The 87,427-nt window shown below is 29.1% G+C and carries 58 protein-coding genes and 1 other RNA gene (1 of these 59 cut by a window edge); 20 read left to right on the top strand and 39 right to left on the bottom strand.

Going from position 1 to position 87,427, the window contains the following annotated elements:
* Positions 1-94: 94 nt before the first annotated feature.
* The 6 genes from LPB136_RS14170 (at position 95) to LPB136_RS13660 (ending at position 2,913) form a co-directional block, all read left to right on the top strand.
* Positions 95-304 carry an alpha-2-macroglobulin family protein gene (locus LPB136_RS14170; protein ID WP_072556853.1) on the top strand — a complete coding sequence of 70 codons (210 nt, stop codon included), beginning with the start codon at positions 95-97 and terminating at the stop codon, positions 302-304.
* A gap of 470 nt (positions 305-774) precedes the next feature.
* Positions 775-1,116, top strand: coding sequence for a hypothetical protein (locus LPB136_RS14165; protein WP_237267400.1), 342 nt, complete (start codon positions 775-777; stop codon positions 1,114-1,116).
* A complete protein-coding gene (locus LPB136_RS14160; RefSeq protein WP_072556851.1) occupies positions 1,095-1,436 on the top strand; it encodes a hypothetical protein in 342 nt (113 codons plus the stop codon). The genes LPB136_RS14165 and LPB136_RS14160 overlap by 22 nt, the downstream gene beginning before the upstream one ends.
* Positions 1,394-2,005: a hypothetical protein gene (locus LPB136_RS14155; RefSeq protein ID WP_237267399.1), complete on the top strand. Its 612-nt coding sequence runs from the start codon at positions 1,394-1,396 to the stop codon at positions 2,003-2,005. Before LPB136_RS14160 ends, LPB136_RS14155 begins: the two co-directional genes overlap by 43 nt.
* Before the next feature lie 13 nt (positions 2,006-2,018).
* Positions 2,019-2,429, top strand: coding sequence for an alpha-2-macroglobulin family protein (locus LPB136_RS14150; RefSeq protein WP_072556849.1), 411 nt, complete (start codon positions 2,019-2,021; stop codon positions 2,427-2,429).
* Between the two features lie 37 nt (positions 2,430-2,466).
* Complete coding sequence (locus tag LPB136_RS13660) at positions 2,467-2,913, top strand: porin family protein (RefSeq protein ID WP_072554193.1); 447 nt, start codon at positions 2,467-2,469, stop codon at positions 2,911-2,913.
* A 36-nt stretch (positions 2,914-2,949) separates the two neighbouring features.
* Here the strand turns inward: LPB136_RS13660 and LPB136_RS13655 are convergent, their stop codons facing one another.
* From LPB136_RS13655 to LPB136_RS13640, 4 genes are all read right to left on the bottom strand, one after another.
* Positions 2,950-3,306 carry a TfoX/Sxy family protein gene (locus tag LPB136_RS13655; RefSeq protein ID WP_072554192.1) on the bottom strand — a complete coding sequence of 119 codons (357 nt, stop codon included), beginning with the start codon at positions 3,304-3,306 and terminating at the stop codon, positions 2,950-2,952.
* Positions 3,306-3,830, bottom strand: coding sequence for a DUF4136 domain-containing protein (locus LPB136_RS13650; RefSeq protein WP_072554191.1), 525 nt, complete (start codon positions 3,828-3,830; stop codon positions 3,306-3,308). The genes LPB136_RS13655 and LPB136_RS13650 overlap by 1 nt, the downstream gene beginning before the upstream one ends.
* Positions 3,831-4,020: 190 nt before the next feature.
* Positions 4,021-5,523 (bottom strand): S8 family peptidase, encoded by a 1,503-nt coding sequence (locus tag LPB136_RS13645; RefSeq protein ID WP_072554190.1) that lies wholly within the window; start codon positions 5,521-5,523, stop codon positions 4,021-4,023.
* Positions 5,524-5,624: 101 nt separating this feature from the next.
* Positions 5,625-6,617, bottom strand: coding sequence for a M28 family peptidase (locus tag LPB136_RS13640; RefSeq protein WP_072554189.1), 993 nt, complete (start codon positions 6,615-6,617; stop codon positions 5,625-5,627).
* Positions 6,618-6,814: 197 nt separating this feature from the next.
* On the opposite strand from LPB136_RS13640, the gene LPB136_RS13635 reads away from it, so the two are divergent.
* The 3 genes from LPB136_RS13635 to LPB136_RS13625 all read left to right on the top strand — a co-directional run bounded on the left by LPB136_RS13635 (position 6,815) and on the right by LPB136_RS13625 (position 9,945).
* Positions 6,815-7,987: an OmpA family protein gene (locus LPB136_RS13635; protein ID WP_072554188.1), complete on the top strand. Its 1,173-nt coding sequence runs from the start codon at positions 6,815-6,817 to the stop codon at positions 7,985-7,987.
* A gap of 141 nt (positions 7,988-8,128) precedes the next feature.
* Positions 8,129-8,947 carry a 3-deoxy-8-phosphooctulonate synthase gene (kdsA, locus tag LPB136_RS13630; protein ID WP_072554187.1) on the top strand — a complete coding sequence of 273 codons (819 nt, stop codon included), beginning with the start codon at positions 8,129-8,131 and terminating at the stop codon, positions 8,945-8,947.
* Between the two features lie 41 nt (positions 8,948-8,988).
* On the top strand, positions 8,989-9,945 hold the full coding sequence (locus tag LPB136_RS13625; protein WP_072554186.1) for a transglutaminase domain-containing protein: 957 nt from the start codon (positions 8,989-8,991) through the stop codon (positions 9,943-9,945).
* Between the two features lie 3 nt (positions 9,946-9,948).
* On the opposite strand, the gene LPB136_RS13620 is transcribed toward LPB136_RS13625, so the two are convergent.
* From LPB136_RS13620 to LPB136_RS13610, 3 genes are read right to left on the bottom strand one after another with little or no spacing between them, the layout of a single operon-like run.
* Complete coding sequence (locus LPB136_RS13620) at positions 9,949-10,317, bottom strand: DUF1801 domain-containing protein (protein ID WP_072554185.1); 369 nt, start codon at positions 10,315-10,317, stop codon at positions 9,949-9,951.
* Positions 10,317-10,532 carry a DUF3820 family protein gene (locus LPB136_RS13615; RefSeq protein ID WP_072554184.1) on the bottom strand — a complete coding sequence of 72 codons (216 nt, stop codon included), beginning with the start codon at positions 10,530-10,532 and terminating at the stop codon, positions 10,317-10,319. Before LPB136_RS13615 ends, LPB136_RS13620 begins: the two co-directional genes overlap by 1 nt.
* Before the next feature lie 3 nt (positions 10,533-10,535).
* Complete coding sequence (locus LPB136_RS13610) at positions 10,536-11,744, bottom strand: NAD(P)-dependent oxidoreductase (RefSeq protein WP_072554183.1); 1,209 nt, start codon at positions 11,742-11,744, stop codon at positions 10,536-10,538.
* A 207-nt stretch (positions 11,745-11,951) separates the two neighbouring features.
* On the opposite strand from LPB136_RS13610, the gene ssrA reads away from it, so the two are divergent.
* Positions 11,952-12,344: a transfer-messenger RNA gene (gene ssrA / locus LPB136_RS13605) on the top strand.
* A 224-nt stretch (positions 12,345-12,568) separates the two neighbouring features.
* Here the strand turns inward: ssrA and LPB136_RS13600 are convergent.
* The 18 genes from LPB136_RS13600 to LPB136_RS13510 form a co-directional block, all read right to left on the bottom strand.
* Positions 12,569-13,435, bottom strand: a complete 867-nt coding sequence (locus LPB136_RS13600) for a viperin family antiviral radical SAM protein (protein ID WP_072556848.1) — start codon at positions 13,433-13,435, stop codon at positions 12,569-12,571.
* A gap of 55 nt (positions 13,436-13,490) precedes the next feature.
* Entirely contained in the window at positions 13,491-15,377 is a 1,887-nt protein-coding gene (locus tag LPB136_RS13595; RefSeq protein ID WP_072556847.1) for a hypothetical protein, read from the bottom strand.
* A gap of 92 nt (positions 15,378-15,469) precedes the next feature.
* Positions 15,470-16,309: a GIY-YIG nuclease family protein gene (locus tag LPB136_RS13590; protein WP_072556846.1), complete on the bottom strand. Its 840-nt coding sequence runs from the start codon at positions 16,307-16,309 to the stop codon at positions 15,470-15,472.
* Positions 16,302-17,276 (bottom strand): hypothetical protein, encoded by a 975-nt coding sequence (locus LPB136_RS13585; RefSeq protein WP_072556845.1) that lies wholly within the window; start codon positions 17,274-17,276, stop codon positions 16,302-16,304. Before LPB136_RS13585 ends, LPB136_RS13590 begins: the two co-directional genes overlap by 8 nt.
* Positions 17,277-17,282: 6 nt before the next feature.
* Positions 17,283-19,394 (bottom strand): AAA family ATPase, encoded by a 2,112-nt coding sequence (locus LPB136_RS13580; RefSeq protein ID WP_158009645.1) that lies wholly within the window; start codon positions 19,392-19,394, stop codon positions 17,283-17,285.
* 67 nt (positions 19,395-19,461) lie between these two features.
* Positions 19,462-21,009 carry a reverse transcriptase domain-containing protein gene (locus LPB136_RS13575; RefSeq protein ID WP_072556843.1) on the bottom strand — a complete coding sequence of 516 codons (1,548 nt, stop codon included), beginning with the start codon at positions 21,007-21,009 and terminating at the stop codon, positions 19,462-19,464.
* A 432-nt stretch (positions 21,010-21,441) separates the two neighbouring features.
* Positions 21,442-23,142 carry a restriction endonuclease subunit S gene (locus LPB136_RS13570; RefSeq protein WP_072556842.1) on the bottom strand — a complete coding sequence of 567 codons (1,701 nt, stop codon included), beginning with the start codon at positions 23,140-23,142 and terminating at the stop codon, positions 21,442-21,444.
* Positions 23,143-23,205: 63 nt separating this feature from the next.
* Entirely contained in the window at positions 23,206-24,636 is a 1,431-nt protein-coding gene (locus LPB136_RS13565) for a class I SAM-dependent DNA methyltransferase (protein ID WP_072556841.1), read from the bottom strand.
* Positions 24,636-26,783: a GmrSD restriction endonuclease domain-containing protein gene (locus LPB136_RS13560; protein ID WP_072556840.1), complete on the bottom strand. Its 2,148-nt coding sequence runs from the start codon at positions 26,781-26,783 to the stop codon at positions 24,636-24,638. Before LPB136_RS13560 ends, LPB136_RS13565 begins: the two co-directional genes overlap by 1 nt.
* A 2-nt stretch (positions 26,784-26,785) precedes the next feature.
* Positions 26,786-29,155 carry an EcoAI/FtnUII family type I restriction enzme subunit R gene (gene hsdR, locus LPB136_RS13555; RefSeq protein WP_072556839.1) on the bottom strand — a complete coding sequence of 790 codons (2,370 nt, stop codon included), beginning with the start codon at positions 29,153-29,155 and terminating at the stop codon, positions 26,786-26,788.
* 792 nt (positions 29,156-29,947) lie between these two features.
* Positions 29,948-31,141 (bottom strand): primase-helicase family protein, encoded by a 1,194-nt coding sequence (locus LPB136_RS13545; protein WP_072556837.1) that lies wholly within the window; start codon positions 31,139-31,141, stop codon positions 29,948-29,950.
* A gap of 2 nt (positions 31,142-31,143) precedes the next feature.
* Entirely contained in the window at positions 31,144-31,470 is a 327-nt protein-coding gene (locus LPB136_RS13540; protein ID WP_072556836.1) for a hypothetical protein, read from the bottom strand.
* A 1-nt stretch (position 31,471) separates the two neighbouring features.
* Entirely contained in the window at positions 31,472-31,765 is a 294-nt protein-coding gene (locus LPB136_RS13535) for a helix-turn-helix domain-containing protein (RefSeq protein WP_083426222.1), read from the bottom strand.
* 236 nt (positions 31,766-32,001) lie between these two features.
* Entirely contained in the window at positions 32,002-32,844 is an 843-nt protein-coding gene (locus LPB136_RS13530) for a hypothetical protein (RefSeq protein ID WP_072556835.1), read from the bottom strand.
* Between the two features lie 28 nt (positions 32,845-32,872).
* Positions 32,873-34,123, bottom strand: coding sequence for a tyrosine-type recombinase/integrase (locus LPB136_RS13525; protein WP_072556834.1), 1,251 nt, complete (start codon positions 34,121-34,123; stop codon positions 32,873-32,875).
* Positions 34,124-34,374: 251 nt separating this feature from the next.
* Positions 34,375-35,139 carry a helix-turn-helix domain-containing protein gene (locus LPB136_RS13520; RefSeq protein WP_072556833.1) on the bottom strand — a complete coding sequence of 255 codons (765 nt, stop codon included), beginning with the start codon at positions 35,137-35,139 and terminating at the stop codon, positions 34,375-34,377.
* A 577-nt stretch (positions 35,140-35,716) separates the two neighbouring features.
* A complete protein-coding gene (locus tag LPB136_RS13515; protein WP_072556832.1) occupies positions 35,717-38,854 on the bottom strand; it encodes a DEAD/DEAH box helicase family protein in 3,138 nt (1,045 codons plus the stop codon).
* Positions 38,855-39,231: 377 nt separating this feature from the next.
* Entirely contained in the window at positions 39,232-40,959 is a 1,728-nt protein-coding gene (locus LPB136_RS13510; RefSeq protein WP_072556831.1) for a BT4734/BF3469 family protein, read from the bottom strand.
* Positions 40,960-41,315: 356 nt separating this feature from the next.
* Between LPB136_RS13510 and LPB136_RS13505 the strand changes: the two genes are divergently transcribed.
* From LPB136_RS13505 to LPB136_RS13480, 6 genes are all read left to right on the top strand, one after another.
* Positions 41,316-41,675, top strand: a complete 360-nt coding sequence (locus LPB136_RS13505; RefSeq protein WP_072556830.1) for a DUF7222 domain-containing protein — start codon at positions 41,316-41,318, stop codon at positions 41,673-41,675.
* Positions 41,676-41,985: 310 nt separating this feature from the next.
* Complete coding sequence (locus LPB136_RS13500; protein ID WP_072556829.1) at positions 41,986-43,986, top strand: hypothetical protein; 2,001 nt, start codon at positions 41,986-41,988, stop codon at positions 43,984-43,986.
* Between the two features lies 1 nt (position 43,987).
* Positions 43,988-45,499: a hypothetical protein gene (locus LPB136_RS13495; protein WP_072556828.1), complete on the top strand. Its 1,512-nt coding sequence runs from the start codon at positions 43,988-43,990 to the stop codon at positions 45,497-45,499.
* A 10-nt stretch (positions 45,500-45,509) separates the two neighbouring features.
* Entirely contained in the window at positions 45,510-52,307 is a 6,798-nt protein-coding gene (locus LPB136_RS13490; protein ID WP_072556827.1) for a hypothetical protein, read from the top strand.
* A 2-nt stretch (positions 52,308-52,309) separates the two neighbouring features.
* On the top strand, positions 52,310-58,162 hold the full coding sequence (locus tag LPB136_RS13485; protein ID WP_072556826.1) for a hypothetical protein: 5,853 nt from the start codon (positions 52,310-52,312) through the stop codon (positions 58,160-58,162).
* A gap of 176 nt (positions 58,163-58,338) precedes the next feature.
* Positions 58,339-58,698: a DUF7222 domain-containing protein gene (locus LPB136_RS13480; RefSeq protein WP_072556825.1), complete on the top strand. Its 360-nt coding sequence runs from the start codon at positions 58,339-58,341 to the stop codon at positions 58,696-58,698.
* Positions 58,699-58,755: 57 nt separating this feature from the next.
* Here the strand turns inward: LPB136_RS13480 and LPB136_RS13475 are convergent, their stop codons facing one another.
* The 12 genes from LPB136_RS13475 to LPB136_RS13420 all read right to left on the bottom strand — a co-directional run bounded on the left by LPB136_RS13475 (position 58,756) and on the right by LPB136_RS13420 (position 79,260).
* Entirely contained in the window at positions 58,756-60,357 is a 1,602-nt protein-coding gene (locus LPB136_RS13475; protein ID WP_072556824.1) for an AAA family ATPase, read from the bottom strand.
* Positions 60,358-60,361: 4 nt separating this feature from the next.
* Positions 60,362-61,000: a hypothetical protein gene (locus LPB136_RS13470; protein ID WP_083426221.1), complete on the bottom strand. Its 639-nt coding sequence runs from the start codon at positions 60,998-61,000 to the stop codon at positions 60,362-60,364.
* A 1-nt stretch (position 61,001) separates the two neighbouring features.
* Positions 61,002-63,029: a PIN domain-containing protein gene (locus tag LPB136_RS13465; protein ID WP_158009643.1), complete on the bottom strand. Its 2,028-nt coding sequence runs from the start codon at positions 63,027-63,029 to the stop codon at positions 61,002-61,004.
* 181 nt (positions 63,030-63,210) lie between these two features.
* Complete coding sequence (locus LPB136_RS13460; RefSeq protein WP_072556822.1) at positions 63,211-66,858, bottom strand: AAA domain-containing protein; 3,648 nt, start codon at positions 66,856-66,858, stop codon at positions 63,211-63,213.
* 109 nt (positions 66,859-66,967) lie between these two features.
* Positions 66,968-68,251 carry a DNA cytosine methyltransferase gene (locus LPB136_RS13455; protein WP_072556821.1) on the bottom strand — a complete coding sequence of 428 codons (1,284 nt, stop codon included), beginning with the start codon at positions 68,249-68,251 and terminating at the stop codon, positions 66,968-66,970.
* Positions 68,241-69,671: a DNA cytosine methyltransferase gene (locus tag LPB136_RS13450; protein WP_072556820.1), complete on the bottom strand. Its 1,431-nt coding sequence runs from the start codon at positions 69,669-69,671 to the stop codon at positions 68,241-68,243. The genes LPB136_RS13455 and LPB136_RS13450 overlap by 11 nt, the downstream gene beginning before the upstream one ends.
* Positions 69,672-69,770: 99 nt before the next feature.
* A complete protein-coding gene (locus LPB136_RS13445) occupies positions 69,771-71,948 on the bottom strand; it encodes an AIPR family protein (protein ID WP_072556819.1) in 2,178 nt (725 codons plus the stop codon).
* Positions 71,948-72,979 (bottom strand): PD-(D/E)XK motif protein, encoded by a 1,032-nt coding sequence (locus LPB136_RS13440; protein WP_072556818.1) that lies wholly within the window; start codon positions 72,977-72,979, stop codon positions 71,948-71,950. Before LPB136_RS13440 ends, LPB136_RS13445 begins: the two co-directional genes overlap by 1 nt.
* Positions 72,980-72,984: 5 nt before the next feature.
* Entirely contained in the window at positions 72,985-75,795 is a 2,811-nt protein-coding gene (locus LPB136_RS13435; RefSeq protein ID WP_072556817.1) for a Z1 domain-containing protein, read from the bottom strand.
* A 16-nt stretch (positions 75,796-75,811) separates the two neighbouring features.
* On the bottom strand, positions 75,812-77,323 hold the full coding sequence (locus LPB136_RS13430; protein WP_072556816.1) for an ATP-binding protein: 1,512 nt from the start codon (positions 77,321-77,323) through the stop codon (positions 75,812-75,814).
* A gap of 111 nt (positions 77,324-77,434) precedes the next feature.
* The gene (locus LPB136_RS13425; RefSeq protein ID WP_072556815.1) at positions 77,435-77,917 is read right to left on the bottom strand and encodes a DUF6576 domain-containing protein; all 483 of its coding nucleotides are present in this window, start codon (positions 77,915-77,917) and stop codon (positions 77,435-77,437) included.
* Between the two features lie 68 nt (positions 77,918-77,985).
* Positions 77,986-79,260 (bottom strand): phage integrase SAM-like domain-containing protein, encoded by a 1,275-nt coding sequence (locus tag LPB136_RS13420; protein ID WP_072556814.1) that lies wholly within the window; start codon positions 79,258-79,260, stop codon positions 77,986-77,988.
* Between the two features lie 356 nt (positions 79,261-79,616).
* Here LPB136_RS13420 and LPB136_RS13415 point away from each other — a divergent pair, with 356 nt between their 5' ends.
* Complete coding sequence (locus LPB136_RS13415; protein WP_072554182.1) at positions 79,617-80,699, top strand: glycosyltransferase; 1,083 nt, start codon at positions 79,617-79,619, stop codon at positions 80,697-80,699.
* Here the strand turns inward: LPB136_RS13415 and LPB136_RS13410 are convergent, their stop codons facing one another.
* Positions 80,700-81,518 (bottom strand): 2OG-Fe(II) oxygenase, encoded by an 819-nt coding sequence (locus tag LPB136_RS13410; RefSeq protein ID WP_072554181.1) that lies wholly within the window; start codon positions 81,516-81,518, stop codon positions 80,700-80,702.
* A gap of 56 nt (positions 81,519-81,574) precedes the next feature.
* Here LPB136_RS13410 and LPB136_RS13405 point away from each other — a divergent pair, with 56 nt between their 5' ends.
* Positions 81,575-82,687 carry a glycosyltransferase family protein gene (locus LPB136_RS13405; protein WP_072554180.1) on the top strand — a complete coding sequence of 371 codons (1,113 nt, stop codon included), beginning with the start codon at positions 81,575-81,577 and terminating at the stop codon, positions 82,685-82,687.
* Here LPB136_RS13405 and LPB136_RS13400 read toward each other — a convergent pair.
* Positions 82,680-83,366, bottom strand: coding sequence for a cell division ATP-binding protein FtsE (locus LPB136_RS13400; protein ID WP_072554179.1), 687 nt, complete (start codon positions 83,364-83,366; stop codon positions 82,680-82,682). The two genes, LPB136_RS13405 and LPB136_RS13400, sit on opposite strands and share 8 nt — an antisense overlap.
* Before the next feature lie 123 nt (positions 83,367-83,489).
* Here LPB136_RS13400 and LPB136_RS13395 point away from each other — a divergent pair, with 123 nt between their 5' ends.
* On the top strand, positions 83,490-86,507 hold the full coding sequence (locus LPB136_RS13395) for a tetratricopeptide repeat protein (RefSeq protein WP_072556854.1): 3,018 nt from the start codon (positions 83,490-83,492) through the stop codon (positions 86,505-86,507).
* Positions 86,508-86,563: 56 nt separating this feature from the next.
* Positions 86,564-87,427 carry the start of a TonB-dependent receptor gene (locus LPB136_RS13390; RefSeq protein WP_158009577.1) on the top strand. 906 nt of this gene lie beyond the right edge of the window, so the window shows 864 of its 1,770 coding nt (coding positions 1-864); the start codon lies at positions 86,564-86,566; its stop codon lies off the right edge, out of view.

Genomic DNA, 87,427 nt, shown 5'->3' with positions numbered 1-87,427 from the left:
AATTAGATTCGGAGTTAGCTAATGTAAAAGCACGTAAAAACCTCCAAGAAACCGCCTTCTTTTTCCGCAGTTACAAACAGATAAAAAAGGAAACGTGAGTTTTAAATTTACAGCTCCAGAAGCATTAACACGTTGGAAATTGCAATTGTTAGCACATACAAAAACATTGCAATCGGCAACTAAAACATTAAAAGCAGTAACGCAAAAAGAGTTAATGGTTGTACCAAATGCACCTCGTTTTTTACGTGAAGGAGATAAAATTATCTTCAGTTCTAAAATCAGTAATTTAACAGAAAAATATTAAATGGTTTTGCGCAATTACAACTTACCAATGCAATTACTGGCGCAGAAATTAATACCGCTTTAAACAATTTAGAGAAAAACAAAAACTTTACAGTAGATAAAAACGGAAACACAAATGTTTCTTGGACATTATCAATTCCTGAAAACATTGGAGCAGTTCAATATAAAGTAATTGCAAAAGCTGGCGATTTTTCCGATGGAGAACAAAATGCATTGCCTGTTTTAACAAACAGAATGCTGGTTACAGAAAACGTTACCAATGTGGATTCGTTCAAATCAGACAAAAACATTTACGTTAGATAAGTTGAAGAATAACAGTTCATCAACATTAAGTAACCATAAATTAACGTTTGGAGATGACGTCTAATCCAGCTTGGTACGCAATACAAGCGTTACCGTATTTAATGGAATATCCATATGAATGTGCAGAGCAAACTTTCTCTAGATATTACGCAAATACGTTGGCTACGCATGTTGCAAATTCGAATCAGAAAATTCAAGAAGTTTTTACTCAATGGAAAATCTTCGGATGCTTTATTAAGTAATTTAGAGAAGAATCAAGAATTAAAATCGTTAATCATTCAAGAAACGCCTTGGTTGCGTGATTCGCAATCGGAAACGGAACAAAAGAAACGAATTGCGTTGTTGTTCGATTTATCGAAAATGAAGGATGAGCAATCAAAATCTATTAAGAAGTTACAAGAAATTCAGATGAATTCTGGTGGTTTCCCTTGGTTTAAAGGCGGAAGATATCCGAGTGCTTTTTATTACAAACTACATTGCTTCTGGTTTTGGGGCATTTACAAAAATTAGGTGTAACAGATTTAGACAAAGACACACAACAAATGCTTGATAAAGCTGTTCAATTTTTGGATGAAGAAATTGTTGAAAAATATGACGATTTATTAAAAAGAGCTGCAAAAATTAAAGCTAAAAACGGTCAGAAAAAGTATGAGGAATTCTTAAAACAAAATCATCTAAGTTATTTCGCTTTACAATATTTATACATGCGTAGTTTTTATATTGATAAACAATTCAACAAGAAAACCAGAGAAGCTGTTGATTATTATACACAACAATCTGCAACTTATTGGAACGATTACAACTTGTACGCAAAGGGCAAATTGCATTGATTCAGTTTAGAACTGGAGAAAAATCTATTGCCAATAAAATTGTAAAATCGCTAGAAGAAAATAGTATTACTTCTGATGAATTAGGAATGTATTGGAAAGAAAACACTGCTGGTTATTACTATTATCAAGCACCTGTAGAAACACAAGCATTGATGATTGAAACGTTTTCTGAAGTTGGTGTCATTCCGAATGAGCCTGAAAGTGCGAAGAGGAATCTGAATAATATCGATAATCTAAAAATCTGGCTGCTAAAGAATAAGCAAACAAATAGTTGGAAAACTACCAAAGCAACATCTGAAGCTGTATATGCATTATTATTAAACGGAAGCGATTGGATTTCTATAACTGATATGGTTGATATTAATTTAGGTGATATAAAAATTGAACCTTCAAAAATGAAAGACATTGCAATAGAAGCTGGAACTGGTTATTTTAAAACGTCGTGGAATGCACAAGAAATTACACCAAAAATGGCAGATGTAACAATTGCTAAAAAAGGAAATGGAATTGCTTGGGGCGGTTTGTATTGGCAATATTTTGAAGATTTAGACAAAAATAACCTCAGCTGAAACTCCTTTAAAATTGAAGAAAAAACTATTCTTAAAAGTAAATTCAGATACAGGAAAAGAATTACAAGAAATTAAAGAGAATACCGAATTAAATATAGGTGATTTAATTACTGTTCGCATAGAACTACGTGTAGATAGAGCAATAGAATTTATTCATATGAAAGACATGCGAGCTTCTGGAGTAGAACCTATAAATGTTTTATCCCAATATAAATGGCAAGATGGTTTGGGATATTATGAAAGTACAAAAGATGCGGCAACAAATTTCTTTTTTGATCGTTTACCTAAAGGAGTCTATGTTTTTGAATACGATGTTCGTGTAAATAATGCTGGTAACTTTAGCAACGGAATTACAACAATACAAAGCATGTATGCTCCAGAATTTAGTAGTAATAGTGAAGGAATTAGAATTAATGTAAAATAGCGTTGTATATTTGCAACCTCATATTAAAAATACAATTATGAAAAAAATACTTTTAAGTTTAGGATTAATTATCGCAGGAGCTTTTTCTGCAAATGCACAAGATATTTCTGAAAACGCAATCGGTTTACGCTTTAGTGGTGGAAACGGAGTTGGTGGAGAAATTACCTACCAAAGAGCATTAGGAGAAAACAATCGTTTAGAAATTGATTTAGGTTTGGCTAATGAATTTACAAATTTTAAAGCAACTGGTTTATACCAATGGGTTTGGAATTTAGAAGACAAGTTTAACTGGTACGCTGGTGCTGGTGGTGGAATAGTTTCAGCTGGAGGAACTGGAATTTATGCTGCAGGTGTTGTTGGTATTGAATATGATTTTGATACTCCAATATTACTTTCTGTAGATTACAGACCAGAAATTGGAATTTCTGGAGGTTTAAGCGGTTTAAATTCTGATGTTGCACTTTCTGTAAAATATCAGTTTTAAGAAAACTCTTATTACAATATAAAAAAATCCTCTAAATTAACTTTTAGAGGATTTTCTTTTTTTACTTGCTTTTGCTAACGGATTAAAGTCTAATGCTAGTTGCAACCAATAATGTAAATCGTCTTCCAAATCTATGGCTTCATCACTTAAATAAACAAATCCTTTCATTTTTTTTCCTGTAAAGTCCATTGGTTTACAACCTTCCTTTAATATAGATTTTTCAAAAATATCAGGATTAATTCTAGCCATGATTTGGTCTTTCATTACTCCAACACACATTTTATTGTCTATCATAAAAACAAATCCGCCAAACATTTTTTTAGCATTAAAATGAATACTTTTTTCTCTAAAAAACTGAGCTACTCTATCAACTAAAAACTCATTATAGGCCATTATTTTTTCTTTTTTGGAGGGAATTCAGAAAACACTTTTGGTAGTAAAGATTGATAATGTTTAGTTCTTTCTTCTGGTGCTGCTTTTACTTTTAATAAACTTTCTGAAATAGATTGCCAGAATAGTTGATCTTCTTTTGCAGAAACAAAATCTATTGTTAATTGCTGTAACCTTTTTTCTGCACCAAGTGAAATACCGGTTGAAACACCAATTCCAAATCCGCCATTTCCTCCTCCAATTCCAACTCCTACATTATTGTCTTCTTCTTTTTCTAATTCTTTAGATGAATAATTAATATAAAAATCTGGTGTTTCTGATAATTTTAAACCTTGTTTATTAAGTGTATTTTCTATAGTTGATTCTATTCTTTTTATATCAAAATCGTTTAATCCTTTTCCTGCATCACTAAAAAAATTAAAGGTTTTATATGTTGTAAAATCTTCTTGTGTATCATAATCATATACAATTTTTGGTGATGAACAGGCTACAACTAAGAATAGTAAAAGGTATTTTAAATGTTTCATTTTTTTCTTTTTTTATTGATTGCTCGGTTTTGCGTTAGGGATTGTAATGACATCCTTTTTTTGTTTTTCTCAAAAAAAGATATAATGGAAAGCCCGCTCGAACGCCCAAATATAAAGCAAAAATTATTCCATAAAAATAAAAAAAGTCTTGCAATTTCTTACAAGACTTTTAGGTTCAGTTAGTTGTTTATTATTGAACCGCCTCCAAAGCGTCTATGTTTCCATAGCCATATTTAGAGTGTTTACTTGGATAAAAATCTGCAGATTGCTTCATTTTATTTAATACTTGTGTGCGCGACCAAGTTGGGTGTTTTGCCCAAACCAACGCTGCAATACCTGCTGTTGTTGCCGTTGCCACAGAAGAACCGCCTACATAATCTGCTTGACCGTTATAATAACTTAAAACTGGCACTTTATTACTTGTACCATTTGTACGTTGCATTTGTACCGTAAAATCTATTTTAGAACCTGTATGACAAACATCACATTTACTGTATTGACCTTCTTTTACACCTGTTACAGCTACCGTTTCGCTCATACTTGCTGGAAAAATTACTCCGTACCAAGTTGTAAAACTTGTTGATGTTCCGCCTGCTGCAATTATCATTTTCCCTTTACCATACGCATATCTTACGGCATCTTTTACTTTACCAATACTAAATGGAGAACCTATTGACATAGAAATTACTTTTACATCGCTACGTTTTCCTAAAGCTGTTAAAGCTTCTGAAACTCCTCTTTTTTCGTGATAATCGTTAATTATTACATTTTCTACTGCTCTATAAGAAACTAAATTTGCATTGTAAGCTACACCAACTGGTAAATTGTTATTATTTCTTGGCGCAGTTGCTACTGATGCCATGCTTGTCCCATGACCACATTTATCGTGCACACCGTCGTAATTATTAGACCAAGACCACCAAGAATCTACAAAGGTTCCATATTTTTGAACAAATCTTCCTGAAGAATCTCCATCGTTAAAATCTTGGTTCATTAAGCTTTGTTGAGGAGATAATCCTGAATCTACTACAGCTACAGTTACACCTGCTCCTGTACTATGATTCCATGCTGCAGGAATGTTATGTGCATCAAAAGACCAAGGAACTCTTGATCCTGGGGCTATAGTTCTATAATCTGCTGAAGATAAAGTTGAAGACTCATAACCGCAACCAGAACCAGATGAAGAACTAGAAGAACGAGCTTGTACTTCTTGCTCATTAAAATAATCATATCCTGTTGGTTCTATGTATCTAACTCTTCCTTGTTTTAATAATTTTTCTACAGTTGCAAAGTTTTTAATTTGAATATCAAATACATTTATATCTTCATGTGAAAATATTTCTGCTTCACTCCTAGCTTTTGTATTACTTAGCTCTTCCGTTTTGTAAATAACATTTAGAATATCATCTTTTACATCTTTTGAAGATGATGATTTAGCAAATTCATCAGAAGAATAACCATAACCAATTGTTAGAATTCCATCACCTAATTTAACAGCACTATAAATAGTTTTTGCATCGGCTTTTGACCAATCGAAATCTCCTGTAGTTTGAAGTGAATTATCTATAATTTTATTGATATCAGCTCTTGAAAGTAGTTCTTGATTATCTATTGTTTGTTGTTCTAGAATTTCATCATTAGAACATGAAGCAATAAGTAATAGTAAAGTTAATGCGTAAAGTAGTTTTTTCATAATTGAGGGTTTTAAATTAAAATCTCACGAATATAATAAAAATATTGTGAAAATTTTAACAATTTAAAAAATAACCAATACTAAAAATGCGAATTACGCAATTACTCTTTTATTACTACTCTTGTTGGTGTGTCTTTTCCGTTAATAATACTTTCAGTTCCTTTTGCAACTGCCTGTATAGTTTGGGTAACCACAGTCATGTTTAAAGTTGCTGCTTCGTCAGATACTTTATGATAATCTTTATCTACATCAATTGGTGTTGTAGAAAATGTATGAGATGGAACTCCTAAGCGCGCTAAAGAAGCATTGTCTGATCTAAAAAATAAATTAAATTTTTTATATGGATCTGGAAATAATTGATAACCTGTTCCTTCTAAGTTTTTCTGAATTATTTTACCAAAATCAGAACGTTCAAAACCTGTTAACCATGCAGTATTTGGCCCAAAACTTGGTGTTTTACCAATCATTTCTAAATTAATTCCAGCAACAAATTTAGAAGCATCAATTCCTTTTCCAAATTCTGTAGAACCAATTAAGCCCATTTCTTCACCTGTAAAAGCCGCAAAAACAATTGTCCTTTCGTTTCCAACGCTTTTAAAATATTCGGCTAACACTAAAACTCCTGCTACACCAGAAGCATCATCATTTGCTCCATTAAAAATTAAATCTCCTTCACCATCTTTTTTCATTCCTAAGTGATCGTAATGTGCAGAAACTATTACAATTTCTTCCTTTTTACTTTTACCTTCTAAAACACCTATAATATTACTACTCGTAATATCTTCTCCTGTTCTTCTATTTTTAAATGTAAATGTTTGACGATAATCTGCCAAGTCTTTAAACGTTTTTAAACCAATACGTTTAAACTCATTTTCTATATAAACTGCTGCTTTTTCTATTCCTGGAGTTCCTGTTCCTCTTCCTTCCATATCATCAGAAGCTAAAGTATACAAGTGTTTTCTTACCGTTACACTATCTATTGTAGCTTGTGCTTTTTCTACAACGTTAGATTTCTTTTGACTGGTTACACTTTTAGTTTCTTTACAAGAAATAAAAACTACTAAGGCACTTAAAATTAATGTGATTTTTTTCATTTTGAATACATTTTTAAAAGGTTAAAGATAGCTAATTAAAATACGTGTTTTTGAAGATTTTCACCTCAACAATAAAACAACTTTTTTCTTAACATTAAAGCATTAAAATTTACAAAAAAAATAATAAAATTTAACATAGTCAATGTTAACATTATAGCTATCTTTGCGCCTCGAAAATTTTTTTAAATAAAATAATTATGAAAAAAATAGTATTATTATTAGTTGTAGTATTCTGTACAATGACAGAAGCTAACGCACAAGAATTTAATCAATGGTCTATAGATTTAGGTGTTGGTGTACACAAACCAGTTTTCCCATTGTCTTCTGGATATGGAACTGATACTCCAGATTTTTGGCAAGCAAATATTGGTGGAAGATACATGATTAACGAAAAATTTGGTTTACGTGTAGATTTCGGATTTAATCAATTTTCTGAAGCTGACGGAGGAAAGCCTTTTGACACTGATTATTATAGAGGAACTATAGAAGGTGTTGTTAATGCAGGTGAAATCTTAGGATTTAGAGACTGGACGCAAAGAATTAACTTATTAATTCATGGTGGTGTTGGTTTATCTGACCTTAAAGCTTACCAACCTAATGCTCCAAAGGACAGAATGATAAATGTTGTTTTTGGTGTAACTCCACAAGTTAAATTAACAGATCGTGTTGCTTTATTCTTAGACGCTTCTGTTGTTGGTCATTTATACCAAAATATATCTTTTGATGGAAATGGAAGAACTTCTCGTAATGGTTTTAATGGTGGTTTATTTAATGCTTCAGTAGGTCTTAACATCTACTTAGGTAAAGAAAAAACTCATGCAGATTGGTATGTTGAATCTAACGAACCTACTGTTGAAGAAACTAACGAGTTAACGGCTTTAGAAAATCGTTTAAAAACTGCTGAAGCTAAAATTGCTAAATTAACAGGTGTTAAAAGCGATTATAACAAAGCTGCTTTAGTTACTGAATTAGATAATAGATATTCTAAAAAAGGAAAAACTACTGTTGCTCCTAAAGTAGATTTTATTAAAGAATTATTAAACAAAGGGTATGAAAATGTATATTTTGACTTTGGTAAAAGTACTATCCAAAAATATTCTTTAGAAGCTGTTAACTATGTAGCTAAATACTTAACTGAAAACCCTTCTACTAAAGTTGAATTAACTGGTTATGCAGATGAGTTAGGTAGCACAAATAGCAACCAATCTTTATCAACAAAAAGAGCAAAAAAAGTATACGATGTATTAGTTGCAGCGGGTATTTCTTCAAATAGATTATCATACAATGGTAAAGGTGAAGATACTTCTGTAAACAAGAACTCAGAAGAAGCTAGACAATTAGTAAGAAGAGTATCTTTTACAATTAAATAATTATTATAGCATAAAATTCTTATAATTTAGCCGCATTCATTTAATTGAATGCGGTTTTTTTTATGCTTTTTTTAAAAATTGATTTTAATATCAATTTAATAGAGCTAATTAAAATTTGTATTTTTGCATAAAATATTTACAATGAATTTATCTTTAGTTCCAAATATAAAACACACAGATTCTAATAATTTTTTTTTACTTGCTGGTCCTTGTGCCATAGAAAGTGAAGATATGGCAATGCGTATTGCTGAAAAAGTAATTTCTATTACAGATAAATTAGAGATTCCTTATATTTTTAAAGGAAGTTTTAAAAAAGCTAATAGAAGTAGAATTGATAGTTTTACCGGAATTGGAGATGAAAAAGCCTTAAAAATTTTACGTAAAGTTTCTGAGACTTTTAACGTGCCAACAGTTACCGATATTCATGAAGTGTCTGATGCTGCTTTAGCTGCTCAATATGTAGATGTTTTACAAATTCCTGCTTTTTTAGTTCGGCAAACCGATTTAGTAGTTGCGGCTGCAAAAACTGGTAAGGTTGTTAATTTAAAGAAAGGACAATTTATGAGTCCAGCTGCCATGCAACACGCGGTTCAAAAAGTAAAAGATAGTGGCTCTGATAAAGCTTGGATAACCGATAGAGGAACTATGTTTGGTTACCAAGATATGATTGTTGATTTTAGAGGAATTCCTGAAATGAGAGAATTTGCTCCTACAATTTTAGATGTTACACATTCTTTACAACAACCAAATCAAACAAGCGGTGTTACAGGTGGAAGACCAGACATGATTGAAACTATTGCACGTGCTGGAGTTGTAAATAACGTAGATGGTTTGTTTATTGAAACGCATTTTGACCCTGCAAACGCAAAATCTGACGGAGCAAACATGTTAGATTTAAACTACTTAGAGAAATTATTAACTAATTTGGTTGCTATTAGGAAAACTGTGAATAATTTATAGGCACAATTTTTGCTCAACAAAGTTGTTATATAATTTCAAATATGAAACAACTTTTCTTTTTCTTTTTTCTGATTACAATTTCTACTGCTGATGCACAATATTTTAGTACCGTTGATGCAAAAGTAAAAAGTTACCCTAAATTTATTTCTGCTGAAAAATTAGCCGACTTAATTTCAGAAGATTTTAATTCAGACACAGAAAAAGTAAGAGCTACTTATATTTGGTTAACACAAAACATCCGTTATGATTTAGCCGAATATTACAGCCCGACTAAAACCAGCTACTCATTTAGTTATTCTTCGGAAGAGGAAAAGCAGCAAAAAATAACAACGTTAAATAATCAAATTGTTTCTGAAACACTTTCTTCTAAAAAAGCTGTTTGCGAAGGTTACGCAAGAGTTTTCGCTAAAATCTGTACACTTCTTAAAATAGAAAATGAATTTATAAAAGGTTATATAAGAAACTCACCTCAAGAAATAGGAATACCTATTTTTAACGCAAATCATGCTTGGAATGCAGTAAAAATTAATGATGAATGGCGCTATTTTGATGCAACTTGGGGAGCTGGACACGAAGAAAACGGAAAATGGAAACGTAGTTTTACGAATTACTTTTTTGATATTCCGACGGAAAAATTATTCTTTACTCATTTCCCTGAACAAACTATTTGGCAATTGAGAGTAAAAAGATTAAGTAAAACAGCATTTTACAAGCAACCTATATATAATCACAAGTTTTTGAACACTAACTTAACTTTAGTTTTCCCAACAAGTGGAGTTATTAAGAAAAACAAAGAAGGTTATATTGAATTTCAGATTAAAAATTTAAAGAGTACTCAAAAAGTATTTGTTGGTTTTAAAGGTAGTAGATACTCTCAAAAACCAAAAATAAATTTTAAAGAGTCAACTGGTTTTATTAAAATAATTCCTCCTAAATCAAGCAAAGAAGCTTATTTAATTATTGACGGTAATGTAGTTTTGGAGTTTTTAATTCAGTAAAAACTATCTTTTATAAAACCCTTTGTGGCTGTGTAAGCTAACTTCTTTTAATACTTTTAAAAGAAGCTCATTATCAACATCTTCAATTGAAGTATAACGTAACGATTTTACAACAGTTCTACCTTCTGAGACCATAACATCTGAATATTCTTCTAGAATATTTTTAGCCCAAAAACCAACATCTACAAATCCTTTTTTGAGAGAAGCATTTATATAACATAATTGATGTCCATTTAAATAATAGACTGGTATTTTCCATTTAAATTTTAACTCAACTTCTGGAAAGTTTGTTTCTATTACAATTTGCAAATGCAATAAAATAGATTTAAAAGGTTCTGGGCGTGTTAAGATATATTCTTCAGCGGGTTTCATTATGCTCTTACTTTTCTAAGAATATCTTCTAATCCGTTTAGTTTTAATTCATAAACAAAACCCATCATTTTCCCGAGTTTCCCTTTTGGAAAACCATGGTTTTTATACCAAACAATATATGCTTCTGGAACGTCTGACAAATACACACCTTTGTATTTACCGTAAGGCATTTTCATTTTGGCTGTATCTATTAAAAATTGTTTGTCTTGAAGCATGAATTATTCTTTTCCGTCTACATAATCTTGTAAATAACTATATCTTTCTGAAAGTTTTCCTCCCGAAGTTGTCATTTTTGCGCGAGCTAAAATTCCGTCTTTATCTTTATTGTAAAATGCTGCTATTACATGTTTTAAAAACATCTCTCCAAAACCTTCACTTGCGTCTTTTGGTAATTCACATGGTAAATTATCTACTGCCATTACTGTAATTGCATTTTCATCTTTAAAAGTTGTTTCGGTTTCTGTTTGTGGATTATAACCATAAAAAGGATCTGCAATTGTTGAAGCTCTTAATGTTGAAGCTACTGGGCCATCTACATCACAAGAAATATCGGCTACATATTTTATATTAAAATCGGTATGTTTTGCATCTTCTCTAGTGAATAAATATGGTGCATCATTTCCGTAAAAATGACCTGCAATAAAATAATCTGTTTCTTTTGCGTACGGCATAAAATTACTTTCGTAACCTGTTGGGTCTTTGTAAAAAGCAAACTTCTCTCCTACTTTACCGTCTTTACGTTTTGCGTATTCCATAACATCTGCCATGCAATAAACTGGTTCTGTAAATTTTGAAGTTAAATACAAAGCATCTGAAACTTGCTTAATACCTAAATGATCTAAAATTTCTTTTGCACCATAAGCAACTTTTCCTGTACCGGTTAGCAAGATTTTTAAATTTGGAAGTGTAATTTTATCTAGTTCGGCTTTTACAGCATCTAAATCTGGTAAGTTTTCTACTTTTGGTAAGCTGAAGGTGTTTTCTCTTAAACCTATTGCTCTAAATCCGTTATAAGCACCTACTAAACCTGCATAACGTCCAAAACCGATTAAACGTGCTCCGTTTTCTTTTGTAATGGTTTCGTGATCAAACAGCTCTATATTTTTGTCTAACATCGCTTTTAACAACTTTCTATTATAAGGTTGTTTTTTTATGGTGTGACTGAAGAAAAAATATTTCTTATTAGGTATTAAATTTTCTAACGGAACTTCTTTTACACCTAACAAAACATCGCAATTTGTAACATCTTCTGTTACTGTAAATCCTGCTTTTTTATATTGTTCGTCTGAAAAAATACGGATATCTGAACTTTCTACCACAATTTCTGCTTCTGGAAATTGTTGTTGCATTTCTTGTAATTTTTCTGGTGAAAATACTACGCGTCTATCTGGTGGATTTTTACGTTCTTTTATAATTCCGAATTTCATACTGTCTGTTTGTTTTTGAAGTGTGGCGAATTTACTGTTTTTTATAGGTTTGTACAAACGTGTTTTGTTATCTTTGTTGCCCGCAAATAAGTTGCGTTAGGGATTGAACGGTTTGTTTGAGCTCGTTGAGGCACGAAACAGCGAGTAGTGAAAGCCCGCTCGAACGCCCAAAAAAACAGGCACAACTTTTGCTTTCTTTGACATATTGGGGACGACTGGTTTTGACAGCAAGACCAGGGATAACGTAAGCATACCGAGGACTGAAATGATGCTCGTAAAACTTATTTCAACAATTTAAACGGCGAGAATAACTACGCTTTAGCTGCTTAATCCGAATCATAGTAGGATTGGCCTAGGCACACAAGGTGTGCAAGCTTTATGTCCACGAACAGCCTTGGTTTATGGCGTTTCACTTTTGGGCATCGTAAAAATAAACATAGAAAACTTGACGCTTTGGCAGGTTTTTGAAACTAAAGAAGATAAGCTAATAACAGATTGTTCTTAATCAGTTTTTAGACGAAAATTAAGAAAGAACTAAGTATGTAGAAAGCTTTTGAACTGCTTGTTTGGACCCGAGTTCGATTCTCGGCGTCTCCACTTTTAACCCTGTAAATAGCTTATTTACAGGGTTTTATTTTTTAAGGTGTCAATTTAGGTGTACAAAATGTTTTTATCTACAGGCTAAATTACCTCACCTTTAAACAATTCAATATAGACAAAATTTGAATTAAAAATCACACTAATTCTTACAAAAGAAGAATTTTCTCAAAAAGCTATAAAACATACTTTAAAAAAAATTATAAACTTCATTACCTCTTAAAATGCTAATTATTATACCAATCATAAATACCGCCTCTTGATTTAAATTTATAAAAATCATAATTCATTGTTTTTAAAGCTTCTTGAATACCAACTTCTAAAATTGGTTTACTGTAATTATGTATCCCTTGTGCATTATCAAAAAAACGTCCTGCAGGATCTACCATAACATAACTTCCTTTTATCTCTTCATTTGATTCTGGAACAATAGCTTTTAAGTCTTTATGTGTATTAAAAAAATAATTATACTCCTTTGTTGTAATTTTAAATTCTTCAATTTTATTATCATTTTGTCCAACTATTGGCAATACTTGTAGTACTTTCCAACGTTGTGGGTTAGCGTATTCAATAAAATCGGTTAGATCATCTTTATAGTTTACCTTATTAACCACCGTATTAATCTTTAAACCATAGCCATACTTTTTAATAGTATCCACTAAATCATAATAATACGCTTTGCTTAATGGTTTTTTCCCTGTAATTGCTCTACCTATTTTAATATTGCTTTCATCCTCTAAACTATCTACACTTAGAGCAATCCAATCTAAATACGGTTTGTTATCTATTAAAAACTCGTCAGTTAACTTACTACCATTAGTTACTAGCATAGTAGTCATACCTAATTGTTTTGCTGTTTTAATTAAATTCGGCAACCATTTACAAAGCAAAGGTTCTCCTCCTGCGAAGGTTATTTTTTCAAACCCTGCTGCTGCTATTTTTTTGACAACCTCTAAAGCCTCAACTTCTGGCAAATGCCCTTTTGGTAAGATTGTCTGTTTTACGTCTTGAAATGTTGCAAAGCAAAATTTACAACGCATATTACATGGTTCCCATAAATGGAAATTAACACTTGGAATAAAATTATAATTCATAATAATAGAGTTAAGATTAGGCCTTAAAACCTCTCTAAATTATGTTTTCCTAAATTTATTTTTCTATTCGATTTATTAACTCCGCTAAAGATGAAAAATACATTTTTTGCAACTGTAATAATTCTTGATAATTTACACGTCGAACATTTTGTTCCTCTACACCTATTTTTTCCATAGCAGTAGTTACATACCACAACTTTATTTTTCTTTTTTCACCCTTATTAACAATATGCTCATGAGCTTTCTTTAGTTGGCTAATTGCTTTTCTATCTTGAGGAACTTGAGAAGCTAATTGTCTTAAATCTGTTTTTTGAGAGGTACGTTTTAATTGCATTAAAACAATGTATTCATTATCTTCTAGAATAACATCTGCATCTCCATTAGAATCTCCATTACACTCTTGCCAATTAGTTTCTGATTTCCACACACCATCATTTCTAGTTAAATTATTATGCAATATTTTCTCAATAATATTGCCTTCATTGGGTTTATAATTTTTCAATATACTTTCTGTAATTGCATATAAACCTGTAAATGCACTAATTATACTGATAGGAGAAATAACCAATTGCCCTAGTTTTATAAAAGGTTTTTGCCATAATGATAAGAACAAATTAAAAGGATCAAATGTTTTACTACTCCACTTAAAAGAAAAATCATTAGTTAAACAATTCATTTGCTTAATTGTTATAGAATCACCAAACCTATCAGACATATCACTTAGCGAAACAATATTATAAGCAAAAATCGGCTCCATAATCTTTTTAGTTTGAAGTAATCTGTAATTAACAGCTTCTTGGTAGGTCATTTGAAAAGAAAAATCCTTTAACGCGAAAAGTGGTTTTTCAATTCGTTCATATACATTTCTAGCATGAGTATTTAAAAATGAAATAACATTCTTAATTTTTGGTCTTCCCTCTGGCATGTCTTTATCTAACAACCCCAAATCTTTAACCGCTAATTCAATCCCAAATCTTTTGGCCTTAGTATTTCTATTTTCTTCCTTTGCATGATTATTAGCATATTCTATTTTACCTTCACTTTCTAAGACAGAAAAATATTCATCACCACGACTGTAGTAATAATTCTCATTTAAAATATATCGTTCTCCATCTTTTTCCCATTTTTTATTATATTCTTCATTTTCAATAAAGTAAAACTCACCTAAACTCATTTCCTTCATTTCTAACCCATCCTCGAGAGCGTATCTTATAATATTCTCCCTTACTTGTATGTATTTATTTCCTAAATCGAATAAGCACTCTTGCCTATTACTATTTAAAAATGAGTAATATTTTTTAAAAATATCATCTTTCTCTGGAGTAATGGAGAAATCTAAAATATTTAAATGCTGTATATAAGCAATTAGAACGCTTAAAACTTCACCTGCATATTGCATATCTAATTGACTTTTAGTTTCAAAAAAACGCTTTTCAAATGCAACAATCAGATTTATTAATATATCTAAACCTGAACTCTTATTATTTTCAAAATATTGAATAACTGGATTCCAATAATCATTGTGTTGTTGGTACCAAAATTGCCAATAGCTCAACTCTACTTTTAAGTTTTGGGGGAGGAATTTTAAATTCTCTAAAAAGATTAACCGTTCTAAGTCTAAAAAACTAAAAGATTTTTTTACACCGTTCAAGTAAACTTCAGATACATTATTTAGCAACAAACCCTCAAATGATTCTGCAAACCAACGTTTTGAGAAATAGTACTCAATTAATAAATTAGAATTGGGTTTATTAATCCAGTTAGGGTTAAGTAGAATAAGAAAGTCTGAGAAAAATTCTTTAGAAAGAACAATTCCTTTCTTATTTTTTGTTATCCATAGATAAAACTCTTCTATAGGCAACTCCCAAGCAATAGTATATGCTTTATGCTTATCACCCTTTTCCCAGGCAATTTTAGCATTTTTTTTAATAATATGATTCATTATAAAACAATTTAAAGTTATCGCTTAAACGATGTTGTTTAAAAATGAATTACATCAAAGATATATAAAAAAAACATTAGTTTTAAAATTAATTAATTCCTTTTTAATTCATCCAATGTTTTACCATCTTTATTTTTCCATTTAGTCCAACCATTTGCATTTCTACCTAATAATGCCGCAGCAGCTGCACTTGGTGAATTAAAGATATAATCTTGTTGAAATATTAAATGCTCACTACTTAAGGTAACTATATTCTCATTCAATAGTTTTTTTCTTAGAACATCTACCCATTTACCTGCGCCATCTGTAATCCTATTTGTAGCCATACTATCTTTATAAACTAAAAATCCGTCGTCAATTAATTCTCCTTTTCCAGAGGAATTTTTACCTGTGCAATAAAAGAGTTCTTTAGGGCTTTTCGCTTTTCGTTTCTCTTCAAAGATTGGATATCCTAAAGTTGCTAATAATATTTTGGCTGTATCAAAATTATCTAACAAATCATACTCTCTACTTTCGCTTATAGAAGGCTTTTTAGAACCCGTATCGTTATCTGTAATATACCTACCAATTTCTTTTGCTTTAGCTAAACAATAATGCTCTAAGTACTTCCCATCTGTTTTCGTGTACTCATCTGTTTTTGTTGTTATGATGACACAATGTGTCCAAAAGTCTTTTTTACGGTTATGCGATTGTATACGTGTAAAACAATCTTCGCCTTCTCCAATATACACTATAGGTTTTGCACCATCTTCGGTACTACCAAACAAAAAATACACGCCTGTAAAATGTACCATGTCTCGTTTGACTACTTCTTGCATTTTATTTCTTGGAAATAAAATAGCTTTTACTAATCTATTGGTTATTTCTGCTTCACGTATACTTGTTGGCGAACCGTCTGGTAAAAATATTTGTATGGTTTGTGGTCTAGTCATATTTGTTTTTTATTATTCCGAGTTCATCAGCTATATCTCTAGTAAGTTTAGATAGAGGTCTATTTTCATCTTTAACCAAATCAAACTCTTTCCCAAAAGCTAATAAATAGGCATCTTCAAAATTATTTAGTAATTTAGGATAGCTATTTTGTAAGTCTTTTAAATAAGAATCTGAAAAAACTCGACGTTTATTAATAATGTCATTTAGCTCCTGTGAATGAATCGAGTATTGTTCTTTTAATCTAAATAGCTTAATATTTTTTTTAGCTTTTTTATTATGCTCATCAGTTCCAAGAAAAAGAAAATCGACGACAGGTTTTCCTTTACCAATTATATCTTTATAATTATTCGGAAGAAATGTGAATACAGTATTATTATCAAAACCTTCTTTATATGGATATATGTTATTTTCTATTGAGGTTTCTTTTGCTTTTTTTGCATTTCTATTACAAATCACACAACATGGAATTAAGTTGAAAAAAGAAAAGCGCAAATAAGGATAAGTAGATTTTGGCATAAAGTGATCAAAATCTCCTCTAACAAATTTTTTACTATCATCGCCTACCGTTGTAATGTATGTTCTATTACAATAAACACAGGTATTTACATCAATCTCTATTGCTGTTTGATAAGCTTTCCAAGAATATTGTGCTTCATAAAATAAGACTGAATTTAGAGCTTTCTTGAATGGAGTATATTTTTTATTTATTGTTTGATAATTATTTTCACATAAATCGTGTAATTCATCTTTAAATTTAATAATCAAATCATCTAAAGACAAAGTAATTAAATCTTTAATTTCTTTTTCAAGGAAGTCACCAAAAGGTTTGTTTGTTTTATCTGTAACAAAAGTATTTAATACTGCTTTATTGTCTTCAATTTTTAATTCAATTTTATCTTTAATCCTTTTATAAAAAAGATTACTTAGACTCTCTAAATCACGATTTTCCGATTTTAAACTAATCATAGGTAATTAATTTAGGTTTTCTAATTTACTTAGGTAATACTTTTTCAATCCCTCTTTATCATTCTTTTCGGTTGCAAGAAAATACATTTGAAGCAATTTGTCTTTAACAAGTGAATCACCAATTAATTCAATAAATGCTTGACCTCCCAAAGCTTCTAATTCTTTAATAGATCTTTTTAATAGTCGTGGTTTTTCATCGTTTCTATTCTTAATTGTGTCATTTAGTTTTTTTATAAATTGATTAATTTTTTCTTTAGAAAACTCACCTACAGTAGTTCTCATAAAAAAACTGTGATTTAATAATTCATGAATATTAGCCCCAAATGTTTTTTCAGACTCTTTAAATGAATCTGGTTCTCCTGCATTTAATCTTAGGATATTACTTGAAGGTATGTCGGACAATATAAAGGGAGAGTGTGTGAAAAATATAAAATTAATTGAATCTATTTTTTCGATACTTAATGTTTCTAGCATTTTTAGTAAATTAGAAATAAATTTTCTTTGAAAATCTGGATGAAAATATAATTCAATTTCATCTAATAAAATATTGACGTAAGGATAGTTTTTTTTAAAATCTGAACTTGAATAATGTACTGAATTGATATTATTTAAGTGATATGAAATAGTTTGAAGAGTATTGGATAATTGTTGTTCACCTGAACTTAAAAATTTATAATCGTAAATATTATTTCCTGCTACTTTTAATATCGGCTTAACAAAAGCACTCGGAATTACTTCTAATTTATCATTTAGTTTTTTACCATTTAATATTAATGAGTTATTAATTATTGTTTTTATTTTTTTCCACTTAATATTAAAACTGTAGTTTGACATTTTGTCTACGTCATTAGTTTTTATTCTATTAAAGGTATCAATAAATTTATAATAGTCGTCTTTTACAGAGTAAAGAGCCTGTATTAACTTTAAAGTTATATGACTCCTGTCTTTATTTATTTTTTTTATTGCATTCCTTATATCGCTTAAAAGAAAAATATTAAAGCCTTGGTCTTTGTCAATTTTTATAAAAAGATCATATTCTAAAGGATTACTTAAGCATATTTTAAAAAATTTATTAATAACATATTTTACTAACTGAAATTTTACTTCACTATAATTAACCGTTTTCTCAAGATTTTCATAATACTTAATTATATTAGGTTCATATTTTTTATCTCTTTGCAGACTTTCTCTCAATTCTTCTGATTCGTAAATATTCATTTCATAGCCAATCATTTCTTTGGCTATAAGGTTAAATAATTTTAAAAAACCAATTTCTTCTTTTTTTTCACACTCTTCCATGATATCCCAAAATGGATATGCTTTGTAATTATTAATTACTATTTTATCATTTTTCGCAAAATCCATAACAAACTCAATTTCACTAATCCTTTTATCATTAACAATTATTGGATTATCGTCTTTTAATAGTGAAAGGTTAAGTAAAGTTCTAGATTGAGATAAATGAAGTTCAGAGTTAACATTAATAATCCCCTCATTCCTATATGGGTTAATTACCAGAGGTGTTTGGTATCCGTCGTTTTTATGAAACAAAGATCTGTACCACGCATTCCCATCACTATTTAAACCATACATAGAATAATTTAAAGCAATAGAATAAAAGAAGTCTGAAAAATCAATTAATTCTTCCCTCCAACTACCACTTATTAAAGAATAGAATTGATCCTCATTACGGTCTATTTTAGATTTAAAAATTCCTTTTTTAGTTTCATAATAAATCTCGCAGTTAAAACCGTAAAAGTCTATCATTTCATTTCCTGAAGAAGTATCAATAATATTATGCTTTATAGATAGGACATATAAAAAAAAATAAAAAAGATCTAACAAACTACTTTTTCCACTTCCATTCTTACCCACTACTGCAGATATGTTGATTTTTAAATCATTTTCTCTTTTATCATTATCTTTTACAAAATAAAAATTATCAGGTATATTTGAATTAAAAGTTATATTTATAACCTTTTTAGTAATATCATTACCTTGATAATGAAATTTGTAATCTTGATAAAAAGAATATAATTTATCTTCTTTTAACACTTTTCTGTATGCTGGGAGACATCCTTTCAAGGGTCGTATCGCTAGCAACTTAAATCCACTCATATCTCAATAATTTAATTCTTTATTAAAAAAACTATGCATTAACTGCTCAATATCTTCTTAGTTTTTTTTACTTCTTTATTTCATTTACCAATTTATTCCAAGATTTCTTAGTTTGCTTCTTAATTTTATTTTTTGTCATAGTTTTTGCAGCTTTATTTGAATATGACAAAAAATTACCCCAATCATAACTTTCAGATTTCTCAAAGCCTTTAATTGATTCATTCCAAAGCCATTTTCTTTTTCTATCTGCACCTTTATATGAGAATTTTTTTAATATTCTCCCTTTAAAAATTTGCCCTTTATTTTTACCTTTTTTAGCGTAATGTTTAGAACGTTTTACAGTTTTTTTCATTTTCCTATAAAAAGCCGACACACTTGCTGAACGTAATAAAGTTGTTTCTCCATCAAACTCAAAACCTAAATAAATAAGGTTTTTATTCTCATTTATGCCACCCTTAAATTGTTGACCACAACTAAGACCTCCTTTTTTTCTAGTAAAATGAAATATTTGGGTTTTAGATTCTTGGATTTCTAATTTCACTTTTTTAATTTCAGACATTACGAGGTTAATAATTTCATCCTTTTTAGTTAAAGGACAAACAACAACCATGTCATCTGAATATCTCCTGTAAGTTCCTTCTTCTTTAATAAAATTATTTATTATTCTATCAAAATTTAAAAGATAAGCGTTCGCTAATACAGAACTTATAGGCGAACCTTGTGGAATACCGAATTTTTTAGGTAAACCTTTATTTTTACCTTTTTGTATTAGTTTGGTGTTTCTTACTAATTTATTCTTTTTTTTATAGAACTCTTTTTTTGTACAAAAGGAAACAGCATCCTGATTTTTTAAAAATTTAATTTTAGAAACTTTATTTCTCTTTTTTGGCAATAATCTACCATTAGAATCTCTTTTTTGAATAAAAATCTTATTCTGAAATTCTTTAAATAAATCAACAATATCTACATAAGCAAACCTTGTAATGTTTTTATAGACATTAAAATGATCTGGCGGTAATTTTTGTAATTTTTTTTCTTCAGTTTGTAGTAATTGCAACCAAACATCACGTAGAATTTTATGGTCTAACTCATCAAAAAAACCTTTAATATCTAAAGCTATTGCAATAAACTCTTTATCAGGATAATTTCTTATGTAATTAAATGTATCATTGGCAAAATCTATATTGCATTTATTGGGACCTTCTAGATTTTCAGGATTTATAGGAATAGACCTATATGCAAGAACTACTTCGTCTAAATAATATTCTTTAATTTTATCTTCATAGTTTTTAGACAAAATTTCAGAATAATACCCGTAAATTAAAGAATCTAAATGAGAGGCATAGTACAACTCTCTATTTTTAACTGATGATTTCCTTAGAGCTTTTTTTGTTTTAGTATCTGTAATTATTTTTCCAGTATCTTCTGAATATTGCTTTCTAAATTTTCTTTTTTTAGAAGTTTTATGAATAAAAGGTAAGAAAGCATGTTTTTGTATTTCATCTGGATTGGTTACATATTCCTCTATCCAAAGATATCTATCCTTAGATTTTAAGGGAAAGCCTATATGAGGATACCGTTTTAATTTAAACCAATCTTTTTTTTTCTTTTCCATTATATAAAAGTGAGCAGAGAAGCCAACTACGAAGCATTGCTTTTAGAGTTTAATAAACTCCCGAAAAATGCATGCTCTTTCGGTTGTAAACCTAAGTTTACAACCGCCCCAATTCAAGTTGGGCGATAAATAATTACTGTATATTTGCATATAATAACAAAGTTGCCAATGATATTAAATAACTTCAACAGAACTATTAGGGTATTTCCAGACATCTTATTGATGTTTCTGGAGGTAATACAAGACTTATTAGAAATTAATCCAACAATCTCTTGCATTTGTAAAATACCTTCTTCTTAACAGCTTTTAATGTTAAGCTTATAATTTGCTATTCACACAACAAATTACACCTTGAAACGCATTCTTCAGCACTTCTCTAACTCACTAGATTTTTATTTTTTATAATTAATTTATTTCTTAATTTTCAATTATCTAAACTACCTCTTTTTCCCCTTCAAAAACCTCCCTTAAAACACTCTGCATTAACTGCGCACTATGTTCTTGGCTTTGTTGTACTTCTTGGGCTAAGCTATCACATAAACCCATTAAAGCATTTACTTTTTCTACAATGGCTTTTTGTTCTTCTAGTGGTGGAATAGGCATTACTATTTTTTCAATACTATCTTTTCCAATATTAGGTTGAGCATTTTGATTTATCTTTTCTCTTACCAAACTTTGAAATAGTTCTGATTCTAATATTACATTAAGAAAATCTAGAGTTATTACTCTTTCATCAGCAAAGAAATTTCCAACGCGATAGTTTTGTACTAGTATTCCATAATCTTTGTCAACTCTCGTTACTTTACCTAAAGTTCCTCCAGTCAAAGCCATTAAAAGATGTCCTTTAAAAATTAAGTCATTTTCAAACTCAGCTTTACGATTTGGATCTATATAGTTACATTTTGAAAAATCTAAAGTACCATCAGATTTACATTGACCGATTTTGATAACAGGTATACCTTCTTCTACAAAGTCATAATTTCTAAATTGATGTCCATGCCTAAGCTTAGCAACATCAATAAACTTAGCCCATTCCCAACTAGAATTCAATTTAAATGGAATTTCTTCTTCCTTTACAGTCTGTAATTTCTTTTCGGTTTTAATACGTTCTAAACTAATTGATGCATCCTCCGTATCTGGATGATTAGCGCGCCAATCTGCTGTTAATTTACCTTGAACGGCTAATTGCAAAACCGTTTCTCTTAACTTTTTAATGTTGGTAATTTCATTAAAGAAGCTTTTAAAATGGTCTTGTAAAAAAGTCCATTCTTGGTTGGCATTATTTGTAGTGAGTTGGTTTAAAGCAGACGTTACAAAGTCTTCTTTTAAATTAATACGTTCAGCCGTTAATTGCTCTAATTGTGCTACTTCTTTAAATAGCGTTTCTACTACGTTTACGATTTCTTTTTGTTCTTCTAGTGGTGGAATGGGCATAACAAATTGCCTAACTTGGTTAACATTCAAATTACCTTGAGAAACTCCTTTACCATAAATATTATCTAATACTTTTTTAATTCCATCTTTTGAAGAAAGCCAATATAGCATATACTTTGAATCAATACCTTTCATAGGTTTTATTAATGTCAAACTCACATAAAAAGCAAAGTCAATGTCTTGGTCAATTACACAAGCCTCTCCTATACCAGCTCCTACTCTTGTTAATAATAAATCTCCTTTCTCAGGTTTTGAGTTTTTTATTATTTTTTGATATGTTTCTTCTGAAACAAATTTATGTTTTTCAGGTTTAAATGTAAATGGTTTTACATTTTTAGCAGAAAGAAATATTCTTCCTGTTTCCGTATATTTAGGTGTACTTGCCATCCCACAAGTTACAACAGAACTAATATCTCTTATATAGTTAAAATCCCATCTTAAAGGAACTTTTTTAGTAAGGTTTCTTTTGTTAATTTCAGAATAGGGTTTTTCATTTCTTATTTTCTTATCCTTAACAAGTTGCTTCTTTTCTTCTTTAATTCTCTTTAATAATTCCGAAGCAGGTTCAACATCAGGATTTTCTTCTCTCCAATTCGCAGTCAGTTTTCCTTGAATTGCCAATTGTAAAATCAATCCTTTTAGCTCTTGGGCGTTCTTTGGTCTAACCGTAAGTTCTTTAAAATGTTGTAGTAGTTTCATATGTAATTATGAGATTGCTTCTATTGATGAGATTGCCACGTCGTGCCTCCTCGCAATGACAGTCTATTTTAAAGCTTCAGTTAATACGTTTATTATTTCGTCTTGTATGTTAGAAATCTTCGTTTCAGTAGTTCTAAATTTTTCTAATATTACTTCTGGTTTTTCTAACGTATCTACTTCTTGGTGTGGGTTTTTTATATCTAAATTGTAATTACGCTTTTTAATATCTTCAATAGATACTTTCCAAGCATATTCATTTTCAACACGTTTATTCCACCACTTTTTTTCTACATCAAACTCTTTAATGTTAATGGGTTTACTCTTGTTATAGCTTTTTGCTCCTTTTGGGTATTGGTGTTCGTAATACCAAACTTCTTTGGTAGGTGTGCCTTTTTCAAAAAACAATAAATTGGTTTTAATACTTGTATATGGGTTAAAAACTCCATTTGGTAAACGCACAATAGTATGCAAGTTACATTTGTCTAACAACTCTTCTTTTAGGCGTGTTTTCATGCCTTCGCCAAACAATGTACCATCTGGTAAAACAATAGCACAACGTCCGTTATTTTTTAAGAGCTTAATAATTAAGGCTAAAAATAAATCGGCTGTTTCTTTGGTTCTAAACTTTTTAGGGAAGTTGGTTTCGGTACCATCTTCTTCTACACCACCAAAAGGTGGATTAGACAAAATAATGTCTAGCTTGTCTTTTGCGCCCCAATCTGCATAGGGTTTGCTTAGTAAATTATCTCTACGAACTGCTGGTAAATCAAAACCATGCAGCATTAAATTAGTGGTACATAATAAATGCGGTAAGGGTTTTTTTTCGATACCACGAATAGATTGTTGTAAAACCGCTCTGTCTTTGTGGTCTTTTACTTGACTTCGCATAGCATCAATACTACAAGTTAAAAAACCACCTGTACCACAGGCTGGATCTAAAATACTTTCGCCCAATTGCGGATTAATCATATCTACCATAAATTGCGTTACCGCTCTTGGTGTGTAATATTCACCAGAAGAACCTGCTGATTGTAAGTCTTTTAAAATGGTTTCGTAAATATCATTAAACAAATGACTTTCGGTAGAATTGTTAAAGTCTATTTCATTAATTACATTGATAACTTGACGAAAAAGTGTTCCGTTTTTCATAAAGTTATACGTATCATCAAATACCGAGCGTATAATTTTTGCTTGTGGACTAATTGTAATATCTAAATCTTTTAAAACAGGAAATAATTCGGTTTCAATAAATTCCATTAATTCATCACCAGTCTTTCCTTCATCATCTGCTGCCCAATTTTGCCATTTTAAATGTTCTGGAATTGGTGATTCGTAATCGTCAATAGTAATTTCCCATTCTTCTTCTTTATCGGAAAATATTTTCATAAACAGCATCCACACCATTTGCGAGATACGTTGCGCATCTCCATCTACTCCTGTGTCTTTACGCATGATATCGCGTATGCCTTTTATGTTGGTTGTTATGTTACTCATTAAGCTATTCTTTCAAATCTTTGATTAATATATTGTGCAACCTCAGTAATATCAATTTCCTGTGATGCATTTCCACTTCTTACATAGAACTTTTTACTTCTGTTACCATTTTTATCTGAAACCTCAGTATATAAAGGTCTTAACCCTTGTTTAATATCTACAACACAAATCTCGATATCATTTACTTCTGGAAAAGTAATAGTAAGATTGTTTGTAGCAAATTCAATTCCGTAGGCATTATTTACCAGGTTTCTAAGGTGTAATTCAAACTCATCTTTAGTACCACTACTAAGTGTTTTGTAATCATTCTCTAAGCCAATTACCTCTAGATCATCTGTAACACCCATAACAAGTGTTCCTCCTTGCCCATTAGAAAAAGCTGCTAATGTTTTAAGAACAACTGCTTCAAGTTTTTTATTTACCTTGTTTTCTCTCATATCATAGCGTAAAGTAGTTTTAAATTCTACTTGACTATTTTCACCAGACATTATCATTTCAACAATGTCCATATCTAAGGATTCGTAATTTGTTTCTGTAATATTATTTAAAAATTCATTTAATTCTTTAGCTAATAAAATTCTTCTCTTCTCTAAGAAAAGTTCAAAATTTTCCATTTTCCAAAGTTCTGTATCAACAGGAATGCATTGCTTTTCTAATGCATTTGGAAAATGTTCTAAAGTATCTGTTAGGTAGCCTTCTGCTAAGTGGTTACTTTTCTTTCTATTAGCAAGTTGCGTTAATATTGCTCTATTGGTAATTTCTTGGGCAAGACTATATTTAACTCTGTTATTTCTATTATAACCTTCAAGTTTTAATAAGGAATAAGGAAAAATATGATCCCATTCTAGTTCATATTTTTTACCCATATTTTTACGAATATTTATTCCAGTAGTAAAACAAATTGCTCCTTTGCTCTTAAAATAGAAATTCATCAATCCCCAAAGCGCATGACTGATACCAACACCTATAAATTCATCTTTACTTATTTCTAAGGGACGCTCTGCTGCTATAATACTCAGCAATTTATCAAAGGGGTTTTCATCTTTTACAATAACACCAATATCCTTATCTAATTTTTGTTGCAATTGGCTAATATAGCGTTGTCTAATTTGTGAATAATAAAACCACTTTACTACCTTTTTTATTTCTATTTGCGATAGTTTTTGTCCTCCTTTGTTATATGCATATACAATAATTGGTATAAATGCGTAAACAGAGTTTACTTCTTTTGTATGATCAATATATGCTTGGCTTTTCATTACATTAAAAACGTAATCTAATACATCTTCATCTAATCTTTTCCAAGCTGCTTGAATGGCGTCTTTATTATCTTGACTATGTAGTTTATCAAGTTTAGAACCCATGTTATGTAAGATTCCTAATAAAACATAGACTATAAAATCTAATTTAAATACGTATCCATTCTTTTCTAATTCAACTAGTTTTTTCTTAAATAAATCTCTAGCTTCAGGCCAATAACCAGATATTTGAGCAAGAGCTAGTTCTGCATCTGTAAGATTAACACCACTTGCATTCACAATGTAAAAAATATCAATAGCTTCTTTTAAAGAAGCTTTTGGAGGAATAATTTGCTCTTGAAAATCTCTATCTTTAATTTTTTCAATTGCTCTAAAATTATCATCTATTCTGTCCGATTTATCTCTATCTACTCTCTCTCCTTCTAGTTTTTGTTCTAATTGATGAATAACATCACGATATCTAATTTTAGCTTGAAAAATATCTGTAATGTTAACCCATAAAGGATCATTCTGCATTATTTTTACTTTGTAATATTCAAGAGCTAAAGTCTCAACATTTACATATAAATTTCTAATATCTACAAGTATTTCATGCGCTTTATAATAAGGTGGGATATTTCCTGTCATTAACATATATAATGTAGTAATACGTTGCTGTCCATCTAAGATCAACTTAACAGCTCCTTGACGAGAATCATATTTATGCTCACCTTTTAATTCTGGAGGATAGTTTGTTTCCCAAGTTAGCATAGTCCCAGTTGGATAATCTTGAATTAAAGATGAAACTAAATCTTTTGCATGTTGTCGTTTCCAAACATATTCTCTTTGAAATGCTGGAACAAATAATTGTTTCTCGTCTATTTTATCTAAAATCTGTGATATTTTCATTTTTAGGCTGTAATATTATAAATTTCATTTTCCAAATCTTTAATAGCTTGTTCAAAATCTTTTTTCTTACCAAAAGCTCTTACCAATTCTACAGGTGAACCCATTTCTGTTAATGGTTTTACTTTTAAAACAGAACCTTGTTCAATCGAAACAATGCCTTCTTTTTCGTATTTATCTAGTAAACTATTCAAAACCTTTTGTGCAGTTTTGCTGTATTTAGTAAAGTAATTACGTTTTCGGACATTATTAGCACGTTCTTTTCTTGTTAAAGCAGGTTGATCGAAGGCAATGTGGCAAATTAAATCAAACGCATCTAAATCTAAACCAACATCTTCACGAAGTGCCTCTAACAATACACCATGTTCAGCTAGTTCTTTTATTAACTCTTCTTTCTTTTCAGTATCATTCCATTTTTGGATAAATTCATCTAAAGAAGTATACTCTTTTGTTATGTTTTTCCTAGAATAATCTTTTAAAGATTCTGTGATAAGTTTTCCATCCTTTCCATAATACTGTACACGCTCATTAACAACTGATACAGGTATTTGATTAACATAGTACTTTTTCACTTCCTCCTCACCACCAATAGTTATGTCTGGAGTTGTTGGTTTAAAATCATCTGGATCATATGATTCTCCATTTTCCTCAGGAGGAGTTTCATCTTCATCTGGTGGCACAACTGGTTGATGTGGTTCTGGTTCATAAATTTGTACTGGATCTCCATCAAAATCAGGTCTAGCAAATATATTGGTTGCTTTTCTGAAATCCATAATGGTAAAGAACACTTTACCTTCTGCCTCTCTAATACGTGTACCACGACCAATAATTTGTTTAAATTCTGTTACTGACTGAATGTTGGATTCTAAAACAATAAACTTTACCATTTTAGTATCAATACCTGTGGTTAACATTTTTGATGTTGTTGCAATGACAGGAAAACGCTCTTCAACATCTGTAAAGTTATCTAGCTCTTGTTTTCCAATTTCATCATCACCAGTTATTTTTACACAATAATTCCAATGTTTAGCAACAAGGTCTGCATTTTCATTAATAAGAGCTTGTCGCATTCTGTTTGCATGGTCAATATCTGTACAAAACACAATAGTTTTTGCATAACGATCTGTTGCTTTAAGGTATTCAGTGATTTTTTTTGCTACAATCTGAGTGCGTTCATCAATAGCTAAAGTTCTGTCGTAATCTTTTAAATTATAAATACGGTCTTCAACTTCGTTTCCGTATTTATCAATTAATCCAGCTGTTGGCCGCCAACCATCGTCAACACTTGTAGTAATTCTCACCACTTTATAAGGTGCTAAGAAACCATCATCTATACCTTGTTTTAGAGAATACGTATAAACTGGCTCTCCAAAGTATTCCATATTAGAAACATCTTTAGTTTCTTTAGGAGTTGCTGTTAACCCTATTTGTGTTGCTGAATTAAAATATGTTAAGACATCACGCCATGCTGATGCTTCAGAAGCGCTTCCACGATGACACTCGTCGATAACTATTAAGTCGAAAAAATCTGGACTAAACTCTTTATAAGCATTTTTATCTTCATCATTACTTGTTAATCCTTGATACAATGCAAAGTAAATTTGGTAGGATTTATCAATCTTTCGGTTTTTTATAATATGCATAATATCATTTCCGAAAGGAGAGAAATCACCATTTTTAGTTTGCGTTAATAATGCATTTCTATCTGCAAGAAATAAAATACGTTTTTTAACTCCTGTTTTCCATAAACGCCAAATTATGTTGAACGCAGTATAGGTTTTACCTGTTCCTGTTGCCATAACAAGGATAATTTTATCTTGTCCTTTAGCAACTGCTTCCAATGTTCTGTTAACCGCATTTTGTTGGTAATATCTTGGCGTCATTCCACTATCATCTGCATAATAGTCTTTCTCGACTATTTCTTGAGCTTGTGGCGTTTCAATATTATTGTACTTTAAATACTTTTTCCATAATGTTTCTGGTGATGGAAAACTATCTAAAGTAAGTTCTTGTTCTAAATTTCCAGACGGATTTGTTTTATCATGAAAAACAAAAGAGTCTCCATTTGAAGTGAATACAAATGGAATTTGTAAAATTTCTGAGTACTCTAAAGCCTGTTGCATACCATGTCCAACTGCTTTTTTATTGTCTTTTGCTTCAATAATAGCAATAGGAATGTTGGACTTGTAATACAGAATATAATCTGCTCTTTTTCTTTTTCCTCTAGTATATAGTTTGCCTTGAACAATAATCCTACCATCTGTAAAAGAAACTTCCTCTCTTACTTGTGTACGCATATTCCAACCCGATTTTTCAATTGCGGGGTTTATAAATTTTGTGCAAATATCTCTTTCAGATAGGTCTTTCTTATTCATAGCTCATAAATGTAAGAAAATGGATTGATATACAATTATAGAAATTTATAATTTTCGAATAAACTCAAAACAAAATTTAACCAATACTATAAATGTGAGTATTGCAATTATACAATACTTTAAAAAAAGCCAGATACTAACAAAAAAATCAAATGATAGCTTTAAAAAATCAAATAAAAAATTCAGCAATACCCAGTATTGTAGAATCGCAATGCTTTTAGCAATAGTAAAAATAACAAGTATTGCAATGTTTTTTTTTTTATTTTTGACTAGTAGTTTTTACATTAAAAACTGTTCGAAGTAAAAATTTCTGTGTTTCTGTATCTGACAATTTTTTTTTCACTTTAGACTTTTTTTTTACAATTAAATTACCTTTTAACATATTAAGCAGTTTCTTTTGCTCTTCTCTTGGTAGAACTTTTGCTATTTCAAAAACGATATTTGCATCCATAGTTTAAATTATTAAATTTCATAAAAAAACAACAAAATTGCTTTAAACAATTGTATAATTTCTTTCTATAAAATAACACCAATTTTAGAATTTCTTTTTTTCAACAACAAAATTGTTTAAACTCAATTCTAACAACTCTCCAAAATTAGTCTAATATAATAACAATCGGAACATTGTTGCTTTGTTGACTTCAACTCTTAAGCCCAACAACAATAACTATTAAAGAAAGTAACAGCCATTCAACAAAGCATCAACAAGTTTATTTAACTCTTCTGTTGATGCTCTGTTGAACAACTGTTATAGCCTTAAAGGACTAATAATACACACTTTAAATGCTTTCATCAACAATCAACAACTTCATTGATGAAATCTTCTTTTTTAAACTCATAGTATCTTCCTTTTTTAGTTTCATAATCTACTATTGTTTTTTGAGCTGTATTTAATGAAAAAAAATATTTCTTATAGCTTCCATTAACAGACACTATTCCATAGTCTTTTTTTATAGTACTAGACACTTTTTTACTAATTGGCCGAACATTTCTACGTTGAAGTTTTTCAAGTAAATCTGAAGCAGTGTATTTTAAAACATCAACTTCAAATTGAATAAAATCGTCTAATAAAATTTCTTTTATTTCTTGACTTAAATAAGTTTTATTCCCTTTGACTACTTTATCTAAAGCAGGTGTGTAAATTTGCTGTTTTGTAAACCACATTCTTGTTTTTCTTTCAGTTTTAATTTTTCGTTTATTTAAAAAATATAAAAACTGCGGAATTTCTAGTTTGAGTTTTTTAAGCATATCAACATCTTCCTCTTTTAAGGAATTTACTTTAATAACCCAGTAACGAATCTCATTGCTATCTATTTGGATAAAGTTCTCCTCATTATTTGAACATAAAATAAACTTCCCAAAGAAATTAGATTCAACTTTATCTTTACCTTTAGATTCTATTTTATAAGAATTAGCTGTAGAAAGATTTTTAATTCGCTCACTATCTTCTCTCCTATCTAGTAACACTTCATCAATAGCAATTATAAGTTTAGATGCCCAATCACTATTAAATCGACTTCTAAAATCTTCATTTTTATTAATTGTCATGTTACCCTGAAAAAGCAACTTTAACCAGTTTAGAAATGATGTTTTGCCTGTATTTCGAAAATCGCTAACTAAACACAAAATTGGTAATATTTGAATTGGTTGTTGCCAAAGTATCGTTAAATAATCTAACCCTAACTCATATTGAACTCCAAAAATATGTTTTAAAAACTCTTCTGTTTTTTTAAACTCTCCATTCTTTAGTTGATGATTTATTTCTTCATATTCATTATAGAAAAGGTTGATTTCCTTTTTATAATTTAAATGATCTGGCATGGTAACAAAACCATCATACTTTTTTATAGATTCTAAAAAAGCCTTTCCGTTATCTGTAATTATTTCTCCTTTTGTCCACTTTATTAAAGTTTTTACAAAATCTCCGCTCAATAATGGAACATTACATATCTTATAGTAATCTGTTCCAATTCTTAAAAACTCCATAATTACGACCTAGGTTTAATATTATAAATTAAAAAAGCTCTATTTTCTCCATCTTTCCAGTTTAATTGAATATTAATACCTGTAAGGTTTTTATCCATAGAATAAAGTCTATCTATTTCTTCTTGTAAAAAAAACCACTCAAATCTTGGATTAGAGCTAATAATGATTTTTAATTTTTCTATTTCAGAAATAAAATAAGTTAGAAACCTTAAAAGAATAACATCTGTAATTCGATCTATTTTTAGCCTTTCAATTTCAGTTAACATTCTTTCGATAATAACAAGTCCATTCTTAATGAACTTGTTATTTTGTGCGTTATAATCTTTCATACTACCTTCTGTATTTTAAAGATTTAACTTCTTTTAGATTGTTTTCTAAACTCTCTAAATTAATTACAATTCTTCTACCAATTTTGGACGCATCTATAAGTCCTTTTTTAATGTAGTTTGCAATTGTTTGCTCAGTAACATTTAACCTTATTGCAGCTTCTTTTATTGTTACATTCTTTTTTTGCGGATTTAATTTACTCTTAATTAATTCCTGTAATGGATTGATTCTTTTTGATACCGCTGTATCAATCATTCCAGAAAGCTCTTCTGGTGTTGTTATTATTATGCTTCTCATTTTATGAAAGTTTTAATTATTAATATTTAAAACACATCATATTCAGTAATTACTAATATCCATGGATTGAATATTTATGTTTTATTACTGCAAAGGTTGGTTGTTTAATAGTAAAATGAAAGGATGAATTGATGGTTTAATGGAATGGAAGTAGCACTTGAAAAAATCGTAAAACAATGTATACAAACACATTAACTTTGCTTCGACAGTGTTTTTTAGAATAAATTTGATGGGAATTATAATGAGTTTTTATAATTATTTAAAGCTTTTTTAAAATGAGGGATATTCTTTAACCGAATAATTTTATTTTGAATTTCGTCAATGAATTTTGCTTTTTCCCTTGATGTTTTAGTTGACTGATCAATACCTATATTAAAATAATTAAATTTAGTATAATTTGTACCTACATTATATAAATCACTTTCGACCAAACACTCAGAACATAAGGCTAAAACCCTAAAATACTCTCTACTTAAATTATATAATCCAGAATTATTCATTTTATGTAATAGTACATGTAAAAGAATCATTTTTTCATTTTGTGTAAGACCAAATGAAGACTCCTTTTTTAACTTTTCTTTCTTATCAAAACCTTTAAAAGCATGTATTTCTCTCTTGTTACTTATAAAAAGAAATGCCTCATCCATTTTTTTGGATTTGAATTTTTTATTTATCTCGTCTCTATTATTAAAGATATAATTGAAATAATCACGTATTGACTCCCTTTTAGCGAAATAAACTATATAATCAGAATAACTAGTTATTTCACAATTCTCTTTATTTTTATCAAAAACTTCTTTTTTTATTTCATCATTTACAATAGAAATAGTGATATCATAATTATAATTAGCTCTTTGATGCTGAAGGTATTCATGACTTGTTTGAAATATATCACAGTTAAAACCTACTTTTTCTTGAAAAGACCTAATTTCACTAATTAAAGGTTCAGCTACTCTTCTCTCAGCTTTTTTAAATGAATTATTAGTTTCGTAATAATCTTTAAACTCAGTAATTGCTGTTTTAATTATTCTTTCAATATTTTCATTGTATATCTGTACAAATTTTTCTCCGTAATTCATTCTTTTAAAATTTTAATAGCATTTACTCTTATTTAGGTATATTTAAATCAAAAGTTTCATCTACCGCATCTTTTACATCTTCATTAGAAACTTGATAATATTGATTTAAGGTTTTCATGTCAGTATGACCAGAAATTTCTGCAATCAACTTATCGCTTTTACCTTTTCTTTTCATCATAGTGATGAAGGTTCTTCGAGCTGTATGACTAGAAATCCTCCTGTAAAAAGGCATATCTAATCTTATTACCTCCTTACCTCTTGTTGTTGTTTTTTCAACCTCATAAGTATACCCCGCTTTTTTAAAAACTTCTTTAATATAATCGTTATGCTTTTGATTAGCTATTAAAGGTAAACTATAATCGTATTTATCTAAAATATATAACGCAATACCACTTAAAGGAATTTCTCTACTCTTTTTACCAGAACCTTTTTCCTCCTTAAGCAATAAAGTTTTTCCATCTATATTATTTTTAGACACAAATTTCAATTCACCAAATCTCATACCTGTTACACAAGAAAAAATAAAAACATCTTTCACTCGCTCTAACTTTTTAGAAGGCATTTCGGTTTTGAGTAACTTTTCTAAATCCTCTTTCTTAAGTGCTATTTGATTTGTAATTACTTTAGGTTTCTTTTTAAAGTTTATAAAATCCGCTTTGTAGGTGTGTCCGTTTTTTAGAGCCCAAAACAAAAACGTTTTAACCAAACCTACATTCCTAGAATAAGTATTATTAATATGACCTCTTTCCACCATACAGTAATCTGTAAACTCAGTATAAAACTTTTGAGTTATTGAATTAAAAGTAATTTTGTATTTCCTACTTTCTTCAAACTCTTCTAAAATGGTTCTTATATTCTTATACCTTTTTACAGTAGCTTTAGACCACTCTTGATTTTTTTGTTTAAAAAGCATAAATTCTTCATAAGCTTCATAAAATTTATTCTTACCAACCGCAACTCTTTTAAATTCTTTATCAAATTCTTGCCTAACTTTTTCTATCGTTAAATCCTGATTCGTGTTTTTAAAAATTTCAGTAACCCGAATAAACAAACTCGCATACCTATCTATTTGTCTTTTTATGGTTCTATGAGTTTCTGCTTTAGAAGTTCTACCTGTTAAATTTTTTGGTTGTCTATTTTCAAAATCCCATTCTTTTGGATGAATAGTTTCCCCTGTAGAGTAAACAAATCTTTTCCCTTCATTTTTAAAATAAGCTTTTAAGTATATTAAAGTAGCTCCATCTTTGTTCTTATCCTTAAGATTGAATGTAGTTGTCATTATAAAACGGGTGTCAATTTAGGTGTCAGTAAAGGTACTATTTAATAGATAAATCACCATAAAATGAAGATGAACATTTTCAATAAATCAATGTTTACAGTAGATACAGCAAGTGATAAGCTATAACAAAGAAAATAGGTGCAATTCTCGGCGTCTCCACAATTTAAAACCTCAACTAATTTATTATTAATTAGTTGAGGTTTTTTTATTATAAATTTAGTCAGCATTTAGACAGCTATCTTAAATAAACACTACTTTAACTTAATAGGAACTTTTAACAATTCACTCTTTTTGTAATAAACTTTCCCACCTATAGAATGAGCCTGAATTAAACCTTTCTTTTTCCAATTATACACAGTTTGTCTTTTAACCTTCAAAATAATCGCAGTTTGCTCTATTGTAAGAAATTCATCGTTTTTTTCTGAAGCAATATTTTCCTTCTCAATCAATTCTACTCTACTGCCTTTTTCAATTTCACTTCTCTTTTTAAGCAACTTAAGAATACGTTTTGTGTTCTTTTTAAAAATTTCTAAATTTTCAGAAACTCCAACATCAGAACTCTTTATTAAAAATTCCAACATAACATTTCTAACAATCTCTATTACGCTAATATCATCGTAATCAAAAATCGAATGTACAGAATTAGGACAAAAAACATCAAGTTGATTGTCTTCAAAAGTTTTTACTATATGTTGTAAATAAGCACTTAACCTAATATTTAAGTTTTTATTCTTCACTTTTCTTGTCTTTTCTGACAAAAAAATTTCGTTATCTGATCCATATTTTTTTTCACTTAAAGTAAAAAGATAAGACAAACCTAAAGCATTACACCAATCATAAAGCAACTCACAATACACATGGCTGAAAAACACAGGGTAAATAGTTTCAGATTTTCTAAATCTATCTAAATCGACATAAACAGGAAACCAATCTCCTAAATCATGTTCGTAAAAAGTAAATTTATTTGATTTGTAAACTAAAGCGTTTATTGCACTGATTTTTTTTGATAACTTCATAAGCAAGTTTCTATATTTATTCAAAAATAAACAAAAGAATAGTTTTGATTAGCTATTTTACTTGGAATCCTTATCGATCCTTCTATCGGATTAATAATGTTTGTAATATTTTCAATATGGAATTTTATTGTAACTTGGAGAAACACAAGTGTATTTATAGCAATTTTAGCTGTATTATTCCAACCAGCGGCTCTTTACTTCGCTTTCGCAGCATTAAATAGGTTATCTAAAGCATTAAACGATTAAAATCATTACCTTATATATTGTCAAGAATCATAAAATTAACATCCATTTTATAAGTCTTTATTTTTAGGTTTTAACCTTATAATAGAACAATAAAAACAAGATTATGGATCACAGAGATTATTCAAACGAGTTAATTTCAAGAATGATTAGCGACGGATGTCAGCTGGTATTTATCTGGATGAGAAAAAGAAGAAACGTTTTGGATTAAAAAAGTTAGCAAGTTAGAAATGTAAATTTCTAACTTGCTATTTTCTTTGTAAATGTTATTTAATCAAAAAACAAACCGACCCTGATCAGGGTCGGTTTGCTTAATTTGATAAAACGATTTAGTTTAACTCGCTTTTTTATGTTTTAAAGATTTTACATAAATAATGTATTCCTTTATGTTTACATCATAAATTTTAATATTATAATTTGCAACGGTTTTACTTTTAGAACTATTTGCATAATAATCTCTTTTAAAAGTATTTAAATTATAGATTCCTTTATTATAAGTTTTCACAGGAATACTACCATCCCTCATTTTAAATCTTTCATTTTTAAATGCATAATCACATAAAAACTTACAAGTTGCTTTATGTTCAAAGTCAGCATAAATAATATTACCATTTGAATCGCGGATTACGTATACAGGTTTAGTGGCCCTTGAAGGATTATTATCTAAAAAGTTTATCATTTTCCTACCAGACGCTGTTCGAATTTTTACTTTTTTAGCTTTAGTAAATGTATCCGTGTGTTTAAGCAAAGAGTCATATACATCAGTAATTTTAAATTTGATAAGATCTGGACTAAATTTATCGTCGAGTGATTCTAACTTAAAATCTTTCTCACATAAAAATGTTTTTTCTATAAAAGGTAGTGTTTTGTAATCAAGTATACTTTTAGACGTAAGATATTCAGAGGTTTTAAAAGCAGACAGCAAACATCTATCTAGTTCATTTAAATCTTTCTTAAGTGCGTTAAGTAACTCTGGTACTTCAGCCAGTTTATTCCTTTTTGGGTCATTTAGTACCCCTTCGATATACTCTGAAACCGCTTGAACATCACTTTTATTTAGCTTAACTTTTAACGAATTATAAATATTCTCTAAATGAGCATGAGTGGATCTTAAAGCTGGATTCATACGATTATTTAACCTTTTTATAATCTTAGTAATAAAATTTTCAAATTCAATATTAGTATCTGATAAGTCGGAATATTCTGGAATTGACGAACCCGTATCTATAAATTCCATTCTAGAAAGTAACTTATCACTTCTTAATATTCTAGGAATTATAATTCTCTCATGAGATCTTACTTCTCCGTTTTTACTCTTTCTCAGCGGTCTGTATATTGCTAATTTATTTAATTGTTCTTCTAAATCTTCTAGATCTTCGCACCTAATCAGTTCTTCATCAGAATAGGATTCTTTTAGAAGATTTTTAGTTAGTATGGATTTATCATTATCAATCATGTAACCAATTTTGTCAAACTGCTGTTTTGCCCACATATTTTTCAACTGCGAGACCACTTCGTTGTTGATAAAAGTAAAAGAAATATTTGTAGATGCTACTTCTTTTACAACCCCTATATTCTTTTGTGATAAGTAATCTAAAGCTCTCAAGTAGTTTATACCTTTTAAATATTTATCTTTTGTAAGATAGGAAAAAGGAGTCACGTAATTTGCAATACTTTTTAGATAACTCGGTGTTTTAAAAGGTGCAAAATCTGCATTCTCATTGGTAAGAAACCTTAAAATTTCAATTGCTTTTTCTGTTCCATACCAATAGGAAAGTTTTAAATGGAAGTAAATTAATTTATCGATTGCTCTTTCATGAGAAACATGAAAATCACCTTCAACGACGTATTTATCATTTATTAAATTAATAACTTTAAAATTACCTACATAATTACTTAAAGGATCTGTTATCATTCCTGAAGCTTTTACTAATATTCTTTTCGATGGGTCTAACTGACCATCTAAATAATTTAGAGCCTTGTCATCATCTAAGAAATTTTTAATTACTTTATTCTCTAAAGGAATATGCTCTTTAGAAATATCTTTTAAAGGTTCGGAATCATCTATATGTTTAATTATAGATAAAATACCAGCATCTTTAGCCATATGATGATATCCATCCATCGAATAAAACCAATCTTCATATAAGCTGGTTTTAGTTTCAATGCTATTTATTATAGCATTTTCATCTTTACTTTGTTGCATTCTTTTTTCAATCATTTCTTTTGTTACTGTATTTGGATTTTTTCTAACTTCTTCCAAATAATAAATCTGTTCTTTTTGCACTGTTTCTTCTACGAAATTTACTGTTAGATTTTTATTAGCAGACAATAAATGGTAGTTATATCTATTGATCCCTAAAATGACATTTCCAGCATTTCTCAAGTCAAAATTTTTCGATGTATTATTTAAGTCAGGCTTAAAAATTTTGGGTAGAAACACTGTGCATTTACATAATCTGTTTCTAAAGCGGTTTATAGTTTGGATAGCATCCAGTGAACTCACCTTTTTATGAATATTCCCCAAATCAATCACCACTCCATACTTCTGAGTTGAGGTTTTTCCTATAGAAACCTCATCTTTAGAAATATTATCCAAATAAATATTAATTCCATTCATAAAATAAGTAGTCGTAAGCACGATGTCGTAATCACCGAATTTTCCTGACAGAATATTCTCTGTACACTCCCCTTTTGAACCAGAATAGAATAATCCAATTTTTATTTTTGAAGAAATCTTAGTTAGAAGTTCCCTTCTATAATCATCCATTTTCTCTTTATTATTAAAAATTTGCACAACTTTTCTGTTCTCCTTAAGATATTTCTTAATTTGAGTAATTACGGTTTCATCTCTACTTTTTGCATTAGTTGTATCTAAATGTGTTAAATACATTTTAGGAGTAACTTTGTACTTTTTGTCTATTTTTATTACTTGAAATAAATTCCCAATAGCTTGTTCTTCCATTAATTCTGGAATCACTAAAGCTTCAACATTAGGCGTTCCAGTCATAAAAATAATCTTGGTTTTCGAATTTCTTTTCTTCGCTATAAATTCGATCAAATAATTAATCAGCTTAGCTATTGTTTCAGCTCTATAATTCAATCCATTGGATAGCATGTGACATTCATCAATGACAACATAATCGAGTGTAGCCATATCTTCATGAGATATGTTTAATAGCTGATTATAAGTGGTTAAAATTGCTAATTCGTTATTTTTTGGAATATAAGCTCCTTGTAATGTTTTCAAATATTTCAATCTTATGACCTCCTTATCTGATTTTTTGAAGCTTTTAAGTGTTTCCTCAATAGTTGAGTTTACATATAATTGCATTTTATTTTCTGTTTGATCATCATTGTGCCAAGCCTCAGAAGCTATTGAGTCTCCGATGCTTTTAAATGGCATTCCAACGGCAATCCTTCCAGGCATTTTGTATTTTAAATTACCTGTAATACTGTTTTTACCAGTCATTAATGTTCAGAATGAGTCGTTACTTCATTCCCGAAAGAATATTTACAAAATATCTTTCTGCTTATAGTTTCCTATAAGATCGGACTATATCTTCACCTGTTCTAGGCAACATCCACTTCCACCAGACTTCTGGTGTACTCCCTTTCGAGATAGTCTCTGAACTTTCTAATTCTTAACAGCGATCCCAGTGTGGGGACCACGCTGTTATTATATATTAATAACTGCATTCCCCAGTTGGGTCTTGCTACAGTTTATTGAATTAGTTTAGCTGCTGATTGGCAACTTAGCGTAAGTTTTTTATTGTTCACTTACGTACCTTCAATCAATTTTAAATTGATTGTGGCTTTAGCTTTCCAGCAATTAAAATGTTTTATTACTCAAGATTCCCATCTTGAGACGGCACTTAATTTACCGCACTGGCTTCGTAAAAAGAAAATTTTCTTGTCATAATATTTATTTTGAAATAATTTATGCATCACATCTTTATCTAAATACTCATTTGGACCTAATGATATTTCTGGAGCAATGTTATCGAATTTTTCTATTAAAGGTAATCTAGATCTATCCTTATCTAAATATCTTGTTATATCATCTAAGAATTCAGAAAGATTTTCTTTACCATTATCAAGGTTTTTATTACGAATGTAAGTTTCGTAATAATCGTTTATTATTTTGAAATCAGATAAATTTTTAGAATTCACTCCAAAGTTTTCAGAAATGAAGTCATTAACAATTGGTAATTTTCTTACTCGTGCATAGAAAGGTGCAGGCGTTAAAGATTTAAGTAAACTCGTTTCATAATCATCCATAGATCTTATTGACCAACGGTAATCATTATGATCTTCATCTAATTTATTAGAATCTGCTGGAATTAGTCTTTTTATTTGTTCTATTGCTAAATCTCCAAACACACCAAACAGAACCCAACTCATCTTTTGAAGAGAATCGTAATTGTTGAATTCTGTTGAAACCCACTCTTCGATACGTGAATCTTTATGGATTTGCTCTTCTATAAAATCTACTACTTTTATAAATTTCTCGGTTTCTAGTTCTAAATTAAAATTATAAGATTCCTTTTTCAGCAATAGATTGTAAGCTTCTTCTGGAGATGCAATATTTTGATCCTTCATAACTTTATCTACCTCAACTTGTCGCTTAGAAATTTTTTTCTGGAGTTCTTCACGCTTTAGTTTTCTTTCGTTCTCAACTATTTCAAAATAAGTAGAAACTTTAGAAGCCTTATATTTAAAATCGGTAGATTTATTGTTGATAAAAGGAATATATGTCAAACGCTGACAATCGTTCGTTGCTAAATCTATTCTTTCTTTAAGTTCTGGAAATTTGTTTTCCAATTCCTTTCTTGCTCCTTCATACCAAACTTTATGATGCTTTGAAACTACCTTCTTATCTTCGGAACCAAAGTCTCTTTGAAAATCAGAATTTGAAGTATCTACTTGACAAAACATCTTGAATCCTTTACCTCTTGGAGATATAAAGGCCATGTATGGTTTTACGTTTTTAGTACCTTTCCATACTTTATTCATCCACTTAGTAGCTTCATTTTTATCTTTGAATTTATCAAAATCAAAACAAAATCTACCTGTATGCTTGAATATCATTCTATCTGAGTCTCTAGTGTTAGTTTTTAGCGATATCATAATCGCAGGTAAAAATGGTTTTACTGCTGAAAGATTCCTTCCTGAAGCTTCAAGTAACTTTTTGATGTTTGAGTTTGGGTTAGTCATCTCATTGATGATTTCTTTTTCTGTAATTTCTTCTGCTCTTTCTTTACTGTTTTTTCCAAATGACCTTGTACTAGCGTCCCATTGGTTTGAGTAACTTAAGAAGTTATACAGAAAATGATTTGGAGTAAATGTTTTTAGATTGTTAAGTTCATAGAGTTCATATCTATGTTTTACGTTAAATTTTGCACAGTAATCAACGGTACTAAATTCCTTGTTACGTTTAGGAAATTCTCCTACGAATTTACCTAGTAAATCTTGGGTTTCTTCATCTAATTTTTGATATTCTGAAGATGCAACTAACTGATGGTAAACCTGCGGACGGGTTGTGTGTGTTGAAAAATAATAATAGCTATTATTCATTTTTAAATTTAAGATTTGATACCTTTTTTATGTGATCCCAAGCTGGGGAAGCATGCTTTAATATATAATTAGAAGCTAGTTTCCTCAACTGGTCCACATCAGAAATCCATAAAATCGTATTTATGGATCTATTTTGTATTTATTTAGGTATTTACTATAAGGTCAAGGGGGTTTAAGTCGCTGTTGGGCTTTTTAGTGTTAAAAATTGAGACTGAATTAGTCTTCACTTTTATGCTTTTTGGTAGCTTAAACTCTCTATGCAATATATTTGTTAGTTCTTCTTTTTTAATTGCATCAAATTTCAGAAAACATAAAGAGCTTATTTCTTCCGTAACACCCTTATTAGAAATAATATTATGTCAAAATTAACAAAGAAAAACTTTTTGGAAAATCACAGTACATTTCCAAATTTTCACAAGCAATTACTGAAACAAGGCAATGTAGAATGGACATTAATAAAAAAATATCCACAAGATTATTACTCAGCAAACAGCGGATCTGTTCCTGGGATGATTTATTATAAAGACACAGTAGCTTTCGCTAAAAAATATCATTTATCGATATTACAAATTTTAGATGAATTTGAATACGATTGTGGTAAATTAGTAAACAGACCTAGTCCACAAGATGAAACCAACTATTTTAATTGGTTATCCTGGTTTGCTTGGGAGAATATGATGAGCGAAATTATTTCTTTTTTAGAAATGGAAAATTAATTATGAATTAGATACACAAAAATTGTGTATCTAATTTTCTTCTAAATAATTCATAGCTTTTTCTATTTTGATTACTTAAATAAAACTTACCGAAGAGCTATTATAAATCTAACAATAAAAAAATACGTCAAACAAACATCAATTAGTAAACTACTTACCACCTTCTTTCAACAAGTAATAAGCCTTTACCTTCATTAAAATTAATACATTTATATTAGTGAAATAGTTAAAAAAATAAATAACTGTTAAAAAAAGGGGTTTTTAACCGTGATTATATTAATGAAAATATCATAACTTTAAAAAAAAATCTTTGAAAAAATACTTCTTCTATACCGACCCAACTAAAGTTAAAAACCAAACGCTAGATCAAGCTTTTGGACCAGCTGGTTCTGCAGGAGGTAAAGACAAATACAGAATTACCAATCTTCATATTAAAAAGGCAAATACTAAACCTCCTGTAATTGCAGTTTGCGATGGAATGATATGTGTACAAGAAGATGGTCCTACTACCTACAGTATTATACTAAAACCAAACTACCAACCTCCTTTTGATTTTCCTTTTATTAAATACTTTATATATAAAGGCGTTAAAAAAGATTCTATTGTAAATGGAACCTCAATAGATTTTAGCAAAAAAACGGATACCCCTTTTATTGAAGATATTTATAATTCTTGGAAACCAGAACTTACTAATACCAGCCCTATAACTAATTCTAAAGATGTATTAGGTTTAGCTTATGATGCTTCTGTTTCTCATACAATTGATAGCAATCCAACTTTTATCTTTAAAGACGACCAACCTATAGACAACTTTTTTTATTATCCAAATGAAAATTTTCAACTGCCAAGCGTAAAAGCAGGTGACAAAATTGGAGAGTTTGCAACCGAATTTGGTTTTGAAATAGTGTTAGAACGCCTAGGCTACGAACCAAAAATTGAATTAGCTCGTACTTTTAAAAATTTCATAGAAGTAGACACTATAACAGACCCGTTAAATGATAATAATACATGGCAAGTAGATGACGCAGACTACTTTTTACATTGGCACGCCAAGGAAGAATGCCTCAACTATATAGACCCTTGTGCTTTTTATGGTAGTTTTTGTAGATCAAAAGTTTTTTATATGAGTGGTGCTAATAAAACCAAATTGAATACACCGCAGGAAATATATAATGATGTTCTTGATAAATTTAAAAATAAAAATAAAGTTTATCTCAATATCAAGGAGGATAGTGGTTTTTCATTTAATTTTTTTAGAAAATATAGCCCCAATATTCGATTTAGCCTTGACGAAAATGCGAATTTATCACAAAATTCGTTCAATTTTTACGGTTCAGGTTGGCCAATATTTATAATTAACAATGATAGTATACCGCCATCTTATTACAAAAAATCGATTAAAGCGAGAGTTAGTCTGCCTATTGGTGAAAATACTAATCCCTTGGTTTATATGTCTTCGGGCTATGTAAAGAGCTTCAAAAAAAAGAAAGCAAAACATAGATTTCAACTACACGTTACAACAACAGGACAAACTAATCTAAAAGAAGTGAATTTTTTAATTCCTTTATCCTTATTAGATGAAGTAATTTCCATTTATGTAGGTTTAAAATATTTTGAACGATATAACGCAAATAAAGACCATTCTAATTCGACAAAATTATTACCTAATATAATTTACAATATAGATAATCTTTATCGTCCTCACTCTTTAAACCTTCGCCCAATTCGTAATAATGTTTCAGTCAAAGCTATTGTTTATCGCGAAGAAGTTCTTGTTAGTTATAGTACTGTTAATGGAGATGAATTATTTGTTGGAAATCCAGGTATTGCAGAAGATGCAAACAATATCTATTTTTTCATCACTCCAACTTTTGATTTAACAATTCATAAGAAGCAGTTCTTCTATAGACTTACTAATTTTTATGTTTCTGAAAATAAATCAATCATCACTGAACTGATTGATAGGGTAATCTATTCAAATAATACTAAAACAACTATAGATAAAAGAAAATATGCTTTCGAAGGTAGGCTCTATGATACTATTGAAGCTAAATCTGATTTTTTTAATTCTAATCTTGCATTTAGAAGTAAATTATTGGGTAGTGTAATAGCAATATCAAAAAGCGAATATAATAATCTGATTTCTATACCTTCTGAGTTCTTTAGTTTTTTAAATGTGAAATTATCAGTAAAAAATAGAAACATAACAAAAACCTCTTTAGGTATTACCAAAGCAGAGATAAATAGTTATAGAAAAATACAATTACGAGATATAAATTCAACTCAAATCACCTTAATAAAAAAGAATTGATATGGAGATTTTAATTAGTACAAATGCTAATACAAGTAATACTAAGAATATCACTTCTGCAGGAGTTAAAAATCATTTAGAACTAATTGAAACAGTTGGATATTATTATGAAACTATATCTGAAGAGAAAATTGGGCCTTTTCAAAACGGCCTTTTATTTGATGACTTAGTTGAAGTTAAGTTTGCATCTGTTTTTCAAACAAAATATGCTAATCACTTCAGATTTTTGATTTTTGATGAAATAGAGACTTTACAATTTAGGACTGGTAGTGACTCTACTCATATTGTCTTCGGAAATAGCGATGATTATTTCATTATTAATGATAGTATAATTAAAGTTTTTGATTTTGAAAAATTTAAAATTAGTAATAGTTTAAATGATAAAGACGTTTTTCCTGTTTTATATTTTAAAGTTAGGGGAGATGGTGTACAACATATTATCGACATTAAACATAATGACTTCAAATATTTAGTATTCTATAGATATCAGCATTATATATTTCATTTAATGGCTTTATCAGAAATGGCTGAAGTCATAAAGCCAAATTCAGCTTCAAAATTATCCGTACCTAATACAGTCTCTAGGTACTTAAACGAAACTATTTTAGAAAAAATTGATGATTTAATTGATAAGATTGTCAATAAGTATCATCCTGCTTTTAAGCAACAAGAAAAAGGATTAATAGATTTTAACAAGAAAACAACTTCAATAATTTCTATTCTTGCGACTACGATATTTTCAATTGCTATTATCCCACTTGGTGCAGTTGCTTCATTAAGTGCGGTAACTGTAAAAATAATTGGTGAAATTGGAAAACCTGTAATTAAGCTTTCAATAAAATCATTATCAAATACTGGTGATAGATTTAACCTGTATGATATACGTACAGAAATTTATAACCATTATGATATATTGAAAGACAATTATAATGAGTTAAAAAAATTTTTACTTAACAAAAATGAATCCAATGCTGGTTATAATTTTCATCAATATAATATTCTTTATGAAAAGTTATTTCATCAACAAAATAATGTTTTTGGCGCATTATCTAGTGTAATAGAAATTGATGATATTAATTACAAAGAGCATTTAAAAAATATTCTTAAATATTTTGTCACTAGCACTATGTTTCCCTCAAAAAGTACTAATACATTTTCAAATTTAGAGGATAAAAATGATTTCAAACTTAAAACCCAGAAACAAAACCTTCTCCCGCCAAATAATAACCTTAGAGATTTTAGTTCCTATTATTATGCACGAGAGGATACAAGTTCTTATATGACCTATCCTTCCCCAGGCGCATCTGGAGGAGGAGGACTAAAAACAAATTATTTAGTTGACTATTATTATTTTGAATGGAAGTTTAAATCTTGGGGGGCATATTTGAATGTTGATGAACAATTTTTAATCGATACGATATTTGAATTTAGCAGTACACCTGTTACTAATTCAGCTCATCTGGAATTAGACAAAGAAACTTTATATAAAAAATGGTATTCTCATTTAAAATAAATTAATAAATATGCCAACAACACCAACAACATACCATCCAAAACTTTCTACTCTCATAGACGCAAGTGCTATCCCAGAAGATTTAAAAGCAGTTGAGCAATTTGTTCAAGGTGGCATTAACTTTCTTTTAGGAGATTTACGCTATACCAATTATATAGTAGAGCATTCACCAGATGGAGATACTGCTTTTTATAGTTTAACATTATTAGGTAAAGAGTTAGACTTACCTTTATTGGGTACAGGTATGCATTTGGTGTTTTTTCATGGTAAAACTACTGGCTATTCTAACTTTCCAATTGCTATGGATTGGCGTTGGCCTATTAAACGTTATATCAATGAGTTTGAAACTAAAGGTTTTTCTTATGCTCCAGATGCTTTTTTAGACATTCTACTATCTATGGCAGATATAGAAAGCGAACAAGAAGTTGTTGAAGAAATTATTAATGTATTTTTAAACGGTGGTACTTCTCCATATGACAATGCTATAGATGAAGTAAAAGCTAATTTTCAAAGCATACATGATAATTGGACTGGCGGAGCAAATATTAAAGCAGAATTGTCTAATATTATCACACAAATTGGAAACATAAAAACAGCTGTAGGGAATCTTTTAGATGATTATTCACTCATTGAAATTGCACAGAATTATAAAACAATTACAGGAAATCAAGATTTTACTGATATCAAAACAGCGGTTGATACTGCAAAAACTTCTTTTGATATCATAAAAGATACAGCAGATATAGATGTTGATATCTACAAAATATTTATTAAAGCGGCTTTAAAAGATGCTGGAGATTTAGATCAAAAATTCGATAAACTTTTTGAACTTTTCCAAACTTGGTTGGGTAATATTACTAAAGAAGATGTAGAGTATTTACTAATACCACAATTTGGTTTCGAATTAACCGAAATTAAAATGGCATTGCAGTTTCCAAGAAAATGGTTAGTGCCCGTAAAACAAATTACACAAGTAGGAGGATTATTATGGGTAGAAGACGAAACACCTATTCCAGGAACCTCACCAGTAGAATATAAACGTGCAGCAATTGAGTTTACAGCAGGAGCAGTTAAATACCATACTCAAACAGGTTTTGATATCGATATTTTAGAATCTCAAAGCACAAGTTTACCTCATTGTATGATTCCTAAAATGGAATTGAGGCTAGAGTTACTAAATATTAAATTAGATTTAAGTAGAAAGAAAAATATAGCAGAAGCCATTGCAGATGATAGACCAGATGATTTTATTGGAGCATTCATTGCCAATGCAAACATTTATTTACCAGACAAATGGTTTACGTTTGATCCCGATGGCTCAACTTTAAAACTTTATGCAAAAGATGTACTTGTTGGTACAGGTGGTGTTACTGGTATTTTTGGTTTAGAAGCAGTAGCAGGAATGGATGCTAAATTAGAAGAGAATACACTTCTAAAAGATGGAAGAACAATAACTATATTAAAAGCTTCAGGAACTAATACGGATAATGATCCAGATTTAATTGATAAAGGTGATGAAGTAAAAGTTGGTACTGAACTTCTAGAAAAAGGAAGATATTTATTAAATAATGGCGGTTCTATTTTTGTAGATAAAGATGGAAAACTAGAAAAATTTGTTTCTTCAGATGGTTCTTTAAGTTATTTATTTGGCAAAAAAGATGCTAGTGGAAATTTAGAAAAAGGAGCTTGGGAAATAGGGTTTAATAGCTTCTATTTAAAAATGATTCAGAATAAAGTTATAGAATCTGAAATTAAAGGATTTATTACCATTCCTAAATTCAAGCAATTTGTACCTGAAACTCAAAAATATCTTGCAGGAGACCTAAAAATAAATTTACAGGCCTTTTTTGAAAATGATGGTGATTTTAAGATGAGTGCATCACCAGAAAATGGGCTTTGTTTTGGAATTAAAGATGTTTTCTATATTAAAGTAGACAAATTAGAATTAGGTCAAGATGATGCAAAAACATACATAGAAACTTCGGGTAGTATTCATTTTGATAATAATGAATTTCTAAAAGATTATTTAAAAGACCCAATAGAAATTGAAAAACTAAGAGTTTATAGCGATGGTAGTTTTGAAATTGAAGGTGGTTCTATTCCAATTCCAGCAGCAGTAACCATGGCTTTAGGTCCAGTTGAGGTTTCTATAACGAACATTACCATGGGTTCTGAAGATGTAAACCCAAAATTAAAATTTATTGGTTTCGATTGTGGTGTGAGTGCAGGAAGTGCTGGTTTAGACATGAGAGGAGATGGAATTAAACTGATGTTTAATGAAGATGGCTCTGTAATGTACTTAAAGATTAATGGTATTGGTGTTAATCTTATTATTCCAGCTACAGCAAGTGAAGAAGATGCTGCCTTAATTATTAAAGGCTATTTATCGATGCGTGAGGTAGAATATGAAGGTGGCATTTCATTTAGTTTGCCTCAAATTGGGCTTTCTGGTGGTGCGGCTATGAAAATGCGACCAAAAGTACCTGCATTTGTGATTGATTCTTTTTTAAGCTTACCAGTGCCTATTCCTTTGGGCCCAACACCTTTAGGTATATTTTCATTTAGAGGATTGTTTGGTTTACGATATGCACCAGATTTACCAGATGGAGCATTACAAGACCCTAAAGTATTTTTTGATTTTTATAAAGAAAAAAGGCCAAATCCACTAAATGCTAACAATCCAGATAACGGATTGCATTTGGGTAAAATAGTGTATCCAGAAGATGAAGATATGGAAAACACAGATACACCAATTTCTATTGGTGCTGGTTTAACAATTGCAACTACAGCAGACCCAGAAACGTTTTCAATGGAAGCATTTCTGTTCTTGTCTATTCCTCAATTCTTATTGATATCTGGAAGAGCTAATGTAATGGGACCACAAGTTACACCATTGAGTTCTGAAGTGCCATTTTTTGCTTATTTAGCCATTACCAAAGAATTTATTTCTATTGGTATGGGTGCAGATTTTAAAATGAATAAAGACAAAGGGCAGTTTGTAGAGTTTGAAGTAGAAGCTCAAATGGCATTCTTCTTTAATAATCCTTCTGCTTGGTATATTCATTTAGGTACAAAACAAAAACCAAATGTAGCCAGAGTAATTAAAGAAGTTTTCAATTTAAATGCCTACGCTTATTTAATGCTTTCTGCACAAGGAGTGCAAGCTGGTGCAGGAATGAAATTCGACTTTAAGAAAAAATATGGACCAGTTAAGGTTTCGGCACATGCATACCTAGATACATGGGTAATGATGAGCTTTAAGCAGTTTCAAGTTGGTGGAGGAATTGCACTTGGAGGTAGTGTTGATATTAAAGTATTTGGTGTAGGATTCTACATTGGTTTAGATGCCTATTTGATGGCAACTCTACCAAAACCATTCTTAATTAAAGGAGGCGTTAAAGTTTGTGTTGTTGTTAATTTAAGAATTAAGAAAATTAAAAAATGTGCTGATATTAACTTTAAATGGGAGTTAAACAAGCAAATAGATAGAACTCCTATTGGAGTGATAAAAATAGAAGAAAATAATGAGTTTGTTTCAGCTTTTCATATAGGTTCTGAACAACCTTACCAGTTAAATTCTATCGTAAAAAATAATGGTGGTTTCCCAAGTAAAAATGATGATGCCACTGTAATTCCTATGGATACTTTTATTGATATTATGCTTAACAAAGCTGTTGATCCAACTAATTTAGTCAGCATTGGAGGATTTACCAATCCGCCTTCACAAAATACAGAAGCGGTTCCTCCAGCATCAGTTTCAACAAGAGTTGATCATTCCTTTTTTATTGAAGAAGTAAATATTAAAGCTTGGAATAATACAACTTCTAATTGGGTAGATTATCATCCTTATGAAGCTCTAGGTTCTGATTCTTTCATGGATCCAGCTATAATTCCTTCTGATTTAAAAATTGGGTATTGGCAAAAACAAGGGAAGGAATATAATAAAATGCGAATATTATCGAATTCGCCTTTTAGCTTTACAAATAATTCACCCAATAAATTTGTACCCGAACAAATAGGGATGACAGCAGGTACTTTATTTTGTAGAGCAAAAGAAAAGTCTTGGCATTGTGAAAATTGGAATCCAGAAAATTATTTCATAAAAGATAAAAATACAAAATTTAAAGATTTGCTTATAAAATCTTTAAAACATGATGCTAGTGTTCTACCATTTCTAAATGTATTTAATATTCCTCATTCTATAAAAATGAGCAATCAAGGAGTATTTGAGATAGTATTTCCTGAAGCTGTATTAGAATGTAAAACAAAACTATTTAGTTATGCCAAGAATGTGAAAATTAGTTTCTATGGCATTAGGAATATTACTGTTTTTCAAGACCTTAAAGAAGAAGTTGATGGAGTCGAAGTGGTGGTAGAAGAAGTAGAAAAAACTTTAGGAGAAGAATATATTTTAATTGAAGAGCGATTATTAGCAAGTCCAGATTGGTTAGTTGATGTTACATATTTAAGCGAAGAAACTACTATTCGAAAAATCAGTATAGAACCTGTTGCTTATGATTTAAATAAGGCTAACAAATTGAAAAATGAAATTCACGAATTAGAATTATTATTACTTGAAGAGCAGAAATCAAAAGAATATAAAGTAGCCTTAAAAAGAAAAATAAATGAGCTAAATAGTCTAACGGCTATAAGCTGCCCTAAAACAACTTCCGAACAAGAAATAAAAGAAACTGAACAAGAAATAAAAAATCTAGAAAAACAGCAAGAGTCTTGTAAAAATGAAATAGAAATTGCACTTAATAATAAAAATAAGTTTTGTGAAATTTCTACTGAAAAAGAAGAGCTTTTAGAATTGTGTTTTATTAAAGGAGAATGTATTATAAATAATGATAAAAACTGTCTACAAAATTTAGAAAAAAGAAAAATTGATCGCAACCTAGCAAAGTTAATTGAACAAATTTCTAAACTAAATGAAAAATATTGTGAGACATATAAAAATTATGTATCAAGACTTCATAAAAGATTGAAAAGAGATTATGAGAAGGCTAAAGGAAATTGCGAAAAATGGACAAATACATTAAATGAAAAAGAAAATGAATGTAAAGAAATATCAGAAAAAATTAGGAGTTTATATATTTTAAAAGAAAAAATTAATCCAAATGAAAAAGAAGGCAACATAGATAAATGTGCTACTTACATACATCAAATATGTTGGTTAACAGAAGAAGATGTGTTGTATAATAATTCTATTCCTTCGGTTGCAGCTCTAGAAGCTGAATATGATTCCATGCAATTAGCGAACAAGGTAATTGCTCCTATTTGGAAGCCAGACATTAATTATTGTCTAGAAATTATAACTAAAGAGAATATTAGTGGAGTTACTCTTCCAGTTGAAGAAACGTATTATATTCAATTTAAAACTCAAGGTCCAATAGGGCATTTTGGTTTAGAACATTTGAGCCAATCAGTTAAAGATCAATTTAAGCTGGAAAGTGATGGAAAGCGTAAGGATAGAAAATATAAATTAGATGAACTTGGAGAATTCATTCTAGATGAATTCAATAATAAGATTGAAGTATTTGAAATGCAGTTAGATGTGCCTGAATTAAGTTTAAGAAGCTATATCAATCATAAAATATCGTATCCAGATACTACTGGTAATATCATTAATGCGAAACCTCTTTATTTTGAGAATCCAGATTTAAAAATATTCTATAATCATCCATTCGTGTACCATATGTTTAACAAATGGCCAGATTATAAAAATTTAGGAGAAAGTGATTGTGATATTGGGTTACGAGTGAAAGACCCAACTGAAAATTTTGGTGTAAAGGACTCAGAATTAACAACTGAAAACCAACATCAATTAGCTGTTATTTCGCAATTCCCAGTTTCAACTGTTGCTTGGAAAGAGAATGATAATCCACCAATCCCAAAAGGAATTGAGGCTATTAACAATTTGCGTAATCCTAAAATAAAAAATCCAGATTTTGATGGGCAAACGTGTTGGCAAATAGGAGGCGATCCTATAACTCCTCTACAAAAAAATATGGAGGTTAAGGTAGAACACTTATTACCTTCAAAACTATATAATGCTGTAGTATTTGGTATCTACAATGGAACAGAAAAAAACATACATTCTTATCCATTTCAAACCTCTCGTTTTGCAAATCTACAAGAGCATATTAATAGTTATAAACTAAAAGGAAAAGCAGGAGATACTAAAGATGCGGTTTACACAATTAATTTAGAATTAGGAAATGATGTAACTACAGCTACAAAAGAAATTGTAAAGACTCTTCTTATTGCTGTTGGTATGGAAGCTCATTATCCTTATGATGACAAAACGCTACAAGCATACCCTAATGATTGTGAGAGAATTGTGAAAGAATATCTGCCAGGATTAAAAGAAATGTTACCACCAGTTGGAACAGAATTTAATCTTTTGGTAGAAACTAATACAAACCATTTTATTGGAACTTGGATTCGCTCAGTTGAACCTTTAAATGATCCTAGAATTCCAAATGAGGTTATTGAAAAAAGTATATTTCCAATTTATGATAATCTAAAACAATCTCTTTATGATAAATATAGTATTGATTTTGAAAATGACACTATGAGTAATTTAGAATCCAACCTTGAATTATTATTTAACTCTACTTGGTTAAAATCAAAATTTGTTTCTATTTATTCTAAAGACCGTACTGAAGTTTTAATATTAAATATGAGTAACACAAATTTACCAAACAATCTAAAATTCAGGTTTGATTATTTACAATGGGATAATAATCAAGATAAATATGTTGAAATACCACCAAGTTTTACTACTAAAAATTTAAATGTTTAATTATGGCTAATTTATATACAAAATCATATAATTTAACTGGGTCAAGTGATCTTGATAATAATTATTCTATTCTTAAAATTCTGGTTGGTCTAAATGGTGTTCAATACACTTTTGGGAATTCTGAAAAGGGAATTGTACTTTCAGGATTAGGTAATGAAGCTGAGCAAGCCAATCCTAATGCAATTGAATTTGGGTTAGAAAATAAGCGATTGTTTTTTAGCAAAGCTATTCTAGATCCTCAAGGCAATTTTGTTATTCTAGGATATTATCAAAGTGAAGGGCATTCTATAATACCCTATCTATTTGTTTTTAATTTTGAATCTGATCTATTGCATCATAAAGAAATTAAAATAAATTATATAAGAAATATACAATCATTATTACTTTTAAATAATGAAGAAATTTTTATTTCACTTGGTTTTATTGAATCGCCCACAAACAAAAAAGATACTGTTTGTTGTATAAAATTGAATTTAGATTTTAGTATTACTAATTCAATTAAGATTTCTAGAATATGGGATGATCAGTATAGAGGAGCTATTCTATATCAAAAATCCATTTTATTATATGGTTCAGCTGCTGCTGGTCCAAATAAAGGATTAATTACATTGTTATCTTCTGAATTTAAAAAAACGAAGACCTTTACAATTAAAGGATTAAATATAGTTCCTAGAATAGACAATATATTAGTAGAAAAAGAAAGAGGCTTAATTCTTTTTGGAAATTATATTAAAAATAAAAAGGCGTATTTAACTATTCTTGCTTGTAATAGAACCCCCAAGGAGTTAAAAGTATCACAAACTAAAGTTTTTGATTTAGGTTTAGGAGATGTGACAGTTACAAAGGCAGTAAAGTATCAAAATCATTACGTTTGCATTGCTCACGGTTCTAAGTCAAAAAAACAAAATATTTTAGTTTTTGACTCGAAATTTAATATTATAAAAAATCAATCTTTTGATTTAAAAAATTACACTTTATACGGTTTAGATAAGAATAACGATTATCTCCAAATACATGGAGGAATTACTGAAGATAAAAAAGATACTAAAGGTTTGGTTATTCAGACAGACGCTTCTTTTCAATCTTGTAAAGTTGTTGACAATGATGCTAATGAAAGCTGGATTGAAGACGTTGCTTTTGAAACGGTTAATTTAAAATTAAACAAATTAGAAGTTATACTAAATAATGTGGAGTTTTTAGTCAATACTGAACTAAAAGTGACTGCAATTTCTATTTGTGAGGATTCAGATCCAAATGACGACCCAAATGATAATCCTAATGGGGATCCTAATGATAATCCAAAAGAAATCCCTTATAAAAAAGTTCCATTTAATTTTGGAGATAACTACAAATTACAATCTCCATATTTAAGTTTACAATCCGCTGGTTCAAAAGGCATAGATTCATCGTATGGAAATCATTTACGTTGGTTTTTAACAGGTAATTTAGGAGACAATCATTTACCTAAAGGGAATTATGCAACTAATAATCTTTGTTTTAATAAAAAAGATGATTTTGTAAAAGTTTACAGAGTACCCTATAATGCTGAGCGATCATTAAATAATGGTATCAATATTTTTAATGAATTTCCACATACGATTAATGATGATGACTTTATTTGGGTTTATAAATGGAGAGAAAAAACATACTATTTAGAGTTTGAAAACAATACAAAATATACAGCCATAAGAAATAGTATTGGTGCAATAAATAATCTCAAGAAAGCTCAAGAATTATTAACTGCTTATGGTCTAAACACGTTTAAATTTTCATGCAAAGATGAGTTAAGTTTTGCTATTAATATTTTAAAAGATGCGAATTCTACTCTTAGGTTAGAAACGTTTTCCGTAGAAAACAGATCTTATGCTGAAGATGATCCTATAATTTCCACTAGGAAAACCTATAACTCTACCACAACTTTATGTAGAATTATAGCAGAGAACGTTTCATTTATAAGATTTTCTGTTCAATTAAATTCTTCAATTAGTATTGTATTAGAAAGCTACTCTGATATCCTTAGAACTAGGAAAAACCAAGCAGAGTTTATTGGTAATTTTGCTTTAGAGAAAAACCAGTCTAAAGTTTTTAAACGTTTAGAAGATTTATCTAAATATAAAATTGATGCTTTATGGCATAAGTTTGATTCGAATCAAGTAATTAAAGCACAAAATTATAAAGACAGATGGAAAGACACTGATTTTGGTCTAGGAAAAGGAGTTGATAAATTTATTACATTAAGTGAAACTGACCCAAAAGCAATTTTTGAACACCAACAATCAGAAGGATCTTTTAGTAATGAGAAAGATGAATCAAAAATGGAGGTTAGTTACTTAGATTTCATTCAATTAGCTTCACTTGATTATCATAATGCAAGAATGCTTGGACTTGGTTTTATAGATAACTTTGTTAATGAGAGCGAGCAGTTTATTTATTTTGCTGAGTACGAAACAATTAAAAACCCTGAAGATTATAACGAAGAATATTATACTAAACACATATATTTTAGTTTGCCTACAGGAGTAGAAGATGAAAGATTGCCTCAAAAATTAAAAATGCTTCCAATTACCTATGGATTAAAAATTGATAATGCTACCTCTGAGCCTTTATCAATTACTGATGAAGAAGGATATGCGTTTAAAATGAATACTCGATATGTTAATCTAAAAGCGCAATTAGAAACAGATTATTCTTTAAGTAATTCGTTTTTTAATCCAAACATAGAGTTTGAGTCTAGTGAATTTTCGAATCCCATTTTTCTTGGGTTTAAAAATAAACAAGACGATGCTCCATCTTGGAATAAACCAGATTTGTTACATGAAGAGGCTTTTTTAGAAAGTTCTGATTCGTATAAAGAAAATGCTTTGGCATTATTTAATAAAGAAAGTGATAAACCAAACTATATTCATGCAATTGAAAGTGAAGGGTTTAATCATTACAACTCATATCCTGTAAATATCTTTTATAGAACTAGTGTGCTATCTAATGAAGTTAGCACAAATGAAACAAAATTTAATGTAGAGAATACTCTAATGCCTCCTTCAAATATTAATGTTCATTTAATACAAGAAGAAGGACTACCAATGTTGACTACAAAAGATGAACAAGATTGGTTGAAAGGCATAAATGGTGATAAAACATTGGTGCGATTAATTTTTGATTATAATCATGTACAAGAGAAAAATTATTCTTGGGGAAATAAAATTAGAATATTCCACAGTAAAAAATTTCCTGATAATATAATTGGAGGTGTAAAAAACGTTTATGATGATACGGATTCTAAATTTTGTTTCATTGAAACAAAAGATTTTGATTATCACAGTACAGGTGAAATCTTAATACCCAAAATTAACTTAGATGATTACCCCAATTATGTAGGTAGTTTATTTTCTTATTCTTCTGAACAATATGAGATTGTAGAAATTCTAACCGTAAATACCGATGGTACCTATCCTACTATTAAGGTTAAGAAAAATGAACAAAGAGTAGCTAATTTAAATAGTTCAAATAATAACTATCAATTAACACAAGGATATAAAGGACCAGAAATTTCAGAGCATGATGCGTTTTTAATAGTAGAAAATTTTTCTAATTCAATTAGTTGGAAGGATAAAGTAACACCAAATGATAATCAACTGTCTTTTGAAATTGAATTAATAAATAATGATTTTTCTGTAAAAACAGAAACTTATTTAGATGAAAACGGACAGAACCCTAATGATATAAAAGTTAGAGGACTTTGGGATGATTGTAATATTAGTCATCATACAATGATAGAGTACATGGTTGATAAGGATAATAATAGAGTTAAAGATAAAGCTAATAATGATGTGATAAAAGAGTTTGCTTATTATAAGATTGAATTTAACAATATAGTTTTAGATCATCATCCTCAATTTATTTCTCCAGATAATAATTCAAATACATCATCTGTTGATTGGTTTAAGGGAACTATTCGAGTTCATGCTATTAATGATTCAACAGGAACAAAAGCAAGAAAAGTATTAAAAATTGATGAAATACAAAATGTTGGAACTATTCCACCTCAAAAACTTATATTAATAGCAAGTGATTTAAGTTATTCAAATCAAGTAAATAAAATAAATTCTTATGACTCAATAAATTATCAAGATAAAAGAATACAGATTGCTAATATTGCTCCAGAGATTAAAATAGGCTCAAATGTATCCGTTAATTATTATCCATCTTACAAAGTGTATTTGCGTTCAGATAATGCTGCTTTATTTAACGAAACAACAATTCTTCCAGAAATTGGAAAAGGGGAACAAAAAACATTAATAGGATTACAAACTATAGATTATGATGTTTTAGATAACAATTCAATACCATATTCTTCACCAGTTGGTGTTCCTGCTATTATTTTTGGTAATGAGATTATAAAGTTAGAACAACCAGATCCACCTACTGGACCTTTATTTGCAACTCCGCCAAATTTCTATGGAAAAGCACAATATTCTTTTAAAACAAAATTTAAGGCGAAACCTTGGGGAGTTGTATTTTTTAGAACAGATATTAATAGAATTCTATCTATTTTATATAGTAATAAAACTTTAAAGGAAGATATTTTACCACGGATTTTGCCAATTACTGGAGATGATCATTTTCAAGATAGATGGAAAGGGTTACTTGCTCTAGAATGTAATAAATTAGAGCAATTAGATTGTGATAGTACTAGTGATTTTAAAGAATTTCCAGACTTGTATGGTAATCCTTTCGCTTTTCCTAATCCAGATGGAGATATTGTCATTAATGGAGATAATGAAAACCCAGGTTTAACTCCTTGGAGTGATGAATGGAAAAAGCGCATGAGATATTTAATTTCCACCTGTATGTTACCGTTAACGGAACACCCAATAATCACTGAGTTTATTAATGATGGTGCATATATACCTTTACCAAAGAAACAAAATTTAAGAGATAAAAATGGTAAAATATTACACCCGAGTTCTGATGAGTTTGATATGGCTCCAATGGCTAAGATAATTTCAGATAAGGAAATCTTATTTACTGATTTCACTTTGGATGGAAATATGAATAAAAATACAGCATATGTTTATACAGTTAGGGAAATGAATAAAGCATTAAAGTTTGGTAAAGCAAGTGATTTCCTTGGCCCTGTTCAATTGATTAATACAACTCCACCAAACCCTTTAGTTATTAAAAATTTAACGGTAAAACTTCCTACTTATGAAAATGACTTTAAGTCGAGTGTACTCTTTGAAATTAATAAAATAGTTGAAAGTCAAAACATTAATAAAATTCAAATTTATAGACTTAATAACAGTGCTGTAGCATTAAATCCTAGAGATATTGAACCTGTAAAAGAAATTGAATTGTCAAGTATTGACACATTAAAACCTTTTTATATTGAAGATGATTTTTCTGACTTAGATCAGATACCTTATGGCGAACCTATCTATTATAATTTAATAACTGTTAGAAAAATAGAATATAAAGACCATAATGGTAATAATAAAATTGAATTTGTCAAATCAAAATCATCCAAAACTATTGTAACTAATATTATAGATACAAATCCACCCTCAAAACCGTATTTGGATCCTGCAAAGCAAACATTCACGTCATTAAATAATATTGAATTATCATGGGACAAGTGTTGTTATAAAGGCAAGTATTTTGTTTATATATTAAATGAATTTAATAATTGGGAATTAATTCAAACAATTGAATCTAATGATTCAATAATCACTTATAATTATATAAACTCATTAGAAGAACTAGATGAAGACGATAATATAATTTACTATAAATTTAAAATTGAAGTAGAAAATACTATCGGGTTAATAAATGAAAGTGATATATTTTCAATCTTATAAAAGGGATTATGTGTTTTTTGTAGATTAATGTTTAATTGAAAACAATGAACAAACTAATAACTGAATTGTTCTTTTCGAATTTCTTCTATTCTAAACATTGATAAAAATTTTATTTTTACAGCATGTTTTTATAGAGCTAAAAACACTAATAAAAGCCTTAGATGTAAATACAAATTATGTCTAAATTAAGTAAAAAAAAGTTTTTAGAAAATTACAGTTCGTTTCCTGGTTTTCACAAGGAATTACTGAAACAAGGCAATGTAGAATGGACATTAATAAAAAAATATCCACAAGATTATTACTCAGCAAACAGCGGATCTGTTCCTGGGATGATTTATTATAAAGACACAGTAGCTTTCGCTAAAAAATATCATTTATCGATATTACAAATTTTAGATGAATTTGAATACGATTGTGGTAAATTAGTAAACAGACCTAGTCCACAAGATGAAACCAACTATTTTAATTGGTTATCCTGGTTTGCTTGGGAGAATATGATGAGCGAAATTATTTCTTTTTTAGAAATGGAAAATTAATTATGAATTAGATACACAAAAATTGTGTATCTAATTTTCTTCTAAGGTGCTATTTGATTAAAAGATATCTTCTTCCTTTTCTCTTTTTGTTAATGTTTGATTTTTAGATTTATCTTTCTTTAAATCTTCTTTATCTGTATCAGAACTTGCTGGTCTAGCTCTTGTTGATGCCCAATCTCTTAATCCGTCAATTTTATTTTTCATTGTGATTGCAAGAGGAACAATTGCTTTGGCTGATTCAATTAGATGTGATAATTTAATTGCTGGTTCTTCATTGTTTTCAATATATGCCTTAAACATTGCTTCTTTTACAGTTTCTTCAATTTCAGCTCCATTGAAATATTTAGATTCATTAATTATTGGATTGAAGTCAGTTATATTTGATTGATTATTTTTCTTGAGATGAATTTCAAATATATTTTTCCTTTCTTTTTTTGTTGGTAAGTCTATAAAAAAGATTTCATCAAAACGACCTTTCCTTAAAAGTTCAGGTGGAAGATTGCTAATATTGTTGGCAGTTGCAACTACAAAAACTGGTTTTGTTTTTTCTTGCATCCAAGTTAAAATGGTTGAAAATACTCTTGAATTTGTTCCTCCATCTTTTTCGCCACCTGCAGTACTTAATCCTTTTTCGATTTCATCTATCCACAAAACACAAGGCGCAATTGCTTCTGCTGTCATTATAGCATTTCTTATGTTGTTTTCACTACTACCAACTTCTGATTGAAATACTTTACCTATGTCTAATTTTAATAAGGGTTGATTCCATTCTGTAGCAATTGCCTTTGCTGTTAAACTTTTTCCAGTTCCAGGAACACCTAAAAGCAACATTCCTTTTGGTTCTTTTAAACCAAATACTTTCGCCTTTCTTTCAAATGCTTTGCTTCTTTGTTTTAACCAAACTTTTAAACTGTCTAAACCACCAACACTTGAATCTAAATTTTCTGTTGTATGATAATAATCTAGAATTCCACTTTTCTTTATTATCTGTTCTTTTTCACTTGCAATAATTCTAATTGCATCTTTACTATTTAAGCCAACTTTTTCTTTTGCTAAGCGAAAAGCCAAATCAGCTTCAACATCTGTTAATCCAGCACCTGCATCAAGAATTAAGTTTTTTAAATCATCATTTATAACTTCATCCTTTGTTATTACTCTCAACCTTTTTTCTAAATCGTTTTTATCTGGTAATGGCATATTTAGAACTGTCACATACTTTTCTAATTCAATAGGCAATTTAAAAAATGGTGATAATAACAGTAAGTGTTTGTTTAATACTTTAAAATATTGAGTAAGTTTTCTTAGTTGAACTATAAATTTTTCATCTCTAAATTGTTTATGTGCATCTTCTATAATGAAAATCTCTTTTGATTCTTGGTTCTCATTATTACCTTTTAATAAAAACTCAAGAAATGAATCAGGATTTTTAGTTTCGCCATTATTCGGATGTTTCTCGACTTTATCTAATTTATTTGAATTTTCATCTTTATTATGGATTTGTAATCCATCAACAATATCCCAAGTGCTAAATGTATATCCTTTTCTGAATGCTGTGCTCCTAACTTTTTGAATTATGCGACCATATTCTGGTGATGCAAGGTAAATTAGTGGGTAATTAGCATCAAGCATATATTTTAAATCTTCAAATGATTTTTCCATTGTTTTAATTTTTTGCTATAATTTTATTTGAAGCACTACAGTATGACTTATTTTTATATCTTACTGGTATTTCTTTTCTTTTTATTTCTATTCCTTCTCTTCTAGTATTTCCGAATGCCTTTTCTATTCCTTCCATTGCTTTATCTGCTAATTCGTGGACATCATATGGAATGTAGTTTGAATCAGAAATAATAGTACCATCCTTTAGGATTGAAAATTCTATTTCAGTTCGTTTTTCATCTTCATTTTCTAGTTTAGAATATCCAACCATAAAAAACTTTTCTTTCACTTCTTCATTTGGTTCAAAGTCGTAGTCTTTTTTTAGAGAAAACCCAACACTTTCAAATTCAGTAAGAATAGTCTTTTTTGCGTATTCGACATTTAAAACAAAAAATTCACTCTGTAACTCTTTAATTAATTCTTTTCCATTTTTGAGGTAATAACTGTTATACGTTACTGTTCCATTTTTAATTTTTATTGCATATTCTCCGTGAAGATTTGTGTTTGGTATTTTAGTAACAACAACTTCATTATCACTTTTAATTTCATATTCCCAATTAAATTTTTTAACTGCTTCGATAAAAACCTCTGTTTTAAAAACTTGAGGGTTTTTTAGGAAAGTAGATGTTTCAAAACAAGACATATTATCGTTTTTTTCTATTGTTGGTTTTATTTCTTTTGCTAAGAGAAAGTAAAGAGGTTAATTCGGTAATTGTTTTAGCAGGTATCTCTAACATTTCAGCCTTAATCTGCAAACCCTTATCATTAGTTAAAAGAATAGGATTTCTTTTTTGGTATTGCAATGCAACAGATAAAATCATATTATCAGGTGATTTTTTATTTAAATCATCTGGTAAGTTATCAACTTTACTTGTATTGAAACTTATATTTCTCTTTTTTTGGTGTTTACGAATTTCTCTAATTGCATCTTGTGCTTTATTTTTTGTTTCACTTTTATTCTTTAAACCGTCTAGTTCATCGATGACTTTAGCAGAAAAAATGATATTTTGAAGCGAACCAATTATATCTATTATTTTTGGTTCTTCTATTAGGATATTTGTGTCAATAATTATTGATTTCCTCTTTTTTATTAGTTCAAACTCTTTCTCTTTAAGTAAAAACTTTTTTTCTAAGTCTAGAAACAGACTTGATTCTATCTCTTCAAATTTTTCTTTCTCTTTATTCGTTTTTGCTTTTAAAGTTTTAAATTTTCTTTCATCAGATAACTCTAAACTTTTCAGTTCCTCTAATATTGACACAATGAAGGATTCTATTTTCTTATTTCTTGCATTTTTTACAGCCTTTAACAATGCTAACTTATTTTCTTTAATTTCACTTAAAATTAAACTGTGTTCAGTTGAATTATAAAAAGGGCTTATTTTAAAATCAATATCCTCAATTTCTTTAATACTATAATTTGATAAGTCATCACTATTAATTTTTTCAGCAATTAGAGAGTCGATTTCATTACTTATATTTTCCACATATTCTTCAGCAAAATCTTGTCTAAAAGAATCAATGTGCTCTTTGATTTCTACATTGGTATGTTTTCTAACGAATTTATATTTGATTGATTTACTACTTATTTTTAAAGGGAAATTGTCTTTTTTGTATATAGATGTTTTATTCGATTTTTCTGTTATAACATTAAATTCATCGATGTTGCCAATTATTAAATATGAATTTAAAGTTTCCGAAACCTTCCTTTTAAACTCTTCTAATTCAGTTTCTAAATCATCATTAATTGGAAGATAAATAAAAAGGTATTTATCGTTAATGTCATTAATGATTTTAGATAAAGTTTCAATCAATAATTTTGATACCTTATTAAACATTAGCCAAACTTCATTTTCTGAATTTTTGATAATTGTATCTAATTTATCAATAAACATAAAAGGTTCGATAAATTTTAGTTGATTGATGTTTTTTGCTATTTTTTCAGAAATATTTTTATCCTCAGCTATTATTTTTTCAATTTCTTTTTGAGATTTAATTAATACTTCTCTATATAAAAAATCATCAGAAGTTGGATTTTGATAAATACCATACTTTTGTAAAATTTGAAAAAATAAATTGTCTGCGTTTTCTCTGTTTTTGTTCAAATATGAAGAGAAATATGTGTTAATTGACTTTGAATTATCTTCATAAACAAGAGTTCTATATTTTCCAGAACTTACGTCAACTAAAAAAACAGCATATAACGTTACTGATTTATGCTCTTTCTCGATTAGAACAGAATCCTTAAAAGAATTCATTTTTTTAACATTATAAATTTCAGGGATTTGATTTTCGGCAAATGTTTTTAATAGTTGTTCATCTTCATAATTAATCCTAGAATTAATTGAGTTTTCTTCAGTATTAACACTTTTCAAAAACTCAAAATTATCTTTTGCTATTGAATGGTCGTCATTTGTATTGTCAAAATATAATTCAAACTGCTTATTTGTATGAACTTTAAATTTTTTACCTTTTTGAAAGTATTCTTTTCCTATATCTGTCAATTGACAATAAGAATAAGAATTATCTCCAGTAGTTATCATTTCAAATTCTTCTAAACTTTGTAAGGCATCTTTCAAGATTTCATATTCGGCATAATCTTTATATTTTTTTTGAGAAGGATTGTCTATTACATTAAAACCTAAAATTTCGCCTATATCTTCAAAACTTAACAAGCTTTCAATGTTTAGTAAACCACAAATAGTTTTGTCAAATAATGTGAATTCAACTGCTTCAGTGCAAGTTGCAGAATACTTTGTTTTTGTAAAAAACCAGTCAAAAGGTTTATAGCCAAGATATATTTCTGTTAGTTTTTTATCTTGTTCTATTGCTTTGAATATGTTGTAGTCTAAATCATCAGTCATTTCCGAATTCTTTTTTTAGGTCACTAAAATCAACTACAATTCCTTCATTGTTTATGGTGTCAATTACATTTTTATAAATTTGGTTTCCATTTTTATCTTTAAATCTATAAAACATATTTTTATTACCAACGACTATTAATAAGCGTTTGGCTCTTGATAGAGCTACATTTAATCGTTTAGGTGATTTAGCAAAACCAATATCTTTGTTCGTTTTGGTTATTCCGTTTTCTATCTTTTTATCACTCCTTACTGTTGAAACAATAATGATGTTTCTTTCCATACCTTGAAATTTATCGACAGTATTTAATCGAATTGGAATATCATATTTGTTTCTTGCTTTTAAAGCAACTTCTTTCAATTTAGATACTTGATGGCCGTAAAAACTAATTAAACCAATTTCTTTTTCTTCTTGAATCTTATTTTGGTCATTACTGTTCTCCCAGTGTTTCATATACGCTTCAAATCCATTTGATATTTTAAGAAGTTTTATAACTAGCTCAACAGCTTCAATTTCATAATTATTTATTCTTGATGTTCCGCTTAATTCTTCTGGTTCATCCACATTAACCCAAATAGTATGAATATCTGGATTAATAAATTTATTAAGCAAAAATCCGTGATGTCTAGAAAATGGATTATTTAGATTTGGGTCATTTGCATTTTCCTTTATAGGTTTTCCAGGTTCCAAACCACCTTCATCCAAGTAAAATTGTTTAATTACATTGTTGATTTTTGGATGCATTCTATATTGTTCATTAAATGTAGATTTAATGGTTGGTGAAACTTTAGGGTGCATTATTAATCGTTCAAACTGAGAAGTTTCTACAAAGTCCTTGTTAATTTCAGATGCCAATTCTTTTGCTTCTGTTGTTTCAAGTGATTCTAATGTTTCTTTAAAGGTTTTATCGTGAAGCATTGGTGGTAATTGTCTATGGTCGCCAATTATAATGTTTTTGCGTCCAAAACACATTGGCAATAATAATTCAGGTGGTGTCGCTTTACTTGCCTCATCAGTTATTACTGTATCAAATTCAATAGGTTTAATTACCTCTAATAAATTTGTTCCTTTATACCAACCGTTAAAACCTATATGTTTTTTACTTAGATTTTTAGCTCGTTTATATAATTGACCAATTTCTAATTCGCCTTCATAATCGTTGAAAATTCGTTGATAATCAGCACCGAAATTTGGACTTCCTGCTGAACTACTTGTACTACCAACAACATTTGCATATTTAAAGTATTTATCTTTAAATACCATTTTCATTTCTTTATCAGGTTGCGCCATTTCAAAAGCCCAATCTTTCATAATGTCACTATATTTTGGATTAGATTGTTGGGAATTGTTCGCAATTCTTCGCATCCATAATTGTACAGAATTGTTGTAAAAATCTTCTTCAACTATTTCAACATCGTCTTCCTCTAGAACTTCATTTTCATAATTATCATCAGTTTCAAATTTTTCGTCAACCCATTTCATTATGCGTTCAAACGCATACTTTTTTCCTTCTTCCTCAAACTTACTAGCTCTTCCAAAACGTATTGGTTTTACTAGTGTATGATTTTTATTTAGTAATTTTTCTAATGCGTTATCTACAGCAAGATTTGTTTCAGAAGTTAAAAGAATTTTTTGTTCTTGGTTTACTCTTACCATTTGCCAAATCATTTCTGCGATAACAGTTGTCTTACCAGTTCCTGGTGGACCTTGAAGTAATGCTAAATCTGTACAATTTAAAGCAGATAGAACAGCTTTTCTTTGAGAATCGTTTAAGATTAGTAATTCGTGTCTTTTTAATTCATTCCATTCTTCCTCATCTTTTGAGAGGTTTTTATATATTTCCTCTGCTTTTGAACTATCAAAAATGAAATCTTTGATTTTTTCGTTTACAGGTTTTAGGTCTAATCCTTCTTTTGGATTAGTAATTTTATTCATTGCTTCATTTAGCCAAGATATTTTTGCTTGGTCTCCTCTTAAATTTGGTGTTACAAATTTAATTTTAGGTTCTTCTTCAATGAACTTGAAAAATTTATCTGTTTGACGTTTATCATCTGACCATTTATAAGGTAAGTTGAAAACGTAATAATTATAGTCGGAATTTCTACCATTTAGATTTCCAATTACAACCTGTCTTTTTTTGTATTCAAATTTATCACCTCTATCAATGTAGAATTCTGAACCAGCTATCTGTCTTGTTTTATCCAAAAACTCTTCTTTTTTAGATTTTTTAGCTATGATGTCGATTTTTACTTTGAATTTAAAATCGTCATTTAATGGCGAGAGCATAATATTAAATCTATTTAAAGATTTTATTTTCTCGTATTTTGATTTTAAATCTGAATAATCAACAAATTCAAAAGCAACAGTTTGTTGTGATTCACTAACATTTGTGTCAAAATCGAATGAATAAAATTCTCGTTTTATTTCAGTCCAAAAAGTGTTTTTAAATGATGAGTTTTCAAACCTTATTGGTTGGTTAACTCTAGATTGGTCGAAGTTTAAATACACTTTTGACTTAACTTTATCTTTTCCAAAAATGGTGATTAATTCTTGGTACATTTTTTTTAGACTATCAAATTCATTATGTTTTCTTGAGAAAACATTGTGCCTTAATCGTCTCAATAAATGGTCGCTAATATTTATGTTCTTATCTAATTTTATATTGCAATGCCAATCAATTTCGAATTCTGCTCCGTAACTCTTGAAGTAAAATTGCTCTAAAAACATTTTATCTACAATCTCTTGTTTTTGAGATAAATTATTTATGTAAACATTAATTGTATCGCTATTATTTGAAACTATAAAACGATTGTTAAATGTTTTACTAATTTTATTTGATATAGAAAAAGGTGTGATTTTAAGAACACAAGCAATTTGTTTATCCCTTTCGAGTATGGTTGTAAAATCTTTTTGTATAACTCTATCTAATACATCGTTAATATCTTTAAACCTCAAAAACAGACTTCCATCAGGATTTATTCGTTCGTTTAAATTGAAAGGTTCTTCTGAAATAATCTTTTCAATATTCTTAAATTCTGGATTTTCTTCTTGCTTTAACTTAACTCGAAATTGATAGAGTGATTCGTGAATATTTATCGGTTGGTCGTATTTGACTATTTCTAATGGTTGAGAATTTTTATTAAGAATGAGTTTTTGTGCTTCAATCCATTTATCCCAAATTTCTTGCTGATTTTCAATTTCTGATTTTGGCGAAATTTCAAGTTTGCATATTTTGTTATATAAATCTTCTAATTCTCTTTGAGAACGATAAGGCTTTTTGAAGTCAATAAGTTTTACTTTACAATTTTCAGTAACAGTATATTCATCTGAATTGAGTTGTTGAATTTCAGATATTACATTTTTCGATTTTTGATTTATTATTGTTTTATAGTCGAAAGTTTGTTCTTGCCATTTTAAAACTAATTCTATTTGCTTGTTTTCAATTTGAAAAGTTACTTTATGCTCGTCTTCATTTTTCTTTTGAAAGAAGCATTTTATTGATTTATTTTCAATCCATCTTTTTAATTCTTCAAAGCTTCCTTTATTCTGTTTACCAAGAGTATTTACAGATTTATTTTCGAATCTTATTATCAGTTCTATAGGTTCGTCATCAAAAATATCTTCATTATTATGGTATACCATTCATTCTCTTTTTATCAGTTCTGTTTTGCATTGGCTAAAAAATGAACGTTTCAAAATTCACACTTTACACTCAATACTTTGATAAATATATAACTTTAATAGATACTATTTAATTCGATAGACCTACATTATGAACAATAGAATCAAACACCTCAGCAATCCCTATTGCTATCTTCTTTGCCATTAAGGGAGGAACCGCATTTCCAATCATTTTATAATTATAGCCCATACTTTCAGAAAATTTAAAATCATCAGGAAACGACTGTATAAGTGCAGCTTCCTTGACTGTAATAGTTCGAGCTTGTTCTGCGTCAGGGTGAATAAATATTAAACCGTCTTTTTGTAAATGGGCTAAAATTGTCTGAGAAGGCTTATCCCATTCTAAGCTTCTGTATTTGCCATGTTTCGAATTTTTTCCCAATAAGGAGTTATAAAAAAGTAATCGTTCGCTTGAAGAACGCCTGTTCATTCCTTTTGTTACCCATTCTTTAAACAATTTTATATCCCGTTCATTATGAAATCTAGGTTTATGATTTTCTTCAACGATTAAACCCTTTTCAACTGGAACATGGGAAAACTTGCGATTCTTTATTTTTACTATTTCTTTTGTTGGTTTAAATTTTGGTAAATGACCAATTGCTTGCCTTAAGGTTTTTGGTGCTTTTATTTTTTGACGGTTAATTGATGTATATATATTCTCTAAATTAATATTCTCTGCATTTAAACCTCTTTTAACACCAACGATTATAACTCTTTCTCTTTTTTGCGGCACTCCAAAATCACTTGCTGATAAAACTACATTACGAAGATCTTCTGGTTTTTTTATATCATACCCATGCTCATTAAAATACTCAAAAATTCTTTCTGTTACTTTCTTTCCTCCTGGACTAGCACTTAGAATTCCTGGAACGTTTTCAAATAAAAAAACAGAAGGTTGAAACTCTGTTACTACTTTTGTAAAACTCTCAAACAAAAAATTCCTGTAATCATCTCTCATTGAGTTTTTATCTTGCGCTCTTCCAGCTATTGAATATGCCTGGCATGGCGGACCTCCAATTACTAAGTCTATTTTTCTTCCTGAAACAATACCCTTTAGCCCGTTATTAATTACATCTTCATGGTTTGTTTTTCCAAAAATCCCAATAGTTTGTTCCTCCCAACCCCCATTAATTAATTCTTTTGTTTTTTGAATATCAAAATGAATAACCCTTCTTAAAGATTCTTCTTTTGAATGTTTCCATTTTTTTTCAAGCCGATTTCTTAAGGTTCTTACCATCGGTATTTCCCATTCTACATGTGCAATAGCGTCATATTTTTCTGACATTATAAATCCTTCAGATAAACCTCCACAACCTGCAAATAAATCTATAAACGTTAATTTTTTATTTTGCATCTACTTCTATTAAATCTAATACATTTTTAAAATGTTCTGCAAATACACTTCCTAATATTGGTGGTACAGCATTTCCTATTTGTTTGAATTGGTTTCTAGTACTTCCTGTAAAAAAATACCAATCAGGAAAAGATTGTATTCTTGCGGCTTCTCTTGGCGTTATACTTCTGGGGAATTTACCTGGATGTACATATGAATTTCCGTCGGTTTCTAAATGAGCTATTACAGTTTTAGAAACATTTTCAGGATCTAGTTTAAAATATTTATCTCCAAATCCTTTTACTTTTTTAATTCCTTCTTTATCAATAAAAACACCATATGTAACCTTCGATAGCGCTTTTTTATTTATTGGATTATTTAAATATTTTCCCGCTACAAGATTTTTATAAATAAATAAATCTCGCTCATTATGGTACCTAGATTTATGATTAAACAAGTATCTTGGTGTTATTAATCTACCTTTATAAGTGTTTATTAAGTTTAAATATCTACTGCTTTTTTCTTTATTAAGCAACTCACAGTAGGCTTCGTCAGAAATATTTTTACCAAAGGAAGTTTTTATTCTACTAAATGGAATTTCAGCCTCTTCTTTATAATTATTCGGTTTTGGATTTGCTTTTATTTGAGGTAAATCAAAAATTACATCTTTTAATTTTAAAGGTTCTTTTTTTGATTTATTAATTTCTTCAAAAATACTGGAAGCTTCGACATTATATTTTTGATATAAGTCCTTCCTAACTCCAATAAAAAAAATTCTTTCTCTACTTTGAGCTAATCCAAAGTCTTTTGCATTTAAAACACAAGAGGAGGTATCATAACCAAACTCTCCTGTATCCTTTAAAGATTCCTCAATTAACTCTCGATAAGCTGATGCAGATGCCAAACCTTTAACATTTTCAATTAAAACTAATTTTGGAGACAATTTCTCAGCAAACTTTAAATAATATTTAAATAACTGATTCCTAGGATCGTCGATAAAACCTTTTGTTCGCTCTTCTAAAGTTGCTTTTTTAGATCGACCTATCATTGAAAATCCCTGACAAGGTGGACCGCCAACTAGAACATCCACATTTTCAATCGAAGAAAGTAATTCTCTTACACTACTATCATCTTTTATTGAAGGTGCTTTTTTTCTTAGTTCACTTTCTTTATTGGTCTCTATAGTCATATGCCCCTGTAAGTTGTAAACAACTTGACCATTACCTAAATGTTCATATAACTCTTTAATATCACCTAAAATTACCCGATTAATATTTGTTTCAGGGTGAGTTTGTTTTAAATTTCGTTTGAAAGTATTTAAAGCAGGTTCAGCTATATCATTAGCTATCTCCAAATGAAATCCATTATTCCCAAAGCCAATAGTCAATCCACCTGCGCCTGCAAATAAATCTATATAACTATATTTCTTTTTATTTTTCATTGAGTGACTCAAAAGTAAATGCTTTATGTTTAATAATCGAACTATTTTTTATTAAGCTAGATTAGTTTCAATTAATATTAATTTTTACAATAAATTGAATTATATTTTTTGATCTAACTTTAAAAGTTCATCTTTTAATATTTCATTAAAGACTCGATAAAGTTCTTCTAAATGTATTTTTAAGTCAGAAAACTTCCTGTTTATTAATTCTCCATTTTTATTCTGACATTCTACAAGATATATATTATAGGTTTTTGGTTTATATTCTGTTAATTTGGAATTAGGTCTAAAATGATCCTTAATTAACCTGTAATGTCTACGACTATATAAGGACATTCCATCTTTCATATAAGTTTCGATCTCGTTTAAAATACGTTTTTGGAGTATTACATATTTTGAAGGGCTGGAAATCATCCTATTTATTTCGTCGACTATTAACTTATACTTACTATCTAAATTTAATTTAGATGATTTATTATTCTTAAACTTCTGAATTTTATTTATTGGAATTGACTCAGTGATTGGGTCTAATTTTAACCAATCAACTTTTGCTTTTATTTTTTCCCAAGAATCTCTTTTTTTACAAGCTTCATCAAGACGCCCATCATCTAAGTTTTTAAGTAGCAATTGATTTACATATAATAAAAACTCTTTGATAACAGTTTCAGGAATGTTTACCCCTCCATTATTCCATATTTCTTGAAAATCAATGCTCTTATTCTCTTTTAATAAGTATTCCTGAATTAATGAAACTGAATAAGCAACTACATTTTTTCTAATTCTACCTATAGCATTTACACCTACTCCGTATTTAGTTTTAAATACCTTATAAAATATAAATGCACCAATTATATTAACATAATAGTTTTCACTTATTTTTTTATTCTCGGACTCGAATTGATCACGAATAATTTTATACCTTTTTTCGGCACTCTGTACTGAAATAAAAGGTTCAATTTTGCTACTTATCGCACAAAAAAACAAAATTGACAAGTCAGATTTTTCTATCTTATTTTTACTTGGAAATAGATTTAAAAAGTATTTTTCATTTTTACTTAAATTCTTCTCCAGCTGATATTGACCTCTTGTTCGTTCAAAATAATAATAATTATTCGAGGTTGGATTCCTGAATTTTTTGGAACAAGTATGTAAATTAATTAAGTACTCTTCATTACTAGATAAATCTGATTGCTTAACAGCATTCTGGAGGTTACTATTTTTTGCGATATTTGATTGAATTTTAACCGAATCTATATTCCTTCGAATTTCTGTAATTTTTGCCATTACATTAACTTTTTCGAGCTCAACATTCAGTCTTAACTTTTTAGCATCTTGTGTTGCAAAAAATATTGAAGAGGTCGTCTGACCTCCATTTACAATTTGAAAATTTTTAAATGTTTTAACAGATTTATCTTCATTTAATATTATTTCAGAAACAGTAACACACAATCCGTTATTATATGCTAGAAACATTTCTGGATTATTTATTAAGGTATTTTTTATCCCTTTATTTACTTTAATTCGTGTTGATAAAAACGATCTCACATTACTTTCTAATAATCGCCCTCCAAAATCACTATAAATATTGTATAAAAATTTAGCAGGTAGTATTGCTATCGCAGTTCCGTAACTTGAGACTCCAATCTTAGGTTTTAAAATATTTATAGGTTTATCATAATAATCTAAAACGTCAATATCTAATTTTTGATTATTTTTATGTAATCTTTCAAATTCTTTAATATCATATATTCTAAAATTAAAATCAATAGCCGATTCATTATCGACTTTAGATATAATTTTAGTTACGTCAACTTCTTTATTATTTACAGCGGTATTATTGGTAAATAAATAAAAATCAATCTTTACAATATTGTTTTTAATATCTGCATTAAACTCTGAGTTTAATGCAGATAAGATATTTGACTTAGGAAGATTATATTCATTGGTTCTTATTACATAATTTAAAACTCTATACAACTGTTTGAAAATCAACTCAACATCATTCTTGTTTATTTTACTCCCTTCTTCCGAATTATTAAAATTAGTAACGAAGAAAGATAAAACAGTCTCATTTTCATTTAAACTAAATCCATCAATCTTCAAATTCCTACCTCCAACAACTTCTTTAAAATATTGAGAATGTTGAAAATTTGAAATTAGAGAAGAGTCTACCAAATACTCTGAACAAATTTCACTAAAAGCTGACTCAGCATTTAAATGTGTATCTTTAGATAATTTCTCTTCTACTAAAGATTTTAAAGTTGTAAAAAAACTCATTATAAGGTTATTAAATTATTAAGAGTTAAGTCAAGAGTTGGTTGATCTTGTAAATTCAAATTATACTCAATTTTTTTTATTGAGTTAGGAATAGATACTCTTGCTAATTTTGGAAACCTTGTATTTACATCATATATTTCAGGTTCATTAATTATTTGAAACCCAAAATCTAAGTATTCAATTTCAGCTTCAGCTAAATATCCAACTTCCAATAATAACCCTGCAAATTCAAATTTAGCATCCGTATCATGGATTAATAAATTTTCAATTTCTTCAATTATTTTAGGTAAAGAAGGTAAAGATGAAGCTTCAGTAATTTTATGTCTTTTTACCTGATAAACAACTAAAAACAAACCACTTAAACCTGTGCCATCAAGTTGAAATTCATTGTTAATTTTAACCTCATATCGATTATTTTTTGTGGTACACTTCACCTCTACAGCTTGTGTATTAGGAAAAATAAAGTCTTGATTTTGATTTTTTGGTCCCACCCAACTTGTAACTACATCTAGAATATCTTTTGGATTTTCCTCTAACAAAACCTTCAATACTGTTAGTTCTGCGAATAATCCTATCTGACTACTTTCTGTTAAAACTCCTGTTTTTTTAGCTTTAAAAAAGTTCATCCAAGATTTAACTCTTTTCAAGATATCTAAAATAACTAACTCTGAAATAGACTTTTTTGCAGTCTCTATGATATCAGTTAAAAAAGTGTAAAAAATATCTTCTTCCGTATTTCTATCAAGCTTTATACTGTAATAAGTATCTAATTCTGTTGTACCTGGATCGGGAACTGGGAAAGTATCTATTTGAATACTATCCAAAGTATTGATATTATTAATGATAACCTGCGAACTCTTACCTCCATTTTTCAATTGCAATAAAACGCACTTTTGATTATCAGATAATTTATCTATAGCTAAAATTGTTTTGTACCTATTAGCTTCATCGAAATCTATTAATCTAGTATTATATTTACCGCTAGAAGATTCACTAACTATTAATTCTGAAAATATTTTCTTTATGTTCATAATCTTTAAATATTTTCTTTTACCATTTGATTTACTAAAACTGATACTGAATTATTGTTAATAAGTCCACTACCTGGTTTTTTAGATGGAGTAGCAATAGATAATCCATAAGGTATTGACGAATAACCTCCACTTTCCTGATCAATTAAATCCTGCAACCCTTTGTGCATATTTTCCAAAGAAGGAGATTCGCTTCTTTCCACTTTAATGTTACTATAAAAATATTCTGGATCAAGAGCAACAAAAGTTATAATTGGTTTACTAAGATATGTACAAGTTATTGAAGGTGATCGTTGTTCTTTTTCTGTTAGACCAATTTTATTAACCTCAATAAAACTAGCTATATATGAAGCGTCAGTAAGTTTGCCGTTTGGAACTTTAAAATGCGGATAATATTCGGGATCCTTGCTATTTCTTTGTGCAAGACCCATTTTTTTACCAAGAAACGAGTAATTTCCTTTTACTCCTGATTTTCTTCCCACAATAACTACATTAACTGTATCAAAACCAGATTTTTTATAAAACTCAAATATCTTAGATAATTCTAGACTACCATTATTGTTTTCAACTATAAAATTATCTTTGAAATAATCTAACTCGCCTTCTAAAAAAACGTTCTCAAAAACTAACTTATTATCAGATTTATTTATTTGACATTTGTTTTCAATTTTAGAAATTAAATCAATTACAACATTGTGATTATTTAAAATAGTTTCTGAATTTCTTGTCAATAAATTCGTTATAACTTCTCCACCAGCCCAACTGATCTGCATTTCACCTCCAACACCCATTTTAGATGTGACCGACAAACTTGTCGTTGACTGTCTAATTTTTATTAAAAAATCTCTTGGAGAAGCGTTACTTCTAATCATTGCTGAAATATTTTCATTCATTGTGGTATCTGCTAAACAGATCTCACTGAAATCAGTTGCTATATCTGAAGAGGTTATTACTCTGCATAAATCCGCATAATTAGATCTGTACCCAAACCAACGTCCCATTTGCATTAAAGTATCAAATGTCCTTGCGTGCCTAATAAAATAACTGGTGTGTAACCCCTCTAGAGTTAAGCCCCTTGACATAGTGTTACCTCCTATAGCAATTACTTTACGACCATTTGGATGTAAATGATAATCTAAACTTTGCCCTTTATTAATTTTATTTCCATTAACTACTAAAATTTCAACTGCTGCAACAAAACTTCTTACGTAATCTCTTAATTCACTAAAATCTATTGGAAGATCAAAATTATTATTTTGAAAAGATTCATTTGCTGAGTATTCACTAGTGTATTTTTTTTGACTTTGAATTTCACTTATCAATCCATTTACCTTTTTACCTTGATATAATGATTTCAAATCCTCCCACAGTTTTTCATTATTATTTTCAATAGCTCCCTTTAATTCACTCCAATAATCTCTAAAAACAACTCCTAAATGATTTTGTATCCTAGTCAAATGGGATACATGGATAAGCATAGACATATGTGAATTTTGTTGATCCCTAAAAAAACGTAATGCGCCAGAGATTATAAATTGTTTCGTAGCCATTTTCAAAGAGTTTGGAATATTTAACTCTTCAATTTCTTCTTTTTTAAAAGCTTTCAGTTCATCGGAAAAACCTTCTGAACTATCTATTTGCAGTATTCCTGGCAATCCTTGTTCAAAATATTTTTCAGGCCCTAAATAATTTGAAGGCTGTTTTAGCCTAACAATAAAGTCTTCTGGAAATATACTTTGGTGATGAGGATTATCTAAAGGTATTAAAACATTAGCATAAGGTGTTGCAGTATAACCAGTATAGCACCTTCTACTGAATTTATTCATCAAATTAACTATCCCTCCACTTATAGCGCTTGGGGTATTAGCTTCATCTTCATTCCCTTCATCATCAATTAAAGGAGCGTTTAAGTCTTCAGGTTTAAAGTTATTATTTATACTTGCTTGATCAGCTTCATCATCAATAATTAAAACCGTTTTATCAGATTGAGTTTCTTTATTAATCCCTATTACATTCTCTAACCACTTATTCATATTTGTTAAAGGGTGTATATTCTTCTTAATTACAGCGATTAATGGAGTATCAACATTAAAATTAATTCCATTCATATTGGCAGCTGCTGAATTGAAATCGCCATTTACATCAGCTGTGGTTAACGTTTGAGTTTGCGTATTAAACCTATTTAATAAAGTCCCTACCCCTACAGGTTTTGTCTCACCATTAATCCTTTGAATTCCATTAACTCCTTGATCTATTCTAAATTGAGTTTGTTGACGCAAATTGTTATGCATACCTGCCAATACAACTATAAATTTATACCCTACATCTATAGCTTTATTAATTAACCCAACATAATTACCAGTTTTTCCCGATTGAACATAACCGATAACTAGGCCTTTCTTTTCGAAATTTTTACCTTCATTAGGGTTTGACATTCCATCAAGTATTGCATCCGTGCTTTGATCAATTTCATCTACAACTGTTTGAGGTAAATGTTGTATTTCTGTTAAGTACCTCTTGTAATTATTCCAGAATGGAAAATCTAATAAATTAGGATTATTTTGCTTATAATTTCTAACCCAAGGAATCCTATGATTATTATACAATGTTTCACTAACTCCAATAGTTATAGTATGATGAGTTTCTAATTCATTGATAATTCTCTCCCATTTTATATTAGGATATTCATCCACAGGATACATAGGGTGATATCTGTTCACTCTTTCTCTTATAACTGCATTTGTGATTTCTACACCTCTACTTATTAGGTTGAGTAAGTTACTTTGAACTGCATCTTTAATTTCTTTGTTTTCCATATCTTTTTTTTTTGCTTTATAGTTGACTTACATCTACTCCCATTTCAATTAATCGCTCTTCGTTAAAAGACAGACTATTAAATGGTTCAACATTAATTAAAATTGAAAAGGCTTCATTTGCTCCCATATCTTCTTCGTATATAGACATAAACCTTTTAAATTTTTCAAAAATTTCACTATCATCTTCTAAGGGCTGTTCAACTTCATTATTTGCTTTTCTTGCAAAAATATTATCAATTGGCAAGTAATTTTCTAAGTACTTTAAAATTTGTTTAAACTCATTATTAGCTTGTTTATTAGAAACATGTTTTTTCAAAAAATTATCTAATAATGGATGTTTAACGTTAATTTTATACTGATTCTTTTCTCCAATTTTAGTCCCCTTAGATTCAAAGTTCCATATTGGCTGTATTTTAGCTTCAGCACTCTTTCTTCTAACTTTATGTTTCTTTAATCCTCCATGAAATCTAAATGTATTATTAGCTTCTGTTCTAATTCTATTACATTCCGCTCTTATATCTGCTTCTGCAAACTTAGGAATGGAAACGGATGACTTACTTATATTTACACCCCATGCCAAATCAGAAGATAAACTATTAGATAAATTAATTTCAACTCTTGCTAAGATATAATGATGTTCTTTGTTAAAAAGCCCTAACCAACTTCCACGGTAAATTAATCTATTATTTCTATAGACAAAGAAACCTTGGTTCTGATTAAAAGTCCCAATCTTAGATTGATCTCCGTATTCGCTTTTATTATTAAATTCACTAGAATGCTTTAATACGTGACCTTTTAAAGAGTATGTCTCATTCCCTGAACCATACTTAAAATTCTTTTCTTGACTAGAAATGGCAGTACTGTAGGGATTCCAATAATTAACAAGAGTGCCATTTAACCTAATAGAAACAGAATTATTAAATTTATGATAAATTAATCCAATATGATTTCGCACTTTAGAAAGTTCCAAATGAAAGCTGGAAATAGAATTAATTTGTATTTTGTCTAAATTTCCCCAATAAACAATCGTCCAATTTTCACCTTTAAGAATTTCTTTATTTTCAATTCTAGCATTTATTTTTTGTATTAAGTTTTCCTGATTTTCTATAGAATAAATTTCCCATCCATTTTTACTAATATAATCTAAATCAAAAACAAAACTATTGATCGTTTCTTTTTTTGAAATTAGCGTTAACTTCCTGCATTGAGAGAAACTAGCCGTTTTCAAACCTAACCCAAACCTCCCTAGATCTTCAGCGTTTCTTTCTTTTTCAATTCCTTCACCCCCTAAAGTTAGAGCTTTAATCATTGTTTCAGATGTCATACCTAAACCATCATCAACAATTGCCATCCATTCTAAATGAGCATTTTCCACCTTGAAATCGTTATTTACAATTTCTATTCTTTTTGCTTCTGCAGCAATAGAGTTATCAATTATATCAGACAAAGCTGTTTTTAAGTTATACCCAATACTCCTGAGTGACCCTAATATACTCCCTGGTTGAGGTTCAATTCTAAATTTACTCATTTAAAAATACTAGCATTTTTTTTAGTTATCATACAGTTTAACAAAAACATAAAACTTACACCTGTTGTACGTTAATTCAAAGCGTTTTAAATTATTAATAAACTTTTATTTTCAAGGATTTATATGATCCAAAAACAAAACATTCAACTCTATATTATTAGTTATAGTTTGTAAAACCGTGTCTTCGTAATCCTCCTCTTCATTAATTCTCCTATTTAATAGTACAAAATCTTCATCATCTCCAAGATAAATAAATAATCCAGTAATATTATCAATTGTTTTAAGCCCCCAAACATCTGCACCTCCCCAATCTGCATTATTCGTAAACGAATGTTTATTTAACACTTTTGAAATCACTCGTTTTAATTTAATATGATTATGAAAAATATCTTCACTATCATCAAACTCATCATATAATAACTTATTACCATTATCATCATAAGAGTCTTCTTGTTTACCAAACAACCAATCCTCCAGCCCTTTATCTATTGAATTTGAATTATATTGTTTTAAGTAAGTCTTTTCATCGTAAGACAAATTATTAAGTCCAACTTTATTTATTTTATCGAGTATCTTATCTATTGATCTATACATTCTCACAAATCTATTAAAAATTTCCTTCTATATTTATTTTATTCAGATTTAAAAAAACTAAAGCAACACTAAATATCTTCAGCCCATATCTTAGCTAACTGGAGCCCGTAATCTATCGGTTTCTTTCCTATATATTTTAAGAACATCTTTTCGGTTGAATGTGCTGTAATGTTCATTAATAATGGTGTTGGATACCTTCTTTGCGCATAAAAATTCGTTGCAAACGACCTTCTACAAATATGAGAAGAAACTAATTTATATTTTGGAAACTTACCAATCTCTAATCTCTCTGTCTCTTCATTTCTAAGCTTGCCTTCAGCTAAATAAGTAAGTTTAGCGTCTTTACAAACCAATTTTAAATATTTATTAAACAAAGCTGAATTACTACTCTCATTCTCACTAAAAACATCAGGAAAATTACCATCTAAAGAATCTAAAATAGATTTTACTTCATTGTGAATCGGTATTTGCACAATTTTTTTAGTTTTCTTTTGAGTTAACACAATAAACTCATATTCTCGATGCTTTTCAATCATGCTTTTATTCATTCTCATTAAATCAGAAACCCTCTGACCTGTATAGCAACCTATTATTAGCCATTTTTTCGCCAACTCTAAATACTTGTCTTCAAATTTTGTTTTCTGAATCTCCTTAATTTCATCAAAAGACAATGTTACATGAATTGAATCTACATTAAAACCCTTAAAGTGAATCAACTGAGAACTAACATCTATATTATTTTTTTGAGCATCAAAACAAATTGTTTTTACTTCTTTTAAATACTTACCAATTGTTCCTTCAGACAACTTCTCTTCAGAATCTAAAAACTCTATAAATTCTTCTCTAAACTTTAAATCGACATCTTTAACTTTAAATTTTCTTTTAGTATGATTTTGAAATTTAACAATCTTATTAAGAATAGTAGTTCTCTTTTTTATAGTAGCTTCAGACACTCCTTTCTGTCCATTATTATTAGACTTATTCCTAAGTCTTTCAATATATTGCTTTGTATAATCTACTAAGTAATCAAGTTCTTTAGCTTCTGACTTACCTAAAAAATTTGCAATTGAATCTTTTAGCCATAATGAAGTTACATCCATTCCATTTGTATTTGAAACATTCAGCTCTTTCTCAACAAATACTTCAAGATTCTTTAAGTCCACCTTTAAATTCTTATTAAACGGGTCGTTAGACTTTGGAAAACCTGTTGATTTACTCCAATCTTTATAATCTATTGAATATCCAGTCTTTCTTTTAAAAGAAACATATTTGCTGAGAGATAATCGTAAATAGATTTGTGAATTAGAACTTTTACCTTGTAAAATGAATTTTATCCTCGCCATATTGCTTATTTTTAACAAAGATAACATTTAGCCAGCATTTAGTCAGCCAAACATATATATCATTATACATTATTTTACAATAGAAAGTGAAAATTAATCACAAACGCTGTATTTAAAAGGTTTTTAAGAAATGAGAAAAGAACACTTGTATAATCATGTATATAATTATAGTCTCGGCGTCTCCACAAATAACTCTTAACTAATTTTTAAGAGTTATACTGTAAGTTTGTAAACTTACAAAAGACTTACTATTTAGAGTGCGCAATACACTCTTTCATAGTTTTTCATAGCAATTTCCCACTTCTCTTTTAGAAGTGGGTTTTCTTTTTTTTATCTTGCAGTTTTAAATCTATCTCTTGAAAAGAATAATTGTTTCTGTTACTAATGACTTGTCTACCGACCAACGTGTAGATAAAGTTTGTAATACATTACATAATAATAATTTTAATGTACTTTTAATTGGAAGAAAATTACCTAATAGTTTTAAATTAGATAGAAAATACAACACTAAAAGAATTAATTTACTTTTTAATACTGGTTTTTTATTTTATGCTGAATATAATTTTAGAATCTTCTTTTTGTTACTTTTCTCAAAAAAAGACATCTTACTATCGAACGATTTAGATACTCTTTTAGCTAATTTTTTAGTCGGTAAAATTCAACGTAAAAAACTGGTTTATGATAGTCACGAACTGTTTACAGAATCTCCAGAATTGATTAACAAACCTTTTGTAAAATACGTTTGGTTAAAATTAGAAAATCTGATCTTACCTAAACTAGAAAACTGCTATACAGTTTGCAAAAGCATTGCTGACTTCTATAACAAAAAACACAAAACAAACTTTAAAGTTGTTAGAAATTTACCAGTTAAAAAAACTATTAAAAAGGGCAAAATTTCTTTTTCTACTAAAACTAAAAAAATAATTATTTATCAAGGTTCCCTTAATATTGGTCGTGGTTTAGAATTAATGATTAATGTAATGAAACATCTTAATAACCATATCTTTATAATTATTGGAAGTGGTGATGTTTATGAAGATTTAAAAAACAAAACTACTAAAGAGAATCTTAATGACAAGGTGAAGTTTTTAGGCAAATTAACCCCAAAAGAATTGCATAAAATAACACCTTTAGCTGATCTAGGAATTAGCTTAGAAGAAAATTTAGGTTTAAATTATCGTTACGCATTACCCAATAAAATATTTGATTATATACAAGCTGAGGTTCCCGTTTTAGTTTCTAATTTACCAGAAATGAAACGTGTTATTATAGATTACAAGGTTGGTGAAATTATTAACGACAGAGCTCCTAAAAAACTAGCAAATCAGATAAAAAAAATACTTGAAAGAGATTTTTCTTCGGAATTAAAAAAAGCTAAAGAAAAATTAGTTTGGGAAAAAGAAGAACCTAAATTGCTTAGTGTTTTTGAAAACTGTTAGTTACTTCTTATATTGATGTGAAGATTTTTTTATACCATTTTTTAAAACTTTACGAATACTTGAACGTAAAAAATTATCCACCAATAAGAAAACATCTCTTATTTTTTCCTTATGATAAGCTCTAAAAGTAGTTACATGAAAAGAATCTGACTGAAACAACGGTTTTTCAGAAAAATAATAATTAGAAACACAGCACCTAACAGCATCAGAATTAACCTTACTAACAGAGTGCCACGAATTATTATGTGTTGCCATAACCACTAACCTATTAAATTTACTAACAATAGTTAATGGAGTTTTCTTTAAGCCATTAGGCCATAACTCTAAATTACCTCCATTTTCTAACTCCCATTCTGGCGATACATAATACAATAGATTTAAAACTCGCCATCTGTTTATATCTTTATCGTGAGAATTATCTAAATGCGGCTTTAAGAAGTTATCTTTTTCCATTAATGACAAGCCACCAGCATACAAATGCTCATCACCATAAGTTGATTCTAAACCACAAATTTCTGAAACTATTTCAATTATTTTTTCATCTTGAAAGGCATAAATAACTTCCTCCAAAAGCGAATCATATTTATCCATTTGAAAAGCTATAAACTTGTATTCTCTTAAATTCTTCCTTCTTACAGAAACTTTTGTCGATGGAAATTTTTGATGAATTTCTAATGCCAATTCTTCTGGCAATAAGTTATCAATGAAAAAATAACCAATAGTAGCTTTAGATTTTAAAAACTGTGCTTTTAAAATCTCTTTATTATTACTTAAATTAGCGAAAATTAAAGCTGTTATTTCCTTTCTACTTAAATTCATAATTCTTTTTAGAAAGTATAAATGTATTCATTTTTTAAATTTTATCTTTGAGTTTTATGAAAAAAAGTATACACTTAGTTTCTTTTGACAATCCTTACCCACCTAATTATGGTGGTGTAATTGATGTTTTCTATAAAATAAAAAAACTACATAAATTAGGTGTTGATATTATTTTACATATTAATGTTTTTGATACACAAAACCAACAACCTGAATTAGAAAAATATTGTAAAAAAATTTACTACTATAAGAGAAAAAATAATTTTTTATCTTTATTTTCTATATTACCTTTCAGAGTTAAAAGTAGAAGTAATTATCAATTAACTATCAATTTAAAATCTGAAACAATACCTATAATTTTTGAAGGTTTACACAGTATTTATCCATTACTTAAATTCAATTTTAAAGATGCTTATATTAGAACTCATAATATAGAACATAAGTATTTTTTTGAATTAAGTAAAAGTGAGAAAAACATTTTTAAAAAAGCTCTTTTTTATGTAGAAGCAATTAAATTAAGAAGAATTGAAACTAATTTAAAGAGAACAAAAGGAATCTTCACTATTTCACCTATTGAACAACGTTATTTTTTATCAAAATTTGGTTTAAAATCAAAATACATCCCTGCTTTTCATGAAGCTAAAAAAAACAACAACTTATTTAGTAAAGGGAATTTTATTTTATACCATGGCAACTTAAACGTTTCTGAAAATGTAACTGCTGCTATGTTTTTAATTGATGTTTATAAAAACAGTGAATTCAATTTAGTTATAGCCGGAACTTTTAAAAACAAACTACTTTTAAGAGAAATAAATAAACATGATAATATTGTTTACAATCCAATACCTAATCAAGAGGAATTGGACAAGCTTTTTGCTCAAGCCCACATAAATATATTAATCACTTTTCAAAATACGGGTATAAAACTTAAACTATTAAATACACTTTATAAAGGTAAATTTATTATTGCAAATAAGTTTATGGTTGAAAAAACTGGTTTAGAGAAACTTTGTAAAATTGCAAATAACAAACAAGAAATTTTAGCAGAAACTTTAAATCTATTCAAAAAGGAGTTCTCTTCTGAAGAAATATTAGAGAGAGAATTAATTTTAAAAGAATTTAATCCTGAAACAAGTGCGCAGAAAATAATAGATATTATTTTTAATTAACGGCTTGCTGTACAACTTCAAACAACTCGCCACCTTCACATTTTACCGTTTTTTGCTTATACTTTACTATTAATTGATAATCGTGAGTTGCCATTAAAATTGTTTTTCCGCTTTTATGAATTTCATTGAGCAGTTCCATAACTTCTAGCGAGGTTTTTGGATCTAAATTCCCAGTTGGCTCATCTGCTAAAATAAGTTCCGGATCATTTAACAATGCACGTGCAATTGCAACTCTTTGTTGTTCTCCTCCAGAAAGTTCAAATGGTTTTTTGTAGTATTTTTCTTTAATACCGACTTTACCTAAAACTTCTTCAATTTTGGTTTTTATTTCAGCTTTGCTTTTCCAACCAGTAGCTTTTAAGACAAATTCTAGGTTTTCAAAAACATTTCTATCGTTCAATAATTTAAAATCCTGAAAAACAATTCCAATTTTTCTTCTCAAAAAAGGAATATCTTTTTCCTTTAACTTCTTTAAATCGAAATCAACAATAGTTCCTAAACCTCGCTGTAGGTTTAAATCGCCATATAAAGTTTTTAGCAAACTACTTTTTCCGCTTCCTGTTTTTCCTATTAAATAGTAAAAATCTCCTTTATTAAGGGTGAAATTCACTTTTGATAACACTAAATTATCTCGCTGATAAATATCTGCATTTTCTAAATGTAAAACTGGTTGTATCATTAAAAAGTAGTTTATACAAAACTATCATTTTCTAGTTGATTTTATAGCTTTTTTGTTAATTTTGATGAAAATTATCAAACAAAAGCTAAAAAACGACGTTATCCTTTTCAGATGACAAAAAATATGAACACTATTTTTAAGAAAAACCTCCTTTGCTTTTCATTCATTTTATGTGGCCTTCTAAATAGTTTTGGGCAAGAAACTGAAATGCAGTTTAACACAACGGCAAAATACCATGAAGCTTTAACTTTATTTAACAACAAAGCTTATGCAGCATCGCAACAACTTTTTGTAAAAGTTTCTAAGTTAGCAGAAGAGAAACAAAGCCTACAAGCAAATGCAGATTATTATGATGCAATGTGCGCCATTAAATTGAATCAAACCAATGCAGATAAAAAAGTTTTAGATTTTGTTGAAAATCACCCAAATAGTAATAAAAAACAACTCGCTTATTTAAATGTTGGTAATTATTATTTTGCAAATAGAAAAGCAGCACATTCATTAAAATGGTACACAAAAGTTGATGAAAAACTTTTAAATACTGAAGATAAAAGCGATTTAAATTTTAAGATGGGTTATGCGCTCTTAGTTTCTGGTTATGTAGATGACGCAAAAAATCGTTTTGAAAAATTATTATCTAATGAACGTTATGGAGATGATGCAAGGTATTACTATGGTTATATTGCTTACAAACAAGAAGATTACGATTTAGCTGAGACTTCTTTAACAGAAATTGCAGATGTTGCTACCTATAAAAACAAAGCTAATTATTACTTATTAGATATTAGTTTTAAAGCTGGTCGATTTGAAAAATCTATTGAAATTGGAAAGAAAATTTTACCTAATTCAGATAAAAAACAACAATCAGACATTAATAAAATAATTGGTGAAAGTTATTTTAACTTAGAAAAATATACTGAGGCAATTCCGTATTTGCAAAACTATAAAGGTAAAAAAGGACGTTGGAACAATACCGATTATTACCAACTTGGCTTTGCTCATTTTAAACAAAATGACTACGGAAACGCGGTTAGAAACTTCAATAAAATAATAGATCAGAAAAACAAGGTTTCGCAAAATGCTTACTATCAATTAGCGGAATGTTATTTAAAACTAGATAAAAAACCAGAGGCTTTAAATGCATTTAAGAGTGCTAGCGAAATGGAATTTGATAAAAAGGTAAAAGAAGATGCTTTTTTAAATTATGCTAAACTAAGTTACGAAGAAGGTAACCCATACCAAAGTGTTCCAGAAGTTTTACAAGCTTATTTAAATACGTATCCAAATTCTCCTCAAACTAATGAAATAAATGAATTATTAATTACTTCTTTTTTACATCAGCAAGATTATCAAGGGGCATTAGATTATATAGAAAAGAATAAAAAATTTAAAAATGACGCCTTAAAAAATGAAGTTTCTCTTTACAGAGGAATTCAACTTTTTAACGAAGACAAACTACAAAAATCGCTGTCTTTTTTAGAAAAAGGAACTCAATCTAACGACTTAGAATTGCAAAATAAAGCTCGTTTTTGGTTAGCTGAAAGTAATTACAGATTAGGAAACTTTCAAAAGGCCTTAGATTTATTTTTAAAGGTTGATAGCTCAGAAACAATAGAAAATAACCTATTAAGTTACAACATTGGTTATTGCTATTTTAAATTAAAAGAGTATCAAAAATCGGCACATTACTTTAATCAATACACAACGCAAAGCAACAATGAAGTTGAATTAAAAGACGATGCCTTTTTACGTTTAGGAGATTCTTATTACGCTTCAAAACAATACTCAAAAGCTATTATTTCTTATGATAAAATAATTACTGATGGAGGTATTGGTGCAGATTACGCACAATATCAAAAAGCAATGAGCAACGGTTTGTCTGGTAATTATCAACAAAAAATAACAGATTTATTAGCCGTTGTAAACACAAAAACTAATTCCAAATTAAAAGACGATGCACTTTTTCAATTAGGAACAACATACACAACAATAAGAGAGAATGATAAAGCACAAGACGCCTACAATAGGTTGTTGAAAAATCATCCTAAAAGTGCTTACAATCCAAATGTTTTATTGCGTCAAGGTTTGTTATTTTACAACACAAGCGACAACAAAAAAGCTTTGTCAAAATTCAAAGAAATTGTTGCCAAATACCCAAATTCAAACGAAGCAAAACAGGCGGTAACAAATGCTAGAAATGTATATATAGATATTGGAAAAGTAGATGAATATGCTGTTTGGGTTAAAGATGTTAGTTTTATAAATGTTACGGATGCAGATTTAGACAATGCTAGTTATGAAGCTGCAGAAAACAAATTTTTAGAAAATAATACTGAAAAAGCTATTGAAGGTTTTGATAAATACTTGCAAAATTTCCCAAACGGATTACATGCATTAAAATCGCATTTTTACTTAGCGCAATCTTATTTAAAAAACAATCAATCAGAGAAATCTATACCGCATTATACATATGTTACAAGCCAAAGCCAGAGCGAATTTAGCGAAGAGTCTTTAAGCAAGTTATCTCAGATTTACCTTGAAAAAGAAGATTGGTTTAACGCAATGTCTTTGTTGGAAAAATTAGAAACTGAAGCTAATTATCCGCAAAACATAATTTTTGCACAAAGTAATTTAATGAAAGGTTATTATGAAGCCGAAGATTATAATAAAGCGGTTGAATATGCTGAAAAAGTTTTAACAACAAATAAAATTGAAAAAACTGTTGAAGCTGACGCAAAAATTATAATTGCACGTTCTGCTTTTAAAACTGGAGATTTTACTACTTCAGAAGAGTTTTTTATTGAAGTTGGAAGAACCGCAACTGGAGAATTAAAAGCCGAAACGTTGTATTATGATGCTTTCTTTAAACATGAAAATAAAGAATATGATTCTTCAACCAAAATAGTTCAAAAATTAATTTCAGATTATTCTGCTTACAAATATTGGGGAGTAAAAAGCTACGTAATAATGGCCAAAAACTATTATGCGTTAGAAGATGCTTATCAAGCTACTTATATTTTAGAAAATATTATTAAAAACTTCACGCAATATGAAGATATAATTGAAGAAGCAACAAGCGAACTCAGAACAATAAAAAACAAAGAAGCCAAAACAAACGAATCTGTAACTCCACAAAAATAGCCCATAATAGGCATTTAATAGTGTTAGTACTATTGTTAAGAATTTAAACAAAAAAAATGAAAAACTACTTTTTTATATTTCTATTGATGTTTGCTGGTAAATTTGTATTTGCTCAAGATAAACCTGCTGTGAAAAAAGTAAAAGACACTATAAAAACTGAAGTTGTAAACGTAGTTTCGTCTTACACCCCAAAGGTTACAGATGCTTTTAAAATTAAGAAAAAACCTACTATTAAACTTTCAGACAAAAGCAAAAAAAAGAAACTGAGTTATCAAATTTTTCCTGCGCCAGTAGCTTCAACTTTTACTCCAAAAAAAGGAGCTTTAAAAGGTGTAGATTTTAGCGAAAGAGAAAAACTATATAAAAATTACCTTGCTGTTGGTTTTGGGAATAACACAACACCTTATTTAGAAACTTTTTTACACCACAGCACTCGTTTTGAAAATGATTTTGGCTTGTATGCAAAATACATTTCATCTAGCGATCCGGTTAAAGACACTGATTTGGATAGTAGTTATTCTAATTTATTAGCTAACTTTTATTACAAACAAGAAGATCGTTATTTCGATTGGAAAGTTGGTTTAGATTTCGAACAAAATAAATACAATTGGTATGGTTTACCAAACACAGCTTATAACAGTAATGTTATAGAATCTATAAATGAAGAGCAAGCTTATAGTTTTATAAATTTACATGGTAAAATAACTTTTGAAGACAATTATATTAACCAAGCTAAAGTTGCTATATCTTATTTTAATGATGATTTTGACAGTAATGAAGTTTCGGTCTCTATTGCTCCACAGTTTCAGTTTTCTTTAGATAGATTTATCCGTAACTCTAACGAAATAATTTTAGATGTTTCTTTAGATTATTTAAGCGGGAGCTTTAATCAATCATACGAAAACACCAATCAGGTTGAT

Source organism: Tenacibaculum todarodis (assembly GCF_001889045.1).
Taxonomy (GTDB): Bacteria; Bacteroidota; Bacteroidia; order Flavobacteriales; family Flavobacteriaceae; genus Polaribacter; species Polaribacter todarodis.
Note: the sequence above shows the minus strand (reverse complement) of the source record. Positions and strands in the feature narration are given on the sequence as shown.

Coding starts and splice junctions, on each gene's coding strand:
- LPB136_RS13425 (WP_072556815.1), bottom strand. CDS start 77,917: ATGTATAGATCAATAGATAAGATACTCGATAAAATAAATAAAGTTGGA.
- LPB136_RS13520 (WP_072556833.1), bottom strand. CDS start 35,139: ATGAAGTTATCAAAAAAAATCAGTGCAATAAACGCTTTAGTTTACAAA.
- LPB136_RS13610 (WP_072554183.1), bottom strand. CDS start 11,744: ATGAAATTCGGAATTATAAAAGAACGTAAAAATCCACCAGATAGACGC.
- LPB136_RS13525 (WP_072556834.1), bottom strand. CDS start 34,123: ATGACAACTACATTCAATCTTAAGGATAAGAACAAAGATGGAGCTACT.
- LPB136_RS13545 (WP_072556837.1), bottom strand. CDS start 31,141: ATGGAGTTTTTAAGAATTGGAACAGATTACTATAAGATATGTAATGTT.
- LPB136_RS13395 (WP_072556854.1), top strand. CDS start 83,490: ATGAACACTATTTTTAAGAAAAACCTCCTTTGCTTTTCATTCATTTTA.
- LPB136_RS13625 (WP_072554186.1), top strand. CDS start 8,989: ATGAAACAACTTTTCTTTTTCTTTTTTCTGATTACAATTTCTACTGCT.
- LPB136_RS13650 (WP_072554191.1), bottom strand. CDS start 3,830: ATGAAACATTTAAAATACCTTTTACTATTCTTAGTTGTAGCCTGTTCA.
- LPB136_RS13475 (WP_072556824.1), bottom strand. CDS start 60,357: ATGGAAAAATCATTTGAAGATTTAAAATATATGCTTGATGCTAATTAC.
- LPB136_RS13490 (WP_072556827.1), top strand. CDS start 45,510: ATGCCAACAACACCAACAACATACCATCCAAAACTTTCTACTCTCATA.
- LPB136_RS13575 (WP_072556843.1), bottom strand. CDS start 21,009: ATGGAAAAGAAAAAAAAAGATTGGTTTAAATTAAAACGGTATCCTCAT.
- LPB136_RS13600 (WP_072556848.1), bottom strand. CDS start 13,435: ATGAATTATAATTTTATTCCAAGTGTTAATTTCCATTTATGGGAACCA.
- LPB136_RS13450 (WP_072556820.1), bottom strand. CDS start 69,671: ATGAAAAATAAAAAGAAATATAGTTATATAGATTTATTTGCAGGCGCA.
- LPB136_RS13560 (WP_072556840.1), bottom strand. CDS start 26,783: ATGAAAATATCACAGATTTTAGATAAAATAGACGAGAAACAATTATTT.
- LPB136_RS13510 (WP_072556831.1), bottom strand. CDS start 40,959: ATGAATAATAGCTATTATTATTTTTCAACACACACAACCCGTCCGCAG.
- LPB136_RS13640 (WP_072554189.1), bottom strand. CDS start 6,617: ATGAAAAAAATCACATTAATTTTAAGTGCCTTAGTAGTTTTTATTTCT.
- LPB136_RS13430 (WP_072556816.1), bottom strand. CDS start 77,323: ATGAGTAAATTTAGAATTGAACCTCAACCAGGGAGTATATTAGGGTCA.
- kdsA (WP_072554187.1), top strand. CDS start 8,129: ATGAATTTATCTTTAGTTCCAAATATAAAACACACAGATTCTAATAAT.
- LPB136_RS13590 (WP_072556846.1), bottom strand. CDS start 16,309: ATGACTAGACCACAAACCATACAAATATTTTTACCAGACGGTTCGCCA.
- LPB136_RS13595 (WP_072556847.1), bottom strand. CDS start 15,377: ATGAATCATATTATTAAAAAAAATGCTAAAATTGCCTGGGAAAAGGGT.
- LPB136_RS13485 (WP_072556826.1), top strand. CDS start 52,310: ATGGCTAATTTATATACAAAATCATATAATTTAACTGGGTCAAGTGAT.
- LPB136_RS13515 (WP_072556832.1), bottom strand. CDS start 38,854: ATGACTGGTAAAAACAGTATTACAGGTAATTTAAAATACAAAATGCCT.
- LPB136_RS13400 (WP_072554179.1), bottom strand. CDS start 83,366: ATGATACAACCAGTTTTACATTTAGAAAATGCAGATATTTATCAGCGA.
- LPB136_RS13535 (WP_083426222.1), bottom strand. CDS start 31,765: ATGAGAAGCATAATAATAACAACACCAGAAGAGCTTTCTGGAATGATT.
- LPB136_RS13440 (WP_072556818.1), bottom strand. CDS start 72,979: ATGAACATAAAGAAAATATTTTCAGAATTAATAGTTAGTGAATCTTCT.
- LPB136_RS13635 (WP_072554188.1), top strand. CDS start 6,815: ATGAAAAAAATAGTATTATTATTAGTTGTAGTATTCTGTACAATGACA.
- LPB136_RS13470 (WP_083426221.1), bottom strand. CDS start 61,000: ATGTCTTGTTTTGAAACATCTACTTTCCTAAAAAACCCTCAAGTTTTT.
- LPB136_RS13445 (WP_072556819.1), bottom strand. CDS start 71,948: ATGAGTTTTTTTACAACTTTAAAATCTTTAGTAGAAGAGAAATTATCT.
- LPB136_RS13405 (WP_072554180.1), top strand. CDS start 81,575: ATGAAAAAAAGTATACACTTAGTTTCTTTTGACAATCCTTACCCACCT.
- LPB136_RS13570 (WP_072556842.1), bottom strand. CDS start 23,142: ATGAAACTACTACAACATTTTAAAGAACTTACGGTTAGACCAAAGAAC.
- LPB136_RS13410 (WP_072554181.1), bottom strand. CDS start 81,518: ATGAATTTAAGTAGAAAGGAAATAACAGCTTTAATTTTCGCTAATTTA.
- LPB136_RS14165 (WP_237267400.1), top strand. CDS start 775: ATGTTGCAAATTCGAATCAGAAAATTCAAGAAGTTTTTACTCAATGGA.
- LPB136_RS13565 (WP_072556841.1), bottom strand. CDS start 24,636: ATGAGTAACATAACAACCAACATAAAAGGCATACGCGATATCATGCGT.
- LPB136_RS13585 (WP_072556845.1), bottom strand. CDS start 17,276: ATGATTAGTTTAAAATCGGAAAATCGTGATTTAGAGAGTCTAAGTAAT.
- LPB136_RS13645 (WP_072554190.1), bottom strand. CDS start 5,523: ATGAAAAAACTACTTTACGCATTAACTTTACTATTACTTATTGCTTCA.
- LPB136_RS13505 (WP_072556830.1), top strand. CDS start 41,316: ATGTCAAAATTAACAAAGAAAAACTTTTTGGAAAATCACAGTACATTT.
- LPB136_RS13460 (WP_072556822.1), bottom strand. CDS start 66,858: ATGGTATACCATAATAATGAAGATATTTTTGATGACGAACCTATAGAA.
- LPB136_RS13530 (WP_072556835.1), bottom strand. CDS start 32,844: ATGAATTACGGAGAAAAATTTGTACAGATATACAATGAAAATATTGAA.
- LPB136_RS13495 (WP_072556828.1), top strand. CDS start 43,988: ATGGAGATTTTAATTAGTACAAATGCTAATACAAGTAATACTAAGAAT.
- LPB136_RS13580 (WP_158009645.1), bottom strand. CDS start 19,394: ATGAGTGGATTTAAGTTGCTAGCGATACGACCCTTGAAAGGATGTCTC.
- LPB136_RS13455 (WP_072556821.1), bottom strand. CDS start 68,251: ATGCAAAATAAAAAATTAACGTTTATAGATTTATTTGCAGGTTGTGGA.
- hsdR (WP_072556839.1), bottom strand. CDS start 29,155: ATGAATAAGAAAGACCTATCTGAAAGAGATATTTGCACAAAATTTATA.
- LPB136_RS13620 (WP_072554185.1), bottom strand. CDS start 10,317: ATGAAACCCGCTGAAGAATATATCTTAACACGCCCAGAACCTTTTAAA.
- LPB136_RS13420 (WP_072556814.1), bottom strand. CDS start 79,260: ATGGCGAGGATAAAATTCATTTTACAAGGTAAAAGTTCTAATTCACAA.
- LPB136_RS13615 (WP_072554184.1), bottom strand. CDS start 10,532: ATGCTTCAAGACAAACAATTTTTAATAGATACAGCCAAAATGAAAATG.
- LPB136_RS13655 (WP_072554192.1), bottom strand. CDS start 3,306: ATGGCCTATAATGAGTTTTTAGTTGATAGAGTAGCTCAGTTTTTTAGA.
- LPB136_RS13480 (WP_072556825.1), top strand. CDS start 58,339: ATGTCTAAATTAAGTAAAAAAAAGTTTTTAGAAAATTACAGTTCGTTT.
- LPB136_RS13435 (WP_072556817.1), bottom strand. CDS start 75,795: ATGGAAAACAAAGAAATTAAAGATGCAGTTCAAAGTAACTTACTCAAC.
- LPB136_RS13540 (WP_072556836.1), bottom strand. CDS start 31,470: ATGAAAGATTATAACGCACAAAATAACAAGTTCATTAAGAATGGACTT.
- LPB136_RS13660 (WP_072554193.1), top strand. CDS start 2,467: ATGAAAAAAATACTTTTAAGTTTAGGATTAATTATCGCAGGAGCTTTT.